The organism is Arthrobacter sorbitolis (assembly GCF_054510995.1).
Genome location: NZ_JBTNDM010000007.1, coordinates 54,659 through 138,903, shown reverse-complemented (window position 1 = coordinate 138,903; position 84,245 = coordinate 54,659). Strand labels below are relative to the sequence as shown.

Annotated in this window: 74 protein-coding genes and 2 riboswitches (1 of these 76 cut by a window edge); of the genes, 37 read left to right on the top strand and 37 right to left on the bottom strand. The window is 70.2% G+C overall.

What is annotated here, in order from left to right:
- Positions 1–179: 179 nt before the first annotated feature.
- Positions 180–1,481, bottom strand: a complete 1,302-nt coding sequence (locus ACX80K_RS13340) for an ABC transporter substrate-binding protein (RefSeq protein ID WP_459272372.1) — start codon at positions 1,479–1,481, stop codon at positions 180–182.
- 178 nt (positions 1,482–1,659) lie between these two features.
- On the opposite strand from ACX80K_RS13340, the gene ACX80K_RS13335 reads away from it, so the two are divergent.
- The 6 genes from ACX80K_RS13335 to ACX80K_RS13310 all read left to right on the top strand — a co-directional run bounded on the left by ACX80K_RS13335 (position 1,660) and on the right by ACX80K_RS13310 (position 11,114).
- Positions 1,660–3,747, top strand: coding sequence for a beta-galactosidase (locus ACX80K_RS13335; protein WP_459272371.1), 2,088 nt, complete (start codon positions 1,660–1,662; stop codon positions 3,745–3,747).
- A 44-nt stretch (positions 3,748–3,791) separates the two neighbouring features.
- Positions 3,792–5,420 (top strand): glycoside hydrolase family 53 protein, encoded by a 1,629-nt coding sequence (locus tag ACX80K_RS13330; RefSeq protein WP_459272369.1) that lies wholly within the window; start codon positions 3,792–3,794, stop codon positions 5,418–5,420.
- Between the two features lie 286 nt (positions 5,421–5,706).
- Positions 5,707–6,936: an MFS transporter gene (locus ACX80K_RS13325; RefSeq protein WP_459272368.1), complete on the top strand. Its 1,230-nt coding sequence runs from the start codon at positions 5,707–5,709 to the stop codon at positions 6,934–6,936.
- Between the two features lie 329 nt (positions 6,937–7,265).
- Complete coding sequence (locus ACX80K_RS13320; protein ID WP_459272367.1) at positions 7,266–8,891, top strand: BCCT family transporter; 1,626 nt, start codon at positions 7,266–7,268, stop codon at positions 8,889–8,891.
- A 53-nt stretch (positions 8,892–8,944) separates the two neighbouring features.
- Positions 8,945–9,988: a zinc-dependent alcohol dehydrogenase family protein gene (locus ACX80K_RS13315; protein WP_459272366.1), complete on the top strand. Its 1,044-nt coding sequence runs from the start codon at positions 8,945–8,947 to the stop codon at positions 9,986–9,988.
- Positions 9,989–10,082: 94 nt separating this feature from the next.
- Positions 10,083–11,114, top strand: coding sequence for an acyl-CoA thioesterase (locus tag ACX80K_RS13310; protein WP_459272365.1), 1,032 nt, complete (start codon positions 10,083–10,085; stop codon positions 11,112–11,114).
- A 6-nt stretch (positions 11,115–11,120) separates the two neighbouring features.
- Here ACX80K_RS13310 and ACX80K_RS13305 read toward each other — a convergent pair whose 3' ends face one another.
- The 5 genes from ACX80K_RS13305 to ACX80K_RS13285 all read right to left on the bottom strand — a co-directional run bounded on the left by ACX80K_RS13305 (position 11,121) and on the right by ACX80K_RS13285 (position 17,803).
- Positions 11,121–12,575 carry a hypothetical protein gene (locus ACX80K_RS13305; protein ID WP_459272364.1) on the bottom strand — a complete coding sequence of 485 codons (1,455 nt, stop codon included), beginning with the start codon at positions 12,573–12,575 and terminating at the stop codon, positions 11,121–11,123.
- A gap of 196 nt (positions 12,576–12,771) precedes the next feature.
- The gene (locus ACX80K_RS13300; RefSeq protein ID WP_459272363.1) at positions 12,772–13,851 is read right to left on the bottom strand and encodes a putative glycoside hydrolase; all 1,080 of its coding nucleotides are present in this window, start codon (positions 13,849–13,851) and stop codon (positions 12,772–12,774) included.
- On the bottom strand, positions 13,848–15,542 hold the full coding sequence (gene pelF / locus ACX80K_RS13295) for a GT4 family glycosyltransferase PelF (protein WP_459272362.1): 1,695 nt from the start codon (positions 15,540–15,542) through the stop codon (positions 13,848–13,850). The genes ACX80K_RS13300 and pelF overlap by 4 nt, the downstream gene beginning before the upstream one ends.
- A 76-nt stretch (positions 15,543–15,618) precedes the next feature.
- Positions 15,619–17,079: a hypothetical protein gene (locus ACX80K_RS13290; protein ID WP_459272361.1), complete on the bottom strand. Its 1,461-nt coding sequence runs from the start codon at positions 17,077–17,079 to the stop codon at positions 15,619–15,621.
- 409 nt (positions 17,080–17,488) lie between these two features.
- Positions 17,489–17,803, bottom strand: a complete 315-nt coding sequence (locus ACX80K_RS13285; RefSeq protein ID WP_459272360.1) for an MmcQ/YjbR family DNA-binding protein — start codon at positions 17,801–17,803, stop codon at positions 17,489–17,491.
- Positions 17,804–17,997: 194 nt separating this feature from the next.
- On the opposite strand from ACX80K_RS13285, the gene ACX80K_RS13280 reads away from it, so the two are divergent.
- Positions 17,998–18,726: a hypothetical protein gene (locus ACX80K_RS13280; protein WP_459272359.1), complete on the top strand. Its 729-nt coding sequence runs from the start codon at positions 17,998–18,000 to the stop codon at positions 18,724–18,726.
- Between the two features lie 13 nt (positions 18,727–18,739).
- Here the strand turns inward: ACX80K_RS13280 and ACX80K_RS13275 are convergent, their stop codons facing one another.
- The gene (locus ACX80K_RS13275) at positions 18,740–21,226 is read right to left on the bottom strand and encodes a sensor domain-containing protein (RefSeq protein ID WP_459272358.1); all 2,487 of its coding nucleotides are present in this window, start codon (positions 21,224–21,226) and stop codon (positions 18,740–18,742) included.
- Between the two features lie 187 nt (positions 21,227–21,413).
- The gene (locus tag ACX80K_RS13270; protein WP_459272357.1) at positions 21,414–22,040 is read right to left on the bottom strand and encodes a GDSL-type esterase/lipase family protein; all 627 of its coding nucleotides are present in this window, start codon (positions 22,038–22,040) and stop codon (positions 21,414–21,416) included.
- Between the two features lie 296 nt (positions 22,041–22,336).
- On the opposite strand from ACX80K_RS13270, the gene ACX80K_RS13265 reads away from it, so the two are divergent.
- Together ACX80K_RS13265 and ACX80K_RS13260 are read left to right on the top strand one after the other, a co-directional pair.
- Positions 22,337–22,981, top strand: a complete 645-nt coding sequence (locus ACX80K_RS13265; protein WP_459272356.1) for a nucleoside/nucleotide kinase family protein — start codon at positions 22,337–22,339, stop codon at positions 22,979–22,981.
- 28 nt (positions 22,982–23,009) lie between these two features.
- On the top strand, positions 23,010–24,263 hold the full coding sequence (locus ACX80K_RS13260; protein ID WP_459272355.1) for a mannitol dehydrogenase family protein: 1,254 nt from the start codon (positions 23,010–23,012) through the stop codon (positions 24,261–24,263).
- On the opposite strand, the gene ACX80K_RS13255 is transcribed toward ACX80K_RS13260, so the two are convergent.
- Together ACX80K_RS13255 and ACX80K_RS13250 are read right to left on the bottom strand one after the other, a co-directional pair.
- Entirely contained in the window at positions 24,260–25,030 is a 771-nt protein-coding gene (locus ACX80K_RS13255) for a ThuA domain-containing protein (protein WP_459272354.1), read from the bottom strand. The two genes, ACX80K_RS13260 and ACX80K_RS13255, sit on opposite strands and share 4 nt — an antisense overlap.
- A complete protein-coding gene (locus ACX80K_RS13250) occupies positions 25,030–26,121 on the bottom strand; it encodes a Gfo/Idh/MocA family protein (protein ID WP_459272353.1) in 1,092 nt (363 codons plus the stop codon). Before ACX80K_RS13250 ends, ACX80K_RS13255 begins: the two co-directional genes overlap by 1 nt.
- Before the next feature lie 154 nt (positions 26,122–26,275).
- Between ACX80K_RS13250 and ACX80K_RS13245 the strand changes: the two genes are divergently transcribed.
- From ACX80K_RS13245 to ACX80K_RS13225, 5 genes are all read left to right on the top strand, one after another.
- Positions 26,276–27,133: an SDR family oxidoreductase gene (locus ACX80K_RS13245; RefSeq protein WP_459272352.1), complete on the top strand. Its 858-nt coding sequence runs from the start codon at positions 26,276–26,278 to the stop codon at positions 27,131–27,133.
- Between the two features lie 89 nt (positions 27,134–27,222).
- Positions 27,223–27,660: a redox-sensitive transcriptional activator SoxR gene (gene soxR, locus ACX80K_RS13240; RefSeq protein ID WP_104180470.1), complete on the top strand. Its 438-nt coding sequence runs from the start codon at positions 27,223–27,225 to the stop codon at positions 27,658–27,660.
- Positions 27,661–27,707: 47 nt separating this feature from the next.
- Positions 27,708–28,229 (top strand): flavin reductase family protein, encoded by a 522-nt coding sequence (locus tag ACX80K_RS13235; protein WP_459272351.1) that lies wholly within the window; start codon positions 27,708–27,710, stop codon positions 28,227–28,229.
- A 290-nt stretch (positions 28,230–28,519) separates the two neighbouring features.
- Entirely contained in the window at positions 28,520–28,939 is a 420-nt protein-coding gene (locus ACX80K_RS13230) for a GtrA family protein (RefSeq protein ID WP_459272350.1), read from the top strand.
- Positions 28,940–29,129: 190 nt separating this feature from the next.
- Positions 29,130–29,900, top strand: coding sequence for a hypothetical protein (locus ACX80K_RS13225; protein WP_459272349.1), 771 nt, complete (start codon positions 29,130–29,132; stop codon positions 29,898–29,900).
- 245 nt (positions 29,901–30,145) lie between these two features.
- On the opposite strand, the gene ACX80K_RS13220 is transcribed toward ACX80K_RS13225, so the two are convergent.
- From ACX80K_RS13220 to ACX80K_RS13200, 5 genes are all read right to left on the bottom strand, one after another.
- A complete protein-coding gene (locus tag ACX80K_RS13220; RefSeq protein WP_459272348.1) occupies positions 30,146–31,972 on the bottom strand; it encodes an immune inhibitor A domain-containing protein in 1,827 nt (608 codons plus the stop codon).
- A 247-nt stretch (positions 31,973–32,219) separates the two neighbouring features.
- Positions 32,220–33,359 carry an aminotransferase class V-fold PLP-dependent enzyme gene (locus ACX80K_RS13215; RefSeq protein ID WP_459272347.1) on the bottom strand — a complete coding sequence of 380 codons (1,140 nt, stop codon included), beginning with the start codon at positions 33,357–33,359 and terminating at the stop codon, positions 32,220–32,222.
- Positions 33,356–34,333: a D-cysteine desulfhydrase family protein gene (locus ACX80K_RS13210; protein ID WP_459272346.1), complete on the bottom strand. Its 978-nt coding sequence runs from the start codon at positions 34,331–34,333 to the stop codon at positions 33,356–33,358. The genes ACX80K_RS13215 and ACX80K_RS13210 overlap by 4 nt, the downstream gene beginning before the upstream one ends.
- A 224-nt stretch (positions 34,334–34,557) precedes the next feature.
- Positions 34,558–35,460, bottom strand: coding sequence for a PRC and DUF2382 domain-containing protein (locus ACX80K_RS13205; protein WP_459272345.1), 903 nt, complete (start codon positions 35,458–35,460; stop codon positions 34,558–34,560).
- 130 nt (positions 35,461–35,590) lie between these two features.
- The gene (locus ACX80K_RS13200) at positions 35,591–36,562 is read right to left on the bottom strand and encodes an MsnO8 family LLM class oxidoreductase (protein ID WP_459272344.1); all 972 of its coding nucleotides are present in this window, start codon (positions 36,560–36,562) and stop codon (positions 35,591–35,593) included.
- Positions 36,563–36,693: 131 nt separating this feature from the next.
- Here ACX80K_RS13200 and ACX80K_RS13195 point away from each other — a divergent pair, with 131 nt between their 5' ends.
- The 3 genes from ACX80K_RS13195 (at position 36,694) to ACX80K_RS13185 (ending at position 38,269) form a co-directional block, all read left to right on the top strand.
- Entirely contained in the window at positions 36,694–37,020 is a 327-nt protein-coding gene (locus tag ACX80K_RS13195; protein ID WP_459272343.1) for a hypothetical protein, read from the top strand.
- Positions 37,021–37,134: 114 nt separating this feature from the next.
- Positions 37,135–37,980 carry a metal-dependent hydrolase gene (locus tag ACX80K_RS13190; RefSeq protein ID WP_459272342.1) on the top strand — a complete coding sequence of 282 codons (846 nt, stop codon included), beginning with the start codon at positions 37,135–37,137 and terminating at the stop codon, positions 37,978–37,980.
- Positions 37,981–38,047: 67 nt separating this feature from the next.
- Positions 38,048–38,269, top strand: a complete 222-nt coding sequence (locus ACX80K_RS13185) for a hypothetical protein (RefSeq protein WP_459272341.1) — start codon at positions 38,048–38,050, stop codon at positions 38,267–38,269.
- Between the two features lie 37 nt (positions 38,270–38,306).
- On the opposite strand, the gene ACX80K_RS13180 is transcribed toward ACX80K_RS13185, so the two are convergent.
- The 6 genes from ACX80K_RS13180 to hisD (ACX80K_RS13155) all read right to left on the bottom strand — a co-directional run bounded on the left by ACX80K_RS13180 (position 38,307) and on the right by hisD (ACX80K_RS13155) (position 43,001).
- A complete protein-coding gene (locus ACX80K_RS13180) occupies positions 38,307–39,002 on the bottom strand; it encodes a DsbA family oxidoreductase (protein WP_459272340.1) in 696 nt (231 codons plus the stop codon).
- Between the two features lie 60 nt (positions 39,003–39,062).
- Positions 39,063–39,227 carry a hypothetical protein gene (locus ACX80K_RS13175; RefSeq protein ID WP_459272339.1) on the bottom strand — a complete coding sequence of 55 codons (165 nt, stop codon included), beginning with the start codon at positions 39,225–39,227 and terminating at the stop codon, positions 39,063–39,065.
- A gap of 84 nt (positions 39,228–39,311) precedes the next feature.
- Complete coding sequence (locus ACX80K_RS13170) at positions 39,312–40,163, bottom strand: amino acid ABC transporter ATP-binding protein (RefSeq protein WP_459272338.1); 852 nt, start codon at positions 40,161–40,163, stop codon at positions 39,312–39,314.
- Entirely contained in the window at positions 40,156–40,827 is a 672-nt protein-coding gene (locus tag ACX80K_RS13165) for an amino acid ABC transporter permease (protein ID WP_459272337.1), read from the bottom strand. Before ACX80K_RS13165 ends, ACX80K_RS13170 begins: the two co-directional genes overlap by 8 nt.
- A gap of 21 nt (positions 40,828–40,848) precedes the next feature.
- Positions 40,849–41,658: an ABC transporter substrate-binding protein gene (locus tag ACX80K_RS13160; protein WP_459272336.1), complete on the bottom strand. Its 810-nt coding sequence runs from the start codon at positions 41,656–41,658 to the stop codon at positions 40,849–40,851.
- Positions 41,655–43,001: a histidinol dehydrogenase gene (gene hisD, locus ACX80K_RS13155; RefSeq protein ID WP_459272335.1), complete on the bottom strand. Its 1,347-nt coding sequence runs from the start codon at positions 42,999–43,001 to the stop codon at positions 41,655–41,657. The genes ACX80K_RS13160 and hisD (ACX80K_RS13155) overlap by 4 nt, the downstream gene beginning before the upstream one ends.
- Before the next feature lie 72 nt (positions 43,002–43,073).
- Between hisD (ACX80K_RS13155) and ACX80K_RS13150 the strand changes: the two genes are divergently transcribed.
- Positions 43,074–43,988 (top strand): LysR family transcriptional regulator, encoded by a 915-nt coding sequence (locus ACX80K_RS13150; protein ID WP_459272334.1) that lies wholly within the window; start codon positions 43,074–43,076, stop codon positions 43,986–43,988.
- 15 nt (positions 43,989–44,003) lie between these two features.
- On the opposite strand, the gene ACX80K_RS13145 is transcribed toward ACX80K_RS13150, so the two are convergent.
- From ACX80K_RS13145 to ACX80K_RS13125, 5 genes are all read right to left on the bottom strand, one after another.
- The gene (locus tag ACX80K_RS13145) at positions 44,004–44,756 is read right to left on the bottom strand and encodes an ATP-binding cassette domain-containing protein (RefSeq protein ID WP_459272333.1); all 753 of its coding nucleotides are present in this window, start codon (positions 44,754–44,756) and stop codon (positions 44,004–44,006) included.
- Entirely contained in the window at positions 44,749–45,708 is a 960-nt protein-coding gene (locus ACX80K_RS13140; protein ID WP_459272332.1) for a PfkB family carbohydrate kinase, read from the bottom strand. Before ACX80K_RS13140 ends, ACX80K_RS13145 begins: the two co-directional genes overlap by 8 nt.
- Entirely contained in the window at positions 45,684–46,670 is a 987-nt protein-coding gene (locus ACX80K_RS13135) for a sugar phosphate isomerase/epimerase family protein (protein ID WP_459272331.1), read from the bottom strand. The genes ACX80K_RS13140 and ACX80K_RS13135 overlap by 25 nt, the downstream gene beginning before the upstream one ends.
- A complete protein-coding gene (locus ACX80K_RS13130) occupies positions 46,670–47,656 on the bottom strand; it encodes an ABC transporter permease (protein ID WP_459272330.1) in 987 nt (328 codons plus the stop codon). Before ACX80K_RS13130 ends, ACX80K_RS13135 begins: the two co-directional genes overlap by 1 nt.
- A 79-nt stretch (positions 47,657–47,735) precedes the next feature.
- Entirely contained in the window at positions 47,736–48,833 is a 1,098-nt protein-coding gene (locus tag ACX80K_RS13125) for a sugar ABC transporter substrate-binding protein (protein WP_459272329.1), read from the bottom strand.
- 304 nt (positions 48,834–49,137) lie between these two features.
- Here ACX80K_RS13125 and ACX80K_RS13120 point away from each other — a divergent pair, with 304 nt between their 5' ends.
- A complete protein-coding gene (locus tag ACX80K_RS13120) occupies positions 49,138–50,157 on the top strand; it encodes a sugar-binding transcriptional regulator (RefSeq protein ID WP_459272328.1) in 1,020 nt (339 codons plus the stop codon).
- On the opposite strand, the gene ACX80K_RS13115 is transcribed toward ACX80K_RS13120, so the two are convergent.
- A complete protein-coding gene (locus ACX80K_RS13115; RefSeq protein ID WP_459272327.1) occupies positions 50,150–51,175 on the bottom strand; it encodes an NAD(P)-dependent oxidoreductase in 1,026 nt (341 codons plus the stop codon). The genes ACX80K_RS13120 and ACX80K_RS13115 overlap by 8 nt on opposite strands.
- Positions 51,176–51,198: 23 nt before the next feature.
- A complete protein-coding gene (locus tag ACX80K_RS13110; RefSeq protein WP_459272326.1) occupies positions 51,199–51,951 on the bottom strand; it encodes an HAD family hydrolase in 753 nt (250 codons plus the stop codon).
- Positions 51,952–52,004: 53 nt separating this feature from the next.
- On the opposite strand from ACX80K_RS13110, the gene ACX80K_RS13105 reads away from it, so the two are divergent.
- The 6 genes from ACX80K_RS13105 (at position 52,005) to ACX80K_RS13080 (ending at position 60,320) form a co-directional block, all read left to right on the top strand.
- Positions 52,005–53,468, top strand: a complete 1,464-nt coding sequence (locus ACX80K_RS13105; protein ID WP_459272325.1) for a protein adenylyltransferase SelO — start codon at positions 52,005–52,007, stop codon at positions 53,466–53,468.
- 134 nt (positions 53,469–53,602) lie between these two features.
- A riboswitch (SAM riboswitch) is annotated at positions 53,603–53,701 on the top strand.
- Between the two features lie 105 nt (positions 53,702–53,806).
- The gene (locus ACX80K_RS13100) at positions 53,807–55,444 is read left to right on the top strand and encodes an ABC transporter substrate-binding protein (RefSeq protein ID WP_459272324.1); all 1,638 of its coding nucleotides are present in this window, start codon (positions 53,807–53,809) and stop codon (positions 55,442–55,444) included.
- Positions 55,441–56,442, top strand: coding sequence for an ABC transporter permease (locus ACX80K_RS13095; RefSeq protein WP_459272323.1), 1,002 nt, complete (start codon positions 55,441–55,443; stop codon positions 56,440–56,442). Before ACX80K_RS13100 ends, ACX80K_RS13095 begins: the two co-directional genes overlap by 4 nt.
- Positions 56,439–57,335: an ABC transporter permease gene (locus tag ACX80K_RS13090; protein ID WP_459272322.1), complete on the top strand. Its 897-nt coding sequence runs from the start codon at positions 56,439–56,441 to the stop codon at positions 57,333–57,335. The genes ACX80K_RS13095 and ACX80K_RS13090 overlap by 4 nt, the downstream gene beginning before the upstream one ends.
- 2 nt (positions 57,336–57,337) lie before the next feature.
- Positions 57,338–59,056 (top strand): dipeptide ABC transporter ATP-binding protein, encoded by a 1,719-nt coding sequence (locus ACX80K_RS13085; protein ID WP_459272321.1) that lies wholly within the window; start codon positions 57,338–57,340, stop codon positions 59,054–59,056.
- Between the two features lie 37 nt (positions 59,057–59,093).
- Positions 59,094–60,320, top strand: a complete 1,227-nt coding sequence (locus ACX80K_RS13080; RefSeq protein ID WP_459272320.1) for an acyl-CoA dehydrogenase family protein — start codon at positions 59,094–59,096, stop codon at positions 60,318–60,320.
- A gap of 75 nt (positions 60,321–60,395) precedes the next feature.
- Here the strand turns inward: ACX80K_RS13080 and ACX80K_RS13075 are convergent, their stop codons facing one another.
- Both ACX80K_RS13075 and ACX80K_RS13070 read right to left on the bottom strand, forming a co-directional pair.
- Positions 60,396–61,784: an LLM class flavin-dependent oxidoreductase gene (locus ACX80K_RS13075; protein ID WP_459272319.1), complete on the bottom strand. Its 1,389-nt coding sequence runs from the start codon at positions 61,782–61,784 to the stop codon at positions 60,396–60,398.
- Between the two features lie 37 nt (positions 61,785–61,821).
- Positions 61,822–61,935: riboswitch (SAM riboswitch) on the bottom strand.
- 144 nt (positions 61,936–62,079) lie between these two features.
- Complete coding sequence (locus ACX80K_RS13070; RefSeq protein ID WP_459272318.1) at positions 62,080–64,527, bottom strand: glycosyltransferase family 2 protein; 2,448 nt, start codon at positions 64,525–64,527, stop codon at positions 62,080–62,082.
- A gap of 200 nt (positions 64,528–64,727) precedes the next feature.
- Between ACX80K_RS13070 and ACX80K_RS13065 the strand changes: the two genes are divergently transcribed.
- Positions 64,728–66,290 (top strand): chitinase, encoded by a 1,563-nt coding sequence (locus ACX80K_RS13065; protein ID WP_459272317.1) that lies wholly within the window; start codon positions 64,728–64,730, stop codon positions 66,288–66,290.
- Between the two features lie 37 nt (positions 66,291–66,327).
- On the opposite strand, the gene ACX80K_RS13060 is transcribed toward ACX80K_RS13065, so the two are convergent.
- Positions 66,328–67,149: a DeoR/GlpR family DNA-binding transcription regulator gene (locus ACX80K_RS13060; protein WP_459272316.1), complete on the bottom strand. Its 822-nt coding sequence runs from the start codon at positions 67,147–67,149 to the stop codon at positions 66,328–66,330.
- Between the two features lie 243 nt (positions 67,150–67,392).
- On the opposite strand from ACX80K_RS13060, the gene ACX80K_RS13055 reads away from it, so the two are divergent.
- The 6 genes from ACX80K_RS13055 (at position 67,393) to ACX80K_RS13030 (ending at position 73,660) form a co-directional block, all read left to right on the top strand.
- Positions 67,393–68,667 carry an ABC transporter substrate-binding protein gene (locus tag ACX80K_RS13055; protein ID WP_459272315.1) on the top strand — a complete coding sequence of 425 codons (1,275 nt, stop codon included), beginning with the start codon at positions 67,393–67,395 and terminating at the stop codon, positions 68,665–68,667.
- A 70-nt stretch (positions 68,668–68,737) separates the two neighbouring features.
- On the top strand, positions 68,738–69,667 hold the full coding sequence (locus tag ACX80K_RS13050; RefSeq protein ID WP_459272314.1) for a carbohydrate ABC transporter permease: 930 nt from the start codon (positions 68,738–68,740) through the stop codon (positions 69,665–69,667).
- 1 nt (position 69,668) lies between these two features.
- Positions 69,669–70,514 (top strand): carbohydrate ABC transporter permease, encoded by an 846-nt coding sequence (locus ACX80K_RS13045; protein ID WP_459272313.1) that lies wholly within the window; start codon positions 69,669–69,671, stop codon positions 70,512–70,514.
- Between the two features lie 66 nt (positions 70,515–70,580).
- A complete protein-coding gene (locus tag ACX80K_RS13040; protein WP_459272311.1) occupies positions 70,581–71,444 on the top strand; it encodes a ketose-bisphosphate aldolase in 864 nt (287 codons plus the stop codon).
- Between the two features lie 45 nt (positions 71,445–71,489).
- Entirely contained in the window at positions 71,490–72,689 is a 1,200-nt protein-coding gene (locus ACX80K_RS13035; RefSeq protein WP_459272310.1) for an ADP-dependent glucokinase/phosphofructokinase, read from the top strand.
- Positions 72,686–73,660, top strand: coding sequence for a class I mannose-6-phosphate isomerase (locus ACX80K_RS13030; protein ID WP_459272309.1), 975 nt, complete (start codon positions 72,686–72,688; stop codon positions 73,658–73,660). The genes ACX80K_RS13035 and ACX80K_RS13030 overlap by 4 nt, the downstream gene beginning before the upstream one ends.
- A gap of 124 nt (positions 73,661–73,784) precedes the next feature.
- Here ACX80K_RS13030 and ACX80K_RS13025 read toward each other — a convergent pair whose 3' ends face one another.
- Positions 73,785–74,723: an SDR family NAD(P)-dependent oxidoreductase gene (locus tag ACX80K_RS13025; protein ID WP_459272308.1), complete on the bottom strand. Its 939-nt coding sequence runs from the start codon at positions 74,721–74,723 to the stop codon at positions 73,785–73,787.
- Between the two features lie 45 nt (positions 74,724–74,768).
- A complete protein-coding gene (locus ACX80K_RS13020; protein ID WP_459272307.1) occupies positions 74,769–75,560 on the bottom strand; it encodes an SDR family NAD(P)-dependent oxidoreductase in 792 nt (263 codons plus the stop codon).
- Between the two features lie 100 nt (positions 75,561–75,660).
- On the opposite strand from ACX80K_RS13020, the gene ACX80K_RS13015 reads away from it, so the two are divergent.
- Positions 75,661–76,503, top strand: a complete 843-nt coding sequence (locus tag ACX80K_RS13015; protein ID WP_459272306.1) for a helix-turn-helix transcriptional regulator — start codon at positions 75,661–75,663, stop codon at positions 76,501–76,503.
- A 51-nt stretch (positions 76,504–76,554) separates the two neighbouring features.
- Here ACX80K_RS13015 and ACX80K_RS13010 read toward each other — a convergent pair whose 3' ends face one another.
- The 3 genes from ACX80K_RS13010 to ACX80K_RS13000 form a co-directional block, all read right to left on the bottom strand.
- On the bottom strand, positions 76,555–76,911 hold the full coding sequence (locus ACX80K_RS13010; protein WP_459272305.1) for a YciI family protein: 357 nt from the start codon (positions 76,909–76,911) through the stop codon (positions 76,555–76,557).
- 32 nt (positions 76,912–76,943) lie between these two features.
- A complete protein-coding gene (locus tag ACX80K_RS13005) occupies positions 76,944–77,345 on the bottom strand; it encodes a VOC family protein (RefSeq protein ID WP_459272304.1) in 402 nt (133 codons plus the stop codon).
- Positions 77,346–77,501: 156 nt separating this feature from the next.
- Positions 77,502–78,098: a TetR/AcrR family transcriptional regulator gene (locus ACX80K_RS13000; RefSeq protein WP_459272303.1), complete on the bottom strand. Its 597-nt coding sequence runs from the start codon at positions 78,096–78,098 to the stop codon at positions 77,502–77,504.
- A gap of 443 nt (positions 78,099–78,541) precedes the next feature.
- Between ACX80K_RS13000 and ACX80K_RS12995 the strand changes: the two genes are divergently transcribed.
- Positions 78,542–79,495 carry a manganese catalase family protein gene (locus tag ACX80K_RS12995; RefSeq protein WP_459272302.1) on the top strand — a complete coding sequence of 318 codons (954 nt, stop codon included), beginning with the start codon at positions 78,542–78,544 and terminating at the stop codon, positions 79,493–79,495.
- 86 nt (positions 79,496–79,581) lie between these two features.
- Here ACX80K_RS12995 and ACX80K_RS12990 read toward each other — a convergent pair whose 3' ends face one another.
- A complete protein-coding gene (locus tag ACX80K_RS12990) occupies positions 79,582–80,559 on the bottom strand; it encodes a LacI family DNA-binding transcriptional regulator (RefSeq protein ID WP_459272301.1) in 978 nt (325 codons plus the stop codon).
- 254 nt (positions 80,560–80,813) lie between these two features.
- Here ACX80K_RS12990 and hisD (ACX80K_RS12985) point away from each other — a divergent pair, with 254 nt between their 5' ends.
- From hisD (ACX80K_RS12985) to ACX80K_RS12975, 3 genes are all read left to right on the top strand, one after another.
- A complete protein-coding gene (gene hisD, locus ACX80K_RS12985; protein WP_459272300.1) occupies positions 80,814–82,160 on the top strand; it encodes a histidinol dehydrogenase in 1,347 nt (448 codons plus the stop codon).
- Positions 82,161–82,170: 10 nt separating this feature from the next.
- A complete protein-coding gene (locus ACX80K_RS12980; RefSeq protein WP_459272299.1) occupies positions 82,171–82,917 on the top strand; it encodes an SDR family NAD(P)-dependent oxidoreductase in 747 nt (248 codons plus the stop codon).
- 110 nt (positions 82,918–83,027) lie between these two features.
- On the top strand, positions 83,028–84,245 hold the 5' portion of the coding sequence (locus tag ACX80K_RS12975) for an MFS transporter (RefSeq protein ID WP_459272298.1). 120 nt of this gene lie beyond the right edge of the window; the window shows 1,218 of its 1,338 coding nt (coding positions 1–1,218); its start codon is at positions 83,028–83,030; its stop codon lies beyond the right edge, outside the window.

The following is an 84,245-nucleotide window of genomic DNA, read 5'->3' as shown; positions in this document are numbered from 1 at the left end:
CGACTACGACTTCTAGTCGCCCTGGGGGGGGGGGGGGGGGGGGGGGTAGGAGCGCCCCCTCTCCCCCCCCCCCCCCCCCCCCCCCCCCCCCCCCCCCCCCCCCCCCCCCCCCCCCCCCCCCCCCCCCCCCCCCCCCCCCCCCCCCCACCGCTGGTACTGGTGCTCCTGCTGGACTGCTCCTACTTGACGTTGAAGCCGTTGTCCTCGAGATCGGTGACCGTGATCTCCTGCATGGCCTTCAGGGCGTCGACGAAGGCGGACTCCGTCTTCGCGTCGGCTGCCTTGGCGAACTCGTCGTTGTAGGCGCTGAAGGCGACGTTGACGTTGGGCCCGTAGGTGAACGGGTTGACCGTCTGGGCCACGTCGGCGGCGACGTCGTAGAAGTCGGGCTGGTTGCTGAAGAACTCCGGAGCGGTCGAGAGCGCCGCCTCGGCCTCCTCGGTCGCGGCGGGGTAGACGTTGGAGACGTCGGCGAGGGCCTGGACTGCTGCGGGATCGGTGTTCAGCCACGTGGCGAACTCGGTGGCGGCCGCGGCGTGCTCGCTCTGCGAGGTGACAGCGGTGGACGACCCGCCCCAGTTACCCGTGGCCTCCTCGCCCTCCCACTGCGGCATGGGTGCTGCTTTCCACAGTCCTGCGGTGTCGGCGGCGTTGCCGGAGAGGACCCCGGGAGCCCAGATCGCACTGAGCCAGCCGACCTGGCTGCCGTCGTTGAGGCCGGCGTTCCACTCGGGCGTGTACATCGGCTTGTTGTCGATGGCACCCTCCTCGACGAGGCCTCCCCAGTACGAGGCGACCTTCTCGGTGGCCTCGCTGTCGATGTCGACACCCCAGGAGTCGCCGTCGATGCTCCACCAGGACGTGCCCGCCTGCTGGGCCATGCCCGCGAACCAGCCGGCGTCGTTCGCCGAGAACGTCCCGAGGTAGCGCTTCGGGTCGGAGGCGTGGACGGCGCGGGCGACGTCGGCGTACTCCTCCCACGTGGTGGGCACCTCGAGGCCGAGTTCCGTGAAGACGTCCTCGCGGTAGTAGAACATCATGGGGCCGGAGTCCTGCGGCACCGCGTAGAGCGCGTCGCCGCCGAGGGTCACCGAGTCCCAGACGCCCTCGGGGAACTTCTCCTCGAGGTTCCCGGCGCCTTCGGAGATGTCCGCGAGGGCGTCCGAGGCCACGAGGGTGGGGATCTTTTGGTACTCGGCCTGGATCAGGTCCGGGGCACCGCTGCCGGCGTTGATCGCGGTGAGGAGCTTGGTGATGGCGGGATCGCCGCCGTCCTGCTTGCTGACGGTGACCTTGATGTCCGGGTTCTCCTCGTTCCACAGCTCCACCACCTTCTCGATGTTCGGCGCCCAGGCCCAGAAGCTGAGCTCCACGGGTCCCTCGGCGGCGGGTTCGTCCGCAGCGGGGCTCGAGCACCCCGCGGTCAGCAGAGCGGTGGCAGCGACGGTAGCCATGGCACCGACGCGAAGAATTGAACGCATTTCGTCCTCCTTGTCGAAAGCAATCCAGTACGCCCCTCGAACGAGTACGGCGCCAGACTGTGAGCGGTTCCAGTAGCGCACGGTCGCCAGGATGCTGTCAAGAGCGGGTGATTTAGCTATCGCTGCGCCCATCGTCCGTGCTACAACTGGGAGCGCACACAGTCGAAGGGGATATTCCATGTCGCTTGACCAGTCCGAGGTCACCACCCGGGGCGCCTCTCCGGGCACCGTCGTTCCAGCTCCCGGCACCGCTCCCGCCACCCGGTCCTGGCCCGGCGGCACCCAGCAGCTCCGCTACGGCGGGGACTACAACCCGGAGCAGTGGCCGCGCCACGTGTGGCTCGAGGACATCGCCCTCATGCAGCAGGCGGGCATCAACCTGGTCAGCATCGGCATCTTCTCCTGGGCCCTGCTGGAGCCGCGCGACGGCGAGTTCGACTTCACCTTCCTCGACGACGTCCTGGACCTGCTCGCCTCCGCGGGCATCGACGTCGACCTCGGCACCCCGACGGCCGCGCCGCCCGCTTGGTTCTGGGCGAAGTACCCGCAGGCCCGGCCCGTGACACGCGAGGGCGTGACGCTCGGCCATGGATCCCGCGGCATGGCGTCCCCGAGCTCGCCCGACTACCGCCGCCACGCAGCGCGTATCACCGGCGAACTCGCCCGCCGCTACGCCGGCCACCCGGCGCTGCGCATGTGGCACGTCCACAACGAGTACGGCGCACCGGTCAGCGAGTGCTACTCGGAGCAGTCGGTGCTGGCCTTCCGCGCGTGGCTCGGACAGCGCTACGACTCCCTCGAGGCGCTCAACGACGCCTGGGGCACCACCTTCTGGGGGCAGCGCTACGGCGCCTGGGACGAGGTCGACGCCCCCCGCCTGAGCGCCACCGTGGTCAATCCGGCCCAGCGCCTCGACTTCAAGCGGTTCACCTCCGACGCGCTGCTCGAGTGCTACGTCCTCGAGCGCGACGTCATCCGGCAGCACACCCCGGACCTGCCCGTCACCACCAACTTCATGGCCACCAGCTGTCCCTCGCTCGACTACTGGTCCTGGGCGCGCGAGGTCGACGTCGTCGCCAACGACCACTACCTGACCGCCGAGCGCACGGACAACCACGTGCTCCTCGCGCTCGATGCGGACTTCACGCGCTCCCTCGCCGGGGGCAGGCCGTGGATGCTCATGGAGCACTCGACGTCGGCCGTGAACTGGCAGCCCCGCAACATCGCCAAACGGCCCGGCGAGATGCTCCGCAACAGCCTCGCCCATGTGGCCCGCGGCGCGGACGCCGTCATGTTCTTCCAGTTCAGGGCGTCCCGGTTCGGCGCCGAGAAGTTCCACTCGGCGATGGTCCCGCACCAGGGGACGGAGTCGCGGATCTTCCGCGAGGTGACCGAACTCGGGCGCACGCTCGGACGGGCCTCCGCTGTCCGCGGCTCCACCGTCCCCGCCCGGGTGGCGATCCTGTGGGACACCGCGTCATTCTGGGCGCAGGACCTGGAGTGGCGGCCCTCCGTGGACCTGGACCACCGCGAGCGCATCGAGGCCTACTACACGGCCCTGTGGCAACGGAACGTCACGGTCGACTTCGCCCACCCCGAGCAGGACCTCGGCCGGTACGACCTCGTCCTCGCGCCCGCCCTCTACGCGGTCTCGCCACCGGCGCGCCTGAACCTGGAGTCCTACGTGGCCGAGGGCGGCAACCTCGTCGTGTCCTTCTTCTCCGGCATCGTCGACGACCACGACGCCGTCCCCGCGGGAGGTCACCCCGGGCAGCTGCGGGACGTCCTGGGCCTGACGGTCGCCGAGTGGCTCCCCCTGCTCGAGCACGAGACCGTGACCCTCGACGACGGCTCCACCGCCGACGTCTGGGCGGAGGACCTGGAACTCCACGGGGCGCAGCCGCACACCGCCTACAGCTCCGGTCCGGCCGCGGGCAAGCCCGCCGTGACCGTCAACGCCTACGGCAGGGGCACCGCCTGGTACATCTCCACGCGTCCCGCCGCCGCGGCCCTCGACGCCCTGCTGGGTGAGGCCCTCGCCGCCGCCGGCATCCCGGACGGGCCCCCCGGGCCGGGCGTGGAGATCGTCAGCCGCACCGCGGACGGCGCCACCTTCACCTTCGTGCTCAACCACACCGACGCGGAAGCACCGCTTCCCGTCGGCGGCACGGACCTCGTCAGCGGTGCATCCGTCACGGCGGGCGATCCGCTCGCGGCCGGCGGATCCGCCGTCGTCGAGCACCGGAAGCAGACCGCAGGACAGTAGCAGCACCGCAAGCCCCACCCGGGGAACCACGTCGAGGAGGACGCATGAAGGACACCCGAGCACGCACGCGCACGGCCCCCCGGGCGAGGACGGTGGTCGCGGCCTCGGTGCTCGCGACCCTCGCCCTGTCGGCGGGGGTCCCGGCGGCGGGAGCCACCCAGGCACCCGGATCCGGCCTGGCCGATCCCGGGTTCGACGCCGGCCTGACCGGCTGGAAGACCACGGGCGCCCCGCGCTCGACCGCCGTCGAGACGGACGCCGAGGGTGCGCACCTCATCCAGCGCCTCACCGCGGACGGGACCGTCTCCGCGCGCCAGAAGACGGGGCGGCTGGCGGAGGGCTGGTGGACGGTGTCCGCCCGGGTGAAGTCGGAGGGCTCCCTGGCGGCGTCGCGCATCGGCCTGCGGAACTGCGGGACCGACGGCGAGACCGTCATCCCGTCCACCGCGCAGGACGGGGCGTGGCTGACCATCGCCGCGGACGCCTACGTGACGAAGGGTTCCTGCGAGGTCGTCATCGAGACGCGCGGCACCGCCGGGGACTGGGTGGTCGTCGACGACGTCACCCTCACGCCCGGCGAGGTGTCCCGCGCGGTCCGCGGTGCCGATCTCTCCAACCTGGCCAAGAACGAGGACCGGGGCGCCGTGTACCTCGACGCCGCGGGGCGCCCCGTCGACGCCGTCCGGGCCTTCGCCGACGCGGGTGCGACGATGGTGCGGCTCAAGGTGTGGGTCGATCCGGCCGACGGGTACAACACCACCGACGAGGTCGTGGCGACGGCGAAGCGCGCGAAGGCCGCCGGCATGCAGGTGCTCGTCGACTTCCACTACAGCGACCGCTGGACCGATCCCGGAGCCCAGGGCATGCCGGCCGCCTGGGTGGGCCTCGCCCCGCAGGCGGTGGCCGACGAGGTCTACCGGCACACCTCCGAGGTGCTCACCGCCCTGAAGGACGCCGGGGCGACGGCGGACGCCGTGCAGGTCGGCAACGAGATCAACCCGGGCATGCTCTGGCCCCTCGGCCAGACCTGGGACGTGGTCCCGGGCGACGGGGTCGACGGCGCGCGATGGGACGACCTGGCACTGTTCCTGTCCGCCGGGTCCCGCGCCGTCAAGGACGTGGACGCGTCCACCGACGTGATCCTGCACCTGACCAACATCAACAACGGCGTCGGCGGGCTGACCTGGTGGTTCGACGAGGTGACGGCGCGCGGCGTGCAGTTCGACACCATCGGGCTGTCCTACTACGGCTACTGGCACGGGTCGATGGCCGACCTGCAGAATGCGGTCACCACGCTGTCGGCGCGGTACGACCGCGACGTGCTCGTGGTCGAGAACTCCTACCCCTTCACCCTGGCCGATGATCCCGTGGACCCGTGGGAGAACGTCATCGCGCTCGGGACACAGCTGGTGCCGGGCTACCCGGCGACCCCCGAGGGCCAGGCAGCCAACTTCCGGGCCGTGCAGGACGTCGTCGCCTCCGCCCCGGGCGGCCGCGGCATCGGTGTCGTCAGCTGGGAACCGGCGTGGACCGCCGTCGAGGGCAACGGCTGGGATCCGGCGGACCCTGCGAGCGGCAACGCGTGGGAGAACCAGGCGATGTTCGACTTCGACGGACGGGCGCTTCCCGCCCTCGCCGGGTTCGCACCGGATCCGGAGCCACGCCGCAGGTAGTGCCGCCGGGACGGACGGCGTTCCTCGCCGCAGACCCGGGGAGACGGCGTTCCTCGCCGCAGACCCGGGGCGGAGTGCCGGACCCGTGGGGGATACCCCGCGGGTCTGGGCGCCCGGCGCGGCGGCACGAGGGGGAGGCAGGACGGGGAGGCAGGAATGCGCCACGGCTCCCCCGCGTTACCCACCGATGGAGTCGCGCCACCGGGCGCCGGCTCCGCCACGCCTTCCGGTTCTCAACGGCGCAACCGGGGCGACGACCGCCGGCACTCCCGATGATTGGTACCCCTTGTCTGTCTCCTCCCCGCCGAAGACCCCGGCGAAAGCCGCCCCGTTCCCCTATGTAGGGCTGCTGTCCCTCGCGGGGGCGATCTTCGTCTCCGTGACCAGCGAATTCCTGCCCACGGGCCTCCTGCCCGCCATGGCCCGCGACCTGGACGTCGGGATCTCCACCGCCGGGTACCTCGTGACCATCTTCGCGGGCACCGTCGTCGTGGCCACCACACCGCTGGCCGCCGTGACCCAGCGCTTCTCGCGCAAGTCGCTGATCGTCGTCGTCCTCCTGGTGATCGCGCTGGCGAACGTCCTCGCGGCCATCGCCCCGACGTACGGCATCCTCGTCGCGGCGCGCATCCTCGGCGGACTCGCGCACGGCCTGTTCTGGGCCGTCGTCGCCGCCTACTCGGCGCACCTCGTCCCGGCCCACCAGCTCGGCAAGGCCGTGGCCATCACGGCCGGCGGCGGGACGGCGGCCTTCGTGCTCGGCGTCCCGGTGGGCACGGCGATCGGCAACGCCCTCGGCTGGCGCGCCGCGTTCACCATCATCGGCGTGGTCGTCGCCGTCCTCGCCCTCGTGATCGTGAAGTTCCTGCCGCCCGTGAACCACCACGTGGAACGGAAGGCCGGCGAGGCGCACGTCCCGCTGCGCCGCGACCCCAGCTTCCGTGGCGTCCTCCTCCTGTGCACCGTCATCCTGATCCTGCTGACGGGCCAGAACACGTTCTACACGTACATCGCCCCCTGGCTGACCGACGTCTCGTCCTTCGAGCCGGGCTCCGTGGCCCTGGTCCTGTTCCTCTACGGCGGCGCGGGCATCATCGGGCTCGTCGGGGCGGGTTACGCCGCCGACCGGTTCCCCCGGAAGGCCTTCGCCGGCGTCGTGCTCCTGGTCATGGCCGCCGTCCTCACGCTGGCCCTCTTCACCGCCAACACGGTGGTGGTCCTGATCGCCGTGATCGTATGGGGCGCTGCCTTCGGCGGCATCCCGGCCATGCTGCAGACGAGGATGCTGCGCACCGCGTCCTTCCGCACCCGCGACCTCTCGGCGGCCCTGCAGACGACGGCGTTCAACGTGGGCATCGGCGGCGGGGCCCTCCTCGGCGGGCTCCTGCTCGACGGGATCGGCCTCGACGTCCTGCCCTTCGTGATGATCCTGCTCGTGGCCGCGGGCCTCGGGCTGAGCCTCTCCACGGACACCGTGAAGGACCGACGGGAACGCCACCGGCTCCACGCCGCCTGACCCGCTTCGGGGCATCGTCGCACGTCTGCGGGCCCTCAGGATGGGTCCTTGGTCACAGTCGGCGGTCCCGGCGGGGCTCCGCCACGGGGGCCGGCCGGGGCTCCGACCGCGGCCTCCCGACGGCGCCTACCGCCGCCCCGCCGGTGCCGGGCGGGGACGCCGGGATCGCCGCAGGCACTGGGAAGCAGGGCTTCCCCGACCCGGAGGGCCGGCGCCGCCCGGGAGGCTCCATCGTCCGGTCCGAACCATCAGCGGGAGGCCCCCGCAAGCAGCTTCTCGCCCCCGATCCGCCCGGACCCGGCGCTCGTGGCCCGCGTACCGTAAGCCGTATGTCTAATTCCACCGAGCCCATTCAAGGATCACCGCCCAGCGAGGACACACCCTTCGAGGTCCCTCCCGGAGAGGCTCCCGTCAAGGCTGCGCTGGACAAGCCCGTCCTCTTCGTGTCGCTCTCGATCGTCATCCTGCTGATGCTCACGGCGGTCGTCTTCCCCGCCGGCTTCTCGGAGTTCACCACCTCCGTCCTCAACGGCCTCGTGGCGAACTTCGGGTGGGCGTTCGTCCTCACGGCCACCGGATTCGTCGTGTTCGCGCTGTTCCTGGCCTTCAGCAAGTACGGCCGGATTCCCCTCGGGCAGGACGGCGAGAAGCCCGAGTACTCGCGGGCGTCCTGGATCGCGATGATGTTCAGCGCCGGCATGGGCATCGGGCTCATGTTCTACGGCGTCACCGAGCCCATCTCCCATTACCTCGCACCGCCCGTCGAGGGCATCGAACCCGGCAGCTCGGAGGCCGCCCGGCAGGCGATGAACTACACGCTCTTCCACTGGGCCATCCACCCGTGGGCCATCTACGCCGTCGTCGGCCTGGCCCTCGCCTACTCGGCCTTCCGGAAGGGCCGCGGCGCCGGCTTCAGCGGCGCGTTCACAGCCCTCTTCCGTGGCCGCCCCGCACCCAAGGCACTCCGGGCGATCGACGTGTTCGCGATCTTCGCGACCCTCTTCGGATCGGCCACCTCCCTCGGCCTCGGCGTCCTGCAGATCAACGGCGGGCTCTCGAAGGTCTTCGGCGTGGGCACCAGCCTGCCCCTGCAGATCACCCTGATCGCGGTGCTGACGGTCTGCTTCGTCCTCTCCGCCGTCAGCGGCGTGAGCCGCGGCATCAAGTGGCTGTCCAACGGCAACATGATCCTCGCCCTGGCCCTGCTGTTCTTCCTGTTCGTCGTCGGGCCCACGGTGTTCATCCTCGAGCTGATCCCGGCCTCGGCGGGCAACTACCTCATCAACCTGCCCCAGATGTCGTCCCGCACGGGCGCGTTCGGCGGCCACGAGTGGCTTGCCGCGTGGACCATCTTCTACTGGGCATGGTGGGTCTCCTGGACGCCCTTCGTCGGCTCCTTCCTCGCGAAGATCTCGCGCGGGCGCACCATCCGCGAATTCGTCATCGGCGTCGTCGCCGTACCCAGCGTCATCAGCGTCATCTGGTTCGGCGTGTGGGGCGGCTCGGCGCTGAACCTGCAGGACAACGGCGTCGACATCGCCGCCGCCAACGCGGAAAGCCAGGAGTCCGCGATGTTCGCGCTACTCGCCCAGTACCCGCTGGCCTCCGTGACCTCGATCCTCGTGGTCATCCTGGTGGCCGTCTTCTTCATCTCGGGTGCTGACGCCTCCTCGATCGTGCTCGGGTCGCTGTCCTCCTTCGGTGCGGCAGTCCCCCGCAAGTGGCTGACCATCCTGTGGGGGACGCTGACCGGTGGCGTGGCCGCCGTCCTGCTCTCCGTCGGGAGCCTCGAAGCCCTGCAGACGCTCACCATCATCGCCGCGGCACCGTTCCTGCTCGTGATGATCGGGCTGTGCGTGGCGCTCATGATGGACCTCTCGAAGGACCCGATCATCACCGGGGCCCGCCGCACCGGGTCGCGGACGGCGCGGAAGGTCGCACCGACCCGGGGCTGACGGGCCCCGCGGGCGATGCACCGGGCGGGGAACGCGCGGGGCAGAATGGTGCGATGCGCGCTGTCTGCTTCGACGGGTTCTCCGCCCGCCCCGTCCTCCGGGACGTCCCCGCCCCGCTCCCCTCATCCGGCGGCGTCGTCGTCCGCGTCGAGGCCACCGGCCTCTGCCGCAGCGACGTGCACGGCTGGCTGGGACATGACGACGGCATCACCCTCCCGCACGTACCCGGCCACGAACTGGTGGGCACCATCGCGGCGGTCGGCGACGACGTCCGGCTCTTCTCCGTCGGCGACCGCGTGACGACGCCCTTCGTGTGCGCGTGCGGGCGCTGCCCCGAATGCGTGTCCGGGAACGGCCAGGTGTGCCGCAACCAGACGCAGCCCGGCTTCACGCACTGGGGCTCGTTCGCCGAGTCCGTGGCGCTCCACGACGCCGACACGAACCTCATCGCCGTCCCGGCCTCCCTCGATGCCGGCGCCGCCGCGCTCCTCGGGTGCCGCTTCGCGACGTCGTACCGCGGACTCGTCCACCAGGCTCGCCTCGCGGGCGGGGAGTTCCTCCTGGTCGTCGGGTGCGGCGGGGTGGGGCTGAGTGCCGTCATGATCGGCGTGGCGCTCGGTGCCCACGTGGTGGCGGTGGACATCGACGACGCCGCCTTGCAGCGCGCCGCCCGGTTCGGCGCAGCCCGCACGATCGACTCGTCCGGTCTGTCCCGGGCCGGGGTTCTCGCCGCCCTGGCGGAGACCTCACCGTCCGGGTTCGACGTCTCGGTGGACGCCCTCGGTCGGGAGGAGACCGCCGCCGTGGGCATCCTCTCGCTGCGGCCCCGCGGCCGGCACGTGCAGATCGGGCTCTTCCCCTCGGACCCGGTGATCCCGATGGGCGCCGTGATCGGCAGGGAACTCTCCGTCCTGGGCAGCCATGGCATGCCCGCGCTGGACTACCCGGGGCTGCTCGACCTCGTCGCGGCGGACCGGCTGCGCCCGCAGGACCTCATCGAGCGCAGGATCACCCTCGACGACGTCCCGGACGCCCTCGTCGCGATGGCCGGGGACCGCTCCGCGGGCGGCGTGACGGTCATCGACGTCGGGGGCTGACCCACACGTCCAGATCGAGGACGACCCGGTAGCGCACGACGGGCTCCAAGCGCGGGCGCTTCCGGATGCCCGGCGAACGTGGTGATACTGGGTCATGCGCCCCTCGAACTCCGTCACCCTGCGGTTCCTCGCCTCCCCCACCGATCTCGGCCACAGCGGGTCCGTGGACGCCGGCACCGTGCTCGAGTGGGTGGACAAGGCCGCCTACGCCGCCGCCGTCGGGTGGGCGAAGACGTACTGCGTGACCGCATACGTGGGGAACATCCACTTCGCTGACCCGGTGACCGTGGGCGACCTCGTGGAGGTCGAGGCCACGATCGTGCACACCGGCACCTCGTCCATGCACATCCGCACCGTCGTCTCGTCCGGCTCGGTGTCGGGGGACGACGCCGACAGACGCTCCGAGTGCCTCGTGATCTTCGTGGCGGTCGGCCCCGACGGCAGGCCCGTCCGCGTCCCTCCCTTCGAGCCGCGGACCGACGCCGAGCGCCTCGACAGCGAGCACGCGGTGGCGCGCATCGACGTCCGCAAGGAGATCGTCGAGGAGATGCGCCGCCAGGTGTACACGGACGCCGGCACCGCGGAGCGGACGGTCCTGCGGTTCCTCGCCGCACCCACCGACGTGAACTGGGGCGGGAAGGTGCACGGCGGCACGGTGATGGACTGGATCGACGAGGCCGCCTACGTCTGCTCCACGCGCTACTGCGGGCGGGACACGGTCGCCGTGTTCTCAGGTGGCGTCCGGTTCCTCAAGGCGCTGCACATCGGGGACGTCGTCGAGGTGGAGGCACGCCTGGTGTACACGGGACTGAAGGGCATGCACGTCGCGGTGCACGTGCGGTCGGGCAGCCCGCGATCCCGGGAGATGGACCTCACCACCACGTGCCTCACGGTCATGGTGGCGCGTGACGACGAGGGTTCGGCGGTCCCGGTGCCGCCGTGGGTGCCCAGGTCGGAGGAGGACCGCCGCCTGCACGAGCATGCCCGGAACCTGGCCCTCATCCGCAGCCGGGCGCCGGGGAGCGTCCTGCCCATCCACCTCCGGCCGCCGGCCGACCCGGTGGCAGATCGGGTGGCCGGCCCGGCGACCGACCAGGCGACCGATCAGGTGGGCGACCGCGCGTGAACGCGGTCAGCCGGCGGTCGCGGACCGCGCCGGTACGCTGAGCGTCCTGCCGTAGGCGGTGACCGAGCGGGTGAGGGTCGTGGTGTTGACCGCGACGACGCTCCCGTTGGAGAGCTTGACCACGCTGACCCCGCTGAACTTCAGCGGGCCGGCCGTCACGTAGGCCCCGCCCGTCACCGCCCTCGTCAGTGCCGCGACCTGCGCGTCGGCGGCGTCCACCGAGGCGGTGGTGACGGTCTCGAAGTTGGCGTCGTCGTCCCAGGCGTTGTCCTGGCAGGTGGGCTCGGCCTGCGAGAGCGTCGCGGTCATCTGCCGGGCCGCGGCCGTCCGGGCCTGCAGCAGGTGACCGAGCGTCATCCGGTGGTCGAGCGTGCGCCGCGCCTTGCCGGCCGCCACGACCGCCGCCCTCGCCCCGAAGCTGTCGCGCAGGCACGGGGCCGAGGAGCCGATGTCGCCGCCCTGGCGGTACGCGGTCGTCGGGAGCTCGCGCAGCGGCACCGAGTAGTCGTGTTCCACCACCGGCATCCCGGCGGCCGTGATGATCCGGTACGCCGCCGTGGCCTGCTCGAGGTCCGCGACGGGCAGCGGGCGGCCCGTGCCGCCGGCCACGGTGTGCTCGCGGACCGCGAAGTCCACGCTGCCCGTGGCGGCGAGCTGCCGGGCGAGGTCCACCTGGTTGCTCCACGCCGGGTAGACGCCGAGGTTGACGGCCACGGGGACGTTGCGCCCCAGGGTGCGGGTGAGCGTCGCGTCGAAGCGCTGGACGGCGGAGATCAGGGCCCTGCCGTAGGCGTCGTCGCTCGCCCAGGGACCCCACTGCCCGACGTCGACCATGTCCTGGCCGTGCGAGGGCGACATGGACGCGTCGTCGAGGAAGATGCCGTCGAACCGGGCGGGAGCCGCGTTCGTGGTGCCCCGCTGCGCGTCCGTGGTGAGGAGGGTCCGCGCCGTCGCGGCGCAGGCATCGGCGTAGGCCGGGGAGAGGTCCGCCACGGTGAGGTAGGAGTATCCCGGATAGGAGGCGAAGCCGTCCTCGTTCCGCGCCACCTTCGGGTTCGGCGTGGTCACGGCGAACCGCTTCCCCGCCGCCGTCGCCGTGTCGGCACAGGAGTTCTGGAAGACCCCGTTCCAGGGCTCGGCGTCCCGCATGGCACCGATGTTCAGGTAGGCGAGGAACGTGGTCCCGGGATTGGCGGCCTTCATGTCGGAGAGCGTGCAGTCCCCCGGCGCGTCCGTGGTGGCCATCATGGGATCGACGATCGCCACCGAGACCTTGCCCGTGAGGGCCGCTCCCGGGCAGAGCAGCTGGCCCTGCCGGTAGCCCTGGAGGTAGGCGGGCAGCTGCTGGCCCGTACCCGCGGGCACACTGCCCGCGTTCGCGGGGGCGACGAGCGAGCCGACGGCGAAGGCGACGGCGAGCACGGTGGAAGCGACCATCGTGCCGGCGGCGTTCAGTTTCATACCCACATGATGGGTGCGCCCCGGACGCGCGCGACAGGGCAGGAGCCCGCCCGTCGGCAATCCTGAGCAGAACCTGCGCAAAGGCCGTCACCCGGGGTGGCCGCCGATCACCCGGGCCACGTGGCCGCCGGGACGGGCGGCGCCCGGCGCCCGCTCGGGCGGTTGCGGGTCACCCGGTCAGCCGTGCGCCGGCCGGTCAGGCGGCGGGACGGCGGAACAGGACTCCGCGGTGCGGCGGCAGGACCACCGACGACGGCGCGGGCCGCCCCTCGGCATCCACGAGGCCCGCGGGGATCCGCACCCGGCGGCGCCGCCGGCCGTCCTGGTTGAGGTTCACCGCGGCGAATCCGCCGTCGAACTCCCGCCACCAGGTGTGCTTCCCGCCCTGCGGTGCGGTCCGCGGGGCGCCGAGCTGCCAGTCGAGTTCGGGGGCGTACTGGAGGCGGCTGTAGTCGTCGTGGGCCGTGGCGCTGTAGGCTCCCCGCCCCTCCCCGAAGATCCAGAACGCCGAGAGCCCGTAGGTGAAGTTGGGGTGCCGGTCGTCGCCGTCGGTGGGGACGCGGAGGATGGCGAGCCCGGGTCCGGCGGCCTGCGACAGCTGTGCCTCGGCCGTGGCCGGGTCGAACAGGTCCACGGGGCTGTACCCGAGCCAGACCTCCTCGAAGCCCCCGCCGAAGGCCGCATGCGCCTCCCACCGGCCCGGTTCGCGGCGCGATTCCGCGATGTTCGGCACGAGGATCTTGCCGACGGCGTTGAGCGCCGTCCCCGCAGCGGCCACGAGGTCGCCGAGGGCCGTCCGCAGCGCGGCCATGTCCGCCAGGCCCTCGATCGGCAGCCGCAGGCCGTAGTAGTCGTCGAACACGTCGTTGTCGGCCATGACGCCGTCGAAGGGCGAGTCCTCCAGTTCCCCGACGACGTTGTCCACCCAGCGGCGCTGGTAGCCGGGGTCCCACACCCGCATCTGCCAGTGCCCGGGGTAGCGCTCCCACTCGAGGCGGGTGCCGTCGAGGCGCCGGGCGAACCAGCCGCCGTCCGCTTCCTCCGCCTCCCGGGAGGAGATCCCGGAGCTGAAGACGGGCCCGGGCTCGTAGCTCCGCGTGGAGGACAGGCACTTGTAGCAGAGCACCGTCATGTCCGGCCGGAGGCGCTTGAGCTCCTTCGCCGCGTCCACCTCCCACGGCTGGAGGATCGCCACCCGGTAGTGCTCGGCGGCGAACTCCAGCTGGCCCGGCAGCAGGGGGTCGCCGTACCGGATCCAGGCGCCGACCCCCGTCATGAGCCCGACCGTGCGAGGTCGCCGAGCCCGGTCGTCGTGAGCTTGCCGAGGTCCGTGATGTCACCGACGGTCCGGTAGATCTCGTTGTACGAGGACATGATCTCGTGCATCTGGAAGAACTCCTGGACCCGGGTGCGGGCGTTCTCCGCATAGGTGCCGTAGAGCTCCGGGCTGCCGATCACCGCGCGGATGTTGTCGGCCATCTGCTCCACGTCGCCCGCCACCACCAGCTCGCCGCACGGGCCCACCGTCCGGCCGTCCCGGGTGTGGAGCTCGTCGCCGATCAGCTGGCGCATACCGCCGACGTCGGTGCCGACGGTGGGGATGCCGGCGGCCATCGCCTCGAGCACCACGATGGGCTGGCCCTCGTTGTAGCTCGGGAGCACGAGCAGGTCGAACTGGTCGAGCATGTCGCGGACGTTGACGGTCCCGTGGACGGTGACGTGGTCGTGGAGTCCGAGGCTCTCGATCTTCGCGAGGCACGCCTCGTAGTACTCGGGCACGTGCTCGGTGGGGCCGAGGACGTCGAGGTGGAGGTTCGGGAAACCGTGCCGACGCAGGATGTCCATGCTCGACAGGAGGTCGAGCAGTCCCTTGATGGGGACCACCCGGGCGATGTAGACGAGTTTCCAGGTGTGGTCGTCGCGGCGCTGCTCCAGGAGTTCCTGTGCGGCACGCCGCGCCCGGTACTTGTCGTCGAACTCCTCGATGACCATGGCATTGGGCACGACGACGGCCTTGTCGATGTCGGTGCCCAGACGCGCGGCCTCCGTGATCGCCGTCGGGTACAGGTACGTGATGAGGGTGGCGCTCGGGTAGCAGAAGTGGCCCATCTCGGTCCACCACGCCATCCACGCCCGCTGCTCCGGCGTGACGTCGAACGTCCGGTAGTCCTCCGAGGTGATGGACAGCGCCATGTTGCGGTCCAGCAGGGTGTTGACGGTGTCGCGCACGTACAGGTTGTGCTCGGTCAGCAGGAAGGACGTGTCGTGGTCCCGGGCCGCCGCGGCGCCGAGGAGCGAGGCGTAGCCGGTGGTGTGGGCGTGGTAGACGCGCGCCTTCGGCATGGTCTCCCCGAGGATGGCGAAGGCGAGCGAGAGGAAGTTCCGCAGCGTCCAGAAGGAGTCCGCCAGGGACAGGTCGAGCTGCGGCATCCGCACGGAGAGCGCCTCCATGAACTCCTTCGAACCCAGCAGCGCCCAGAGCGGGTAGGTGCGGGTGCGCTCGTTGAAGCCCTCGTCGATGAGCTGCCACAGCGGTTCCACCTCGCGCCGCTCGGACAGGGCGTACAGCGCGTCGAACAGGCGGTCCGCGAGCGCCGCCCTCTCCGCCGGGCCCATGCCGAGGTCCCGGGAGGAGACGGCCATGAAGTCGTGCCGGTGCTCCTGCATGCTCAGGTAGACGGGGCGCACCCAGACCACGTTCTCCGGCATGCCGTACAGGTCGTCCTGGGGTGACGAGGAGTCCCAGGTGATGTGGATGATGCCGTAGGTGAGGTCGGGGTTGTGCGTCACGATGTCGTGCACCACCGCCGAGACGCCGCCCTTGAGGTACGGGTAGGTCGATTCCATGACGATGGCGACGTCGACGTCCGCGTAGGAGGCCTGCGCTGCCGCCTGGGCCGGATGGAGCGCGGCCGGGGACTGCTCGAGTGCGGCTCGGCGGGCTTTCGGGGTCTTGAACACGTACATGGTTCTTCCTTGGGGCTGGGAGCGGGGCTGGGAGCGGGTCGTGTGGCGGGTCGTGTGGAGGGTCGGGGTGGCGGGGCTACCAGGAGGTGGCGTGGCGCCAGAACAGCGTGTACTCGGGCTGGGTCCAGTGCCGCTTGTAGAGCACCCACGCGACGGCGACGAGCACGAGGTCCGCCACCACGAGCGAGCCGTACGCGAGCACGGCTCCGGCGGAGCCCTGCACGACGCCGACCAGCAGGAAGGCCGCGGCGCACAGTGCCACGTGGATGCCGCCCAGCACCTGCGGGAGGACCTTCTCCCCGATGTAGTCCAGTTCGTAGCTGAGGAGCGTCAGGATCATGAAGGCCCAGGACGCCACGCCCACGGAGACGGCCAGCAGCACGTTGACGGGCTGGATGCCCTCGAGGAGGAGCACGACGACGAGGGTGAGGATCATGCCGACGGCGCCCGTGCTGAGGATGGCACGGTCCACGGTCCGGCTCAGGCGCTTCGACCTCGTCGCGAGGACCGTCAGCGGCTCCTCGGCGATGGTGCGGTGCAGTGTCGCCACAGCCCGGTCCACCCGCGGGGCGAGATTCACGAAGTAGTAGTTGTAGGCGATGACGGCGGGCAGCATCGCCAGGAACACGATCACCACCTGGAAGTCGCCGTCCGTGACGAGGAACAGGACGAACTTGTCGGCCCAGAGCACGGCGCCGAGCAGGAGCCCGCGGACGAGGTCGGCCGAGAAGTGACGGGCATCGAGGCGGCGGGCGAGCCGGACGGCCACCAGGCCGCGTCCCATGGCCGCGACCTGGGTGAGGGTCCCGAGCAGCGGCGGGAGCCACCAGATGGTGGGCGCTGCGAAGAGTGCCGCGGCGTACGCCACCCAGGCGACGGCCCACAGTCCGCGCCGCTCCCCGACGTTCGCGAGGATGAGCGACTGCACGAAGAGCAGGTGGAGGGCGCAGAGGGCGGCGTAGGTGGCGAGGGCCGGGAGCGACCAGCGCGTGGCGAGCCACAGCGGGAGGGCGAACACGACGACGAGCGGCAGCGACTGGACGAACATGGCGGGCCACGTGGTGCAGAAACGGCGCGTGATGGCGGCCATGTCCCGTTCCGCCATGAGGTCGCCGATGGCGCGGTAGGCGGGGAGGCAGGCGGCCTGCGCGAGCCACGGGACGGTGATGGAGGAGGCGAGCACCACGAGGGTGAGCTGCACGCCTCCGACGTTGACCGCCGCCATGGCGGGGCTGACGAGCGGGTACACGAGGTTCAGGAGGATGACCGGCGAGAGGTACAGCAGCAGTCCGGCGCCGCGGCGGTTGCTGCCGTCGGACTGCCGCGGGTCGATGCCGCCGGACGAGCCGGGGCGCGCGAGCATCAGCAGCGTGGCCATCAGCAGCAGGACGCCCGCGGCCAGCAGCACGGAGGACCAGCCGGCGGGCAGGAGGGTGTCGGCGAGCGGCACGAGGGCCGTCAGGATGAGCGCGACGATGATGGCCACCGTGCGGCGTCGGGTGTACGAGTCCTGGAGGAGGGACTGCAGAGAGGTCATGGTTTCCCCTGGGCCGGTCGCAGCCGGGACGGCATGGACGGCCTCGTGTGAGACGGAAGGAGGACAGGAGTTCCAGCCGCGGGGCGGCGGAGGCCGCCCGGTGGCTGTGTGCCGTGGCCGGGCCGGTGCGTCCGCCCATCCCGAAGGGGTAGGGTGCGTCGTCGCCGGCTCTGCCAGCGAGCACCTGATTCAAGGTATCCACCGGACGGGAACCGCTTCACGAGTACGGGTCCCGCGACCTCACGAGGCCACCCGCGCCGCTTCCACCCGATGCCTACCTGTCCGCGGGTACGGCCCTACTCGCGGACCCCGCTCCGGACTACCTGCCTTCCCGTCCTGGCGCGGCGAGGGCACCGACCCGGGCCGCGCCCTCGCGTGACGAACACCACAGCCCGCACCGGGCAGGACGTCAGCGCCGGGACGACGCGTCGTTGGCGATCGAATAGGACTCCTGGATCAGCTCCGTCAGCTGGTCGTGGTCGAGGCGCCCGAGGCGCACGAGGACCAGGGAGTCGTACCGCTCGTGGTGGGGGTGGAGCAGGAAGACGCCCGGCTGCGTCGCGAGCAGCGCGGCACGCTCGTCGGTCTTGACCGTCAGCACGGTGTCGTCCCACATGCGCGCGAACAGGGTCCGGGCGAACCACGCCGGCCGGTTCCAGCTCAGCCGCTCCGAGGTGCCGGGCAGGGCGAGGCACGCGGACCGGACGTCGTCTTCGCTGACCATGGACCAACCATCGCACCGGGTACGGGGGTGGTCCAGTGATTCCGGTGCTTCCCGGGAGGTCACGGATCGCCTACGAAGCGCACACGGAACGGCAACGATCCGGCGGCCCTGGCAACAGTTGGGTTGCGTCCCTGTTCCCGGGGCCGGGCAGGGATCACCATGGAACGATCCGCCAGCGATACGAAGGAGTAGCCATGGGTCGCCTGACCGTGCCGGTAGTGGTGTCATCGGGGGCAGTGAGCCTCGTCCTCCTCCTCTCCTCCTGCAGTCCCGGCCCGGGCGCCACGCCCGGGGACACCGGATCGCGGCAGCCCGAGCCGGTGGCCGCCGGCCCGACGGCGTCGCCACCGGCGGGGCAGCCCTCGTCCGGTGCCACGGAGCCGGCGGAGGGTTGGGCGACGTACACGACGTCGGACGGCGCCCTGTCCTTCGACCATCCCGCCGCCTGGACCGTCGCCGACGCTCCGGAGCCCCCGCCCGAGGGGGTGTCCGTCGTCGTCGGGGATGAGACGGGCCGTCAGCTGGCAACCCTGCGGACGGAGCTCGTCACCGGCGCCGTGTGCCCGGCGGAGATCCCCTACGCACTGCTCGACACGGAGCCGCTTCCGGCCCTCGCGCAGGGTTCGGCGACGCCCCGGTTCGTGTTCGAGGGCCGTACCGACCCCGCCGTCCCCGACCCGGTGGCGGCCTCGACCCTCGCGTACGGCATCACGTCGGCGCCCGAACCCACGGGTCCGACGGCCTGCCCGCTCGCCCACTTCTTCTCGTGGCCGCCGTCCGGGGCCGCCTTCGGCGGCATCTACGACCCCTACGCGGTCTACCCGGGCAAACCGCAGCACATCGACACCCCCCAGGCCTACATGGAGACGCCGGAGTACCAGGACATCAGGACGATGATCACGTCGCTGCGTCCCGCGGACTGATCTTCCCCGAGGATCAGGAGTCCAGCGCCCGCGGCCTCCCGAAGAGGTACCCCTGGCCCTGGTCGCAGCCGAGGCCGTGCAGGATCAGCGACTGCGTCGGCGTCTCGATTCCCTCGGCGACGACCGTGAGTCCCAGCGAGTGCGCGAGGCTGATGACGGCGGTGACGATCGCGAAGGACTCTCGGCGACGCGCGGGGTTGTCGAGCCCGGCGATGAAGGAGCCGTCGATCTTGATGGTGTCCACGGGGAACTGCCCGATGTAGGACAGCGACGAGTACCCGGTGCCGAAGTCGTCGATGGCGAGCTGCACCCCGAGGGAGCGCAGGCGGGTGAGGTTCCCGTGCGCCCGGGTGAGGTTGGTCATGAGGACACTCTCGGTGACCTCGATGCCCAGCGCGGAGCCGGGCACGCCGTGCTCCGCGAGGGCGGCCTCCACCCCGGCGGCGAAGTCCGGGTCGTCCAGCTCGGAGGCGGACGCGTTGAGCCACGTCACCTCGGGGACGGCCCCGCGGCGGAGGAGCGCGGCCACACGCCGCAGGGCTTCACCGAGCACCCACCGGCCGAGGTCGCGCATCAGCCCCGACTCCTCGGCGAGCTCGATGAACTCCCCCGGCATGAGCAGGCCCAGCGTCGGGTGGTTCCAGCGCACGAGGGCCTCGCTGCCGACCTGCTCCTCGGTGGCCAGGTCCAGCTGCGGCTGGTAGTGGAGGCAGAGCTCACCGTCGGCGATCGCCAGGGGAAGGGCCGCCTTCAGCACCATGCGGCGCCGGACGGCCCCGCTGTGCTCCTCGTCGTGCAGCGTGTACTGGTTCCGGCCGGAGCCCTTCGCGGCGTACATCGCGTCGTCGCTGTCGCGCAGCATCTGCTCGGCGGTGCTGCGCCCCGGAGCGGACAGGGCGATCCCGATGGAGAGGGTGACCTGGATCTGCACCCCGTTCACCGTGACCGGCTCGGCCAGGGACGCGCGGAGGCGGTCCGCCGTCGCGCGGGCCTCCTCCGGACCGGAAGCCGCGCAGAGGACGATCAGTTCGTCGCCGCCCAACCGGGCCACCGTGTCGGTCGGGTGGAGCACCGCGTGGAGGCGCTGCGCGATCGACGTGAGGACGAGGTCCCCCACGTGATGGCCGTAGGTGTCGTTGACGGTCTTGAACCGGTCGACGTCGCAGAACAGCACCGCGACGCGGCCCGCACCGTCGACGCCGTCGGTGGCGAGGGCGCGGTCCAGCCGGTCCATGAACAGCGCCCGGTTCGGCAGTCCCGTCAGGGTGTCGTGCAGTGCCTGGTGCCGCAGGCGCGCCTCGAAGGCCTGCCGGTCGGTGATGTTCTCGATGTGGTCGATCAGGAGTCGAGGCTCCCCGTGCGCGCCGCGCACCGTGGAGGACGAGTGCAGGATCCCGACGACGCTCCCGTCGGCGTGGAGGAAGCGGGTCTCGTGCCGGTGGCTGTCGAACGCGCCGCGCATCAGCGCCTGGCGCTGGCGGTCGGCGTGGAGGACGTCCTCCGGGTGCGTCACGTCCTGCACGGTCATGGCGAGCAGCTCCGACGACGCATGGCCGAGCAGTCCGCACAGGGCGTTGTTGACCTGCAGGAACCTGCCGGACAGGGAGGTGATGGCCATGCCGATGGGGGCGTCGTCGAAGGCGCTGCGGAAACGCCGGTTGGTCTCCTCGAGCTCCTCCTCCACCCGGACCCGCTCGGTGACGTCGGCGCAGGCCACGACGAGGCCTTCCACGCCGTCGGGGGCGGCGGCGGCGCTCAGTTCGAGCCGGCGCCACGACCCGTCGGCGTGCTGCATGCGCACCGTCGCGACGGTCCGTCCGACCAGCCGCGGGACCGCTGAGTCCTCGAGGAGCCTCAGCACGGCCGGCCGTTCCTCGGGGTGCACGAGGTCCACGAGCTGCGTGCCCTGCAGCTGCGCCGGCGTGACGTCGAGGATCCGCTGCGAGGCGGCGCTGGCCGCCGCCACGCGGCCGCCGTCGAGGACCAGCAGCAGATCCGAGGTGCTGTCCAGCATGGAACGGACGGCGAGCTCGCGGTGCTTGCGCGCCGTAATGTCGCGCTGGATGGCCACCCAGTGGGTGAAGTAGCCCGTCTCGTCGGCGACGGGCGTGATGTTCAGCTGCACCCAGAATTCGGTGCCGTCCTTGTGCACGTTCAGGAGTTCCACCTCCACCGCGTCCCACGACCGCAGCGCGGCCCGCAGCCGGTCCAGCTCCCGGCGGTCGGTGGCGGGCGACTGCAGGATCCGGGGTGTGCGGCCCACGATCTCGTCGGTTTCGTACCCCGTCATACGGGTGAAGGCCGGATTGACGTAGAGGACCTTGGGCCCTCCGGACGCCGCATCGATGGGCTCCGCCTCCGTCACGAGGACCACGTCGTTGGCGTGGGTGACGACGGACGCGAACAGGGCCTGCCGGTCGGGGGTGCCCGCGGCCGGCGCGGCGGATCCGTCCACGCCTGGGTCGATCGTGCCGGGGTCGATCGTGCCGGTATCGGTCATGCTGGGACTCCGCGCCTCTGGGGATGGGAACGGGGGGCGTGGTCGCGGCTCCGCTGCTTCCCCGCGACTCGGACACGCCTGGACCGGAACGGCATCACGCCGGGTGCAGCTGAGCGGTCGGACTCCCGTCCCCCCAGCCGAACGTTAGCCGGGGTCGTGCGCTTTGGGAACTTCCGGGTTTGCCCGGTCATCGGGCGATGACCGTCGACCGTGCACGGTCCTGCGCGGGCAGGAGGAACGCGGCGATGGCGGCGGCGATCTTCCGCCCACCCTGGACCGAGGGTTCGATGGGGTTGGCGTAGTCGCCGTCGTCGTCGCACACCAGCCGGAGGTCGACGACGGACACGCCCCGCGCGAACGCGGCCCGGGTGATGCAGTCGTTGAAGAACGTGAGCGCCATGCTGATCACCGCCGAGCCGGGCTCGGAGGCCGGCGTGTCGTAGATGGTGCAGACGCTCGTGGGCAGGCCCGCAGCGAGGACGCCGTCGAGCATCACGCCGTAGTCCTGCGCAAACGCCCTGCGGGGTGCGTCGAAGGCGAGCAGCGCCTCCACGACCCCGCCCACCGGGCGCTCCAGCAGGTGGCGGTACCCGAGTGCATCGTTCCCGCCGACACTGACGACGAGGTGCGTGGCGTCGGGCGGCAGGGCGCGCAGCTGGCGCGCGACACCGGAGACGACGTCGCCGTCGACGGCCAGCAGCGTGGCCCGCCACGGGTCCGGTAGCGCGTCGCGGACCTGCACGACGTCGGGACCGCCGCCCACGTACCGTCCGTTGTCGAGGATGGAGTCTCCGAGCAATACCACGTGTCCCATGCGGCCTCCTGGTCGGGTCGTCCCTCCATCGTGACCCGCCGGACGGTCCGGTCACCACTCCGCACCACGTCACGCTGCGGCGCGGAATCGGGGTACACGCGCGCGACGGCGCCCACCCCGTCCCGCTGCACCCGGACATCCGCGCTGCGGGCCGGACCCTCCGGCCGGGCCCACGTCGCCGACGGGACCGCCCCGTCGGCCCACCATCGGTCCGCCATCGGTCCGATCCCGTGCCGCACGGCAGAATGGATGGAGGAACGGCTCGGCACCGCTCCCCGACCGCAGGAGGAAGTGACGTGGACCGTCTGTCCGTCCGCAACGCCGTCGAGCTGCGCGGGATCCTCCCCCGTCCCGTCTCCGGCGGGCGGGCGCTGCTCGGGATCGTCGGCGCGCCGGGCGCCGGGAAGTCCACGGTCGCCGCGGCGGTCGCGGCGCTCGACCCGGCCTCGCACGCCCTGGTGCCGATGGACGGATTCCACCTGGCGGACCAGGCGCTCGCGGGTCTGGGGCTCCTCGACCGGAAGGGCGCGCCCGAGACGTTCGACGCCCACGGGTACGCCGCCCTGCTGGCGCGGCTGCGCGCGCACCCGGACCACACCGTCTACGCACCCGCCTTCGAACGCGACCTCGAGCAGCCGCTCGCCAATGCCCTGCCGGTGCCGCCGTCGTCGTCCCTCCTCGTCACCGAGGGCAACTACCTGCTGCTGGAGGGACCCGGCTGGCAGGACGCCCGGAACCTCCTCGACGAGGTGTGGTTCATCGACGTCGACCCCGACCTGCGCCGCCGGCGGCTCGTCGCCCGGCATATCCTGTTCGGGAAGACGCCGGCCGCCGCGGAGGAGTGGGTGCGTCGCGTGGACGAACCCAACGGGGCGCTCGTCGCCGCCGGCCGGGAGCGCGCCGACCGCGTCCTGGACGTGTCCTCGTGGCAGCTCACCTGATTCCCGGACCCCTACGCGAAGGCGCGCCATGACCCACCTCTCAGCCGCGACGCTGTCCTCCCTCCCCTCCACCGTGTCCGTGCCCGCCTACGACAGGTCGGGGTTAAGCGTGGGGATCGTGCACTTCGGCGTCGGCGGGTTCCACCGCGCCCATCAGGCCATGTACGTGGACCGCCTGCTGAACAGCGGGCAGGCCCGCGACTGGGCGGTCCTCGGCGTCGGCGTGCTCCCCCACGACGCGGCGATGAAGCGGGTTCTGGACAGCCAGGACTGCCTCTACACGCTCGTGGCGAAGGCGCCGGACGGCTCGGAGGACGCCCGGGTCATCGGCTCGATCGTGGAGTACCTCTTCGCGCCCGAGGATCCGGAGGCCGTCATCGAGGCGATCGCTGCTCCCGGTGTCCGCATCGTCTCCATGACCATCACCGAGGGCGGCTACTGCATCGATCCGGTGACCGGCGAGGTCGACGCCGGCCATCCGGCCCTGCGGGCCGACCTCGCCCCGGGCGCCATACCGGCGACGGACCAGGACCGGGCCCGGGTGGCAGAAGGCTTCGGGGTCGAGGACGGCTGGCCCGTGGTGTGCGAGGACTTCGAGCAGTGGGTCCTCGAGGACGACTTCGCGCAGGGCCGCCCCGCCTGGGAGGACGCGGGCGTGCAGCTCGTGGACGACGTCGAACCCTACGAACTCATGAAGCTCCGGCTGCTCAACGTGAGCCACCAGGCACTCTGCTACCCCGGCTACCTCGCCGGGTACCGCCTCGTCCACGACGTCTGCCAGGACCCCGCCTTCGCCCGCTACCTGCTCGCCTATATGGAGCAGGAGGCCACCCCGACCCTGCGGCCCGTGCCCGGCGTCGACCTCGACGCCTACCGGCGCCAGCTCATCTCGCGGTTCTCCAACGCGGCCGTCCGCGACACCGTCCCCCGCCTGTGCGCCGAGAGTTTCGACCGCATCCCGAAGTGGCTCGTGCCCCTCATCCGGGAGAACCTGGAGGCCGGCCGCAGCGTCCGGTACGGAGCCGCGATCATCGCCGCCTGGGCCCGCTACGCGGAGGGGACCGACGAGGCGGGAGAGCCGATCGAGATCGTCGACCGGCTGCACGACCAGGTCCGGGAGGCTGCCTCGCGGAGCCGCACCGATCCGCTCGCGTTCCTCCGCCAGCAGGACCTGTTCCTCGACCTCGCCGAGCAGCCCGCGTTCGTGGAGGCCTACCTCGAGGCGCTCGGAACGCTGCACACACAGGGCGCCGCGGCACTCGTGGCGCGCCTGGCCGGCTAGCCCAGGAACCAGTCCCGCGCGGGGTTCTCCACGCCGGGCGCCGTCCGGTCGATGCCGGGCTGCGCCACCCAGTCGACGGCGTTGGCGAGCACGCGCCGGACCTGCGGGTGATGGTAGACCGGGTACTCCTGGTCGCCGGGGCTGAAGTAGAAGATCCGACCCTTGCCACGCGAGAACGTCACGCCCGAGCGGAACACCTCGCCGCCCTCGAAGGAGCTGATGAAGATCAGGTCGTCCGGCTCGGGGATGTCGAACAGCTCCCCGTACATCTCCTGCTCGGGGATGACGATGGGACTCTCGATGCCGGCGGCGATGGGATGCGACGGCTTGACCGTCCACACCAGTTCGCGTTCGCCGTCGTTCCTCCACTTCAGCGAGCAGGTGGTCCCGAGCAGCCGCGTGAGGATCTTCGAGAAGTGGCCCGAGTGCAGCACCACGAGGCCCATGCCGCCGAGGACATGGCGGTGCACGCGCTCGACGACGTCGTCGGACACCTCGCCGTGGGCGATGTGCCCCCACCACAGCAGCACGTCGGTGCCGGCGAGGCGCTCCTCGGTGAGGCCGTGCTCCGGATCGGCGAGGGTGGCGGTGGTGACGTCCGCCCCGGGGAAGTAGCCCGCGAGGGACTCCGCGATGGCCCCGTGGATGCCCCGCGGATACATCTCGCCGATCGTGACGGGTTCGTTGCGGGCCTCGTGGACGCCCTCGTTCCAGACGACGACGGTGGGCTTGCCGTCGAAGGTGGGGGCATTGGTCTCGATCGTCATCAGAGCTGGATCTCCCGGTGCTGGGCTGCGGATGCGTAGCAGGCGTCGATGATGCGGGCGCGGCCCAGCGCGAGCGAGCCGTCATGCCTGCCCCACTCGGACCCGCCGGCGCGGACGGTGGCGAGGAAGTCGTCGACGACGCCCTGATGGCCCGGCGACGGGCCGACCTCCGGGTCGTAGTCGCCCTCCTCGGTGAAGACGTGCAGGGCTTCCACGGCGTCGCTCGGACCGCCGACCCGGGTCAGCTCCGCTCCGCCGCCGGTCCCGTAGACGCGGAAGTCCAGCAGGTCGTCGGCGTCGCGGTAGGCGGCCCAGCCGGCCTCGATCAGCAGGGTCGCGCCCCCTTCGAGGCGGATGAACGCCGAGGCGAAGTCCTCCACCTCGAACGCGGAGCCCATGGCCTGCGCGCCGTACCCGCCGCCACCACCGCGGCCCTGCGGCCCGAGTTCGGAGTAGGTCGACGCCGAGACGGACAGGACCTTCGGCTCGCCGAGCAGGTGCAGTGCGTAGTCGAGCACGTGCACGCCGATGTCCGCGAGCGGGCCGCCGCCGGCCATCTCACGGTTCGTGAACCAGCTGCCCAGCGAGGGGATACCGGAGCGGCGCAGCCAGGAGGCCTTCGCGTAGTAGGGGCGGCCGAGTCCGCCGTCGTCGATGACGCGCTTCAGGGCCGTGATGTCGCCGCGGCGGCGGTGGTTGAACGCGACCTCGAGCACGCGACCGGCGCTGCGGGCCGCGTCGACCATGCGCTGGCCCTCGTCGCCGTCCCGGGCGATTGGCTTCTCGCTGAGGACGTGGAGGCCACGCTCGAGCGCGGCGACGGTGATGGGAGCGTGCAGGAACGTGGGGACGGCGACGCTGACGGCGTCGAGCCCCTCGAGCGCGATCAGGTCCTCCCAGCGCTCCACGGCGTGGGGTATGCCGTACTCGTCGCGGAGCTCGGCGAGCAGGTCCGGTTCCATGCCGGCCAGCCCGATGATCTCGACGTCGGCGCTGTTCGCGTACGCGTCGAGGTGCTGCCGGCCGGCCCAGCCGATCCCCACCACCCCTACCTTCAGGCGGCGTTGCGGGCTGGACGGGGTCTGGCGCACGGCGGAGGTCCTTCTCTGTGGGTGCCTTCTTGTCCCTGCAGTCCTACCGTCTCGCCGCGGCTGCTGTCCACGCGGCGCCCCGGGAAGTCTTTTCGGCCGCACCCCGTTACCGCTGGTAGACGTACCGCACGGGTGCGTGAACGGAAGGATCACCATGACCATCGCCATCACCGGAGCCACGGGCCACCTCGGCCGCCTCGTCGTCGAGCAGCTGCTGGCGCGCGGCGTGGACCCCTCGACCATCGTGGCCAGCGGGCGCAACGAGGAGGTCCTCGCCCGGCTGGCCGAGCAGGGCGTCCGCACGGCACTCATGGACTACGCCGACGCGTCCTCGCTCGACGCCGCCTTCGCGGGCGTGGAGAAGATCCTCCTCATCTCGGGCAACGAACCGGGCCGGCGCACCGTGCAGCACAAGGCCGTCATCGACGCCGCCCGGAAGGCGGACGCGTCCCTGGTCTACACGAGCGCACCGAAGGCCACGACGTCGCCCCTCGTCCTCGCCCCCGAGCACAAGGCCACCGAGGGTCTGCTCGAGGGCTCCGGCCTCACCTACACCGTGCTGCGCAACAACTGGTACACCGAGAACTACGACGACACCGTCCACCAGGCCGCGTCGACGGGCAGCTTCCTGACGGGTGCGGGCAGCGGGCGGGTCGCGAGCGCACCACGGCGCGACTTCGCCGAGGCTGCCGCCGTCGTCCTGCTGTCCGACGACTACGCGGGCGACATCCTCGAACTCGGCGGCGACGAGCCCTGGACGTTCGAGGAGCTCGCCGCGACGGTCTCCGAGGTCGGCGGCATGCCCGTCTCCGCGGACAAGCTCTCGGGGGACGAGTACGTCGCGGCACTCACGGCCGCCGGGCTCGACGAAGGCACGGCCCGCTTCACGGCCGCCCTGGACGCGAACATCGCCGACGGGGCGCTTGCCGACACCGACGGCACGCTGGCACGCATCATCGGCCGCCCGACGACGCCGCTGAAGCAGTACGTCACGGAGCTGCTGGGCCGGTAGCGGAACACCCACCGCGCCGGGTGTCGGAGGACGCCGGGTGACGCCCGACGCTACGCTGGCACGACGCCGACGTAGCAGGAAGGAGATCCATGCCGGACCAGGATCTCTCCGTGGGACAACTGGCCGCGCGCAGCGGCATGAGCGTGTCCGCCCTGCACTTCTACGAACGCCAGGGCCTCATCCACAGCCGCCGCACCACCGGCAACCAGCGCCGGTACGACCGCTCCATCCTGCGCCGCGTCGCCGTCATCAGGGCCGCGCAGCGCGCGGGCATCCCCCTCGCCACGGTCGCGAAGGCCTTCGCCGAACTACCGAAGGACGGCGTCCCCGACCAGGAGGACTGGCAGCGGCTGTCCGCGGCATGGCAGCAGGAGATCGGGCAACGCATCGTGCAGCTCGAACACCTGCGGGACCGGCTGGGCGGCTGCATCGGGTGCGGCTGCCTCTCCCTGGCGACGTGTGGCTTCGTGAACCCGAACGACGACGCCGGCCGGCGCGGCATCTCGTCCACCCTCCTCGATCCCTGATCCGCCGATTTGACCTCAACTTCAGTTGAGGTTCTAGCGTTGACGTCATGACAGCCCCCGCGGACCACGCACGCCCCACCGCCGACCTCTTCAAGGACGCCTTCCGCACCCACCCGGCAGGGATCGCGGTCATCACCGCGGAGGGACCGGACGGCCCGGTGGGCCTGACGGCGTCGTCGGTGTCCTCGGTCTCGGCGGAGCCGCCCGTCCTCGCGTTCTCCGTGTCCACGGCGTCGTCGTCGGCCGCTGCCCTCGTCCGCGCGGACACGCTCGTGGTGCACCTGCTCGGTGCCGACCAGCTCGATACCGCCCAGCTGTTCGCGACCCGCGGCGCCGACCGCTTCGGCGGGGCCGTCGCCTGGCGGCCGCTGCCCTCCGGCGAGCCGCTGCTGGTCGACGCGCCATGGGCCCTGCGCTGCCGCATCCTGCACCGCCTGCCGGTCGGCGGCTCGATGATCCTCGCCGCGGAGGTCCTGTCCATCGAGCGGAGCCGGCCCGACGCCGCGGCGCCGCTCGTCTATCACAACCGCTCGTACCATCGGCTGGACGACCGGTCGATGCTCGGCTGACGGCGAGCCACCTGTCGGGCCGTCCGACAGGGTCAGGGCACGAGACGAGACGGATGGGGTCGCCCGCCTTGCACTCGAATCGCTCGACGGCCACCACCGCATCGCGCAGCGGAAGGGTGTCGCCGATGGAGCGTGCGAAGTCGAGCCGCCCGAGTTCCTGAGCCCGCCCGCGGCAACGGGGACGGTGCCGGCGGCGGTACCTTGACGAAGCCCTCGGGGCATAACGTCCAATTAGTTACTTAGGCAACCTAAGGAGTAGCATGAGGCGTTGTCTGTGAGGGAGGAAGGCCATGAGCGGTGCCGTTCAGCGCCTCGGCTCCTTCACCATCGTCGGGACCGTCGCGTTCATCGTCGACATCTCGGTCTACAACATCCTCGCCTCGGGTTTCGGTGTCGGGCCGATCACGTCGAAGGTCGCCTCCGTGGCCCTGGCCACCGGGGTCTCCTGGCTGGGGAGCCACTACGTCACGTTCCGCCAGTTCGTCGGACGTCCCAAGCACGAGGAGGCCCTCCTCTTCGGTCTGACGAACCTGGTGGGGCTCGGCATCGCGGCGGCCTGCCTCTTCGCCTCGCACTACATGCTCGGCCTCACGAGCCCGCTGGCCGACAACGTCTCCGGCAATATCGTGGGAGTCCTCCTCGGCAATGTGTTCCGCTACGTCGCGTACCGCTTCTTCGTGTTCCGGCCGGCGGTCCTCGAGCGCGCCTGAGCCCATCGGGCGATCGCGGAAGCCGGTGCTACCCGGCGCCGGGCCGACCTGGCAAGCGCCCGACCGGTACGGCGACCAGCGGGGACGAACAGCCGCGCCCCGTAGGATGGTGGGTGATCGTCAGCATGCTGCGGGAGTCCGTCCCGTCGCCCCCGCAGCCGCTCGCCGCCCCTTCGGAGAAGACCCCGCCATGCGCCTTGCCACCACCCTCAGTGCACTGGCCCTGAGCAGCGGGCTCCTGCTCGCGAGTCCTGCAACCGCCTCCGCTGTCGGTCCCGGGATGATCGGCCAGGTCGTCCCGTCCACGGAGCCCGCGCCGCCTCCCCCTGAGGAGGCCATCGCTCCGCCGCGCGTCGCCCCCGGACCGTCGGCGCCCCCGTCGGATCCCCCCGTGACGGAGCCCGGTACGCCGCCCGAACCTCCCGTGGATCCCGCGGAACCCCCGAGCGACCCGCCGGCGCCCCCGCCGGCCCCGCCGACCCCGCCGACTCCGGAGGTCCCCGCACCGTCGGATCCGCCGGCCGTGGTGCAGCCCGAGGCGACTCCTCCTCCGCCCGTCGCCCCTGCCGGGACCGCACCGCCCACTCCCGAAGCGACGCCCTCGCCGTCCAGTCCCGGGACGCCTGCGCCCACGACGTCCACCCCCGTGCCCGCCCCCGAGGGAACGGGAGACGGCACCGCCGGCGTGGAGGTCCTTCAAGCCCCGGTCCGGCAGCCGTCGGATCCGCTGCCGGACACGGTCCGCACGACACCCACCGTCCCCGGAACGCCGTCGCCCGAGGCGGAGGCGGACACGGAGGCCGAAGCGGAGGCGGAGGAGGCTGCCGCGGGCGGAGAGCAGGTGGACCTCGTCCCGTCGGGACGGTACGTCGCCGCCGGAGTCCTCAGCATCGTGGCCCTCGCCCTGGCCGTCGCGATCGCCGTCGTCGCCCAGCCGAGGCGCCGGAAGCCCACGCACTAGCAGGGCCGCCGTCCCGTCGTCGTTCGCGCTCTTCACCCCGGACCGCCCAGGTCCTGCCGGGACACGCCGCGTTCCGCCCTCGGGCCGCGGGAACCTCCGGCCGCGGGAACGACGGCAAATCCGGGAACGACGGGAAACACGGGAACGACGGGAACGACGGGAACGACGGCGGTGGACCGAGCCGGCCCCGTACGCACGAAGGAGCCGGGAGTTCCCTCCCGGCTCCTTCGGGGTTCATGCAGGGACTAGCGGACCTGCAGGGTCAGCATGCCCGTCGAGTTGGACTGGACCACTTCGATCTTCGTCCCGGTGCCGGCGACGACGACCGAGCCCTGCGGGTTCGTGGCGTCGTAGTAGGCGTTGGGGTTGGTGTCGTCGAAGACGGCGACGCCCGGCTGTGACGGGGCGGTGGCCGTCGTCATGCCTGCCGCGGTCTCGCGGTGCAGGCTCAGCGGATCCGTGGACTCCTTGCCGAAGGTGGCGTCGAAGCTCTGGATTCGGTTGCGGAGCACGGTGCCGTCGGACCAGCGGAGGGCCTTCGGGTGCGCATCGACCGGCAGGGCCAGGCCGGCGCCCGGGTGCTGGCGCGTGTTGTTGTTGGTCTGCGCGGTATTCCAGTACGTGATGCTCAGGCCGTCCTGGTACTTGTAGTGCTCCACGGTGTCCGGCGCGGTGAGGCCCCAGCCGAAGTTGTACGGACCGGTGGCGAGCGTGGCGTCGTACCCCGCGTACACCCGGTTCTCCGCGATGTAGAAGCGGTTCTTGCCGGCAGCGTCCTTGGGCAGGTTCACGACGACGGCCTGCGGGGCCTTCGTGGCGTGGAACGAGGGGCCGATCTTGTGGGTCGACTTCACACCCGCCGTGGCGACGTCGTAGTCGAGCCAGCCGAGCTGCAGCTTCTCCCAGGCGCCCATGTGGTTCGGGGTGGTGCCGATCGAGCCGTCGCCGTGGCCGAGCCAGGAACCGGAGCTCATGAGCGTCCAGAAGCCGGTGCCGTTCTCGCCGCCGCTCGTGTCGTACAGGTCGGGCAGGCCGAGGTCGTGACCGTACTCGTGCGCGAAGACGCCGAGACCGCCGTTCTCGGGCTCCGTGGTGTAGTCGCGGATCCAGACGTCGGACTTGCCGATCTTGATGCCGCCGAAGGGGTTCGCTGCGGGCCCGGCCGTGCCGCGTCCCGCCTGGCCGACGGCCCAGCGGTGCGACCAGATGGCCGACGACACCGCGCCGGCCTCCTCGCCCTCGCCCGCGTGGATGGCCTGGAAGTGGTCGATGTAGCCGTCGGCCTCGTCGAAGTCGCCGTCCTTGTCGAAGTCGTAGCGGTCCCACTGGTCGAAGCCCGCGAGGTACGCGTCGATCTCGGCGGCGGTCTTGCCGGCCGCGACCTGCGAGTCGTACCAGGCGTTCGCGGTGTCCTGCACGAAGCGGGTCATGTCCGCCTGGCTCTCGGTCTCGCCGTAGCTGGCCGAGGAATAGGGGACGGTGACCCAGTCGCTGACGTCGCCGTCGACCGTGTACCGGCCGCTGGACATCTCCTCGTAAACGCCCTTCAGCGACTCGCCCTCGGTGCCGAAGAACATGTCGAGGTAGTGCTCGCGGTCGAAGGTGTCGGACCAGTAGGTGGAGTTGTCCACCGCGCGGTTCGGTTCCTTGATCGCGCCGTTCGTGGGGCCCGGGGCGGCGGTCGGGAAGCGGGGGTCGGCCTTGTCGCCGAAGTCGACGAGGAAGGACAGGATCTGGTCGCTGTCCTGCAGGCCGTACTGCGCCCACTGGCCGGGCGCGATCCTGACGGCCTTGGATCCGCCACGGTCCTCGACCTTCGCCTCGCCCGAGAGGACCTTGGCCACGCCCTGCTGGTTGAGGTCGCGGCGTTCCTCGGCCGCGGGATCGGAGCGGTCGTCGAGTTTGTGTGCGGCGCCGTCAGCGCTCGGCGAGGAGGTGAACGACGTCGCGGCGGCTGAGCCCGCCGCGGTGCCGGTGGTGGCCTGCGCGCTCACGGGGGCGAGCACGACGGCGGTGGTCACGGCGAGCGCCATCGCGCACCGCAGTCCGCCGGTTCGGGTGGTGAGATTCAAGGGTTCTCCTTAGTGAAATGTCCCAGCTGATGCAAACACGCCCAGGTCAGATGCCTGAGGTCACGAACATGTTGCCTAGGTCACATGTTCTGGCTCGGACGTTAGCACCGGCCTCGGACACTTCGAGGGATGATTGCCTTCTGTGAACCATCGGCGTGCCGTGGTCTGGCGCACGGGCAGCGGGCGGCCTATAGTGCCGCGGCGGGTGCCGGTGCAGAACCAGGGACGACGGCGGGCGCCCCGGCCCTCAGGTGAACTGCCCGAGGACCTCCGCGGCCTCGCCGAACACCTCGGAGCGCGTCGTCGCGTGGACGGAGAGGCGTATCCGGTCCTCCCCGTGCAGCGTCGCGGTGATGTCGGCGGCCGCAAGCGCCCCGTGCGCCTCCGCCGCGCGGGCGGGCAGCCCTGCCACCACGATCCCGGCGCTCTCCGAACGCTCCCGGGGCGAGAGGACCTCCACTCCGGCGGCGTCGAGCTGCTCGACGAGCGCCTGGGCGTGGGTCGCGACGATGCCGTCGATCGCCGGCAGGCCCACCGACTCGATCAGGGTGAGGGCCTCCGCGAAGGCGCCGGTCGCGTAGGGCGAGAGGTTGGAGATGGAGAAGCGCTGCGCTCCGGGCAGGGGCGGGTGCTCCTCGCCGTCGTACCGGCGGGAGTCCGTGACGCCCGTCCACCCGGTGAGCAACGGCTCGATCCGCTCCATGCCCTGCGGCGACAGGGCGAGGGCGGCGACGCCCCAGCCACCGCGGACCCACTTCTGCGCGCCGGCGATGAGCACGTCGGCCGACGTCCACTCGAGATCCGCGACGCCGAAGCCCTGGATGCCGTCGACCAGCAGCAGCCGGTCGGGGCCGATCACCTCGCGGATGCCCGCGAGGTCGGCGCGGTAGCCGGTGCGGAAGTCGACGGCGCTGACACTCACCGCGAGGGTGTCGTCCGTCAGTGCACGGGCGACGACGTCGGGCGTCATGCGGGTGCCGGGTGCGCCGGTCAGGTCGACGCGCGCCCGCCCCAGGGCGTTCGTGCGCAGCCAGGGATAGACGTTGGACGGGAATTCGCCGGCGCCGACGAGCACCGACCCGCCGGGCAGGCCGAACGCCACCTGGAACAGGCCGAGGGAGGTGCTGCCGGTCAGGCCCACGTGTTCGAGGGGGAACCCGCTGAGCCGCGAGAAGGCTTCGCGTGCACGGAGGTCCTCAGCGTGCAGGTTCTCGCTCGCACCGGCGGGCGCGTCGCCGGCGACCTCCAGCAGGTGTGCGACCCGCTCGCGGACCGCGCGCGACGGCGGCCCGTAGCTCGCGAAGTTCAGGTAGCCGCGGGGTTCGGTGAAGGACTCCGTGTAGGACGCGAAGGCAGCGGCGTCGTCGTGCTCGGCGGAAGGGCTCATCCGGCCATGATCCTCTCGAGTGCCGGAGTGGTTCCCATCAGTCCGGGTAGTCCCCCGGTGTGCCAGAACACGACGCGTTGCCCCGGGACCAGGTCACCCTGCCGGACCGCCATCATGAGCCCGGCCATGGCGCGTGCCGTGTAGGTGGGGTCGAGGATGAGGCCCTCGGTGTGCGCGGCGAGGCGCATCGCCTCGAGGACGACGTCGGTGACGGAGCCGTAGCCGGGCCCGAGCAGGCTTCCGTCGATCCGCAGGGCCGACGCGTCCGCGGGCCGTCCCGTGAGCTCCGCGGTCATCCGGGCGACGGCCGAGGCAGGCTCCGGCAACGCTCCGGTATCCACCCCGAGGACGCGCCCGGCCCCGAGAGCCGCGACGAGTCCCGCCATGGTTCCACCGGACCCGACCGCCACCACGACGTGCTGCACGGCGGGATCCTGACGGAGGAGTTCGTCGCCTGCCGTGCGGTAACCGGTGGCGCCGAGTGCGTTCGACCCGCCGAAGGGGATGATGGCGGGCCGTCGGCCCTGCGCTGCCAGTTCGTCCGCGGCCTCCTGCACGCGGGCGGCGAGTTCCTCGTCCGAGACGTCGCCGCACCAGCGGACGGAGGCGCCCAGCAGGGTGTCGAGGGCGATGTTGCCGGTGGGTACGGGCTCCCCGGTCAGCACGAGGACGACGTCGACCCCGAGGCGGGCGCCCGCTGCGGCGGTGAGGCGGGCGTGATTGCTCTGGGCCGCCCCGCTGGTGACCAGCACGTCGGCGCCCTGCGCGAGCGCTGTTCCGGCGGTCCACTCGAGTTTGCGCACCTTGTTGCCGCCCCCGCCGAGGCCGATGAGGTCGTCGTGTTTGATCCGGAGGTCGTCCGGGTCGAGACCGAGGGCGGACGACAGGCGAGGCGCGGGTTCGAGCGGCGTGGGCCAGGACCCGAGGCTCACCCGGACAGGGGCGCCCGCGGGCGGGTCGATCGGACGCGTCATGTCTTCCTCCCCGTGCTCGCCTGTGCTCTCCCCGACGCTAGCGGATCCACGCGCCACGCGGGCAACTCGCGGGCAACTCGCGGGCACTCGCGGGCGCTCGCGGGCAACTCGCGGGCGCTCGCGGGCAACTCGCGGGCGCTCGCGGTCCGGCGAACCGGCACGCCACGGGCCCCGTCCGACGCACCCGGGACTGCCGCCTCACCGGCGGCAGTCCCGTCCCGGGCTCAGCGCCGCTTGTTCTTGCCCTTGAGGAGCGGGTTGGGGCTGTTCGTCGCGGCCCGCCCCGACTCCTCGGCCGATACGGTCCGGCCGCCCGTGCCACCGGCCGTCGGGCGGCGCGTGCGGCCCCCGGACCGTCGCGTACCGGCGTCGGTCATGGGCACGCCGTCGATGCTGCTGGCGATGCGTTCCTTCCGCACCTGCTCCCTGACCGTCGTCCTGCCCGTGACCGTCGCCTTGCCCAGCCGCACACGCTCGACGGGCACGGTCTCCGTGCCCACCACCACGGCGTGCTCCGCGTGGCCCACGAACTCGACGATCTCCTCCTGGAACAGCGAGTCCTCGGAGATGGCGGCGGACGTCGTGATCGGCTCCCGCTCGATCAGGAGTTCCTCCCTCTGCAGCGGCACCGTCAGGCTGGCCTGCTCGGTGACCACGTACTTCCGCAGCCGCACCCGGGCGGCCTCGTACGTCTCGGTCCCGACCCGGAGCTGCTCCTCCGAGCGGATCATCCACGGTGCGCCGTCGTCGCGCCTCTCCCGGACGGGGGCGTCGTCCGCCCGCTGGACGTCGTCGTCCGCCGTCGCTGTGTCCTGCAGGCCGTAGTGCCGGAACAGCGCGCTCTCGTCCTCAGGGCTCAGGTGGCCGTCGCGTTCGGTCGAGGGAGCGTTCCGGACGAGGTCCCGCGGATAAGCGACGACGAGCTGGCCGGCCTGCACCGTGGCCCCCTCGAGCGGGACGAAGGACTCCTTCGTCCCGAACAGCCCGGTGTGGACGGTGATCCAGGTCGGCGTGTCCGTGGCGTCGTCCAGGAACACCTCCCCGATCGAGCCCACCTTGTCCCCCTGGTCCGTGACGACGGTACTGCGGTGGCCGAGAAGGGGGTCGAGATCGTGCATCGTGAGCATGGTGGTCCTGTCGTCGGTGTCGCCCGCCTGAGGCGACGCATCCCGCCAGACTAGGGCGATTCCACCCCAGATAACAAGCATACTTACTATCTGTGTCGGGCTGGCGTCGACGACGGCGGCCCCTGCCGCGTCACGGTGCGGTGAGCCCGGCCAGCAGTTCGTCCGAGACCGCCTGCGCCTCGAGGTCGTACGCCCCGCCGCTGACCAGCAGTTCGTCGGCGCCGGTGCGTACCTGCAGCCCGTCGAGCTGCCGCTCCACCCCGGCCGCCGTCCCGTACACGGCCGTCGCCAGCGACTCCTCGACGAGCCCCTCCTCCCGGGCGGTCAGGCGTTCGTCGGAGGACTCGAGCGGCGGGAAGTACCCCCTGGTCCGCGAGACGGCGAGTGCCCGCGCCTCCGGCAGGAGCAGCCGCCGCGCCGCCGCCGTCGTCTCCGCGACCGCCACGTTGAGCGAGGCCATGACGTGCGGCCTGTCCCACCACGCGGACGGGCGGAAGGCGGCGCGGTAGCGTTCGAGGGCCGGCTGGCCGTCCCGGAACAGGGCGGGCCCGCCGAGCACGACGGCGAGTCCCGCCTGCGCCGCGATGTCCACGCCCTGCCCCGTGGCGAGGACGAAGACGGGCGTGCGGCCGGCGTCCTGCGGGCGGGCCGTGACGGGTGCCGTGCCGCCGAGGAAGGCGAGCAGTTCGGCGATGTCCTCCCCGAACCGGTCCGCCTCCTCCTTCCCGGTCCGCAGCGCGGCACGCACCGCGGGGGTGAAGCCGAGCGACCGGCCGATCCCGAGGTCGAACCGGCCGCCGGACAGGGCGGCCAGCGTCGCGGCCTGTTCGGCGACGACGAGGGGCTGGTGGTTCGGCAGCATGATCCCGCCCGTGCCCACGCGCATCGTCGTCGTACCCGAGAGGACGGCCGCGGCGAGGACGGCGGGTGCCGACCCCGCGATGCCCGGCACCCCGTGATGCTCCGCGACCCAGAAGCGCCGGTACCCGAGCTCCTCGGCCCGGCGAGCCCGCCCGATCACTGCCTGCAGCGTCCCGGCTTCGGAGGACCCGAGGCGCGACTGTGCCCGGTCGAGGACGGATACGCCGGCGAAGGAAGTCATATCCGTGGAACCAGCGACGCCGCGACACCATTCCGGTAGTGTTGCGCCACGGGCGTCAGGGATGCCGCCCGAGCCAGCCGAACAACGGGGTCCGGCCGGCCGAGAACACCAGCGGGGTCAGCGTCATGCGCATGTTCACCAGGTTCCGTCGTCGCCCACAGCAGCCCGCCGCCCCGGCGGCATCCACCGCGGGCGCGGAGAGCCAGCTCCTCTACCTCGCGGACAGCATCGCCCACTCCCAGGCGCGGCTCCTCCTGACTGCCGACCGCGTCGCCGCGGGCCGCGCGGAACCGGGCGACGAGGCACGCCTGCGGATCCAGAGCGAGATCACCGCGAGCTTCCGGAAACGGCTCGAGAGGATCGAACTGCCGGTCTCCGTGGGCGACGACGCCGAGGAGTGGCTGCGCTCGACCACCGCTCCGTCCGGTCCCGGCGCACGGCAGCTCCGCCCCCACTGATACCGGCGGAAGGGGCACCCTTCCGATAATGACGGTGGCACGCGTCAGGATGGGACTTCGTCGCCGGCCGTGATCCTGCGGGCCGGCGCGGTCTCACCGAAAGGACCCCCCGCCATGATGGGCGCCCACCATGCTGCCTGCGGCGCCGCCGCCTGGGTAGCCGCGACCACCCGGATCGAGGTGCACCCGGGCGCCCTGCTGCCCGTCCTGCCCGACGCCGTCACCCTCGGGTTCGGGCTGCTGGACGTCAGCCCCGTCGGCGTCGTCACGGGGGCCCTCGTGACCGCCGGCGCGGCGCTCCTGCCCGACGCCGACCACCACAGCGCCACGATCGCCCACTCCCTGCCGCCGCTGTCCAACCTGCTGTGCGCAGGCGTCGGGGCCATCTCGGGCGGCCACCGACGCGGCACGCATTCGCTGCTCGGTGTCGCCGCCTTCGTGGCGGTCGCGTTCATCGCCGGGCTGTGGACCGTGGAGACGGTGGACTTCGGGACCGTCTACCCGGGCGCCGGCGTCCTCACGGTGCTGCTCGTCTCCTTCGCGGCGAAGGCCCTGAAGATCATCCCGGACCGCATGCGGCGCTCACCCTGGGCCGTGGGCCTGACCGCGGGGGCCTTCGTCACGGCCTTCGCGCCCGAGGAGCAGATCTGGTTCCCGCTCGCGGTGGGGATCGGCGTCGTCGCGCACATCCTCGGCGACATGCTGACGACGGGCGGCTGCAATCCGGTGTACCCGTTCCGGCTCCGCCGCCCGCGCAGCCTGGCGAAGGTGCCCGTGGTCGCGCAGGTGTGGCGGCCCAACGGGAACATCGCGGTGCCCGTGCTCGGCAACGCGGGCTCCATCCGCGAGTGGTGCCTGCTCGTACCCGTCTCGCTGTACGCCCTCGGTGGCATCGGCTGGGCGGTCATGCGGTTCGACGACGGCGCCATGGCGGTCGCCCGCGTGGCCGGGGGAGGCTGAGGGCGCGAAAAGTGCCCGAAACACGACGGGGCTAGGGTCGGGACATCACCCCACGAAGGAGACGCCCATGCACCGCGACGGATTGTTCTTCGATCCCCTCGACGCCGAGGACGACGCGCCCACACAGGCACCCGCGCCGGCGCCTGTGCCCGAGCAGACCGCCGGGCCCATCGCCGAGCCGGTCCGGCACCGGCGCGTGGACCCGGAGGAGCTCCAGGCGCAGCGCCGGCGGGAGCTGGCTCGCGTGCAGGCCGAGCTGCGGAGGATGGCCGCGGGCTCGCGCCGCTGACGGCGGCGGAATCCGGCTGTCGGCGCGGGTCGGGGGGTCAGCAGCCGTCGGGGCCGCAGGCCGGGCCGTCGGGCGACGGCGTGAGCGACACCAGCGGATCGGACTCGCGCCACGCCTGGTCGAGTGCCTGCCGGAACAACTCGACGGGCTGGGCGCCGGAGATGCCGTACTTGCGGTCGACGACGAAGAACGGGACGCCCTGCACCCCGAGGGTGCGGGCCTCCTCGATGTCGTGGCGGACGTCGGCGGTGAACCGGTCGCCGGCGACGGTCTCGCGGATCTCGTCCCCGGCGAGGCCGATGCCCGTGCCGAGGGCGACGAGCACCTCGACGTCGGAGGTGTCCAGGCCCTGCTCGAAGTGCGCGGACATGACGGCTTCCTTCGCGGCGTCGCCCCGGCCGTGGGAGTTCGCGAGGTGGAGGAAGCGGTGTGCGGTGAAGCTGTTGCCCACCACCACGCGGTCGAAGTCGAAGTCGAGGCCCTCGCCCTCCGCCTGCCGGGAGAGGTGGTCCCACATCTCGCGGACCTGCTCGGGCGCGATGCCCTTGCGTTCGGCGAGATACTGCTGCTCCGTGCCGTCGTAGTGATCGGGGAGGGAGGGATCGAGCTGGTAGCTCTTCCAGGTCACCTCGACGCGGTCGCGGTGGGGGAAGTCCGCCAGGGCCTTCTCGAAGCGGCGCTTGCCGACGAAGCACCAGGGGCATTTGACGTCGGACCAGATCTCTATGTGCATGTCTGGCGCAACCGCGGAACGCTCAGGCCCTATTCCCGGAGGAGGGCCTGAGCGTCGCTGCTACTTGCGGTTGAGCAGGTTGCGGAGGATCCCGCCGGCCTTGCCGGAGGGAACGGGCGTGCCGCGCTTGCCGGCGACCCCTCCGACGGGCTTGCCCGTCGTCCCGGTGCCGGACTTGCTCAGGTAGCGGTTGGCCGCCGTCTTGATCCTGTTGCTGATTCCCATGATGATCTCCTTCGGTTGCTCATCTGCACCCAGAAATATCAGGTGGCTTACCAGTTTACGCGGTGGCGCAAGACCAGGAGGGCATCAGACCGCCCCCGGAGGTTCCACGGCCAGTCCCGAACGCTTCAGGAGGGCGTAGGTCTTGGCGTGCTTCGGTCGGAAGAACACCTCGTCCGGGGTGTTCGCCTCGACGATGATCCCCTGGTCCATCACCACGATCACGTCGGCGATGTCGCGTGCGAACTGCATCTCGTGCGTGACGATCACCATGGTGGTGCCTTGGGCGGCGATCGCCTTGATGACCGCGAGCACCTCCTCGACCAGCTCCGGATCCAGCGCCGAGGTCGGCTCGTCGAACAGCATCACGCTCGGGTCCATCGCCAGCGCCCGGGCGATCGCGACGCGCTGCTTCTGCCCGCCGGACAGCTTGGAGGGGTAGTTGTCCTTCCGGTCGAGCAGGCCCACCTTGCCCAGGCTCGCCAGGGCGTGCTCCTCGGCCTCGGCACGGGACATCTTCTTCACGTCCTGCAGCGGCGCCATCACGTTGCCCAGGGCCGTCTTGTTGAGGAAGAGGTTGAACTGCTGGAAGACCATCCCGAGGTCGGTCCGCTTCCTCGCGGTGACGGACGCCTTCTCGTCGACCAGCTTCCCGCCGCGCTCCTCGTACCCCACGAGGTGGCCGTTCACGAGGATGCGCCCGCTGTCGATCGTCTCGAGCTTGTTCATGCAGCGCAGGAGCGTGCTCTTCCCGGAACCGCTCGATCCGAGGATGACGACGGTCTCCCCCTTGTGGACGTCCAGGTCGACGCCCTTGAGGACCTCGATCCGGTTGACCTCCCGCCGCTTGCCGCGCAGGCGTTGCAGCAGTCCCGGGGTCTTGGTCACGGTGAACGTCTTGTGGACGTCCCGGACGCTCACGATCACTTCGTCAGACATGGACCCTCGCTCGTTTCTCCAGGGCACTCACTATGCGGGACAGCGGGAGGCTGATCAGCAGGTAGAGCAGTGCGGCGGCGGTGTAGACCTGCGTCGTCTCGAACGTCTGGGCGTTGATGACGTTCGCCGTCTTCAGGATCTCCGTCACGGCGATCACCGAGGTCAGCGCCGTGTCCTTCACCATCGCGATGAAGTAGTTGCCGATCGGCCCCAGGGAGACGATGAAGGACTGCGGCAGGACGATCTTCCACAGCGCCTTGCCCGGCGTGTAACCCAGCGAGAGCGCCGCCTCCGTCTGCCCCGCCTCCACCGACAGGATGGCGGAGCGGAACACCTCGGACAGGTACGCCGCGTAGTTGAGTCCCAGTCCCAGGATCCCGGCGGGGACCGGATCGATGTTGACCCCGATCGCCGGCAGCACGAAGAAGATGTAGACGAGCTGGACCAGCAGGGGCGTCCCGCGCATCACCTCGACGTAGACGAGGGCGATCCCGCGGAGGATCCTCGACTTCGAGATCCGCGCCAGCGCCACCAGCAGGCCGAGCACGAGGGCCAGCGCCATCGCCCCCAGGGCGAGCTGGATGACGATCGGCGCGGCCGCCAGCAGGCGGGGGAAGTAGCTGAGGGTGCTTTCGATGAACTCGATGGCCGGACTTCCTTTCAACCTCGGGAGAACGAAGGACGGTCAGTCGACGGCGTTGCTCTCGGTGAGTCCGTACTTCGTGAGGATCTCCATGTAGTCGGGGGACGCCTTCAGCTCGGCGAGGCCGGAGTTCAGCTCCTCGAGGAGCTGGGTGTTCTCCTTCGGCACGGCGGCACCGATGAGGCCCGGGAAGTAGGGCTCGTAGGGGTCCACGATCTTGATGGCGTCGTTCGGGTTCTGCACGAGGCTGTAGGCGACCACGGCCGCGTCGGTGAAGACGACGTCGACCTGCTTGTTCTCCACGGCGGTCAGGAGTGCGGCCTGCGAGTCGAAGTACTTGATCTCCTCGGGCTCGAGGGATTCGGCGAGCTCGATGAAGGTGGTGCCGGTCTGGACGCCGATCACGGTGCCCTTGGCGTCGTCGCGGTTGGTCATGGTCGAGTCTCCCGGGACCACCATGCCCTCGCCCTGCTGGTACCAGGTGTCCGTGAAGTCGACCTGTTCCTTGCGGACGTCCGTGATGTACATGGCGTCGACGACGGCGTCCGCCTTGCCCGCCTGGATCGCGGGGATCAGGGTGGCGAACTCCGACACGAAGACCTCGACCTCCCAGCCCTTCTTCTCGGCGATCCAGTTGATCATCTCGCCGTCGATGCCCTGCAGGGCGCCGGACTCGTCCGTGAAGGAGAAGGGGGCGTCGTTGGAGGTGGCGATCGTGATCGTCTCGATGGCGCCGTCCTCGCCGCCTCCTGCCTCACTGCCGCCGGAGTCCCCGCCACCGCATGCGGTGAGCAGAAGGGCGATCCCCATCGCCCCGGCTGCGAAGGACGTCGTTGCACGCCTGCTGTTCATGGTTGCTCCTTGGTAGATGCTGGATCGGACTCGAATCGGGTGATGCGGAGGTCGGCCGTGCGCTGGTGCGCCTCCATCTCCTCGTAGGCGGAGATCTCGGACACGAGGGGGGCCAGCTGCAGGGTCGCCGAGCGGTCGATGCGCTGGAACGTGAGCGGCTTCAGGAACCGCGCGACGGAGAGACCGGCCGAGGACCGCGCGCCGCCGCCCGTGGGCAGGACGTGGTTGGTCCCCGTGATGCCCTTGTCCGAGTAGGCGACCGTGGACCAGGGCCCGAGGAACAGGGACCCGTAGTTCGTCAGGTTCCGCTGGAAGTAGTCGTCGTCGGCCGTGATGACCTCGAGGTGCTCCGGCGCGAGCACGTCCATGAGTTCGACGGCGGTGGCGTCGTCCTCGGCGACGTAGACCGTGCCGTAGTCGCGCCAGGCCGGACCGGCGATGTCGCGGGTGCTCAGGTCCTCGAGCTGGCGGTCCACCTCGGCGATGACGGCGAGGGCGAGGTCCCGGGACGTCGTGACGAGGGCGGCCGGCGACTGGGGGCCGTGCTCCGCTTGGCCGAGGAGGTCCGCGGCGACGAGGACGGGGTCGGCGGTGTCGTCGGCGATCACGGCGACCTCGGAGGGACCGGCGAGGAGGTCCATGCCCACACGCCCGAACAGCTGCCGCTTCGCCTCGGTGACATAGGCGTTGCCGGCACCCACGAGCATGTCCATCGGCTGTTCGCCGAGCAGCCCGAAGGCCATCGCGGCCAGGGCCTGGACGCCGCCGACGACGAAGGCCCGGTCGACGCCGGAGAGGTAGGCGGAGTAGAACACCGCGGGATTGCCGGCCGTCGGGGAGGTGGGCGGCGAACACGCGACGACCGTGGGGACTCCTGCCGTCTTCGCGACGCCGACGGTCATGAAAGCGCTCGCGAGGATGGGGAACCGCCCGGCGGGCAGGTAGGCGCCGACGCGCTGGACCGGGATGTACCGGTGGCCGACCGTCACCCCGGGCATCACCTCGGCCTGGAAGTCCTGCAGGTGTTCGAGCTGCAGGCCGGCGAACGTCCGGGTCCGTTCGGCTCCGGCCTCGAGGGCGGCCCGCAGGGCCGGCTTCAGGGAGTCGCCGGTCCGGCGGAGGGAGTCGGCGTCCATCTCGACGTCACCGCCGCCCCAGCCGTCGAGCTTCCGCGAGTACTCGGCGACGGCGTCGCGCCCGCCCTTCTCGATGACCGAGAGCATCTCCGAGACCGTCTCGACGACCTGGGGCAGGCGCTGCGCCGGCACTCCGCCGATCGCAGCGCTCTTCAGGCATTCGTAGGAGCCCGAGATGAAGGAGGCATGGTGTGCTGTCAGTTCCATCCACGAAGCGTAGGACCGGGAGGGGACATAGGGGAACCCACCCTTTACCAGTGGAAGATATAGGTTTTCCCTATGACCCTCAACCAGCTCCGTGCCTTCCTCGCGGCCTACAGCTGCCGGTCCCTCAGCGCGGCGGCGAAGGAGCTCGGCATCACGCAGGCGTCCGCGTCCGAGCTGATCTCGCGGCTCGAGCAGGAACTGGGCTCGGCCCTCTTCGCCCGCACCTCGAAGGGGCTCTCCCCCGCGCCGGCGGCCGAGGAGCTGCACACCCACGCCCAGGACTGCGTGAATTCCGCGCGCCGTGGGGTCGAGGCCGTGCAGGCGCTGCAGACGCTCAGCGGCGGGGTCTCGACCTTCGGCGTCCTGAGGTACGCGGCCAACTACGATCTCGCCGACCTCGTGGTTCAGTTCCACCAGAAGCACCCGGGCGTACGGGTGCGCATGATCGGCCTCAACTCGCACGTGGTGGCTGCATCGGTGGCGAGCGGGGAGATCGAGTGCGGCCTGGTCGTGCTCCCGGTGGACAGCGAGAACCTCGACGTCCGGCACCTCGCGCGTGACGAGGTCCGCTTCATCTCGTCCACCCGCGACCCCGACGCCGGGGCGGTCACCATCGAGGAACTGGCCGCCGCGAAGCTGGTCCTCTACGACGCCCATGCCGGGTGGAAGGACCCCACACGCCGCCAGCTGCGGGACCGCGCCAACCTCGCGGGACTGTCCATCGAGGCGGAGATGGAGGTCGAACACGCGGAGACGGCCTACGGCCTCGTGGCCGCGGGAGCCGGGGACTCCTTCATGGCGCGGGGCATCCTGGAATCCCTGCGGCGCGAGGACGGCGTGAGGAGCTTCCCCTTCGCGGAGCCGCTCTTCGACACGATCGCCCTGGTGCAGCGGAAGCACGGCTACCTCTCACCGGCGACGCGCGCCTTCTCCGCGTTCGCGGAGCGCGCCGTCGCGGCCCGCAGCGGGCTGGCCAGCCTGGTGTGACCGGCCCGCTCCGGGTCATTGCGCCGCGATGTCCGCACCGGTCAGCAGCGTCACGAGTTCCCGGCCCGTGGTCTCCGACGCATTCCGCTTCGCGATGGCCCGGCCTTGGCGCATCACCCAGATGACGTCCGCCAGGCCCATGACCTCCTCGAAGTTGTGGCTGATGAGGATGACCGTGATGCCCTGCTCGCGGAGCTGCGTGATGAGTCGGTGGACCTCGGCGCTCTCGTTCGGGCCCAGGGCCGCGGTGGGTTCGTCGAAGATCACGGTCTTCGCGCCCCAGGCGACGGCCCTGCAGATGGCCACGGCCTGCCGCTGGCCGCCGGACATGCCTCCTATCTCCTGGGTGAGCGAGAGGGTGGTGTTGCCGATGCGGGCCAGCATCTCCTTCGCGCCGGTCTTCATCTTTTTCTGGTTGAGGAGGCGGAAGGGCCAGATCCCGGTACGGATCTCACGCGAGAGGTAGAGGTTCTGCATGACGTTGAGGGTGTCGATGACCGCGAGGTCCTGGTACACCGTCTCGATGCCGAGATCGCGTGACGCCTGGGGGGACGAGATGTCGGCCGGTACACCGTCGACGAGGATCTGGCCGGTCGTGGGCTGGTGGATGCCGGACAGGCACTTGATGAGTGTGCTCTTGCCGGCGCCATTGTCCCCGATGATGGCGGTGACCTTCCCGGCGGGGACCTGCATGGAGACGCCGCGGAGGGCGTGGACGCCGCCGAAGTACTTCTCGACGTCGATGAGTTCGATCATGTTCTCAGCCATGAGTTGGTTCCGATGCTTTCAGGTCGGGAGCGGGGTGCTCCGAGGCGAGTGTGAGCTGCTCCAGGTCCCGGCGGTCTGCACCGGCCAGGTAGGAGGATGATTTTCCGCAGACGATCCGGCCGGCCGCGTCGGCATAGGTCAGGGCCTCGGCGAACGGACGTCCGGACGCGAGGCCGGCAACGAACGCGCCGAGGAAGGTGTCCCCCGCGCCGATCGTGTTGACGACCGTCGCGGGCGTTCCGTGGATCCGTCCGGTCCGACCTCCGTCGTGGTAGGCCGCCCCGTCCGATCCCAGGGTGAGGACGGCCGCGAGGGATCCGGCGTCCCGCAGTCCCTGCAGGAGTCCGTCCGGGTCGTTCTCGCCCGGTCGGTCGAGGACGAGCCGGGCTTCCTCCCGATTGAGGACGACGACGTCGACGAGCGGCAGGAGATCCGCCGCCCCCTCGTGGATGGGCGAGAGGTTCAGGACCACCGTGGTCCCGAGGGCCCGGAACCGCTGCACTGCGTGCCGCGTCGTGGCGAGGGGGACCTCGAGGTTGAGCACGGCATAGTCCGGAGCGGTGTTCTCCTCGAGGAAACGATCGACGTCGCCGGGGGCGAAGTGACCGTTCGCGCCCGGGATGACGACGGTGTCGTACTCCCCTGCGGCGCTGACCCTCACGTGTCCGATGCCGGTCCCGGCCTCCGGATCGACGATCAGGGAGCTCACGTCGATCCCGGCGCCGGTGACGGTCCGGGCGATGAAGGCGCCGAAATCGTCCTGGCCCACCCTGCCGAGGAGCTGGACGGGGGCGAGTGCCGCGATGGTCATGGCCGTGTTGAGGCTCTTGCCTCCGGCGGACATCTGGAATCCGGTCCCGTCGGCGTACCTGGTCGCGTCCTGCGCATCGCCCAGGTACGCGACCAGGTCCACGTTGATGGATCCGGCTACACAGATACGGTGGTGTTCCACTTCTCCCCCATGACTGTCTCCCACAGGATGGGAGCGGAATCCAAGGCGTGTCCTGTCGGCAGGTCCGGATGGTTCCGAACGAGGTTGCGGGCCATCTCGATGATGGCACCCATGCGCACGATGTTCATGGCGCACTCCGCCACGGGGTTCTCGCGCACCGGGTCGGTATCGAAGTAGTACGTCCCGTCGTAGCCCTCGCGGATCAGGTAGTAGGCGAGCTCGATGGTTTCCGAGAGGTGGATGCTGCCCACCATGAGCCCGTCGTCGGCGACGCCGTGGGAATCGTTGAGCTGCAGCCCGAAGAGCTTGCCCGCCTGCAGGCACATCGCGGCGGACTGTGCCGGGTTCTCCCGGGCCATGAGCAGGTGCCCGAAATCCAGGGTCACGCCGACGTTCGGCCGGTCGGTGTCGTTGATCAGGTTCATCACGGCGCCGGTGGTGTTGAGGATGGTGCGTCCCCGGGGGTCGGCCGGCTTGTACTCGATGGACACGCGGATCGCCGGGTCGTGGTCGGCGACGGCCCGCAGGCTCTCGACCATCCACGCCCAGGACTTCGTGTAGTCCATCTGCAGGGGGTATTCGTATCCGTCGTGCGCGGGCCAGAGCAGCACGTGGTCGGCACCGAAGGACGCGCACAGGTCGATGGCCTCGGTGACCATCCGGACCGCTTCGGCGCGGATCTCGGCGTCCGCGTTGGTGAAGGCACCGTTCGCGAAACGGGGTGAGGGCCAGCGGAGCTGGAGAGCGGGCACGTCCAGTCCCGCTTTGGCGACGGCGGCCTTGATGTCCTCGACGGAATCGTGCTTGAAGTGCTCGGGGTAGTTCAGTTCGAGCGAGGTGAGGCCCGGCACGGTGCCGGCCAGGGCGATGAGCTCCAGGATGGGCTCGTCCCCCGTGGGCAGCTTCTTGCCCTTGCCGAGAGCGAAGGAGTTGACGCGGGTGGAGTACTTGACGGAGGACATTAGCGCTTCGCTTTCGATCGGGATGCAGCACGGTCCACGAGGACCGCGAGGAGGATGATGATGCCGGTGATGAGGAGCTGGAAGAACGGGTTGACGTTGAGCAACGTGAGGCCGGTCCGGATGGACCCCAGGAGCAGTGCTCCGAGGACGGTGCCCACGATCGAGGCGCGGCCACCCATGAGGCTCGTGCCGCCCACGACGACCGCGGCGATGACCGTGAGCTCGTAGCCGGTGCCGGAGATCGGCTCGGCGGCGCCGATGCGGCTGATGAGCAGGACCGAGGCGAGGCCCGCCAGGCCGCCGGCGATGACGAACGCCGAGACCTTGGTGCGCCGGACCGCGATGCCGCTCTTCAGGGAGGCGTCCGCGTTCGTGCCGACGGCCTTGAGGTGCACGCCCAGCTTGGAGCGGTTGAGGATCAGGTAGCAGATCACGGTCACTGCCACCAGCAGGATGATCGGGTTGGGGATGCCCCCGGTCGTTCCACTGAGGATGTTCCGGAACCCCTGGTCGAGGCCGAAGATCGGCAGCCCGTCGGTGTAGAGGAACGCCAGTCCCCGGTACACGTTCAAGGTCGCCAGGGTGACCACGAAGGACTCGAGGGAGAACACCGCCGAGAGGCTTCCGTTGATGAAGCCGAGCACGGCGCCGAGCAGGATGCCGGCGATGATCGTCGGGAAGGCACCCCACGTGTCGAGGTTCGAGGCGCAGATGACGCTGACCAGGCCCACGATGGAGCCGACCGAGAGGTCGATCCCCCCGGTGACGATCACGAGGGTCATGCCGAGCGCGATGATCGCGATGATCGCCGACTGGACGCCCATCTCGAGGAGGTTGGAGATGCTGAGGAAGGACGGCACGAGCGCCGTGAAGACGGCGAACGTGACGATCAGGGCGAAGATGACGCCGAGGATCCTGTTGTTGGCGAAGTCGGGGAGTCGGGACGCCTTCTTCGTCGGGGCCGCTGCGCCGCGGCTGGCCTGCACTGCAGGCGTTGGTTCTTTGATAGGGAGTGTCACGCCAAGGAACTTTCTGCTGGAATGTTGGCAGGGTGTGCGACGGACGTCAGTCGAGCGTGGGGGGTGCGTCGTCGACGTTCTCGCTGGTGATGAGTGCCTGCGGCGTGTAGACGGCGCGGGGGACGTCCTGTCCGCCGAGGATCCGCAGGGCGACGTTCACGGACACCTGGCCCGTGAGGTACGGGTAGGAGTCGACCGTCGCGGTCAGGTCGCCGGCGCGGATCGCGTCGTAGGCGGCCTCGACGCCGTCGGTGCCGATGACCATGATCTCGCCCTTCTTGCCCGCGGAGTTCACGGCCTCGACGACGCCGAGGGCCATGCCGTCGTTGTTCGCGTAGATGGCCTTCAGGTCGGGGTACTGGCTGATGATCGTGGTGGCTGCGTCGCGCGCCTTCGCGATGTCCCAGTCGCCGGGGACGCTGGCGACCACCTCGAGGCCGCCCTCTTCGGCGGTCGTGGTGAAGCCGTCGGTGCGCTGCTTGGCGGCGTACACGCCGGCCTGTCCTTCGACGACAGCGACCTGGGCACCCTCGTCCGCGGATTCGAGGACGAATTCCGCGGCGTTCACGCCGTTCTGGCGCTGGTTCGGGCCGACCCACTGCTTGGCGCCGGGCAGGACGGCGTCGTTCACGTTCACGACCAGGAGGTCCTGCTGCTCGGCCTTCTCCACGGCCGGGCAGAGGTTGGTGTCCGTCTGCGGGGAGACGAGCATCGTGTACTTCTTCTGCAGCATGGTCTCCGCGGAGTTCAGCTGTCCGACCTGGTCGGACTCGGTCGCCGCAGCCTGGACCTCCACCTTCACGCCGTACTGCTCGGCGGCTGCGGTCTGTCCCTCGGACAGGGCCACCCAGTACTGGTTGCCGAGGAACTTCATGATGGAGCCGATCTCGGTTCCCTCGGCGGGTTCGGGAACAGCTCCGAGGGTGCTCTCGAGTTCGGTGTACTCGACGCTGTCCTCGGCGTCGTCGGTGCTGAAGGGCTCGCCATCCACGGAGCAGGATGTTCCTTCCGCGGCCCCGGCGCTGGATCCGCCGGAGGAGGTGGGAGCAGCCGCTCCACAACCGGACAGGACGAACGAGAACGCGAGGATCGAGAGGACCCCGGCGAGCTTCGGTGCAGGTGATGCTGTCTTCGTTGACTTCATTTTCTCTCCCTGGGACGGGTCGGTCAGTCGAGAAAATTCCTTCCGGAACTTCGGCGCTGAAGTTGATCTTGTGCTCGGAGTCTATGAGTGCGCAGGGCCGGGAAAAGGGCTGGAGGACGATCTCTTGTAACGATTAGTCGAGCCTGAATATCCATTCAGGGAGGCTCCTGCGCGCGCTGGGACGCGTGATGCAGATAACACCCGGCACCGTGGCGGCACACCGTCCCGGCCCCGATGGACAGGGCAGGATCGGGCTTGCATATATATTCAACGGACGCGCAGTCCCTTCGGAAGGAACCGGTGTATGACACCCCCGAGCGACCCTGTGTCACTCTCGACGGCGAGCCCTGACCAGCTTCGTCTGCTGACGAAGATCGCCGTCCTGTACCACGAGGAGGGGCTCGCGCAGTCGGACATCTCGAGCCGTCTGAACCTGTCCCAGGCGAGGGTGTCGCGGTGCCTGAAGCTCGCCGCTGACCTCGGGATCGTCCGCACCTCCGTGGTACAGCCGCCGGGCATCTACGTCGGACTGGAGAAGGCTTTGGAGGAGAAGTACGGGTTGCAGGAAGTCGTCGTCGCGGACATGGTGGACGATGCCTCCCTGGGGATGCGGTTGGGGTCCTGTGCTGCGACCTACCTGGAAACGACCATCGAGGTCGACGACGTCGTCGGCATCTCCAACTGGAGCACGACCCTGCTGCAGACGGTGGAGGCGATGAGGTCCAGGCCCCGCAAGGTCCTCAGCGAGGTGATCCAGATGATCGGAGGGGTGGGTAGCCCCCAGGCGCAGATCCAGGCGACCAGACTGGTGTCGCATCTCGCCGAACTCACCTCCGCCAGGCCGTTCTACATGGCGGCGCCGGGCCTCGTCGCGAATCACCAGATCCGTCAGGCGTTCCTCGCCGATCCCGGTGTTGCCGGCACCGCCGAAGCCTGGGACCGGGTCAACACCTCGCTGGTCGGGATCGGCACGTTCCCCGCGTCACCGCTGTGGCAGGCCAGCGGCAATGCCCTGACCAGCACCGAGGAGAAGGCGCTCCTGGATTCCGGCGCGGTCGGGGAGATCTGCCTGCGCTACTTCGACATCGACGGGGCACCGATGAACTCGGCGATCGAGGAGCGCATGGTCTCCATCAGCTCCGAAGCGATGCTCCGCATCCCCCGCAGGATCGGAGTAGCCGGCGGCATGCGGAAGCTCGATGCCATCCGGGGAGCGATCAACGGCGGCTGGGTCAACGTGCTCATCACCGACTCCGACGTCGCACGGCAGTTGCTGGAGCCGCCCCGCCTCGACGTCCGCGCCGGAGCTGCGCGGACTAGGTGACCGGTTTGTTGCGGTAGCGGCCCACGAGTTCGGGGGCCGCCGCCTGCAGCCGGACGGGCGGGAGCCCGCGGGCCATCAGGGTGAGATCGTCCACCACCATGTCCCCGATGGCGTGGAACGCCTGCGGGATGCCGCCTGCCCGGTGCGGGGAGAGGACCGTGTTGGCCAGCCCCCGGAACGGGCTGTCCCCGGGGAGCGGCTCGATGGGCCACACGTCGATCGCCGCCAGGAACCGCCCCTGCTGGAGCCGTTCGAGGAGGGCGTCGTAGTCCACGACCGCCGCGCGGCTCACGAGGACGATGCGGGCGCCGGGAGGCAGCAGGTCGAGGGCCGCGCCGTCGAGCAGGTGGGTGTTGTCCGCCGTCGCCGTGGCGAAGACGAAGAGGAACTGGCTGGTGCGCAGGGTCTCCTCGAGACCGGCCGCCTGCGCACCCGTGTCCTCGATGACGGCGGCGGGGAGCCAGGGATCGTGGATGCGCACCGTGGTGTTGAAGGGCTGCAGCAGGCGATGGAAGCTGCGCCCCAGGTTGCCGTACCCGAGGATCCCCACGGCGGCGCGGTGGAGGAGGACGGCGTCGCCCGCGGACGCGCCGACGTACTGCTCGCGGCCGTCGCGCATCGCGCCGTCCTGGCCGCTGATGCCCCGGGCGAGATCGAGGGCGAGCCCCAGTGAGTACTCGGCGACGGCCTGCGAATAGGCGGACCCGCACCCGAGCACGCGCACGCCGTTCGCGAAGGCCGTGCCGTAGTCGACGTTCGGGAAGAAGTTGCCCTCGACATTGACGAGGGCCTTCAGGCCGACGGCACGCGCCAGCCGGTCGGCGCCCAGGTCCGGCTGCCCGACGATCGCGAAGGCCCCGGGCAGGTACTCCTCGAACAGGGCGTCGTCGGGTGCGTCCTCGAGATCCACCACGGTGAAGCCCTCGTGGAGCCGGGCGAGGGCCTCGGGCGTGAAGATCCTGTCCCGCTTCTGCGGGGCGGGCTTCAGCAGGACGACGGGTTTCGTGGGTTCGGCCATGGCTGGTCCTCGGTCTGTCGGGCTCACAGGGCGGTGGTCAGGTCGGCGTCGAGGGCGGCGCGGGGGTTGTGGGAGTGCCGGACGCCCACCGTGAAGGCTCCGGCCCGCCGGGCGAGCGCCAGGTAGGTGTCGCTGTCCTCGAGGACGACGCAGGGCGGGACGCACAGCTCCCGGAAGAGGGCTTCCTTGTCCCGCCCGGGTTCACGGCGGGCGACGTGCACGAACCGGGCGAGGTCCCACTTCCCGAGCAGCGCGGTGATCAGATCCGGGTCCCCGTTGGAGACCACCACCTGCTCGGCGGCGGTGCCGTGCACGGCCGGCATCAGCGACGCCGCGAGCCATGACGGGTCGAGGGTTCGGAGCGCCGCCGCGGCGACCACCTCGCCGCGCTCGCCGTGCAGGGCCGGGATCTCCCGCTCCGCGGCCGGGAAGCCGTCGGCGATGACGCGCTCCCAGATCCACTGCTCCGTGTGGCCCACGAGGTCGCCGAAGAAGCCGGACGGGAACTCGTGGTTCCGCCGTTCCGCGAGTTCGCGGTAGCTCGCCTCGTGCAGGGGTTCGGTGTGCCCGACGACGCCGTCGAAGTCCCAGATGATGCGCGCCCCGGCCGCCTCCCGCAGGATCCGCTCGGAGACCTGCCGTGCTGCGTCGTCGCCCTGCGGCATCGCGGACCCTTCGGTGGACTGGTGCCAGCCGTCGAGGGGCTGCGCCTGATGTCGGTCATCGTAGGGTTCCGACAGCAGGTCGGCCAACCGGGCCGTGCACAAGGGCGTCATCGAAGAACTTCCTCGCGTGACAGACCTCGTGTCGCCCGGCGTACGGTGGAGGGATGAGCGTGCCTACGGACTCCAGGGTCAGCTTCGACAGCCGGTTCGCGCGGGAACTGCCCGAGATGGCGGTCGCCTGGCAGGCCGACGACGCCCCCGCACCCCGCCTCCTGGCCCTCAACGGTCCGGTCGCCGCGGACCTCGGGCTCGATCCGGGGTTCCTCGGCTCCCCCGAGGGCCTCGCCCTGCTGGTCGGCACCTCGGTACCCGACGGCGCGACGCCCGTGGCCCAGGCCTACTCCGGCCACCAGTTCGGCAGCTTCAACCCGGGCCTCGGCGACGGCCGGGCGCTGCTGCTCGGCGAGCTGACCGACGTCGCGGGCCGCCTCCGCGACCTCCACCTCAAGGGCTCGGGCCGCACGCCCTTCGCGCGCGGCGGTGACGGCCTCGCCGTCGTCGGCCCCATGCTGCGCGAGTACATCGTCAGCGAGGCCATGCACGCCCTCGGCGTCCCGACCACGCGCTCCCTCGCCGTCGTCGCCACCGGACGCGAGGTGCGCCGTGAGACCATGCTGCCCGGCGCGGTCCTGGCGCGCGTCGCGAGCAGCCACCTGCGCGTCGGGAGCTTCCAGTACGCGGCCGCCACCGGCAACCAGGACCTCCTCACGCGCCTCGCCGATCACGCGATCAGCCGCCACTACCCGGAGGCCGCGTCCACCGAACGCCCCTACCTCGCGCTGTTCGAGTCGGTGCTGTCCGCGCAGGCGTCGCTCGTGGCGCAGTGGATGCTCGTCGGCTTCCTGCACGGCGTGATGAACACGGACAACATGACCATCTCGGGCGAGACCATCGACTACGGGCCGTGCGCGTTCATGGACGTCTTCGACTACGCCACGGTCTACAGCTCCATCGACCGCGGCGGCCGCTACGCCTACGCCAACCAGCCGCTGATCGCCGAGTGGAACCTCGCACGCCTCGCCGAGACCCTGCTGCCGCTCATCGACGAGGACCAGGAGCAGGCGGTCGCCCTGGCCGTCGGCGTGCTGGAATCCTTCCGATCCCGCTACGGCGCCGCCTGGCTCGCCGGCATGAAGGCCAAGCTGGGGCTGCCCGACGACGTCGACGACGAGGTCGCCTCGCCGCTGGCCAACGACGTCCTCACCCTGCTGCAGGAGAACCACGTCGACTACACGTCCTTCTTCCGGGGCCTCGGCTCCGTGGTGCGCGGCGACGTCCGGCCCGCACGCGACAGGGTGCTCGACGTCGCCGCGTTCGACGCCTGGGCCGAGCGGTGGCTCGCCCTCGGGCCCGACGCCGACGCGATGGACCGCGTCAACCCGGTGTACATCCCGCGGAACCACCTCGTCGAGGAGGCCCTGGAGGCCGCGACCGCGGGCGACCTCGATCCGCTCACGCGGCTCGTCGACGTCGTCGCGAACCCCTTCGAGGAGAGGCCGGGGCTGGAACGCTACGCGGCCGGCGCGCCGGACGACTTCGGCCGGTACACGACGTACTGCGGGACCTGAGGCCCGGGCTCCCGGAGTCGCTCCGCGAAGGAGGGGCCTCCTGCGTCGCCGCATGACCCCCTATGGTCGCCGCATGACCCCGTATGACGGGCACCACTGGCGCTCCCTGCGGCCGGTGCGCTTGACTGGGTCCATAACCATCCCGAGCGGCCGAGAGACCTGGATCGACGACGCCGCAGCAACCCTCCCCGTGTAGCAACGGGGAACGGTGCTACTGCCAGGACCGATGGAGTTGCTTCACGCTTTCGTTGGTCTCCCCCGCCGTGCGCGCGCACGTCCGGTGGTGACTGCTGGCTGTCCTGTCTGCCCTCCATCGGGCGATGATTCAGGAGCCCCGCGTGACGACAGCACACCCCCGCACCCTCAGCACACTCGCCCTGCTCGGCGCAGCAGGACTCGCCCTCACCCTCTCCGGGTGCGGCGGAACGGCCGCGGCCGGCGAGGACGACACGTTCGTCTTCGCGACCGGCAAGGACATCTCCTGCCTCGACCCCCACGTCAACGGCGACATGCCGCAGGCGTCCATCGCTGCCAACTACCTGGACTCCCTGGTGTCACAGGACAGCGAGGGGAAGATCCATCCGTGGCTGGCGACGGACTGGTCGGTCTCCGACGACGGCCTGACCTACACCTTCACCGTGCGCGACGACGTCTCGTTCACCGACGGGACGAAACTCACCGCCGAAGCGGTCAAGGCGAACCTCGACCACATGGTGGATCCGGACACCCAGTCCGGCACGGCCGGAGGCTACCTCAAGCCCTACGTGGGAACCGAGGTCGTGGACGACACCACCGCCGTCGTCACCCTCAACCGCCCCTACGCCGCGTTCCTCGAGGTCCTCGCCCAGCCGTTCCTCGGCATCGAATCCCCCGAGGCGCTGAAGCGTCCGCAGGCCGAGAACTGCAACTCCCCCGTGGGGACCGGGCCGTACAGGATCGTCGACTACGTCCCGCAGTCGAAGGTCAGCCTCGTCCGGAACGAGGACTACAACTCGGCCCCGCCCTACGCGGAGCACGAGGGTCCGGCGCACCTCGAGAAGATCGAGTGGCGCATCGTCCCCGAGGACTCGACCCGCTACGGGCTCCTCCGCGCCGGGCAGGTGGACGCCCTGGACCTCATGCCGTCCGTGCATTTCGGTGAGGCCGAGGCGGACCCGAACGTCGAACTCATCCTGCAGGACCGGCCGGGCAACCCGACCAACCTCATCCTCAACACCACGCGCGCCCCGTTCGACGATCTGGCCGTCCGCAAGGCCTTCCTGCACAGCGCCTACGTGGACGCCGGGATCGACAGCGTCTACTTCGGCACCGTCACCCGGGCCGGCGGACCCCTGAGCTCCACCACGGGCTTCTACTCCCCCGACTTCGAGCACGTGTACGACCCGGACCCCGACGAGGCGGCCCGCCTGCTCGACGAGGCCGGCTGGTCGGAGCGCGACGACGAGGGCTACCGCGTGAAGGACGGCGAGCGCCTCACCGTGCACTTCCCCTACACGCCCGGAGCCTGGCCCACGGCGCACCAGGCCCTGGTCACCCAGATCCAGGCCACCGCGAAGAAGGCCGGGTTCGAGGTGCTGATCGAGAACGGCGACGGGGCGACCGTCAGCGAACTGGGGAACAACTTCGCGTACGACCTCCGCGCCGACTACTGGAACACCAACACGGCCGATGTCCTGCGCATCGTCTTCTCCTCCGAGTACACCGAGTCCGCGGGCTTCGTGCCGAACGGGTCGGGCTTCCGCAACCCCGGCCTGGACGGCATCCTCAACGACGCCCTCGCCACGGACGACCCCGCCGAGCGCGAGGACCTCTACTACCGGGCGCAGCAGATCGTGAGCGACAACGCCCTGCAGCTGCCGCTGTACAACCAGGCCAGCCAGGTGGCGCTCCGCAGCGACCGCTACGAGAACCTCGCCCTCGAGCCGAGCCTGTCCCTCCCCTACCTCTACGACGTCACGGCGGTGGATTCAGAATGAGCACCCAGTCCCTCGATTCACTCAGCGCAGCACCCCGCACGACGGCGACGGCCGGTACCGCCGGCAAGGTCATCGTGCGGCGGGCGGCCGGCAGCCTCTTCGTCCTCTGGGCGGCCGTGACCCTCACGTTCTTCGTCCTCCGCCTCACGCCGGGCGATCCGGTCACCGCGATCCTCGGCGGGGCGGGCTCCTCCCCCTCGCCTGAGACGGTCGCGGCCGTCCGGGCGGAGTACGGGCTCGACCAGCCGGTCCTCGTCCAGTACCTCGCCTACCTGGGCGATCTCCTCACCGGCGACTTCGGGGTGTCCTACATCTTCAAGGTCCCGGTCCTGGAGATCATCGGACCGCAGATCCTGCCCACGCTGCAGCTCGCCGGGCTGGCCCTGGTCTTCGCCTGGGTGATCGCGCTGGCCTTCACGCTCCTCACGGTGGGCCGCGGGCGCACGCTCGACGGCGCGGGCCGGGCCGTCGAGGTGTTCTTCGCCTCCCTCCCGCAGTTCTGGGTCGGCATCATGCTCGCCGTGGTCTTCGCCGTCACCCTCGGCTGGTTCCCGGTCGCCGGCAACGACGGCTTCCGCTCGCTCGTCCTGCCCGCGCTCTCCCTCGCCATCCCCCTGGCCGGGTTCATCGCGCAGGTGACCCGCTCCTCCTTCCAGGACGCCCTCGCCCAGCCCTTCATCCTGAGCGCCCGCGCCCGCGGCCTCAGCGACACCTCCGTCCGCATCACGCACGCCCTGCGGCATGCGATCCTGCCGGGGCTCACGCTCTCGGCGTGGGCGGTCGGCTCCCTGGTGAGCTCCGCCGTGGTCGCGGAGATCATCTTCGCCCGGCCCGGCCTCGGACGGTCCCTGGTGGACGCGATCATCAACCGGGACCTGCCCATCACCCTCGCCGTGGTCTTCATCATCGCCGCGGTCTACATCCTCGTGAACCTCGTGGTGGACGTCCTCTACCGCGTGGTCGATCCGCGCACGAACCCGAAGGGAACAGCAGCATGAGCCTCACCCTCGACCCCACGACGACGGCCGTGGACGGCTCGGCCGCCACCACGCCGTCCACGGCGCGATCGCGCACCTCCCGCCTCGTCCGGGGCACCCCGATCGGGGTCTGGATCGCCGCGGCACTGCTGGCCTTCCTCGTGCTGGCCGCCGTCGCTCCCTCCGTCTTCCTCCGCCAGGACCCGTTCGAGATCGACCCCGCGAACGCCTTCCAGTCCCCGGACGGTGCGCACCTGTTCGGCACCGACCAGAACGGCCGGGACGTCTTCTCCCGGGTGATCGCCGGCACCGGCCAGTCCCTGCTCCTCGGCCTCGCCGCCACGGCGATCGGCCTGGTGCTCGGCGGCGCGCTCGGCATCACCGCCGGTGTCTCCGGCAAGTGGCTCGATTCCGCGATCTGCCGCTTCGTGGAGATCCTCTTCGCCTTCCCCGGCCTCCTGCTGGCGCTGATCGTCATCGCGGTGTCCGGCACCGGCGTCGTCACCGCCGCCATCGCCGTCGGGGTCGGTTCCGCCCCCGGCTACGCGAGGATGCTCCGTACGCAGACCCTGCAGGTCGTCGCCGCACCCTACGTGGAGACGGCCCTCGCGCTCGGCCGGTCAAAGTCGCACATCCTGTGGCACACGATCGTCCCCAACGTGGCGCGACCCCTCTTCGTCCTGGTGACGCTCGGCATCGGGCAGGCGATCGTCTGGGCGTCCTCCCTGAGCTTCCTCGGTCTCGGCGCCCAGCCGCCCGCCGCCGAGTGGGGCGCCATGCTCGCCGACGGCCGCAACTACCTCCAGGTCGCCTGGTGGATCGCCGCCTTCCCGGGCATCTTCATCACCCTCGCCGCACTGACCACCACCGTGGTGGGCCACCACCTGCAGCGCCGACTGGAAGCAGAGGTCTGACCATGACCGAGAACAGCGCAGACACCCCGGAGCAGCAGCCGCTGCTCGCCATCGACAACCTCAACGTCTCCTTCACCACGCCGCGCGGGGTCGTCGACGTCGTCCGCGACGTCTCCCTGGCCCTCGCTCCCGGCAGGGCGCTCGCCCTCGTCGGCGAATCGGGCTCGGGCAAGACCGTCACGGCCCGCACGCTCGTGGGACTCAACGCCTCCAACGCGCGCGTCTCCGCCGACCGCCTGGACGTCCTCGGCCGCGACGCCACCCGCCTCACCGAGCGTCAGTGGCGGGGACTGCGCGGCAAGGACATCGGCTACGTGCTGCAGGACGCCCTCGTCTCCCTCGATCCCCTCCGCACGGTGGGGCAGGAGATCGACGAGGCACTCCGCACCCACGGTGTGCGGGGGAAGGCCGAGCGGCAGGAGCGGGTCCATGCCGCGCTGCGGGATGCCGGGATCCCCGACCCCGAGGTCCGCGCCCGGCAGCGCTCGGGCGAGCTGTCCGGCGGGCTCCGCCAGCGGGCGCTCATCGCCCAGGCCACGGTGCTGAACCCGCGGCTCGTGATCGCCGACGAGCCCACCACTGCACTCGACGCGACGGTGCAGGCCCAGATCCTGGAGCTGCTCGCCGGGCTCAAGGAGCAGGGCCGCGGCCTGATCTTCATCTCCCACGACCTCGCGGTCGTCAGCCACCTCGCCGACGAGATCGCCGTCATGCAGAACGGGCGCATCGTGGAGACGGGCCGCGCCTCGGAGGTGCTCGGCAATCCGCGGCACGACTACACCCGGCAGCTGATCGACGCCGTCCCCTCCGCAGCGGGCAAGGGCACCCGCCTGTCCGCTGCGCGGCGGGCCGTCGTGGCGTCACGGCCGACACGCCACTCGGCCGTCCCGGTGGACGCCCCCGCCCTCCATGCCCGCAACCTCGTGAAGACGTATGCGTCCCCGGACGGCACCCGCCGGACCGTCGTCGACGACGTCTCCTTCACCCTGCCTGCCGGGAAGACGCTCGGCATTGTGGGCGAGTCGGGATCCGGCAAGTCGACGACCGCGCGCATGGCCCTCGGACTGACGGAGCCCGACGCCGGTACCGTGACGCTCGGCGGCCTGCCCTGGGTGGGGCAGCAGGACGGCGCGGGGATCGTCTCCGAGCAGGTCCGCCGCCCGCACCGCCCGGACATCCAGCTCGTCAACCAGGACCCGCTGAGCTCCTTCGACCCGCGCTTCAGCGTGGGCCGCGTCATCACCGACGCCCTGGACGCAGGTTCCGTGGGCACGCCCGGCGAACGGAAGGACAGGGCCGCCGAGCTGCTCGGGCAGGTGGGACTCCCCCTGGAGCTCATCGAGCGCCGGCCCCTCACCCTCTCCGGCGGGCAGCGGCAGCGGGTGGCGATCGCCCGGGCGCTGGCACTCCAGCCGAAGATCCTGCTTCTCGACGAGCCGGTCTCAGCCCTCGACGTGTCGATCCAGGCGCAGGTCCTGGATCTCCTCGCCGACCTGCAGGAACAGCTGGGCCTGAGCTACCTGTTCATCAGCCACGACCTCGGCGTCATCCACCACGTGAGCGACGAGGTCCTCGTGCTCAGGGACGGCCGCGTCGTCGAGTCCGGCAGCGCGGAATCCCTCTTCACCGCACCCGCGGAGGACTACACGCGTGCCCTGCTCGCCGCCGTCCCCGACCTGCCCGCCCGCGTCCCCACCTCCCGCACCGGAGGCGCACCATGAGCACCTCCGCCCTCCCGACCTCCGAAGGAGCCCTCCGATGACCGTCGACGCCATCACCGCGCCCGCCCCCTACTCCCGGCTCGCCGCACGCTTCCGCCCCCTGTTCGAGGAGATCGCGGCCGGTGCCGCGCAGCGCGAGACCGAGCGCATCCTCCTGCACCCGCAGATCCGCCGGCTCACGGCCGCAGGGTTCACGGCCCTGCGGGTCCCCGCCGAACTCGGCGGCGGCGGGGTGTCGGCACCGCACTTCTTCCGCCTGCTCGTCGAACTCGCCGCGGCGGAATCGAACCTCGCCCAGGCCCTGCGCAGCCACATCGCCTTCGTCGAGGACCGCCTGTACGCGAACGACACGGAGTGGCTGCGGCGCGTCGCCGACGGAGCCGTGCTCGGGAACGCCTGGACCGAGACCGGGCCGGTCCCCGTCGGCGGGGTGAGCACCACCATCACCCGCGACGGGGAAGGCTACCGGGTCGACGGCACCAAGTTCTACACCACCGGGAGCCTCTACGCCGGCTGGATCCAGACCGGCGCGCGCACCGACGACGGCGAGGACGTCATCGCCATCGTGCGGCGGGACGCCCCCGGCGTCGAGGTGATCGACGACTGGGACGGGTTCGGGCAGCGGCTCACCGCGAGCGGCACCACGGTGTTCCGCGACGTCCCCGTGCCCGGCACCGACGTCATCACCGACACCGAGCACCCGCCCTACGACACCGGGGTGTACCAGCTCATCCACGTGGCGACCCTCGCCGGGATCGCCCGCGCCGCCGTCCGGGACGTGGCCTCGGAGGTTCGCGGCAGGACCCGCACCTTCAGCCACGGCAACGGCACCAGACCCAGCGAGGACATCCAGGTGCAGCAGGTGGTGGGGGAGGTCTCGGCACTCGCGTTCGCGTCCGAGGCTGCCGCGCTCCGGGTGGCCGAACTGCTGCAGGAGGCCTACGAGGCACACCTCGGCCTCCCGCCCGGGGAGGCGGATGCGGCTGCGGTGGCGGTCGAGTTCGCCTCCTCGCAGGCGCAGATCGTGGTGACGGAGCAGGTGCAGCGCGCTGCGGCCGCGATCTTCAACGCCCTCGGCGCGTCGTCGACCCGCCGGGGACTCCAGCTCGACCGGCACTGGCGCAACGCGCGCACTATCTCCTCCCACAACCCGGTCATCTACAAGTCCCGCGTCGTGGGCGACTGGGAGATCAACGGGACGGTACCGGAGTTCGTGTGGCGCGCAGGGGATGCGCCGGCCCCGGGCGGCACCGCCACCTCCTAGCACGCAGACGACGACGGCGCCCGTGAGGTCCCGGGCGCCGTCGTCGTCCGTGGCCGCGCTCGGCGGCCCAGTCCGTCAGGGACGGACGTGCTGGAGGCGGTAGCCGGCCCCCCGATGCTCCTCGGGCAGGCGGTCACCCCTGCCGAACAGCTTGTGGCGGAGCGTGCCCTCCACGTACTCCGTCGGGTAGGCCCCGCGCTGCTGCAGCTCCGGGATCACGTACCGGATCACGTCCTCGAACGAGCCGGGGGTGACGGCGTAGGCGAGGTTGAAGCCGTCGACGTCGGTCTCCTCCACCCAGGCCTGCAGCTCGTCGGCGACCTGCGCACCCGACCCGACGATCCTCGGCCCGAGTCCGCCGATGCCCGCCCACTCGGCGATGTCACGGACCGTCCAGGGGGCGCCGTCGTCGTTCACCTTCTGGAAGTTCGCCACCGCCGAGTGGATGGCGTTCGACTCCACATTGCCGAGCGGCTCGTCGGGACCATAGACGGACAGGTCCACCCCGAACCAGCCGGACACGAGCACCAGGGCGCCCTCGTAGCTGACGTACTGCTGGTACTCGGCGTGCTTCGCGTACGCCTTCTCCTCCGTCTCGTCCGTGATGACGGTGAGCAGCGTGTAGATGCGGACGGAGTAGCGGTCGCGTCCCTCGGCCTCCACCGCGTCGCGGATGCGGCCCACCACGTCCTTGAGGATCTCCTTGGTGGGCGCCCCCACGAAGACCGCCTCGGCGTTGCCGGCGGCGAACGCGATACCCCGCGACGATGCCCCGGCCTGGAAGATCACGGGGGTGCGCTGCGGCGACGGCTCGCTCAAGTGGATACCCGGGACCGTGAAGTAGGTGCCGTCGTGGTTGATGTCGTGGACCTTCGAGGGGTCGGTGAAGACACCGGACTCGCGGTCACGGACCACCGCGTCGTCCTCCCAGGACCCCTCCAGCAGCTTGTAGAGGACCTCGAGGTACTCGTCGGCGTGGTTGTACCGCTCGTCGTGCTCCAGCTGGTCCTCGTTGCCCATGTTGCGCGCGGCCGAGGGGAGGTACCCGGTGACGACGTTCCAGCCGACCCTGCCGTTGGTGAGGTGGTCCAGCGTGGAGAGGCGGCGGGCGAACGGATACGGGTGCTCGTAGGCCGTACCGGCCGTGACGCCGAAGCCGAGGTGCTCGGTCACCAGCGCCATGGCCGAGACGAGCAGGAACGGGTCGTTGACCGGTGTCTGGGTCCCCTGCCGGAGGGTCGCCTCGTTGGAGCCTCCGTAGACGTCGTAGGTGCCGAGCACATCGGCGATGAAGATGCCGTCGAAGAGGCCCTTCTCCAGGGTCTGCGCGAGATCGGCCCAGTAGCGCAGGTCCTTGTAACGCCAGGACTGGTCGTCCGGGTGGCGCCAGAGTCCGGGCGACTGGTGGCCCACGCAGTTCATGTCGAACGCGTTGAAGCGGATGTGCCGGGGTACTGCGGGCATCGGGAAACCTCCGGATCGAGGCACTGCCATGGAGGGAGCGCCGTACTTGCCCGCACGTTGCGTGCCGGGCCGAATCCTCACCTGGGGCACCCCACTACAGCGCGGGGGTTGCCGTCCAACAAACCAGGGTTTTGCGTTGGAACTCTTGATTCTGCTCCCGAGCCTAGGACGGGGTCCGACGGCGGGTCCAGACGCACCTGTCATGTCGCGTCACGAAGGGCGCCCGGACCGCGGGCACCGCAGCGCCACGTACAGCGCCCGGAGGTGCCGGCGGGCGCTGTGCGTCGGGGGCCGGTTACCGCACCCCGGCCCGACGGCGGCGGTCGTTGCCCGAGCGCAGGTCCCGGTTCAGGCGGCGGTCGCCGTGGTAGAGGATCGACGACCAGTCCGCCTCGGCCGCGGTCTTCGGCACGACCTTCGACTCCTCGACCTTCTTCGTGCGCGGCGCCACGTACAGCCAGTTCAGGACGCCGAGCCACATGTCCACCAGGGAGTTCTTGATCCCGATGTAGGCGCGGATGGCACCGGCGGCCAGGACCGCATTCAGCCCGGCGAAGACGGCGTTGCCCCAGTTCTGCTCCAGCACGTCGCGGGCGAGCGTGAGCAGCGAGAACGCGACGATCAGGTACGGGATCACCACGTAGAGGCCCGGAGCCGCGGTGCGGTCCTTGACCTTCGGTGTCCGGACGAACGGGATCTTCTCCCCCGTGAACGCCTGCTGGATGGACTTCAGCACGCCGGCGAGGTTGACCGGCAGCAGCACGAGGTTGAAGCCGTAGATCCGGAAGATGTCCGAGAAACGGTGCCCACAGTCGCGCAGGTCACTCCCCATCGCGAGGAAGTAGGGCGCGGCCGCGAGGAACACGACGGGGCTGAGGAGCCTGCTGTCGTAGGGGTAGGCGAGGAGGAACAGCAGGCCGAAGCTCGCCCAGGCGATGGACGCCATGTAGTTGACGCGCAGCAGCACCTCGCGGGCGAGCACCTGTTCGCGGAGGTGGCGGCGCCGGCGGAGCTGGTTCCACAGCTTCGGCAGGATCAGCAGGCCACCGTTCGCCCAACGCCGGCGCTGCACCACGAGGGATCCGAAGTCCGGCGGCGTGGCACTGTAGCTGAGCCGCTCGGGGTAGTTCATGAGCGTCCACCCGTGCGTGCCGAGGTCCACGCTGGACTCAGTGTCCTCGATGACGGTGCGGTCCTGGATGTAGGTCTTGATCTCGAAGCCGCCCACGTTCTCGACCTCCACGATGTCCTCCACCGCCTGCTTCCGGATGACGGCGTTGGCGCCCACCCAGAACGTGGCCCCGTAGTAGGACATGCCCTGGTGCAGGATGTGCTGGATGTCCGTCGTCGCGCCCGCCACCCGCTCGATGCGCGTGGGCGCCCCACGGAAGGACGAGTACGGCGTCTGCGTCACGGCGATCCGCTCGTTGCCGGGCGATTCGAGCAGGTGGACGAGGCGCAGGCAGTAGTCGCGCAGCAGCAGGGAGTCGGCGTCGAGCGTGAGCAGGTACGTCGAGTCGGTGACGTCGAGGATGTCGTCGCCCTCGCCGCCCTCCCCGTCCGCCAGGGGGCGCAGCACCGTGCCCGTGGCCACCTGCTCCTTCCGCCAGCGGTGACCCATGAGGGAGATGTAGGCGTTGAGGTTCATGGCCTTGTTCGCCTCGTGCGAGAGGGACGCGTAGGCCTTCCGCTCGAACGTCTCGAGCCGCGTGTTGAAGATCCGCACGAGCCGCACGTACAGCTCGCGGACGCGGTCCGGCTCCGGGCACTGCTCCTGCACCAGCGCGGCGTCGAGCGCGTACATGGTCAGACGGAGCTCGCGGGCGAGGCCCATGAGGACGAGGTCCACGAAGAACTCGTCCACGTGGTCGGCCACGGTCTCGGCGTCGGCCATGTCCTCGAGCCAGACGGCGGCGGCCTCGTACGCGGCGATGAGCGGGGGCAGGTCGTCGCACGACGGCGGGGTGTCGCCGTCGCGCGCGGCGAGGTCCGCCTCGAAGTCCCCCAGTGCGGCGGTCGCCCGGGTGGAGGGCTCGAGGAGCGCGGACTCGATCTCGAAGGAGAGCGCCCGTGTGGCGTCGAGCCGCTCGCGGATCACGGGGTCCTTGGGGTGGGGCGGGTCGTCGAGGAGCAGCACCACCCGGATGTTCGGGAACTCCTGCAGCGCCGCGGACCAGAGCGTGGCACGGACGACGGCGGGCTCCTCCGCGTAGGAGGGCACCAGCACCGTGATGCCCTCCTCGTGGTGCGCGAAGTGGCGGTCCAGCTCACCGCGCGGCACGCGCCGGTGGTCGCGGAACCGGTACAGCGCACCCTGGCGCGCCAGCAGGTACATGAGCGCCGAGAACGTCAGGAACGTGACCACGATCAGGTACGACGTCGCCTCGATCTGGAACCGGAAGCCGGCGTTCGGGTTGTTGGCGAACTGCCGCAGGATCGTCGTGACGATGTATGTGAGCCAGGCCAGCACCGTGACCACGATGCCGATCCGGCCGAGTGCGATCTTCCGCGACGACGGCGTCGGGTGCACGATCGACAGCGGCTCGGACCGCCGCTCGGCACCCCACTGCCGGCGTCGGGCCGGTGCGGCGCCGGGAGCCGCCGCGGCCACCTGTTCGAGGACGGCTGCGGCGGCAACGCCCGACGACGGCACGGCGGTCGCGCCCGCGGTCCCGGCCGGCAGGGAACCGGCAGGGGATCGTCGTCCGCGTGCGGACTCGGTGGCATCGCTGGGTCTGGACATGGCTACCTCGGCAGTAGGCGGACGGGTGGACGCACGACGTCGCTCCCGCGACACGCAGCGTCACTCTCCACCATCGGCCCGCCCGCCGTCAGCGTTAGGGAAAAGAATGACGGGGGCGGTATTTTCCTTTACGCTTCAAGCGTCTCGCGCACCCGGGGTGCGCTCTTCCGCCTCCCTCGAGGCTGTCATCTGGGGTCCATGTGTCTGCACGCTTTCCTGGCCGGAAACTCTCCGTCCTCCGCCTCTGTGTCCTGTCCGTCGTCGTCGGCGGTCTCGCCGTCGGCGGCCTGACCGGCTTCGACCGCTGGGAGGACGCGCGGGCCGCCGAGAGCACGGGTGCGTTCTTCGCGGGGTACGTGGACGTCACCGCGACGCCGTCGTACGAGTTCGAGGACCCGGCCGTTGAGACCGGCGGCAGCGTGGTGCTGTCCTTCATCGTGGCGTCGAAGACCGAGCCGTGCACCCCGTCCTGGGGTACCTTCTACGGGCTGGACGAGGCCGAGGCCGGGCTGGACCTGGACCGTCGCGTCGCCCGACTGACGCAGGACGGCGGGGAGGTCATCGTGTCCTTCGGCGGCCTCCTCAACGACGAGCTCGCCACCGCCTGCACGGATCCCGACGACCTGAAGGACGCCTACGCGGACGTCGTCGACCGGTACAGGCTCTCCACCGTCGACCTCGACATCGAGGGCGAGAACCTGAAGGACACCGAGGCGGGCCAGCGCCGCGCGGAGGCCCTTGCGGCCCTGCAGTCCGAGCGGGCCGGCACGGAGACCCCGCTCAACGTCTGGCTGACCCTGCCGGTCGCCCCGACCGGGCTGACCGCCGAGGGGACCGCCGCCGTCGCGCAGTTCCTCGAGGCCGGCGTCGACCTCGCCGGGGTGAATGTCATGACCATGGACTACGGCGGCAGCCGGCCCGAGGGCACGAGCATGCTGACCGCGTCGCAGAACGCCGCCGACGCCACGCACCGCCAGCTGCAGGTGCTGTACGAGCGGGCGGGTATCGAGATCGGGCCGCAGGCCGCCTGGCGGAAGATCGGGCTGACGCCGATGATCGGGCAGAACGACGTCAAGGGCGAGGTCTTCACACTCGACGACGCCAAGGCCTTCAACGCCTTCGCCGCCGAGCGCGGAGTGGGCCGCATGTCCATGTGGTCGCTGAACCGTGACGGCACCTGCAGCGAGAACTACGCCGACACCACCGTCGTCTCGGATGCCTGCAGCGGCATCGACCAGGAGGGGCTCCAGTTCGCGCCCCTGCTCGGGGCCGGCTTCGAGGGCCGGGCCGCGACGCTCGCCGGGGAACCCGTGGTCGAGGAGGCTCCCGAAGCCCTGGTCGAGGACGACCCCGAGACGAGCCCCTACCCCGTCTGGTCCGACGTCGGCACGTACCGCGAGGACGACCGCGTGGTGTGGCACGGCAACGTGTACACCGCGAAGTACTGGACGCAGGGAGACCTGCCGGACGATCCCGTGCTGCAGGCGGAGGAGACCCCCTGGACGCTGCTGGGACCCGTGCTGCCGAACGAGCGGCCCGTGCCCGCGGTCACCGCGCCGGCCGGGCTCTACCCCGAGTGGGACGCGAAGGCCGTGTACGAGCGCGGCGACCGGATCCTCGTCGGGGGCCGGGTGTACGAGGCGAAGTGGTGGAGCCAGAGCGACAGCCCGGAGGCGGCCGAGCAGGGCTCGGACGCGTCGCCGTGGCAGAAGCTCGACGACGCGGCGGTGCTGAAGGCCGTCGAGGAGACGTCGGGCTCCTGATCCACTCGTCGGTCGGGGTCTCCCGACCGACTGCGGCTCAGTCCGCCTCGCCCTCGGGCAGCAGGACCGTCACGCCCGCCGCATCGAGCGCAGCGGCCAGTCCCGGTTCAGGAGCCTTGTCGGTCACGAGGAAGTCGGCTCCCTCCAGCGGCACGATCTGGGCGAACAGCCGACGACCGAGCTTGGTGGAATCGGCGAGGATGGCCGTCCGGTCCGCACGCCGGACCATCTCGGCCATCATCGTGGCGTCGCCCAGGTTCGAAGCGGAATACCCCGAGGCGTCCACCGCTCCGACCGCCACCAGCGCCATGTCGCAGCGGATATCCACCTCCGGCGTTGCCGCACTCATGGCAAGGGTGACGGGACCGGTCGTCGCCTGGGTGAGGGTACGCACCGCTCCGCCGAACATGTAGAGGTCGCGGAAGACGGTGGGTGAGATCTCCGCCGGGATCCGGAGATTGTTGGTGGCGATCGTCAGGTTGCGGTGGTTCCGTAGCGCCCGCGCCACCGCGAGGCTCGTGGTGCCCGCGTTGATCATGAGCACCGACCCGTCGGCGACCAACTCGACCGCGAGCTGTGCGATCGCTTCCTTCTCGGTCGTCTGCATGCTGAGGCGCACGTCGATCTCCCGGTCGCGCCCCGCCCGCTCGGCCGCGCTGACGGCACCGCCGTGCGTGCGTACCAGGACGTTCTCACGATCGAGCTGGTCGAGATCACGACGGATCGTGTCGATGGAGACGTTGAAATGGGCGGCGAGGTCCGCGACCGTCACGCGCCCTACTTCGTCGACGTAAGCCGCGAGATCTGCTTTCCTTCCCGCCGGGAGCTGCCGTGAGCGTTGCAGTTCTTGCGAAGTCATGCCTTCATCTGTAACACATGCCGTCCAGAAGCCGCAGTATTCCTGCAGGAAACAGCAGATTCTGGCGCTCCGGCTCCCGGGGCCGTAGCCATCTCCTGCCGATAGGGCGCGTAAAGCTGCCCGGAAGTCTTGACGGGCCTGCCAGTAAAGCGCACAATCTAGGTGAAAGACGCAAAAGAACGCATAATCAAGCGAAATATCGCACCATCTCAACGAGGAGACCTGATGCCCACCCATCGGCGAATGCGCAATCGAGCAGTTCTATTCACCGGCCTTGCCACTGCTGCAGCCTCTGTCGTCGCACTCACCGGCTGCGGCTCCAGCAGCGGCTCCGAGTCCGCGGACGGCAACGTCACCATCGAGTTCGCCCAGTGGTGGGAGCCCGAACTCCCCGACGGCGAGTTCCGCGCCATGATCGACAAGTTCGAGGAGGCCAACCCGGAGGTCACCGTCGAGCTGGTCAGCGGCCCCTACGCCTCCACGAAGGAGCAACTGTTCGCGGGAGCGGCCTCCGGCACCATGCCGGACGTGGTCGGCCTGGACGGTGCCTGGGTCAGCGACTTCGCCGAGCAGGGCGTCATCGCCGACCTGACCCCGTTGCTGGACGAGGCCGGTTTCGACGACAGCCAGCTCGTGAGCCAGGTCAAGGTCGAGGACAAGACCTACATGGTCCCGGTCGTGAACTTCGTCTATCCGATGTTCACCAATGACGACCTGCTGTCCCAGGCCGGCGTGACCGCACCGCCGGAAACCCGCACCGAGTTCGCCGATGCAGCCAAGAAGGTCTCCGATCTCGACGGCGACGCCTCCGGCTGGGTGCTCCCGCTCTCCCTCGAAGCACCGAACGGCGTGCAGAACGACGTCATGTCCTGGGCCTGGGCCTCCGGCGGCTCGATGCTCAAGGACGGCCAGCCGGACCTCACGAACGACGACGTCACCTCCGCCGTCGACTTCATCGGCGGCCTCTGGGACGACGGCGTCATCGCTCCGGGCAGCTTCACCATGAAGGAGCAGGACAAGGTCGAGGAGTTCACCAACGGCCGCGTCGGCATGATGATCGACTCCCTCGCCCACATCAACCTGATCCGCGAGACCAACCCGGACCTCAACTTCTCCATCTCGGCCGTCCCGGCCGAGGACGGCTACTCCGGCGAGCGCGGCATCCCCTACGCCTCCTGGGGCATCGGCGTCGCCGAGAACTCCGAGCACAAGGACGCGGCCGCCAAGCTGGTCTCGTTCCTCATGAGCGAGGAGACCAACTCCGAGCTCTCGACGATGGCCAACGCCTTCCCCGGCAACACCGGATCGGTCCCCGCGTTCGTCGAGGACGACGACCTGTTCAAGAAGGCCTTCGACATCTACCAGGCGGGCTACCCGGCGAACGAGTTCGTCGGACTCCCGGTGGCCGAGGAGCTGATGCGCCAGCTGGGCGCGCAGCTGCAGGCCGCACTCGACGGGCAGCAGTCCCTCTCCGAAGCCCTCGAGAAGGCACAGACGGAGTGGGAAGGCGAGTTCTAGTCCCTCCTCCACCCGGATCGGGCACCGCTGCCCCCACGCGGTGCCCGATCCCCCACGAAGGTCGTCCCTCATGAGCCTCCGCACGTTCACCGCTCCCGACCCCGAGACCCTGGTCAAGGGAGCCCGACCCTCCAGGAAGCGCCGGCAGCTTCGCCGCGCCGGCGAGTCCTACGGCTTCCTCGCCCCCACCCTCCTCCTGCTGCTCGTCCTCATGATCGTGCCGATCGTGATGGTTATCGGCTACTCCTTCCAGGACAACGTGATCCTGAAGTCCTCCTCGGAGTTCACCGGGATCGCCAACTACGTCACCGTGCTGACGGACCCCGGCTTCTGGAAAGCCACGGGCAACACCCTGTACTTCTCCCTCATCAGCGTCGCCGCACACCTGGTGCTGGGGCTCACCTTCGCGATGCTGCTCAACAGCCGTCTCATCAGCGCACCGTCGCGGGCCTTCTTCCGGGCCCTGTATGTGCTGCCCTGGCTGTTCACGGCAGCGGTGATCGCGGTGCTGTGGCGCATGCTGCTCTCCCCCAACGGCATCGTGAACTTCTTGCTGAACACCGATGTCGAGTGGCTCGCCTCCCCGCAACTCGCCCTCGGAACGGTGACCTTCATCAACATCTGGGCCGGCTACCCCTTCTTCATGGTCAGCCTGCTCGCGGGCCTGCAGGGCATCCCGCAGGATCTGCACGAGGCGGCGAGCATCGACGGTGCAGGTCCCGTACAGCGTTTCTGGAACGTCACGATCCCCCAGCTCCGCCCGATCATCGTCAGCCTGCTGCTGCTCGATCTCATCTGGACCTCGCAGCAGTTCGCCCTCATCTGGCTGACCACCGGCGGCGGGCCCATCGACGTCACCGAGATGCTCAGCACCTATACCTACAAGCTCGCCTTCGCCAACTACGACTTCTCACTCGCCGCGACCGCCGCGGTCCTGGTGCTGCTGCTGTCGATGGTGCTGGCCGTGCTCTATGTGCGACACCAGAAAGCGAGGGATTGACATGGCGCTGACCACGCAGGGGCGCAACCGCCTGGCCCGCTCCGGAGTGATCGGGGGCCTCGTCCTGGGCGCGATCTTCGCCGCCGGTCCGATTCTCTGGATGCTGTCGAGCTCGTTCAAGTCGAACACGGAGATCTTCGAACTCCCACCCCGGCTGATCACGGACTCGTTCTCGTTCGACGCCTATACGGCGATCCTCACGAACTCCGAGACGCTCCGGTTCTTCTTCAACAGCTACCTCGTCGCCGGCGCGGTGACCATCCTGACGCTGCTCGTCGCGATCCACGCCGCCTACGCGTTCAGCCGGTTCGAGTTCCGCGGCAAGAGGGTGCTGAACGTCGTCATCGTCAGCGTGCAGGCGGTCCCTCCGATCACGCTGCTCATCCCGTACTTCGGACTGGTCGTCGGGCTCGGGCTCTACAACACCTACCCGGGCCTGATCCTCACCTACATGGTGTTCACGCTGCCCTACGCCATCATCATGATGACCGGCTACATGAACACCCTGCCCAAGGAGCTCGACGAGGCGGTGCGCGTCGACGGGGCGGGCTCGCTCACCGCGCTGTGGAGGGTCCTGGTCCCCATCTCGGTACCGGGCATCGTCTCGGTCGGCATCTACACCTTCATGATCGCCTGGAACGAGTACCTGTTCGCGCTCACACTGACCCGCACCACGGAGATGCGCACGGTCCCGATCGGCATCCAGCTGCTGATGGGCCAGCACTCCTACGAGTGGAACCAGATCATGGCCATGAGCATCCTCGGGTCCGTCCCGGTCCTAATCCTCTTCCTGCTCCTCCAGCGCTACTTCATCAGCGGCCTCACCGCCGGTTCGGTCAAGAGCTGACCACCGGCTCCTGAGCGCCCGCCATCCACCCCTTTCCCGCACGTCATCTACTCAAGGAGAACCACAGTGCTGTACACCGGTAAGTCCATCCTCGACATCGCCAACGAACACAACTTCGCCATCCCCGCGTTCAACATCAGCGACTGGGCCATGTTCAACGGGGTCATGGACATCAGCGAGGAGAAGGAAGCCCCGGTCATCATCGCCATCCACCCCGACGAGGTCTCCCACATCCGTACCGACCTCGTCGCGGCGATGCGCAGCCGGGCGCACCGCTCCAGCGTCCCGGTGGCGATCCACTGGGATCACGGCGGGACCTTCGAGCAGATGATCACCGCGATCCAGGCCGGCTTCACCTCGGTCATGATCGACGCCTCCCTCCTGCCCTTCGACGAGAACGTGGCGCTCACCCGCAAGGTCGTCGAGGCCGCCCACGCTGTCGGCATCCAGGTCGAGGGCGAGCTCGGCACGATCGGCGCGAATGACAGCTACGGGGAGTCCGGCGCCGCCGAGATCATCTACACCAACCCCGACGACGCCGTCCGCTTCGTCAGGGAGACCGGCGTCGACAGCCTGGCGATCGCCATCGGCACCTCGCACGGCCTCTACCCGGCGGAGAAGAACCCTGAACTCCGCCATGATCTCCTCGAGCAGATCAAGGCTGCCGTCGGCATCCCCCTGGTGCTGCACGGCGGCTCCGCCAACCCGGACAGCGAGTTGGCCCGTGCGGTGACGCTGGGCATCAACAAGATCAACATCTCGAGCGACATCAAGGTGTCCTACCACAACGCGATGCGCCGGATCCTGGGCACCGACGAGCGCCTCCGTGAACCGAACGCCATCCAGCCCGAGGCCATCGCGGCGCTGAAGGTGACCGCGGCCGAGAAGATCGAACTGTTCGGCGCCGACGGCAAGGCCAAGTTGTACTGACGGTACGGACGGACAGGTGCGACTGAGGTGAAGGGGATCGGTGTCATGGGATCAACGCTCGTACTCGGGCTCGGCGGGACGGTCGACTACGAGGTGCAGTGGGACGCGGCGGTCGTCGAAGCGCTCGCTGCGAGGTTCGGCATCCGACGGTCCGAGCTGACCACCATGGCACCGATCGTCGACGAACGCTCGCTGGTCGTCACCATCCTCGGCTTCCTGGTCGACGGGGCGGGCGGCGAGCGGTTCGTGGAATCCTCCGAGGTCGTGAAGGACTTCGCCGGGCGCTTCACCACCGAGGTGACGATCGGCGGGACCGGGGTGCGGGCAGGGATCGCACTCGACCGCCTGGGCATCCCGACCGTTCAGCACCTCGTGAGCATCGACGACAACGTGCGCCGGCTCCTGCCGGCGTCCATCTCGTACGTCAGCTCGGCGACCGGGGACACGCTCGATCCGCACCTCATCGTGCAGTACCCACCGGGCACGCGCGTACGGCTCGATGACGGCGACGTGGTCTCGCCGTCGTCGAACCGGCTCATCTTCGCGAACGACCCGCCGAACCGCAGCATGGCGATCGCCTCCGAGCTGGGCGCGGCGCTCGACGACGCCTCCGTGCTGCTCGTGTCGGGTTTCAACACGATGCAGGACGAGGACCTCCTGGAACGGCGGCTCACCGACCTCGACGCCGCCATGATGCACCTGCACCCCTCGGCGCTCGTCTACTACGAGGACGCGGGCTTCTACGTCCGGCGCTTCGCCCAGCGGATCTGGGCGCATCTGCTGGCGCGCATCGACGTGTACGGCATGAACGAGGACGAGCTCCAGGAGTACGTGGGGCGGCCGGTCGACCTGTTGGACGCCAGGGACGTCGCCGCGGCCCTCCTCGATGTGCACCAGCTCATCCCGGTTCCCACGCTGCTCGTGCACACCCGGCACTGGGCGATCGCCCTGGGGCCGACGGCGGAACAGCATCGCCCCGCCCTCGCCAGCGCCGTGCAGATGGCGGCAACCCGTTACCGGCTGGGCGACGGCTTCACCGCGGCCGACTTCGAAGCGACCAGCGGCCTCCCACGCAGTGCCGGCGGCGAAGCCGTGGTCGGCGGGGTGGAGCAGAAGATCACCGGCGCGGTCGGCGTCCCTGCCTTCGACCTCGACACACCCTCGCCGACCACGATCGGGCTCGGCGACAGCTTCGTCGGCGGATTCCTGGTGGTCCACGCGCCTATCCGGCAGCCGCAACCGTGATCGAACGGCTGCCCTCGAATCGGCCCCCGGAGCGCTTCTACCGCGGAGGGGTACGCATCTCGGCGTTCCGCGGAGAACCGGCTGCGGCGGAGTTCGAGCCGGAGGACTGGATCGGCTCGACGACGACGATCTTCGGCGAGGAGCAGCTCGGGCTCACGCGCCTCGCCGACGGCATGCTCTTCCGCGACGCTGTCGGGAAGGATCCCGAGTACTGGCTGGGCGCGGACCATGTGGCGCGCTGGGGTGACGACGTCCGCCTGTTGGTGAAGCTGCTCGACGCCGGTCAGCGCCTTCCCGTCCACGCACACCCCGACGACGCCTTCGCCGCCCTGCATCTCGGGGCCGGCCACGGCAAGGCCGAGGCCTGGTACATCCTCGAGGCCGGGACCGTCCATCTGGGGCTCACACGGCAGGTGGGCGAAGCCGAACTGGCGGCCCTCGTCGAGCTGCAGGACGTCGACGGGTTGCTGGGCCTCCTGCACGAGATCGACGTCTCGCCGGGCGACGTGGTGTGGGTACCGCCCGGCATGCTGCATGCGATCGGCGCCGGCGTCCTGCTCCTCGAACTGCAGCAGCCGGAGGACCTCTCGATCCTGCTGGAATGGAGGGACTTCGCGCTGGACGGCACTGCCGACGGCCATCTGGGCCTCGGCTTCGACGTGGCGCTGCGTGCAGTGCAGCGGACCGCGACCTCCCGGGACGCCCTGCCCGGGCTCGTGCGGACGGCGCCACCCAGCGGTTCGGTCTTCCCGGCGGGCGCGGACCCGTTCTTCCGCCTGGAGCGGCTCCCGGTCGACGGGCCCATCTCGATCCCCCGAGGATTTGCTGTGCTCGTCGTCAGCGGGGGTGACGTCGTCGTCGGGACCGATGTCGCTCCACGCGGCAGCACCTGGCTCGTGCCTGCCGGTGCGGGGCGACTACCGGTCGACGGCGTCGGCGAGATCCTGGTGGCGCGGCCCCCAGCTGCCTAGGCTGCGGGACATCCCCGAGCGGTGGTCAGTGCTGAGCTCCGGTCACGGCGGAGAGGCCGGCCGTTCCAGGGCGGGTCTGCCGATCAACCGGTGACGCTGCACGACACCGTCCAGGTGCGGGGGCCTACGGCAAAAGATCGAGGGAGACGTCCCAGAGCCGTCGGGCACTGGCCCCGTCCAGGGCGTACCGCATCACGCCATGGGTCCCGTCGATGATGGCCGGGACCACCTCCGCCTCCCTGCAGTCCTCGAGGTACTTCCCTCCGGTGTTCTCCAGGAGGGGGGAGGTCGCGGCGAAGACCGAGGTCGCGGCACCCTGCTCGGGTGTCTTGGTGGCGAGGCCGGCGGCAGCGACCTGCTTTTTCGTCGCCGCCAGGACGTCCGGGTCCCAGTGGCGTTGGAGGTTGGTCCAGATCCCGCCGGGCATGACGGCGTTCGCGGTGATGCCGTCCCCGGCCCATCGCCGCGTCGCCTCGACGGCGAAGAGGACGTTCGCCGTCTTCGACTGTCCGTAGGCCTGTCCGGCGTCGTACGGCCTGCGGTCGAAGAACAGGTCGTCGTAGACGATGTCGGACATGCCGTGTCCGCTGGAGCTCACCGCGACGATCCTCGCGTCGCCCGCGGCCGCGAGCGCACGGTGCAGGCGGTGGGCGAGCGCGAAGTGTCCGAGGTGGTTGGTGGCGAACTGCAACTCCCACCCGAGCGGTGTCCGCAGCTCCGGGGTCATCATGATGCCCGCGTTGGCGATCAGCAGGTGCAGTGGGCCCGTCCACGCGTCCGCGAACCGGTCGATGGAGTCGAGGTCGGCGAGCTCGAGGCGTTCGACGTGCACGGCCACGTCCGGTCGGGTACCGGTGATGTCCTCCGCGACCCGGTGTCCGGCGTCGACGTCCCGGACCGCGAGGGTGACTTCCGCGCCGGCATGGGCGAGCGCCCGGGCGGTCTCGATCCCGATGCCCGAGGCACCTCCGGTGACGATCGCGGTGCGGCCGGACAGGTCGAGACCCTCGACGACCTCCCGGGCGGTACTCGCTGCGGTGAACGGTGAATCGATGCTCGTCATGGTGTCCTGTCGTGGTGCTCGGGTCGGTTCCTGGGTGGGCCCTGCTCAGCGGAGCCGCGTCGCCACGATCCCGCCATCGATCGCGAGGATGCTTCCGTGCATCATCCTCGAGGCGTCGGACGCGAGGAAGAGTACTCCCTGCGCGATGTCCTCGGGCAGCACTACTCCGCCCGCAGGAGTCGTGGCCGTCATGGCATCCAGGATGGCTCGCGCCGCCTCGTTGCCTGGAGTCAGCGTCGCTCCCGGGGAGATCGTATTGACCCGGACACCCCGGGGCCCGAACTCGGCGGCCCAGGACCTGGTGAACTGCTCGACGGCGGCCTTGGTCGCCGTGTACATGGCGGCGAAGGGGCTACCCACCGAGGCCATCCATGAACCGACGTTGACGACGACGCCCGCTCCGGCCCCCGCCATGACGGGGAGGATCGACGCGGCGAGGACATGGGGCGCACGGATGTTGACGGCGAGCAGGGCGTCGAGCTCGTCATCGGCGAGGTCCGCCGTCGTCGTGGCGGGGTAGATCCCGGCGTTGTTGACGAGGATGTCGATGCGTCCTCCGAGCTGGTCGGTGGCGTCCGCGGCGAACCGCCGCAGGACCGCGTAGTCGCCTGCCAGATCGACGCCGAGGAACGTCGCTCGGCCTCCTGCCTCCCTGATCCGCAGTGCGACCTCTGCCCCGCGGGTCGTGTCGCGTCCGCTCACGAGGACCTCGGCGCCGGCTGACGCGAGGGCGACGGCGGTCGCGGCCCCGATGCCGCTGGTGGAACCCGTGACGAGCGCCGTCCGGCCCTCCAGGTTCCTCGTGCCGATGGAAGTGGCGTTCGATGTCGATGTCATGGATCAGTTCTAGGTGCAGGCGGGCCCGCGGACCAGATCACGGTCAGCCGGGGTACGACAGGACCACGCTGGGCGGTGCGGGAGGTCCTACAGTGAGGAGATGGCCGCTGATCGCATGCACCTCGGAGCCTTCCTGCGCTCCCGCCGCGACGGTCTGACCCCGGCGGACGTCGGTATGCGTGCGTTCCCCGGGCCGCGCCGGGTGCCCGGGTTGCGCAAGGAGGAACTGGCGGTGCTGGCCGGCGTGAGTTCCGACTACTACAGCCGCCTGGAGCAGGGACGGCAGGCGAATGTCTCCCGCAGCGTCCTCGACGCACTGGCCGGGGCGCTGCGCCTGAACGAGGTGGAGCGGAAGCATCTTCATGCCCTCGCCGACCCCTCGAACCGCCCTCCGTCGAAAGCGGCACCCGTGCAGCACGCCGATCCGGGCCTGCTCCGGTTGATGACCGTCATGGATCACGTGCCGGCCCTCATCCTCGGCCGCCGGGCAGAGGTGCTGGCGACCAACGCGCTCCTCACCGCCGTCCTCGGGAACGTACGACTCGCGTCGTCGCTGGTGCGCTTCATGTTCTTCGATCCCCTGGCCCGGGAGCGCATCGTGAACTGGGCCCATTTCGCCGCCTCGTCGGTCGCCGCCCTCCGCGGCGAACTCGGCCGCCACCCCGACGACGACCGGCTCATCGCGTTGATCGAGGAACTCCGGTCGCGGGACGCCGACGCGGCGCAGTGGTGGGACGACCACCGGGTGCAGGATTACGCGTCGGCCGCCAAGCAGATCCTCCACCCGATCGTCGGGGCACTGGCCTTCGACATCGAGACGGTTCAGGCGACGCGCGGTACCGACCAGGTCCTCGTCGTCTACACGGCGCAACCCGACTCGGAGACCCTGCGGAAACTACCGTTCCTCGCCAGTTGGAGCATGGAGAACACGGCGTCCATGTGAGTCGCCGTCGGTTCCTGGGCCCTGCGTCGGTGCACCCGGTTCGTGCCTCGCCTACCCGGGATGGCCGATGATACCTCCGCTGTGGACGGGACGGACCTCCACGCCGCCCGTGCTCGTGGAGACCGCAGGGTTCAGGCGGGCGATCGCCACGGCGGCATCGAGATCAGGCGCTTCCACGACGTAGAAGCCTGCGACGAACTGGTCGGCCTCGACGAAGGGGCCGGCAACAGTGCCGTCCCGCCGGACGGACACCGCGCTGCCCCGAGGCGTCAGGGCGTAGGCGAGCGACATCGTGCCGGCGACGGCGAGGTCCCGGGCATGTCGGTCGTTCTCCTCGAGTTCGGCCGCTGCCGCGTCCACCGCATGGAGGGACTCGTCTGCATAGATGAGGATGGCGAAGTGCGGCATCGGAAGGCCTTTCGTAGCGGTCGGTGGTGCTGTCATGTCTGGGGCTCGTAGCCGAGGAGCCAGCGGAGGCCGTAGCGGTCGGTGACCTGGCCGTCCGAGGCACCCCACGGCCTCGGGGACAGGGGGTCGATCCCGGATCCGCCGACCGAGAGCCTGTCGAACCATGCGTGGAGGATTGCCGGCTCGGCTGTTCCGAGCAGCGACAGCAGGAGGCCCTCGACCCGGACCGCCCGCTCTCCTGCTGCCGCATCCGATCCTGCGAGGGCGACGACGCCGTCGAGCACGCCGTGGGCCACGGCATCCGGCGGGCCGTCCGTCCTGCCGAAGTCCTGATAGGAGTGGAGGGTCAGCTCGCCCCCGAAGACGTCGGCGTAGAAGCCGAGCGCTTCCCGCGCGATCCCGGGGAAGCTGACGTAGACGAGGGGTGCGGCCATGGGGAGTCCTGACGTAGGAGTTGTTCGTTCGATACCCCTTGGACGGGGTCAACCCGGCAAAGTCATCGGAGGACGGGAACCCGGCGTTGCCAGGGCCGTGACACCACGCACCCTACCTGCCCGTTCGCCGGGCAGCCGGAAGGCCCTGCCGGTCCGTCAGTGGGAAGGCGCATCAGGGGCGTGGCTGGCGAGGAGCAGTTGCCCGAGCTTCCTGATCCTGCCGGGCGAGGTGTAGCCGCTGCCCATGGCGGCGACGACCGAGCCCTGCAGGAGGATCATCCAGCACTCCGCGAAGTCACGCGGGTCGGTGAGTCCCATCCCTGCAGCAGCGTTCTCGACCTGATCACGCATGTCCCGTAGATACCCCGCGCTCGCCGCCCCGACGACGTCGCCGGGGCCCGCCTCGACCAGTGCCCGGATGTACGGGCAGCCCGTGAAGTCCTCGGCCTGGAACCACTCGTCGAAGATGTCGAAGATCGCCAGGAGCTGATCCTCCGGAGAGTCCCCCCGCTTCTGGGCTTCGGCGCCCAGATAGCCGATGGTGAACAGGTCCCGACGGCGGCTGAGGAACGCCATGATGAGGTCGTTCTTCGACGGGAAGTGGCTGTAGAAGGAGGCTTTCGCAACCCCCGCCGTGTGGATGATCTCGTTGACGCCCACCGACCGGACGCCCCGCTCGACGAACAGGTCGTAGGACGCATCGAGGATCCGCTGCCGCGCAGTCTTCACCGAGGAGTTCTCTACGAGGTGCATACGCCTTCTCCCGTCAGGATCATCACCGATCCTAACCATATCGCTTGCGGACAGACCGGTCTGTCTGTTTATGATGGAGGCGCTCATCGACCCCCCATCGATGAGCGAGCAGTGGGCGTCAACGTCCGCTTGCCGTGGTGGTGCCGGCCCATCCTGATGACCCGGCACCACCATGCCGCAAAGGTGCCGATGGTGTGGCCCTGCTGATGGGCGCCGTCGTCCTCACCGGGGCATCCTCCTTCGCGGTGCTCGACCACAGGAGCTGACGGGCGCAGGCCCGGCGACGGCCGTACGCGCCCGTTCCCTGGACAGCCGGCCGGCGAGGACCCGGTTGTCCGCACTTGGCAACCCCGGACCCCTGGAGGCAGGCACGGTTGTGGGGGCGGGTGTTGTGGAGAAGTGTGGGGCCCGGTGGCATCCTGCCGCCCATTTGAGGAGGCCCCATGTTCTTCCACGTCCAGCAGCTCATCAACGAGATCGTCCCCGACGAGCCGGATCCCGCGGCCGCCAATGCCCTGCAGGAGGGCCTGGGTGGGCAGTTTGGCGAGATGCGCACCATGATGCAGTACCTGTTCCAGAGCATGAACTTCCGCGGCCCCTCGGCCAAGCCCTACCGCGATCTGATCCAGGGCATCGGCACCGAGGAGATCAGCCACGTGGAGCTGATCGGCACCACGATCTCCCGGCTCCTCGACGGCTCACCCCGCTACCAGGGCAAGCTCGACGACCCCCTGGACACCCCCGGTGCGGGCGGGGCCATTCCGCTCAACCTCGCCCTGTCCCAGAGCAACATCCACCACTACCTCGTGGGCGCGCAGGGGGCCCTGCCCGTGGACGCCGCGGGCAACCCGTGGAGCGGCAGCTACGTCTACAACTCCGGGAACCTCCCCCTGGACCTGCTGTACAACCTGATGCTCGAGGCCACCGGCCGGCTGCAGAAGTGCCGCATGTACGAGATGACGGACAACAAGACCGCGCGTTCCACCATCTCCTACCTGATCGTCCGCGACCAGGCCCACGAGAACGGGTTCGCCAAGGCCCTCGAGACGCTCGGGGTGAACTGGAAGTCGCTGCTGCCCATCCCGAAGACCAATGCCGAGCAGTTCCCCGAGGTCAAGAAGCTCCTCGATCTCGGGCTGCACAGCAAGCAGTACACCTTCGACCTCAAGGGCCAGTCGGAGGCCGGCAAGATCTACCAGGGGCTGTCGCCGTCGAAGGACGGTACCAACCTCGACGCCAGCGAGCAGGCCCCCGAGGGCGTGCCGTCGGAGATCGCCCCCGAGCGGCTCGAGGAGTTCGCCCCAGGACTGGACCCCGAGCTGCTCGAGCTGATCCAGGCGACGGCGGACATGGAGATGGCGGACATCGACGCCATGTTCGGCCCTGTCGCCAAGTAGCTGACCCCCAGGCACGGCGGTGCCACCGGCTATCCGTGAAGAGCCGGTGGCACCACCCTGCCGGCGTCCCGCATGATGGTGCCGCGTCAGGCCGAGTACGAGGTGCTTCGACGGGGGATGAGGACGCTGGGGAACTCGACCTGCTGGAGCGGCAGGCCCGGCGTGGAGAGCCGGTCGAGCAGCATGCGGACTCCTGCCTGCGCCATTTCACGGCTGGGCTGGCGAATCGTGGTGAGGCTGAAGGATTCCCAGGCGGCCATCTCGACGTCGTCGTACCCGATGACCCAGCAGTCGTCCCGCACCGGTTCCGGAGTCCCGCGGAGGGCGTCCAGGGCTCCGAAGGCCATGTAGTCGTTGACGCAGAACACGGCCTGGGGGCGGTCGGCCCCGGCCAGGATCCGGTTCACGATCTGCGTGGCGCGATCATGGGAGAACCCGCCCTGGAACTGCAGGGCAGCCGGGACGGGGTGCCCTCGATCGCTCATGCGCTGCAGGAAACCTGCACAGCGGTCCCTCGAAGTACTGGCTTCCTCGGTTCCTGAGATCAGGACGACGCGGGTCCGACCGTGGCGGAGGAGGTAGTCGGCGACGAGCGCACCCCCCGCGACGTTGTCGCTGGCCACCTGGTCGCACTCCAACCCCTCGACGATCCGGTTGATCAGCACGATCGGGTTGTCCTGCGACACCGCGGCCTGGAGTTCGACCGACCCCTTCGTCGCCGTCGTGAAGATCACGCCGTCCACGGCGCGTTCCCGGATGGCCGCGACGGCATCGACGTGGCTCTCCGCCCCGGCATTCCAGATCACGACGCGGTACCCGGCCGCATCGAGCGTGCGGGTCAGCTCGTCCAGCAACTCGGGGTAGAAGGGGTTGATCAGGTCGTCGACCACCACTCCTACCGTGCGCGTCCGCCTCGTCTTCATGGCCTGCGCACCCGCGTGGGGGACGTACCCGAGGGTCTCGACGGCCGCCAGCACCTTGGCGACGGTGTGGGGTGCGGGCTTCGACGAGGACGACAGCACGCGCGACACCGTGGCCTGGGAGACGCCCGCCAGCTGAGCCACGTCCCGACTCGTCACCATGCGTCCCGACCTCCGTCCTCGACCGGCTTTCCGGTACCACCACCCTATCCGGCCCCACCACAGTGCCTGCGGGCACGGACAACGCCGCCATCGCGCCGAGTATACGTATACATTTGTCTGCCGAAAAGGTTGTGCCCTCTCCGTGTATACGTATACATTGAACGGGACGGGTCGCACACGGCCTGTGTCCGGGGCGCTCCCCATGACGCCCATCGATGAAGATGGAAGGTTTCCCTATGACTGTCGAAGTCACTCCCACCTCGGCCGTGTCGTCCCGCATGCTCAAGACGCCGGCCCAGCAGAACGCCACCCGCGGCAGCGCACCGGAGGTGCGTGCCGCCGTCGAACAGGTGATCGCCGACATCAGGGTGCGCGGCGACGAAGCGGTGCGCGAATACTCCGAGAAGTTCGACAAGTACTCCCCCGACTCGTTCCTCGTCACCGACGAGCAGCTCGCCGAGATCCTGGCCCGTGTCCCGCAGCAGGTCATCGACGACATCGTCTTCGTGCAGGAGCAGGTCAAGCTCATGGCGCAGAAGCAGCTCGAGTCGTTGAGCGACTTCGAGATCGAGACCCTGCCAGGGGTCCTGCTGGGTCAGAAGAACGTGCCCGTCGAAGCAGCCGGGGCGTACATCCCCGGCGGCAAGTACCCCCTGCTGGCCAGCGCGCACATGACGATCATCACGGCGAAGGTGGCCGGCGTGAAGCGCGTGGCGGCCTGCACCCCGCTGATCCAGGGCGAGGTCCCCGACGCGACCGTTGCCGCCATGCACCTCGCCGGGGCGGACGAGATCTACCTCCTCGGCGGGATCCAGGCCGTCGCGGCCATGGCCATCGGCACCGAGACCATCAAGCCCGTGAACATGCTCGCAGGCCCGGGCAACGCCTTCGTCGCCGAGGCGAAGCGGCAGCTCTTCGGCGAGGTCGGCATCGATCTGTTCGCCGGCCCCACCGAGGTCCTCATCGTCGCCGACGAGCACGCCGACCCGTTCATCGTCGCCGTCGACCTGCTTTCCCAGGCCGAGCACGGACCGGACTCCCCCGCCGTGCTGATCACCACCAGCGAGGAGCTCGGGCACCGGGTCATCGAGCACATCGACACCCTCCTGGTCGACATGCCCACCCGCGACTACGCAGCACCGGCCTGGCGCGACTGGGGCGCCGTGCATGTCGTCGACTCCATCGACGAGGCCTACGTCCTCGCCGACGAGTACGCCTACGAGCACGTGCAGATCCTCACCGACGAGCCCCGCCTGGCGCTCGAGCGGATGCACAACTACGGCGCGCTGTTCCTCGGCGAGGGGACCTGCGTCTCCTACGGGGACAAGGTCATCGGGACCAACCATGTCCTCCCGACGCGCGGCGCCTCCCGCTACACGGGTGGGCTCTGGGTCGGGAAGTACTTGCGGACCGTCACCTACCAGGAAGTCACCAACACCGAGTCGAGTGCGTTCTTCGGTGAGCTCTGCGGCCGGGCCGCGCGGGTGGAACGCTTCGAGGGCCACGCACGCTCCGGGGACGTCCGTGCCGCGAAGTACCGGGGCACCGAACTGCCCTGGTCGAACCACACCTTCGACAGCTAGGCCGCGGGTCGTGGTGGACTTCCGGCTGGACGGCAGGAAGGTCCTGGTGACCGGTGCCGGCCGGGGCCTCGGCAGGGCCATCGCCGATGGCCTCGCCGAGCACGGCGCCCTCGTCCACGGCACGAGCCGGGACGTGGCGACGAGCCAGGAGATCGCGGAGCGGTACGGGACACCACCACTCTCGATCGATTTGGCGGACACGGCGGCCATCCCCGCGTTCGTGGCCGGACTGCTCGAGTCGAGCGGCGGTATCGACCTGCTGGTCAACAACGCGGGGGTCAACATCCCCCGGCCCGCTGTCGACGTCTCCGAGCAGGACTGGGACACGGTGCTCGGGACGAACCTCAAGGCACCGTTCTTCCTCACGACGGAACTGGCCAGGACGTGGCTCCGGGCCGGCACTCCGGCGGCCGTGGTGAACGTCGCCTCCCAGGCCGGCCTCGTCGCCATCGAGGACCGGGCTGCCTACGGTGCCAGCAAGGCCGGGCTCATCCACGTGACGAAGACGCTCGCCCTCGAGTGGGCCGGCCACGGCATCCGGGTCAATGCTGTCGCTCCGACGTTCATCCGCACCGAGCTCACCGCGTCGACGCTCGACGACCCGGGACGCGCCGACGAACTCCTGAACCGCATCCCGGTGGGCCGCTTCGGGGAACCGGAGGACGTCGTCGGCGCGGTCCTCTACCTCCTCGGGGATGCCGCGTCGCTCGTCACCGGGCACACCATCACCATCGACGGCGGCTACACCATCCGCTGAGACCGGCCCGGCGTCCGACGCCGCGCATTCGCAGCAACGCACCTTCCGCTTCCGCATCCCGCGTCAAGCGGCCACACACCAATCGAAAACCCGTACGAACGGAGCCTTGAATGGCTATTGCAACGTCCATGACACCTGAGCAGGTTCGACGCAGAACCCTCGTGTCCGGCACCATCGGTGCCATCGTCGAATGGTACGAGTACACCGTGTACGCGACGGCGGCTGCCCTGGTCTTCGGGCCTCTCTTCTTCCCTGCCATGGAACCCGGCATCTCCCAGATCGCGGCCCTGGCCACCTTCGGCGTGGGCTTCATCGCCCGTCCGTTCGGGGCCTTCGTCGCCGGGCACCTCGGCGACAGGATCGGCCGGAAATCGACCCTGATCCTGACGTTCGCCATCATGAGCGTCTCCACCGCCCTCATCGGGCTCCTGCCCACCTACGCGGCGGTCGGGATCCTGGCCCCGATCCTGCTGTGCGTCCTGCGACTGGCGCAGGGCTTCGCGGTCGGCGGCGAATGGGGCGGAGCGGCGATCATCGCCGTGGAGAACGCCCCCAAGGGCAAGCGGGGCTTCTACGGATCGTGGCCGCAGATCGGCGTGTCCTGCGGCCTGCTGCTCGGCACCGCGGCGGTAACCCTCGCCGCCGCGATCTCCGGCGACCAGTTCGAGACCTGGGGCTGGCGCGTGCCGTTCCTGCTCAGTGTCGTCCTCGCCGCCGTCGGCCTCTACATCCGCCTCAATGCCGCCGAGAGCCCCGAGTTCCTGGCCGAGAAGGCGAAGATGGAGAAGGCCAACGTGCAGCAGAAGGCGCCCCTGAAGGTGCTCCTCGCCCACCACCGCAAGCCACTCCTGATCACGATCTTCGGTCGCTTCGCCGAGGCGGGCAACTACTACCTCTTCACCGTCTTCGTCCTCTCCTACGTCACCACCACGCTCGAGGTCCCCCGTCAGTACGGGCTCACGGCCGTGATGATCGGCTCGGCGCTGAACATCATCATGATCCCGGTCTTCGGTCGGCTGTCGGACAGCATCGGCCGCAAGAAGACGTTCTTCCTCGGCGGGACCGCGATCATCATCACGGCGTGGCCGATCTTCGCGCTCATCCAGACCGGCCAGCAGTGGGCGATCATCCTCGGCGTGGCCCTGTTCCTCGCGCTCGGACACGCACTCGTCTACGCGCCCCTGCCCGCGCTCTACTGCGAGCTGTTCCCCACCGCCGTCCGGTACTCGGGCATCTCCATCGGCTACCAGATGGCGTCCATCCTGCTGGCCGGCTTCATGCCGGCCCTGGCCGGGGCACTGGTCCTGTGGACGGGCGGCACGCACTTC

Excerpts from the sequence above, each read along its gene's own strand:
- ACX80K_RS13340 (WP_459272372.1), bottom strand. The coding sequence starts at position 1,481 with ATGCGTTCAATTCTTCGCGTCGGTGCCATGGCTACCGTCGCTGCCACC.
- ACX80K_RS13335 (WP_459272371.1), top strand. The coding sequence starts at position 1,660 with ATGTCGCTTGACCAGTCCGAGGTCACCACCCGGGGCGCCTCTCCGGGC.
- ACX80K_RS13330 (WP_459272369.1), top strand. The coding sequence starts at position 3,792 with ATGAAGGACACCCGAGCACGCACGCGCACGGCCCCCCGGGCGAGGACG.
- ACX80K_RS13320 (WP_459272367.1), top strand. The coding sequence starts at position 7,266 with ATGTCTAATTCCACCGAGCCCATTCAAGGATCACCGCCCAGCGAGGAC.
- ACX80K_RS13315 (WP_459272366.1), top strand. The coding sequence starts at position 8,945 with ATGCGCGCTGTCTGCTTCGACGGGTTCTCCGCCCGCCCCGTCCTCCGG.
- ACX80K_RS13310 (WP_459272365.1), top strand. The coding sequence starts at position 10,083 with ATGCGCCCCTCGAACTCCGTCACCCTGCGGTTCCTCGCCTCCCCCACC.
- ACX80K_RS13305 (WP_459272364.1), bottom strand. The coding sequence starts at position 12,575 with ATGAAACTGAACGCCGCCGGCACGATGGTCGCTTCCACCGTGCTCGCC.
- ACX80K_RS13300 (WP_459272363.1), bottom strand. The coding sequence starts at position 13,851 with ATGACGGGGGTCGGCGCCTGGATCCGGTACGGCGACCCCCTGCTGCCG.
- pelF (WP_459272362.1), bottom strand. The coding sequence starts at position 15,542 with ATGTACGTGTTCAAGACCCCGAAAGCCCGCCGAGCCGCACTCGAGCAG.
- ACX80K_RS13290 (WP_459272361.1), bottom strand. The coding sequence starts at position 17,079 with ATGACCTCTCTGCAGTCCCTCCTCCAGGACTCGTACACCCGACGCCGC.
- ACX80K_RS13285 (WP_459272360.1), bottom strand. The coding sequence starts at position 17,803 with ATGGTCAGCGAAGACGACGTCCGGTCCGCGTGCCTCGCCCTGCCCGGC.
- ACX80K_RS13280 (WP_459272359.1), top strand. The coding sequence starts at position 17,998 with ATGGGTCGCCTGACCGTGCCGGTAGTGGTGTCATCGGGGGCAGTGAGC.
- ACX80K_RS13275 (WP_459272358.1), bottom strand. The coding sequence starts at position 21,226 with ATGACCGATACCGGCACGATCGACCCCGGCACGATCGACCCAGGCGTG.
- ACX80K_RS13270 (WP_459272357.1), bottom strand. The coding sequence starts at position 22,040 with ATGGGACACGTGGTATTGCTCGGAGACTCCATCCTCGACAACGGACGG.
- ACX80K_RS13260 (WP_459272355.1), top strand. The coding sequence starts at position 23,010 with ATGACCCACCTCTCAGCCGCGACGCTGTCCTCCCTCCCCTCCACCGTG.
- ACX80K_RS13255 (WP_459272354.1), bottom strand. The coding sequence starts at position 25,030 with ATGACGATCGAGACCAATGCCCCCACCTTCGACGGCAAGCCCACCGTC.
- ACX80K_RS13245 (WP_459272352.1), top strand. The coding sequence starts at position 26,276 with ATGACCATCGCCATCACCGGAGCCACGGGCCACCTCGGCCGCCTCGTC.
- soxR (WP_104180470.1), top strand. The coding sequence starts at position 27,223 with ATGCCGGACCAGGATCTCTCCGTGGGACAACTGGCCGCGCGCAGCGGC.
- ACX80K_RS13235 (WP_459272351.1), top strand. The coding sequence starts at position 27,708 with ATGACAGCCCCCGCGGACCACGCACGCCCCACCGCCGACCTCTTCAAG.
- ACX80K_RS13230 (WP_459272350.1), top strand. The coding sequence starts at position 28,520 with ATGAGCGGTGCCGTTCAGCGCCTCGGCTCCTTCACCATCGTCGGGACC.
- ACX80K_RS13225 (WP_459272349.1), top strand. The coding sequence starts at position 29,130 with ATGCGCCTTGCCACCACCCTCAGTGCACTGGCCCTGAGCAGCGGGCTC.
- ACX80K_RS13215 (WP_459272347.1), bottom strand. The coding sequence starts at position 33,359 with ATGAGCCCTTCCGCCGAGCACGACGACGCCGCTGCCTTCGCGTCCTAC.
- ACX80K_RS13210 (WP_459272346.1), bottom strand. The coding sequence starts at position 34,333 with ATGACGCGTCCGATCGACCCGCCCGCGGGCGCCCCTGTCCGGGTGAGC.
- ACX80K_RS13205 (WP_459272345.1), bottom strand. The coding sequence starts at position 35,460 with ATGCTCACGATGCACGATCTCGACCCCCTTCTCGGCCACCGCAGTACC.
- ACX80K_RS13200 (WP_459272344.1), bottom strand. The coding sequence starts at position 36,562 with ATGACTTCCTTCGCCGGCGTATCCGTCCTCGACCGGGCACAGTCGCGC.
- ACX80K_RS13195 (WP_459272343.1), top strand. The coding sequence starts at position 36,694 with ATGTTCACCAGGTTCCGTCGTCGCCCACAGCAGCCCGCCGCCCCGGCG.
- ACX80K_RS13190 (WP_459272342.1), top strand. The coding sequence starts at position 37,135 with ATGATGGGCGCCCACCATGCTGCCTGCGGCGCCGCCGCCTGGGTAGCC.
- ACX80K_RS13185 (WP_459272341.1), top strand. The coding sequence starts at position 38,048 with ATGCACCGCGACGGATTGTTCTTCGATCCCCTCGACGCCGAGGACGAC.
- ACX80K_RS13180 (WP_459272340.1), bottom strand. The coding sequence starts at position 39,002 with ATGCACATAGAGATCTGGTCCGACGTCAAATGCCCCTGGTGCTTCGTC.
- ACX80K_RS13175 (WP_459272339.1), bottom strand. The coding sequence starts at position 39,227 with ATGGGAATCAGCAACAGGATCAAGACGGCGGCCAACCGCTACCTGAGC.
- ACX80K_RS13170 (WP_459272338.1), bottom strand. The coding sequence starts at position 40,163 with ATGTCTGACGAAGTGATCGTGAGCGTCCGGGACGTCCACAAGACGTTC.
- ACX80K_RS13160 (WP_459272336.1), bottom strand. The coding sequence starts at position 41,658 with ATGAACAGCAGGCGTGCAACGACGTCCTTCGCAGCCGGGGCGATGGGG.
- hisD (WP_459272335.1), bottom strand. The coding sequence starts at position 43,001 with ATGGAACTGACAGCACACCATGCCTCCTTCATCTCGGGCTCCTACGAA.
- ACX80K_RS13150 (WP_459272334.1), top strand. The coding sequence starts at position 43,074 with ATGACCCTCAACCAGCTCCGTGCCTTCCTCGCGGCCTACAGCTGCCGG.
- ACX80K_RS13145 (WP_459272333.1), bottom strand. The coding sequence starts at position 44,756 with ATGGCTGAGAACATGATCGAACTCATCGACGTCGAGAAGTACTTCGGC.
- ACX80K_RS13135 (WP_459272331.1), bottom strand. The coding sequence starts at position 46,670 with ATGTCCTCCGTCAAGTACTCCACCCGCGTCAACTCCTTCGCTCTCGGC.
- ACX80K_RS13125 (WP_459272329.1), bottom strand. The coding sequence starts at position 48,833 with ATGAAGTCAACGAAGACAGCATCACCTGCACCGAAGCTCGCCGGGGTC.
- ACX80K_RS13120 (WP_459272328.1), top strand. The coding sequence starts at position 49,138 with ATGACACCCCCGAGCGACCCTGTGTCACTCTCGACGGCGAGCCCTGAC.
- ACX80K_RS13115 (WP_459272327.1), bottom strand. The coding sequence starts at position 51,175 with ATGGCCGAACCCACGAAACCCGTCGTCCTGCTGAAGCCCGCCCCGCAG.
- ACX80K_RS13110 (WP_459272326.1), bottom strand. The coding sequence starts at position 51,951 with ATGACGCCCTTGTGCACGGCCCGGTTGGCCGACCTGCTGTCGGAACCC.
- ACX80K_RS13105 (WP_459272325.1), top strand. The coding sequence starts at position 52,005 with ATGAGCGTGCCTACGGACTCCAGGGTCAGCTTCGACAGCCGGTTCGCG.
- ACX80K_RS13095 (WP_459272323.1), top strand. The coding sequence starts at position 55,441 with ATGAGCACCCAGTCCCTCGATTCACTCAGCGCAGCACCCCGCACGACG.
- ACX80K_RS13090 (WP_459272322.1), top strand. The coding sequence starts at position 56,439 with ATGAGCCTCACCCTCGACCCCACGACGACGGCCGTGGACGGCTCGGCC.
- ACX80K_RS13085 (WP_459272321.1), top strand. The coding sequence starts at position 57,338 with ATGACCGAGAACAGCGCAGACACCCCGGAGCAGCAGCCGCTGCTCGCC.
- ACX80K_RS13080 (WP_459272320.1), top strand. The coding sequence starts at position 59,094 with ATGACCGTCGACGCCATCACCGCGCCCGCCCCCTACTCCCGGCTCGCC.
- ACX80K_RS13075 (WP_459272319.1), bottom strand. The coding sequence starts at position 61,784 with ATGCCCGCAGTACCCCGGCACATCCGCTTCAACGCGTTCGACATGAAC.
- ACX80K_RS13070 (WP_459272318.1), bottom strand. The coding sequence starts at position 64,527 with ATGTCCAGACCCAGCGATGCCACCGAGTCCGCACGCGGACGACGATCC.
- ACX80K_RS13060 (WP_459272316.1), bottom strand. The coding sequence starts at position 67,149 with ATGACTTCGCAAGAACTGCAACGCTCACGGCAGCTCCCGGCGGGAAGG.
- ACX80K_RS13055 (WP_459272315.1), top strand. The coding sequence starts at position 67,393 with ATGCGCAATCGAGCAGTTCTATTCACCGGCCTTGCCACTGCTGCAGCC.
- ACX80K_RS13050 (WP_459272314.1), top strand. The coding sequence starts at position 68,738 with ATGAGCCTCCGCACGTTCACCGCTCCCGACCCCGAGACCCTGGTCAAG.
- ACX80K_RS13045 (WP_459272313.1), top strand. The coding sequence starts at position 69,669 with ATGGCGCTGACCACGCAGGGGCGCAACCGCCTGGCCCGCTCCGGAGTG.
- ACX80K_RS13035 (WP_459272310.1), top strand. The coding sequence starts at position 71,490 with ATGGGATCAACGCTCGTACTCGGGCTCGGCGGGACGGTCGACTACGAG.
- ACX80K_RS13025 (WP_459272308.1), bottom strand. The coding sequence starts at position 74,723 with ATGACGAGCATCGATTCACCGTTCACCGCAGCGAGTACCGCCCGGGAG.
- ACX80K_RS13020 (WP_459272307.1), bottom strand. The coding sequence starts at position 75,560 with ATGACATCGACATCGAACGCCACTTCCATCGGCACGAGGAACCTGGAG.
- ACX80K_RS13015 (WP_459272306.1), top strand. The coding sequence starts at position 75,661 with ATGGCCGCTGATCGCATGCACCTCGGAGCCTTCCTGCGCTCCCGCCGC.
- ACX80K_RS13010 (WP_459272305.1), bottom strand. The coding sequence starts at position 76,911 with ATGCCGCACTTCGCCATCCTCATCTATGCAGACGAGTCCCTCCATGCG.
- ACX80K_RS13005 (WP_459272304.1), bottom strand. The coding sequence starts at position 77,345 with ATGGCCGCACCCCTCGTCTACGTCAGCTTCCCCGGGATCGCGCGGGAA.
- ACX80K_RS13000 (WP_459272303.1), bottom strand. The coding sequence starts at position 78,098 with ATGCACCTCGTAGAGAACTCCTCGGTGAAGACTGCGCGGCAGCGGATC.
- ACX80K_RS12995 (WP_459272302.1), top strand. The coding sequence starts at position 78,542 with ATGTTCTTCCACGTCCAGCAGCTCATCAACGAGATCGTCCCCGACGAG.
- hisD (WP_459272300.1), top strand. The coding sequence starts at position 80,814 with ATGACTGTCGAAGTCACTCCCACCTCGGCCGTGTCGTCCCGCATGCTC.